At 60.8% G+C, this 115,343-nt stretch carries 92 protein-coding genes and 5 pseudogenes (1 of these 97 running past the window's edge); 29 read left to right on the top strand and 68 right to left on the bottom strand.

What is annotated here, in order from left to right; all coding sequences use genetic code 11:
- Nucleotides 1-115: 115 nt before the first annotated feature.
- The 11 genes from ACSQ20_RS07180 to ACSQ20_RS07130 all read right to left on the bottom strand — a co-directional run bounded on the left by ACSQ20_RS07180 (nucleotide 116) and on the right by ACSQ20_RS07130 (nucleotide 9,569).
- Entirely contained in the window at nucleotides 116-613 is a 498-nt protein-coding gene (locus tag ACSQ20_RS07180; RefSeq protein ID WP_436018461.1) for a metallophosphoesterase family protein, read from the bottom strand.
- A complete protein-coding gene (locus ACSQ20_RS07175; RefSeq protein WP_436018460.1) occupies nucleotides 614-820 on the bottom strand; it encodes a hypothetical protein in 207 nt (68 codons plus the stop codon).
- A gap of 139 nt (nucleotides 821-959) precedes the next feature.
- On the bottom strand, nucleotides 960-1,580 hold the full coding sequence (locus tag ACSQ20_RS07170; protein ID WP_436018459.1) for a glutathione S-transferase: 621 nt from the start codon (nucleotides 1,578-1,580) through the stop codon (nucleotides 960-962).
- Nucleotides 1,581-1,660: 80 nt separating this feature from the next.
- Nucleotides 1,661-1,966 (bottom strand): DUF3579 domain-containing protein, encoded by a 306-nt coding sequence (locus ACSQ20_RS07165; protein ID WP_436022967.1) that lies wholly within the window; start codon nucleotides 1,964-1,966, stop codon nucleotides 1,661-1,663.
- Between the two features lie 180 nt (nucleotides 1,967-2,146).
- Nucleotides 2,147-3,277, bottom strand: a complete 1,131-nt coding sequence (locus ACSQ20_RS07160; protein WP_436018458.1) for a porin — start codon at nucleotides 3,275-3,277, stop codon at nucleotides 2,147-2,149.
- A 194-nt stretch (nucleotides 3,278-3,471) separates the two neighbouring features.
- Nucleotides 3,472-4,146, bottom strand: a complete 675-nt coding sequence (locus ACSQ20_RS07155) for a response regulator (RefSeq protein WP_436018457.1) — start codon at nucleotides 4,144-4,146, stop codon at nucleotides 3,472-3,474.
- Nucleotides 4,143-5,528: a sensor histidine kinase N-terminal domain-containing protein gene (locus ACSQ20_RS07150; RefSeq protein WP_436018456.1), complete on the bottom strand. Its 1,386-nt coding sequence runs from the start codon at nucleotides 5,526-5,528 to the stop codon at nucleotides 4,143-4,145. Before ACSQ20_RS07150 ends, ACSQ20_RS07155 begins: the two co-directional genes overlap by 4 nt.
- Before the next feature lie 134 nt (nucleotides 5,529-5,662).
- Complete coding sequence (locus ACSQ20_RS07145; protein WP_436018455.1) at nucleotides 5,663-6,520, bottom strand: ABC transporter permease; 858 nt, start codon at nucleotides 6,518-6,520, stop codon at nucleotides 5,663-5,665.
- Nucleotides 6,521-6,597: 77 nt separating this feature from the next.
- A complete protein-coding gene (locus ACSQ20_RS07140; protein WP_436018454.1) occupies nucleotides 6,598-7,392 on the bottom strand; it encodes an ABC transporter ATP-binding protein in 795 nt (264 codons plus the stop codon).
- A 79-nt stretch (nucleotides 7,393-7,471) separates the two neighbouring features.
- Nucleotides 7,472-8,485, bottom strand: a complete 1,014-nt coding sequence (locus ACSQ20_RS07135) for an ABC transporter substrate-binding protein (protein WP_436018453.1) — start codon at nucleotides 8,483-8,485, stop codon at nucleotides 7,472-7,474.
- A gap of 127 nt (nucleotides 8,486-8,612) precedes the next feature.
- On the bottom strand, nucleotides 8,613-9,569 hold the full coding sequence (locus ACSQ20_RS07130) for a helix-turn-helix transcriptional regulator (RefSeq protein WP_436018452.1): 957 nt from the start codon (nucleotides 9,567-9,569) through the stop codon (nucleotides 8,613-8,615).
- Between the two features lie 107 nt (nucleotides 9,570-9,676).
- Between ACSQ20_RS07130 and ACSQ20_RS07125 the strand changes: the two genes are divergently transcribed.
- A complete protein-coding gene (locus ACSQ20_RS07125) occupies nucleotides 9,677-10,975 on the top strand; it encodes an APC family permease (protein ID WP_436018451.1) in 1,299 nt (432 codons plus the stop codon).
- A gap of 64 nt (nucleotides 10,976-11,039) precedes the next feature.
- Here the strand turns inward: ACSQ20_RS07125 and ACSQ20_RS07120 are convergent, their stop codons facing one another.
- The 3 genes from ACSQ20_RS07120 to ACSQ20_RS07110 are packed head-to-tail and all read right to left on the bottom strand — an operon-like array spanning nucleotide 11,040 to nucleotide 14,056.
- A complete protein-coding gene (locus ACSQ20_RS07120; protein ID WP_436018450.1) occupies nucleotides 11,040-11,876 on the bottom strand; it encodes an amidohydrolase family protein in 837 nt (278 codons plus the stop codon).
- Nucleotides 11,877-11,935: 59 nt separating this feature from the next.
- Nucleotides 11,936-12,937: an aldo/keto reductase gene (locus ACSQ20_RS07115; RefSeq protein WP_436018449.1), complete on the bottom strand. Its 1,002-nt coding sequence runs from the start codon at nucleotides 12,935-12,937 to the stop codon at nucleotides 11,936-11,938.
- Between the two features lie 27 nt (nucleotides 12,938-12,964).
- Entirely contained in the window at nucleotides 12,965-14,056 is a 1,092-nt protein-coding gene (locus ACSQ20_RS07110) for a LacI family DNA-binding transcriptional regulator (protein WP_436018448.1), read from the bottom strand.
- A gap of 249 nt (nucleotides 14,057-14,305) precedes the next feature.
- Between ACSQ20_RS07110 and ACSQ20_RS07105 the strand changes: the two genes are divergently transcribed.
- The 3 genes from ACSQ20_RS07105 to ACSQ20_RS07095 all read left to right on the top strand — a co-directional run bounded on the left by ACSQ20_RS07105 (nucleotide 14,306) and on the right by ACSQ20_RS07095 (nucleotide 17,954).
- A complete protein-coding gene (locus tag ACSQ20_RS07105; protein ID WP_436018447.1) occupies nucleotides 14,306-15,856 on the top strand; it encodes a sugar ABC transporter ATP-binding protein in 1,551 nt (516 codons plus the stop codon).
- Between the two features lie 67 nt (nucleotides 15,857-15,923).
- The gene (locus tag ACSQ20_RS07100; protein WP_436022965.1) at nucleotides 15,924-16,931 is read left to right on the top strand and encodes an ABC transporter permease; all 1,008 of its coding nucleotides are present in this window, start codon (nucleotides 15,924-15,926) and stop codon (nucleotides 16,929-16,931) included.
- Between the two features lie 72 nt (nucleotides 16,932-17,003).
- The gene (locus tag ACSQ20_RS07095) at nucleotides 17,004-17,954 is read left to right on the top strand and encodes an ABC transporter substrate-binding protein (protein ID WP_436018446.1); all 951 of its coding nucleotides are present in this window, start codon (nucleotides 17,004-17,006) and stop codon (nucleotides 17,952-17,954) included.
- A 78-nt stretch (nucleotides 17,955-18,032) separates the two neighbouring features.
- Here ACSQ20_RS07095 and ACSQ20_RS07090 read toward each other — a convergent pair whose 3' ends face one another.
- Nucleotides 18,033-18,776, bottom strand: a complete 744-nt coding sequence (locus ACSQ20_RS07090; RefSeq protein ID WP_436018445.1) for an IclR family transcriptional regulator — start codon at nucleotides 18,774-18,776, stop codon at nucleotides 18,033-18,035.
- Nucleotides 18,777-18,919: 143 nt separating this feature from the next.
- On the opposite strand from ACSQ20_RS07090, the gene ACSQ20_RS07085 reads away from it, so the two are divergent.
- On the top strand, nucleotides 18,920-20,095 hold the full coding sequence (locus ACSQ20_RS07085; protein ID WP_436018444.1) for a fumarylacetoacetate hydrolase family protein: 1,176 nt from the start codon (nucleotides 18,920-18,922) through the stop codon (nucleotides 20,093-20,095).
- Between the two features lie 107 nt (nucleotides 20,096-20,202).
- On the opposite strand, the gene ACSQ20_RS07080 is transcribed toward ACSQ20_RS07085, so the two are convergent.
- The gene (locus tag ACSQ20_RS07080; RefSeq protein ID WP_436018443.1) at nucleotides 20,203-20,463 is read right to left on the bottom strand and encodes a type II toxin-antitoxin system Phd/YefM family antitoxin; all 261 of its coding nucleotides are present in this window, start codon (nucleotides 20,461-20,463) and stop codon (nucleotides 20,203-20,205) included.
- Nucleotides 20,464-20,545: 82 nt separating this feature from the next.
- Here ACSQ20_RS07080 and ACSQ20_RS07075 point away from each other — a divergent pair, with 82 nt between their 5' ends.
- The gene (locus ACSQ20_RS07075; protein ID WP_436018442.1) at nucleotides 20,546-20,761 is read left to right on the top strand and encodes a DUF3820 family protein; all 216 of its coding nucleotides are present in this window, start codon (nucleotides 20,546-20,548) and stop codon (nucleotides 20,759-20,761) included.
- A gap of 118 nt (nucleotides 20,762-20,879) precedes the next feature.
- Nucleotides 20,880-21,182 carry a hypothetical protein gene (locus ACSQ20_RS07070; protein WP_436018441.1) on the top strand — a complete coding sequence of 101 codons (303 nt, stop codon included), beginning with the start codon at nucleotides 20,880-20,882 and terminating at the stop codon, nucleotides 21,180-21,182.
- Between the two features lie 36 nt (nucleotides 21,183-21,218).
- On the opposite strand, the gene ACSQ20_RS07065 is transcribed toward ACSQ20_RS07070, so the two are convergent.
- Both ACSQ20_RS07065 and ACSQ20_RS07060 read right to left on the bottom strand, forming a co-directional pair.
- A complete protein-coding gene (locus ACSQ20_RS07065; protein ID WP_436018440.1) occupies nucleotides 21,219-23,411 on the bottom strand; it encodes a M1 family metallopeptidase in 2,193 nt (730 codons plus the stop codon).
- Nucleotides 23,412-23,794: 383 nt separating this feature from the next.
- Nucleotides 23,795-24,736: a helix-turn-helix domain-containing protein gene (locus ACSQ20_RS07060; RefSeq protein ID WP_436018439.1), complete on the bottom strand. Its 942-nt coding sequence runs from the start codon at nucleotides 24,734-24,736 to the stop codon at nucleotides 23,795-23,797.
- A gap of 220 nt (nucleotides 24,737-24,956) precedes the next feature.
- Between ACSQ20_RS07060 and ACSQ20_RS07055 the strand changes: the two genes are divergently transcribed.
- Both ACSQ20_RS07055 and ACSQ20_RS07050 read left to right on the top strand, forming a co-directional pair.
- Nucleotides 24,957-25,856: an NmrA family NAD(P)-binding protein gene (locus tag ACSQ20_RS07055; protein ID WP_436018438.1), complete on the top strand. Its 900-nt coding sequence runs from the start codon at nucleotides 24,957-24,959 to the stop codon at nucleotides 25,854-25,856.
- 35 nt (nucleotides 25,857-25,891) lie between these two features.
- Entirely contained in the window at nucleotides 25,892-26,038 is a 147-nt protein-coding gene (locus tag ACSQ20_RS07050; protein WP_436018437.1) for a hypothetical protein, read from the top strand.
- A 2-nt stretch (nucleotides 26,039-26,040) separates the two neighbouring features.
- Here the strand turns inward: ACSQ20_RS07050 and serB are convergent, their stop codons facing one another.
- Together serB and ACSQ20_RS07040 are read right to left on the bottom strand one after the other, a co-directional pair.
- The gene (gene serB / locus ACSQ20_RS07045; RefSeq protein WP_436018436.1) at nucleotides 26,041-26,892 is read right to left on the bottom strand and encodes a phosphoserine phosphatase SerB; all 852 of its coding nucleotides are present in this window, start codon (nucleotides 26,890-26,892) and stop codon (nucleotides 26,041-26,043) included.
- A gap of 444 nt (nucleotides 26,893-27,336) precedes the next feature.
- Entirely contained in the window at nucleotides 27,337-28,524 is a 1,188-nt protein-coding gene (locus ACSQ20_RS07040; RefSeq protein WP_436018435.1) for a hypothetical protein, read from the bottom strand.
- Between the two features lie 822 nt (nucleotides 28,525-29,346).
- Here ACSQ20_RS07040 and ACSQ20_RS07035 point away from each other — a divergent pair.
- Nucleotides 29,347-30,759 (top strand): hypothetical protein, encoded by a 1,413-nt coding sequence (locus ACSQ20_RS07035; RefSeq protein WP_436018434.1) that lies wholly within the window; start codon nucleotides 29,347-29,349, stop codon nucleotides 30,757-30,759.
- A gap of 43 nt (nucleotides 30,760-30,802) precedes the next feature.
- Here the strand turns inward: ACSQ20_RS07035 and ACSQ20_RS07030 are convergent, their stop codons facing one another.
- From ACSQ20_RS07030 to ACSQ20_RS07010, 5 genes are all read right to left on the bottom strand, one after another.
- Nucleotides 30,803-31,990, bottom strand: a complete 1,188-nt coding sequence (locus ACSQ20_RS07030; protein ID WP_436018433.1) for a hypothetical protein — start codon at nucleotides 31,988-31,990, stop codon at nucleotides 30,803-30,805.
- Nucleotides 31,991-32,523: 533 nt separating this feature from the next.
- Nucleotides 32,524-34,095 (bottom strand): hypothetical protein, encoded by a 1,572-nt coding sequence (locus ACSQ20_RS07025; RefSeq protein ID WP_436018432.1) that lies wholly within the window; start codon nucleotides 34,093-34,095, stop codon nucleotides 32,524-32,526.
- A gap of 133 nt (nucleotides 34,096-34,228) precedes the next feature.
- On the bottom strand, nucleotides 34,229-35,383 hold the full coding sequence (locus ACSQ20_RS07020; protein ID WP_436018431.1) for a hypothetical protein: 1,155 nt from the start codon (nucleotides 35,381-35,383) through the stop codon (nucleotides 34,229-34,231).
- A gap of 552 nt (nucleotides 35,384-35,935) precedes the next feature.
- A complete protein-coding gene (locus ACSQ20_RS07015) occupies nucleotides 35,936-37,072 on the bottom strand; it encodes a hypothetical protein (protein ID WP_436018430.1) in 1,137 nt (378 codons plus the stop codon).
- Nucleotides 37,073-37,349: 277 nt separating this feature from the next.
- Nucleotides 37,350-37,883, bottom strand: a complete 534-nt coding sequence (locus tag ACSQ20_RS07010; RefSeq protein WP_436022963.1) for a hypothetical protein — start codon at nucleotides 37,881-37,883, stop codon at nucleotides 37,350-37,352.
- A gap of 155 nt (nucleotides 37,884-38,038) precedes the next feature.
- Here ACSQ20_RS07010 and ACSQ20_RS07005 point away from each other — a divergent pair, with 155 nt between their 5' ends.
- Complete coding sequence (locus tag ACSQ20_RS07005) at nucleotides 38,039-38,272, top strand: hypothetical protein (RefSeq protein ID WP_436018429.1); 234 nt, start codon at nucleotides 38,039-38,041, stop codon at nucleotides 38,270-38,272.
- 37 nt (nucleotides 38,273-38,309) lie between these two features.
- Here the strand turns inward: ACSQ20_RS07005 and ACSQ20_RS07000 are convergent, their stop codons facing one another.
- From ACSQ20_RS07000 to ACSQ20_RS06990, 3 genes are read right to left on the bottom strand one after another with little or no spacing between them, the layout of a single operon-like run.
- Nucleotides 38,310-38,702 carry a nuclear transport factor 2 family protein gene (locus tag ACSQ20_RS07000; RefSeq protein WP_436018428.1) on the bottom strand — a complete coding sequence of 131 codons (393 nt, stop codon included), beginning with the start codon at nucleotides 38,700-38,702 and terminating at the stop codon, nucleotides 38,310-38,312.
- Nucleotides 38,703-38,712: 10 nt separating this feature from the next.
- Complete coding sequence (locus tag ACSQ20_RS06995) at nucleotides 38,713-39,663, bottom strand: NAD-dependent epimerase/dehydratase family protein (protein ID WP_436018427.1); 951 nt, start codon at nucleotides 39,661-39,663, stop codon at nucleotides 38,713-38,715.
- Nucleotides 39,664-39,720: 57 nt separating this feature from the next.
- Nucleotides 39,721-42,525: an AMP-binding protein gene (locus ACSQ20_RS06990; RefSeq protein WP_436018426.1), complete on the bottom strand. Its 2,805-nt coding sequence runs from the start codon at nucleotides 42,523-42,525 to the stop codon at nucleotides 39,721-39,723.
- Between the two features lie 529 nt (nucleotides 42,526-43,054).
- On the opposite strand from ACSQ20_RS06990, the gene ACSQ20_RS06985 reads away from it, so the two are divergent.
- The 3 genes from ACSQ20_RS06985 to ACSQ20_RS06975 all read left to right on the top strand — a co-directional run bounded on the left by ACSQ20_RS06985 (nucleotide 43,055) and on the right by ACSQ20_RS06975 (nucleotide 45,704).
- Nucleotides 43,055-43,804, top strand: a complete 750-nt coding sequence (locus ACSQ20_RS06985; RefSeq protein ID WP_436018425.1) for an autoinducer binding domain-containing protein — start codon at nucleotides 43,055-43,057, stop codon at nucleotides 43,802-43,804.
- Nucleotides 43,805-43,840: 36 nt separating this feature from the next.
- Nucleotides 43,841-44,650, top strand: coding sequence for a helix-turn-helix transcriptional regulator (locus ACSQ20_RS06980; protein ID WP_436018424.1), 810 nt, complete (start codon nucleotides 43,841-43,843; stop codon nucleotides 44,648-44,650).
- A 91-nt stretch (nucleotides 44,651-44,741) separates the two neighbouring features.
- Entirely contained in the window at nucleotides 44,742-45,704 is a 963-nt protein-coding gene (locus tag ACSQ20_RS06975) for an AraC family transcriptional regulator (RefSeq protein ID WP_436018423.1), read from the top strand.
- A 39-nt stretch (nucleotides 45,705-45,743) separates the two neighbouring features.
- On the opposite strand, the gene ACSQ20_RS06970 is transcribed toward ACSQ20_RS06975, so the two are convergent.
- The 14 genes from ACSQ20_RS06970 to tssB form a co-directional block, all read right to left on the bottom strand.
- Complete coding sequence (locus ACSQ20_RS06970) at nucleotides 45,744-47,360, bottom strand: FAD-binding protein (RefSeq protein WP_436018422.1); 1,617 nt, start codon at nucleotides 47,358-47,360, stop codon at nucleotides 45,744-45,746.
- A gap of 153 nt (nucleotides 47,361-47,513) precedes the next feature.
- Nucleotides 47,514-48,050, bottom strand: a complete 537-nt coding sequence (gene tssJ / locus ACSQ20_RS06965; protein ID WP_436018421.1) for a type VI secretion system lipoprotein TssJ — start codon at nucleotides 48,048-48,050, stop codon at nucleotides 47,514-47,516.
- Nucleotides 48,051-48,065: 15 nt separating this feature from the next.
- Nucleotides 48,066-49,199 carry a type VI secretion system baseplate subunit TssG gene (gene tssG, locus ACSQ20_RS06960; protein ID WP_436018420.1) on the bottom strand — a complete coding sequence of 378 codons (1,134 nt, stop codon included), beginning with the start codon at nucleotides 49,197-49,199 and terminating at the stop codon, nucleotides 48,066-48,068.
- Nucleotides 49,196-51,043 carry a type VI secretion system baseplate subunit TssF gene (gene tssF, locus ACSQ20_RS06955; protein ID WP_436018419.1) on the bottom strand — a complete coding sequence of 616 codons (1,848 nt, stop codon included), beginning with the start codon at nucleotides 51,041-51,043 and terminating at the stop codon, nucleotides 49,196-49,198. Before tssF ends, tssG begins: the two co-directional genes overlap by 4 nt.
- A gap of 31 nt (nucleotides 51,044-51,074) precedes the next feature.
- Nucleotides 51,075-52,685: a type VI secretion system protein TssA gene (tssA, locus tag ACSQ20_RS06950; RefSeq protein ID WP_436018418.1), complete on the bottom strand. Its 1,611-nt coding sequence runs from the start codon at nucleotides 52,683-52,685 to the stop codon at nucleotides 51,075-51,077.
- Nucleotides 52,686-56,162 carry an ImcF-related family protein gene (locus ACSQ20_RS06945; protein WP_436018417.1) on the bottom strand — a complete coding sequence of 1,159 codons (3,477 nt, stop codon included), beginning with the start codon at nucleotides 56,160-56,162 and terminating at the stop codon, nucleotides 52,686-52,688.
- 79 nt (nucleotides 56,163-56,241) lie between these two features.
- Entirely contained in the window at nucleotides 56,242-56,532 is a 291-nt protein-coding gene (locus ACSQ20_RS06940) for a PAAR domain-containing protein (protein ID WP_436018416.1), read from the bottom strand.
- Nucleotides 56,533-56,568: 36 nt separating this feature from the next.
- Entirely contained in the window at nucleotides 56,569-57,645 is a 1,077-nt protein-coding gene (locus ACSQ20_RS06935; RefSeq protein ID WP_436018415.1) for a hypothetical protein, read from the bottom strand.
- 181 nt (nucleotides 57,646-57,826) lie between these two features.
- Nucleotides 57,827-58,912, bottom strand: coding sequence for a T6SS immunity protein Tli4 family protein (locus ACSQ20_RS06930; RefSeq protein WP_436018414.1), 1,086 nt, complete (start codon nucleotides 58,910-58,912; stop codon nucleotides 57,827-57,829).
- Nucleotides 58,913-58,993: 81 nt separating this feature from the next.
- Complete coding sequence (locus ACSQ20_RS06925; RefSeq protein WP_436018413.1) at nucleotides 58,994-59,998, bottom strand: T6SS immunity protein Tli4 family protein; 1,005 nt, start codon at nucleotides 59,996-59,998, stop codon at nucleotides 58,994-58,996.
- A gap of 74 nt (nucleotides 59,999-60,072) precedes the next feature.
- Nucleotides 60,073-61,689, bottom strand: a complete 1,617-nt coding sequence (locus tag ACSQ20_RS06920; protein ID WP_436018412.1) for an esterase/lipase family protein — start codon at nucleotides 61,687-61,689, stop codon at nucleotides 60,073-60,075.
- Nucleotides 61,690-61,760: 71 nt separating this feature from the next.
- Nucleotides 61,761-64,235 (bottom strand): type VI secretion system Vgr family protein, encoded by a 2,475-nt coding sequence (locus ACSQ20_RS06915; RefSeq protein ID WP_436018411.1) that lies wholly within the window; start codon nucleotides 64,233-64,235, stop codon nucleotides 61,761-61,763.
- A gap of 88 nt (nucleotides 64,236-64,323) precedes the next feature.
- On the bottom strand, nucleotides 64,324-65,886 hold the full coding sequence (tssC, locus tag ACSQ20_RS06910) for a type VI secretion system contractile sheath large subunit (protein WP_436022961.1): 1,563 nt from the start codon (nucleotides 65,884-65,886) through the stop codon (nucleotides 64,324-64,326).
- Nucleotides 65,887-65,931: 45 nt separating this feature from the next.
- Nucleotides 65,932-66,444, bottom strand: coding sequence for a type VI secretion system contractile sheath small subunit (tssB, locus tag ACSQ20_RS06905; protein WP_436018410.1), 513 nt, complete (start codon nucleotides 66,442-66,444; stop codon nucleotides 65,932-65,934).
- Between the two features lie 503 nt (nucleotides 66,445-66,947).
- On the opposite strand from tssB, the gene tssK reads away from it, so the two are divergent.
- The 6 genes from tssK to tssE all read left to right on the top strand — a co-directional run bounded on the left by tssK (nucleotide 66,948) and on the right by tssE (nucleotide 74,670).
- A complete protein-coding gene (gene tssK, locus ACSQ20_RS06900) occupies nucleotides 66,948-68,315 on the top strand; it encodes a type VI secretion system baseplate subunit TssK (RefSeq protein ID WP_436018409.1) in 1,368 nt (455 codons plus the stop codon).
- A complete protein-coding gene (locus tag ACSQ20_RS06895; RefSeq protein ID WP_436018408.1) occupies nucleotides 68,312-69,088 on the top strand; it encodes a DotU family type IV/VI secretion system protein in 777 nt (258 codons plus the stop codon). Before tssK ends, ACSQ20_RS06895 begins: the two co-directional genes overlap by 4 nt.
- On the top strand, nucleotides 69,085-70,824 hold the full coding sequence (locus ACSQ20_RS06890) for an OmpA family protein (RefSeq protein ID WP_436018407.1): 1,740 nt from the start codon (nucleotides 69,085-69,087) through the stop codon (nucleotides 70,822-70,824). Before ACSQ20_RS06895 ends, ACSQ20_RS06890 begins: the two co-directional genes overlap by 4 nt.
- Before the next feature lie 98 nt (nucleotides 70,825-70,922).
- On the top strand, nucleotides 70,923-71,408 hold the full coding sequence (locus ACSQ20_RS06885) for an Hcp family type VI secretion system effector (protein WP_436018406.1): 486 nt from the start codon (nucleotides 70,923-70,925) through the stop codon (nucleotides 71,406-71,408).
- 148 nt (nucleotides 71,409-71,556) lie between these two features.
- Complete coding sequence (gene tssH / locus ACSQ20_RS06880; RefSeq protein WP_436022959.1) at nucleotides 71,557-74,247, top strand: type VI secretion system ATPase TssH; 2,691 nt, start codon at nucleotides 71,557-71,559, stop codon at nucleotides 74,245-74,247.
- Nucleotides 74,248-74,259: 12 nt separating this feature from the next.
- Complete coding sequence (tssE, locus tag ACSQ20_RS06875; RefSeq protein ID WP_436018405.1) at nucleotides 74,260-74,670, top strand: type VI secretion system baseplate subunit TssE; 411 nt, start codon at nucleotides 74,260-74,262, stop codon at nucleotides 74,668-74,670.
- 31 nt (nucleotides 74,671-74,701) lie between these two features.
- Here tssE and ACSQ20_RS06870 read toward each other — a convergent pair whose 3' ends face one another.
- The 12 genes from ACSQ20_RS06870 to ACSQ20_RS06815 form a co-directional block, all read right to left on the bottom strand.
- Nucleotides 74,702-75,712 carry an acrylyl-CoA reductase family protein gene (locus tag ACSQ20_RS06870; RefSeq protein WP_436018404.1) on the bottom strand — a complete coding sequence of 337 codons (1,011 nt, stop codon included), beginning with the start codon at nucleotides 75,710-75,712 and terminating at the stop codon, nucleotides 74,702-74,704.
- A 39-nt stretch (nucleotides 75,713-75,751) separates the two neighbouring features.
- Nucleotides 75,752-76,624, bottom strand: coding sequence for an SDR family oxidoreductase (locus tag ACSQ20_RS06865; protein WP_436018403.1), 873 nt, complete (start codon nucleotides 76,622-76,624; stop codon nucleotides 75,752-75,754).
- A 75-nt stretch (nucleotides 76,625-76,699) separates the two neighbouring features.
- Nucleotides 76,700-77,062, bottom strand: coding sequence for a HepT-like ribonuclease domain-containing protein (locus tag ACSQ20_RS06860; RefSeq protein ID WP_436018402.1), 363 nt, complete (start codon nucleotides 77,060-77,062; stop codon nucleotides 76,700-76,702).
- Between the two features lie 37 nt (nucleotides 77,063-77,099).
- Nucleotides 77,100-77,855, bottom strand: a complete 756-nt coding sequence (locus ACSQ20_RS06855; protein ID WP_436018401.1) for a thioesterase II family protein — start codon at nucleotides 77,853-77,855, stop codon at nucleotides 77,100-77,102.
- 6 nt (nucleotides 77,856-77,861) lie between these two features.
- Entirely contained in the window at nucleotides 77,862-84,260 is a 6,399-nt protein-coding gene (locus tag ACSQ20_RS06850; protein ID WP_436018400.1) for a type I polyketide synthase, read from the bottom strand.
- Nucleotides 84,257-84,619, bottom strand: a complete 363-nt coding sequence (locus tag ACSQ20_RS06845) for an acyl carrier protein (RefSeq protein ID WP_436018399.1) — start codon at nucleotides 84,617-84,619, stop codon at nucleotides 84,257-84,259. Before ACSQ20_RS06845 ends, ACSQ20_RS06850 begins: the two co-directional genes overlap by 4 nt.
- Entirely contained in the window at nucleotides 84,613-85,353 is a 741-nt protein-coding gene (locus ACSQ20_RS06840; protein ID WP_436018398.1) for an SDR family NAD(P)-dependent oxidoreductase, read from the bottom strand. Before ACSQ20_RS06840 ends, ACSQ20_RS06845 begins: the two co-directional genes overlap by 7 nt.
- Nucleotides 85,350-86,723, bottom strand: a complete 1,374-nt coding sequence (locus ACSQ20_RS06835) for an ANL family adenylate-forming protein (RefSeq protein WP_436018397.1) — start codon at nucleotides 86,721-86,723, stop codon at nucleotides 85,350-85,352. The genes ACSQ20_RS06840 and ACSQ20_RS06835 overlap by 4 nt, the downstream gene beginning before the upstream one ends.
- 10 nt (nucleotides 86,724-86,733) lie before the next feature.
- Complete coding sequence (locus ACSQ20_RS06830) at nucleotides 86,734-87,036, bottom strand: hypothetical protein (protein WP_436018396.1); 303 nt, start codon at nucleotides 87,034-87,036, stop codon at nucleotides 86,734-86,736.
- Nucleotides 87,037-87,126: 90 nt separating this feature from the next.
- A complete protein-coding gene (locus ACSQ20_RS06825; protein WP_436018395.1) occupies nucleotides 87,127-87,609 on the bottom strand; it encodes a hypothetical protein in 483 nt (160 codons plus the stop codon).
- A gap of 667 nt (nucleotides 87,610-88,276) precedes the next feature.
- Complete coding sequence (locus tag ACSQ20_RS06820) at nucleotides 88,277-89,290, bottom strand: hypothetical protein (protein ID WP_436018394.1); 1,014 nt, start codon at nucleotides 89,288-89,290, stop codon at nucleotides 88,277-88,279.
- A gap of 360 nt (nucleotides 89,291-89,650) precedes the next feature.
- On the bottom strand, nucleotides 89,651-90,835 hold the full coding sequence (locus ACSQ20_RS06815; protein WP_436018393.1) for a hypothetical protein: 1,185 nt from the start codon (nucleotides 90,833-90,835) through the stop codon (nucleotides 89,651-89,653).
- Nucleotides 90,836-91,308: 473 nt separating this feature from the next.
- Between ACSQ20_RS06815 and ACSQ20_RS06810 the strand changes: the two genes are divergently transcribed.
- Nucleotides 91,309-92,034: a hypothetical protein gene (locus ACSQ20_RS06810; RefSeq protein ID WP_436018392.1), complete on the top strand. Its 726-nt coding sequence runs from the start codon at nucleotides 91,309-91,311 to the stop codon at nucleotides 92,032-92,034.
- 822 nt (nucleotides 92,035-92,856) lie between these two features.
- On the opposite strand, the gene ACSQ20_RS06805 is transcribed toward ACSQ20_RS06810, so the two are convergent.
- From ACSQ20_RS06805 to ACSQ20_RS06790, 4 genes are all read right to left on the bottom strand, one after another.
- Nucleotides 92,857-93,981 carry a hypothetical protein gene (locus ACSQ20_RS06805; protein WP_436018391.1) on the bottom strand — a complete coding sequence of 375 codons (1,125 nt, stop codon included), beginning with the start codon at nucleotides 93,979-93,981 and terminating at the stop codon, nucleotides 92,857-92,859.
- Nucleotides 93,982-94,430: 449 nt separating this feature from the next.
- Complete coding sequence (locus ACSQ20_RS06800) at nucleotides 94,431-95,579, bottom strand: branched-chain amino acid ABC transporter substrate-binding protein (RefSeq protein ID WP_436018390.1); 1,149 nt, start codon at nucleotides 95,577-95,579, stop codon at nucleotides 94,431-94,433.
- A gap of 36 nt (nucleotides 95,580-95,615) precedes the next feature.
- On the bottom strand, nucleotides 95,616-96,848 hold the full coding sequence (locus ACSQ20_RS06795) for an NAD(P)/FAD-dependent oxidoreductase (RefSeq protein ID WP_436018389.1): 1,233 nt from the start codon (nucleotides 96,846-96,848) through the stop codon (nucleotides 95,616-95,618).
- Entirely contained in the window at nucleotides 96,848-97,126 is a 279-nt protein-coding gene (locus ACSQ20_RS06790; protein ID WP_436018388.1) for a hypothetical protein, read from the bottom strand. The genes ACSQ20_RS06795 and ACSQ20_RS06790 overlap by 1 nt, the downstream gene beginning before the upstream one ends.
- 421 nt (nucleotides 97,127-97,547) lie before the next feature.
- Between ACSQ20_RS06790 and ACSQ20_RS06785 the strand changes: the two genes are divergently transcribed.
- The gene (locus ACSQ20_RS06785; protein WP_436018387.1) at nucleotides 97,548-98,972 is read left to right on the top strand and encodes a PLP-dependent aminotransferase family protein; all 1,425 of its coding nucleotides are present in this window, start codon (nucleotides 97,548-97,550) and stop codon (nucleotides 98,970-98,972) included.
- A gap of 2 nt (nucleotides 98,973-98,974) precedes the next feature.
- Here ACSQ20_RS06785 and ACSQ20_RS06780 read toward each other — a convergent pair whose 3' ends face one another.
- Nucleotides 98,975-99,727 carry a sulfite exporter TauE/SafE family protein gene (locus tag ACSQ20_RS06780; protein ID WP_436018386.1) on the bottom strand — a complete coding sequence of 251 codons (753 nt, stop codon included), beginning with the start codon at nucleotides 99,725-99,727 and terminating at the stop codon, nucleotides 98,975-98,977.
- Between the two features lie 103 nt (nucleotides 99,728-99,830).
- Here ACSQ20_RS06780 and ACSQ20_RS06775 point away from each other — a divergent pair, with 103 nt between their 5' ends.
- Complete coding sequence (locus ACSQ20_RS06775) at nucleotides 99,831-100,712, top strand: LysR family transcriptional regulator (RefSeq protein WP_436022957.1); 882 nt, start codon at nucleotides 99,831-99,833, stop codon at nucleotides 100,710-100,712.
- Nucleotides 100,713-100,976: 264 nt separating this feature from the next.
- Here the strand turns inward: ACSQ20_RS06775 and ACSQ20_RS06770 are convergent, their stop codons facing one another.
- Nucleotides 100,977-101,705 carry a formylglycine-generating enzyme family protein gene (locus ACSQ20_RS06770; RefSeq protein ID WP_436018385.1) on the bottom strand — a complete coding sequence of 243 codons (729 nt, stop codon included), beginning with the start codon at nucleotides 101,703-101,705 and terminating at the stop codon, nucleotides 100,977-100,979.
- A 47-nt stretch (nucleotides 101,706-101,752) separates the two neighbouring features.
- Entirely contained in the window at nucleotides 101,753-102,652 is a 900-nt protein-coding gene (locus ACSQ20_RS06765; protein ID WP_436018384.1) for a LysR family transcriptional regulator, read from the bottom strand.
- 95 nt (nucleotides 102,653-102,747) lie between these two features.
- Between ACSQ20_RS06765 and dld the strand changes: the two genes are divergently transcribed.
- The gene (gene dld, locus ACSQ20_RS06760; protein WP_436018383.1) at nucleotides 102,748-104,487 is read left to right on the top strand and encodes a D-lactate dehydrogenase; all 1,740 of its coding nucleotides are present in this window, start codon (nucleotides 102,748-102,750) and stop codon (nucleotides 104,485-104,487) included.
- A gap of 26 nt (nucleotides 104,488-104,513) precedes the next feature.
- Here dld and ACSQ20_RS06755 read toward each other — a convergent pair whose 3' ends face one another.
- Together ACSQ20_RS06755 and ACSQ20_RS06750 are read right to left on the bottom strand one after the other, a co-directional pair.
- Nucleotides 104,514-105,308 (bottom strand): SDR family NAD(P)-dependent oxidoreductase, encoded by a 795-nt coding sequence (locus tag ACSQ20_RS06755; protein WP_436018382.1) that lies wholly within the window; start codon nucleotides 105,306-105,308, stop codon nucleotides 104,514-104,516.
- Complete coding sequence (locus tag ACSQ20_RS06750; protein ID WP_436018381.1) at nucleotides 105,305-105,583, bottom strand: hypothetical protein; 279 nt, start codon at nucleotides 105,581-105,583, stop codon at nucleotides 105,305-105,307. Before ACSQ20_RS06750 ends, ACSQ20_RS06755 begins: the two co-directional genes overlap by 4 nt.
- 4 nt (nucleotides 105,584-105,587) lie before the next feature.
- Here ACSQ20_RS06750 and ACSQ20_RS06745 point away from each other — a divergent pair.
- Nucleotides 105,588-105,808, top strand: a pseudogene (locus tag ACSQ20_RS06745) (IS3 family transposase); the annotation flags it as partial.
- Between the two features lie 74 nt (nucleotides 105,809-105,882).
- Here the strand turns inward: ACSQ20_RS06745 and ACSQ20_RS06740 are convergent.
- Nucleotides 105,883-108,069, bottom strand: a complete 2,187-nt coding sequence (locus ACSQ20_RS06740) for a prolyl oligopeptidase family serine peptidase (protein WP_436022955.1) — start codon at nucleotides 108,067-108,069, stop codon at nucleotides 105,883-105,885.
- 510 nt (nucleotides 108,070-108,579) lie between these two features.
- Between ACSQ20_RS06740 and ACSQ20_RS06735 the strand changes: the two are divergent.
- A pseudogene (locus ACSQ20_RS06735) lies at nucleotides 108,580-108,759 on the top strand (transposase); the annotation flags it as partial.
- 51 nt (nucleotides 108,760-108,810) lie between these two features.
- Here ACSQ20_RS06735 and ACSQ20_RS06730 read toward each other — a convergent pair.
- Both ACSQ20_RS06730 and ACSQ20_RS06725 read right to left on the bottom strand, forming a co-directional pair.
- Nucleotides 108,811-109,312: pseudogene (locus ACSQ20_RS06730) on the bottom strand (transposase); the annotation flags it as partial.
- Nucleotides 109,313-109,388: 76 nt separating this feature from the next.
- Nucleotides 109,389-112,121: a hypothetical protein gene (locus ACSQ20_RS06725; RefSeq protein WP_436018380.1), complete on the bottom strand. Its 2,733-nt coding sequence runs from the start codon at nucleotides 112,119-112,121 to the stop codon at nucleotides 109,389-109,391.
- A 254-nt stretch (nucleotides 112,122-112,375) separates the two neighbouring features.
- Between ACSQ20_RS06725 and ACSQ20_RS06720 the strand changes: the two are divergent.
- The 3 genes and pseudogenes from ACSQ20_RS06720 to ACSQ20_RS06710 all read left to right on the top strand — a co-directional run.
- A pseudogene (locus ACSQ20_RS06720) lies at nucleotides 112,376-112,459 on the top strand (IS6 family transposase); the annotation flags it as partial.
- Between the two features lie 118 nt (nucleotides 112,460-112,577).
- Nucleotides 112,578-112,997: pseudogene (locus ACSQ20_RS06715) on the top strand (IS66 family transposase); the annotation flags it as partial.
- Between the two features lie 38 nt (nucleotides 112,998-113,035).
- A complete protein-coding gene (locus ACSQ20_RS06710) occupies nucleotides 113,036-113,632 on the top strand; it encodes a plasmid pRiA4b ORF-3 family protein (protein WP_436018379.1) in 597 nt (198 codons plus the stop codon).
- Between the two features lie 339 nt (nucleotides 113,633-113,971).
- On the opposite strand, the gene ACSQ20_RS06705 is transcribed toward ACSQ20_RS06710, so the two are convergent.
- Together ACSQ20_RS06705 and ACSQ20_RS06700 are read right to left on the bottom strand one after the other, a co-directional pair.
- Nucleotides 113,972-114,394 carry a hypothetical protein gene (locus ACSQ20_RS06705; RefSeq protein WP_436018378.1) on the bottom strand — a complete coding sequence of 141 codons (423 nt, stop codon included), beginning with the start codon at nucleotides 114,392-114,394 and terminating at the stop codon, nucleotides 113,972-113,974.
- A gap of 351 nt (nucleotides 114,395-114,745) precedes the next feature.
- On the bottom strand, nucleotides 114,746-115,343 hold the 3' portion of the coding sequence (locus ACSQ20_RS06700) for a hypothetical protein (RefSeq protein WP_436018377.1). It continues 176 nt past the right edge of the window; the window shows 598 of its 774 coding nt (coding positions 177-774); its start codon lies off the right edge, out of view; it ends in the stop codon at nucleotides 114,746-114,748.

Raw genomic sequence — 115,343 nt, 5'->3', positions numbered from 1 at the left:
CGCCGCCCACAAGCGAAAGCGGGCTCGCGGCCAACCGCGCGACCCGCTTTTTTTCGCCCTCGCGCCGCGCGATCGCGATCGCCGAGGGACGCCATCGATCGTTACGTCACCGCACTCAGCCGACCATCCATGTTTGGATTTCCGCACGCAAGCGCCCGCTCTCGATGATCAGCATGCCGGCAGAGATCGGCAGTTTGAAGCGTCGCGGCCCGGCGCTGCCGGGATTGACGAAGAGTATGCCGTTGCGGTCCTCCACGGCCGGCTTGTGCGAGTGCCCAGTGACGACGACGTCGATGCGTTGGCCACCCTGCTCCTCGCTATCGGCACGAAAATCGGCGATGTCGTGAACGACGTGAATGACGATGCCCGCGATAGCCAGCGTAGTCCGCACGGGCAGCGCCTGCGCCCACGGTCCTTTGTCGTTATTGCCGCGCACGGCAGTGACCGGCGCAATCTCGGCCAGCGCGTCGAAAACCTGCGGTGTGCAGATATCGCCGGCGTGCACGATCGCCTGGCAGCCCGCCAGCCATGCACGTGCTTCGGGGCGCAACAGGTTGTGCGTATCGGAGATGAGGCCGACGCGAACCCGAGCCGGTTGTTCCGTACGCGTCATTTATGCCACGGCGGCCGTGCCGCAACGATGTCCCCGCCCGTCGATGAAACCGAGCGAGCGGTGCAACGCTGCGCGTGCGCCGCGCGTCGCCACGACCGCGCTGACCTGCCCGAGATTGAAGTCATGCGACACCATCAGTTCCATCAGCGCGACCATCGGCAACACAACCGACGGGTTGTAGAGTTGGCGTGCAATCAGAGCTTTCATGGTGACGTTCCTTTTCGCGGCAGCGCCGGCGAGCCATCGTGGCTACGATAGATGCCATTCTAGGCAGCTGCGGCACGGCGATAAATCCGCGAATCGGAAAGTCACATGTCGGTTCTCGCGAACAATCGCGAGCGCACATTCATTCGAGCGGCGCGCCAATGAATTCGGGCAACGTCTCGGCCCGCTCGGAAAACGCGGCAAGCGCCGGGTGGGCCGCCGGGTCGACCTTACCGGGCAGGATGAATTGCGTAAATCGCCACGCCACCGCCACGGTAATGTCGGCTTGCATCATCCGCTCGCCGGTAAGCCAGCGCTCGGCGCCAGCCGCGGCCAGTTCACGTTCGAGAAGGTCGTAGGCCGCAGCCAGCTGGCCGCCGATGCGCTCGACCCATGGCTCATGTTGTTTGTCCGCAGGCCGCAGATTGCGTTCGTAGACGATTTGAACCGTTTTCTCGCAGGCGGCGAGCGCGAAACCGATCAGGTGCAGCGCACGCGCGCGCTCGGCCGACTGCTGCGGCATCAGCCGCCGCTCGGGCGCCACCTTGTGATCGATGTAATCGAGTATCAGGCTCGAATCGATGAACGTTGCGCCGTCGTCCTCGATCAGGGTCGGTGCTTTGACGACTGGGTTCACTTCGGCGAACGCATCGAAGTGGCGAAACACCGACAGCGGACGATGTTCAAAAGGAATACCGAGCGCCGCCATCGAAACTGCGACGCGTCGCACGTAGGGGGAGTCAAGCATGCCTATCAGTTGCATCGATGCCTCTCGTCTTTTGGTGAAAAGAGCATCGACTTTATCAGAGCGGATCGATTGCCGGCGGCTTCGTCGCGATCGATTCAATCCATCTGCGGCTCGATACGCAAATCGTTGTCCTGCGCGAATTGCACGAGAAACGCCAATGCGTCCGGACAGACATCAGCGAGATCGTGCGCGACGGCCAGACATTTCACGCCTTCATCGATAACCGGCATCGCAAATCGCGCCGCGGTGGAATGCAAATCTGCTCTGCGCTCGCCAACGAACAGCACCGTGACATCAGCGAGCCGCTCGGCCCAATCACTGGGGCGAAACGTGGCGCCGGCGCGCGTGAGGCCACGAATCAGGAACGGCCAGCTGATGCTGTGCGGTGCGGCTTCACGCATATCGTCGCAGGCGCGCTTCGACGCGCGAACCCAATCCATTAGGAGTGCTAATCAACATTGCGAGTGAATCGACATCTGTATTACAGACGAAAAAAGGCGGCGGTCGAATACTGCAACCCGCCGCCAAGCGTGGACCGTAGAGGGACGCGCCGCGCCCCCCGAAAGCGGTTCGTTTACGTATCAAAAGCGCGTACGGATACCCGAGGTCAACTCGACTTGATTCTTGGCGCCGAAGGTGCTGCCAACCGTATAGCCGCCGTGAAGCCGCATGTAATCGCCAGCCAGGTACAGTTCCGTGCGCTTCGACAGGTGATAGAAGACCGACGTATAAAGCGTCTCTTTGTAGCCGTTATGCACACCCGTCGAACTGACGAAGCCAGTCGCAAGGTTGGCGTTCGGGATGTTTCCGTCGGCGTTGTAAGCCGCGTTATGCACGCGCATTTGTTGATAGCCGAGCTCGTAGTCGAATGCACCCTTCGGGGCGAGCTTCGCCGAGACCGTCCAAGCATTGTCGTGCCGCTTGCCGAGCGAGCCTTGGTCGCCAAGGTAATGGAAGTAACCGCCGTTGACGCGCAAGATGCCGAACGTATAGTTGCCACCGATCGAGAACGTCTGATTGGCGAAGCCAGCGTTGTTCACGTGGTTGTAAAAGCCCGACACGTTGAACGGTCCGCCGTTATAACCGAGCGCAGCCTGATACGTGCTGCCCGCGGCAAACTGCGTCGAATTGCTGAACGCGTAGCCCGCGCTCGCAAAGATGCCGTTGCTGAATAACTTCTTCCATGCGAGGCCGTTGTTGTACCGGGTACCGGTAGCAGAGCCTGCGTAGAAAATCATCTGCTTGAAGTTGTTCGAGTTGGTCCAGCCGCCCTCTTCCGTCGTCAGCTTCGCACTGCCGTACGGGTCGCCGTAGATGGCCGCTGCATCGCGTGCGATCGAATTCTGGAAGCCCGCCGTGAACTTACCGAATGTGTCGTTCTCGACACCCACCCATGCATCGCGATCGAAGATCTGACCCGGGTCCTCCATCTCGCCGTTCGCGACCACAAACTCGCTCTCGAGCCTAAAGATAAGCTTCGTGCCGCCGCCCAGGTCCTCGGCTCCCTTCAAGCCCCAGCGGCTACCGCTGAACCACGGCTCGCCGTCGAAGCCCATGCCGACCATGCGCTTGCCGTTTGCGTCGGCATGCGACTTGTAGCTGGGAAAGCTCAGATCCATCAGCCCATACAACTGGACGTTGGACTGCGCGTAGGCGCTGCTGGCCATCAATGTGCCCGCTGCAACCGCTAAGGTTCGATAAGCGCTTCTCACGATCGTCTCCTCCTTCACTGCGTTGACCTTCTACTTGTGTGAAGAACGGACATCGATATTGGTATCGATGCCGTCCGTCCCGTCATATGCGACGAAACGAACGACATCGTAAAGCGCACAATCCTTCGCGCTCCTTTCATGAATCGTTAGTAGTCCTAAGTACTAGTCCGTATATCGTGGACAATACCGGCGGCTTAGGGTGCGTCCTTCTCGCGCAGAATATAGCCGAGGCCGCGCAAGGTCATGATCTGCGCCGTCGATGCGCTCAGATGTTTGCGCAAGCGATGGATGTAGATGTCGATGGCATCCGGGCTCGGTTCGTCTTCGAGGCTATAGACGCTTTCCATCAGCGCAGCCTTCGTTACCGTCTTGCCCTGCTTGAGCATCAACGTTTCGAGAATCGCATGTTCGCGCCGCCGCAGTGCGAGCGGCACGTCATGATGACGAAATTCGCGCGTGTCAGTGTTGTATTGCAGATCGCCGCATGTCAGTGCGGTGGACTTTCCACCTGCTTGCCTGCGAATCAGCGCTTTGATTCGCGCGACCAACTCGCGCGCATCGAATGGCTTCACCACGTAATCGTCGGCGCCGGCGCTAAAGCAATCCACCTTGTCGTCGACCGACCCATGCGCGGTCAGCATCAACACAGGAACGTTATTGCCGCGCCGGCGCAAGCGTGCAAGCACATCCTTACCGCTCATACGCGGCAGCCGCATATCGAGCAGCACGACATCGTAGTGCTGCGTCCCGAGCATCGCGTCGGCCGATTCGCCGTCGGGCGCGCAATCGACCGCGAAGTTTTCACTGCGCAGCAAGTTGACGATCCAGTGTGCGAGCTCGGCGTTATCCTCGACGAGCAAAAGCTTCATTGCATCTCCTCCTGCTGCGGCTGCCATGCGGGTAGACGGACCGATACGATCAACCCCACTCGCTGCGGGCCCGGTGCAAGCGCCACTGTACCGCCATGCGCCTGTGCAATGTGTTGCACGATTGCCAGACCGAGCCCGGTGCCTTCAACATTCGTGCGGCCGCGATAAAAGCGTTCGAATACATGCGAGCGAATCTCGGCGGGAATGCCGGGGCCATTGTCGATCACTTCAAAAACGATCTCGTCGTTTTCGCGTCGGCCCATGGCGGTCACATGTCCGCCCTCTTGCGTATAACGAATCGCGTTGTCCACCAGATTGGCCACTAATACGGCGATCAGATATTCGCTACCGGCCACAATCAAGTTCTCGTCGAGTTCCGCGCCGAGATCGATGTGTCGTCGCTGCGCGGCCATCACGAGTTCTTCGAGTACAGACGAAACGGCACTGGCCATATCGACGGGCGTGCGTTCAGCCTGCGGCACGGCCGATTCGGCCTGTGCCAGCAACAGCAATTGGTTAGTCATGCTAATCATCTTGTTGCTCGCTCGACGAATGCCGGTCAACACGTCGACCAGCGCGGGGTCGCCTGGCTCGCACTGGCAGGCGTACTGCACCTGCATGTCGAGCAACGTAAGCGGCGTGCGCAACTGGTGCGCGGCGTCGGCGATGAATTGCCGCTGCCGCGTCGACTGAAGATTGAGCCGCGCAACGCACAAATTGATGGCGTCGACGATCGGCCGCAGTTCGCCATGCAAATGCGTGACGCGAATCGGCTCGAGTTGCATCGGCTCGCGATCGGCCACCTCGTCTTTAAGCTTCATCAACGGCTTGAGCTCGGTCGTGAGACCAATCAGCACCAGCGCAACCGCGAGCGCCAGCATCAGCGCCTGACGCGTGAGCTGCGGGCGCCACAGAGACTGGACCATCGCATCGCGGGACGCCTGCGTTTTACCCACAATGACCGTTACCGCATAGGTCTTGCCGGAATCGTATAAAAACCGCTCGTAGGCAGCTGCGCGAACCGGCTGACCGTCGAACGTCGTATCGTAGAAAACCGGATAGCCCTTCGGATTGCTGGGCGGTTCGAGATCCGGCATACCGCTTAGCAAGCGGTCGGATGTGAAGACTTTGTAGAAGACGTGGTCGTGATATGGCGACTCGAACATTTCGAGCGCAGCCGGCGGAATGTTCGCCTCGAGCGCGCCGTTTTGCCATACGATGTCTTCGGCGATCGTGCGCGCCGATGCGATCAGCGCGTCGTCCTGCACGAGATTTGCCGTTTGCCGTGCGGCGTCGTAAGCCATCAATCCGGTGACGGATACGAAGGCCGCAAGCGGCAGCAAAACCCACAAAAGCAGCCGCGCGCGCAGGCTATGCATCATTCTCGAATTCCTTCCCTGCGGATACGAGCTACAACGGCAACGCGCGGCGAGGCACGGTGTCGTGCCATCGCCGCGCGCATGCGAATCATTTCGTCGCGGGTCTTGAGGCTGTCAAAACATCGAATGTCAGCCCATCAGAACGCCGCGGGTCTCCATTTCAACAAGCGCTTTTCCACTGCGGTCAACAGATAATCGGTCGAAAGTGCCACGACAGCAAGCACGATCATCGCCGCGAATACGCCGCTTGCGTTGAAGGCGCCCTGCGCCGTGGAGATCAAGAGCCCGATGCCTTGCTTCGAGCCGAGGAACTCGCCCACGACCGCACCCACGAGAGCGAAGCCGAAGCTTACGTGCAAGCTCGCGAGAATCCACGAGAGCGCCGACGGGATCACGACCGACGTGGTCACTTGCCGCTTCGATGCCCCGAGGATCTGTGCGTTCGCGATCATGTAGCGATCGGCTTCGCGCACACCTTGGAATGCGTTGCCGAAGACCACGAAAAATACCATCACAACGGCAAGTGCGACTTTCGATGCCATACCGAGACCCAACGCAATCACGAACACCGAGCCAAGCACGACGCGAGGTATCGAGTTGGCGATCTTGATATAGAGGCTGAAAACATCGGAGAGCAGCTGGTTGCGCCCGAGCACGACGCCGCAGATGATGCCGCCCACCGCGCCGATCAGAAAGCCGAGCATCGTCTCTTCGAGCGTTACCCAGACCTGCACGAGCAGCGGCCCTTGCGAAGTGCCGTTGACGGACCAGTCGACGATCTGCGCGAAGATCAGCGACGGCATCGAAAAGAAGAACGGATCGATCCACTTGAAGCGGCCCGACAACTCCCAGCCGCCGAGCACAACGACGAGCAGGAGAATCCGCAGCCCGATCACGAGCGCGTGACGCTGCCGCAGCCGACGCCGCGCGATTCGTTCGACTTCGGCGAGTGATCTGGCGCTCAGCGCCATTTGAGCATGTTCAACGGTAGCCATCTCGATCTTCCAATTACTGATTGCTGATTGCTGGTTACTGATTACGGGTTTCTGTGCTGTCACACCGGTCACACCGGTCACGCGATCTGCACTTCTTCGCGCAGATCGCGCCAAATGTCGCGCGAAATTTCGATGAAGCGTGGTTCATAGCGAATTTCGGAGGTCACACGCGGGCGCGGCAGGTCAATTTCATAGACCTTCTTCAGCGTAGCCGGGCGTGCTGTCAGCACAAAAACGCGGTCCGCCAGCGCAATGGCTTCTTCCAGATCGTGCGTGACGAAGACGACGGAGCCTGCATTGGCCGACCACAGCTGCAGCAATTCGTCTTGCATCAGCGTGCGTGTTTGCATGTCGAGCGCGGAAAACGGCTCGTCCATCAATAGGATTTCGGGCTTGTTGATAAACGTCTGCGCCAATGCCACGCGTTTGCGCATACCGCCCGAAAGCTGGTGCGGATAGTGGTGCTCGAACTTCTCGAGGCCCACGCGGCGCAGCCAGTCGCGCGCCTCCTCATGTGCGACCGATTTCGAACGGCCGCGAAAGAGCGGCCCTGCTGCCACGTTGTCAAGCACGGTACGCCATGGAAACACGGCGTCGGCTTGAAACACGAAGCCGATGCGAGGATCAATGCCCGATACCGGCGCGCCCATGATGCGCACCTCGCCCGTGGTCGGCTTGAGCAGCCCGGTGATCATGCTGAGCGTCGTCGATTTACCGCAGCCCGTCGGGCCGACGATGGCGACGAATTCGCCCTTGGCAACGGCCATGCTGAAGTCGCGCAATGCGACAGTCGCCTTGCCGTCAGGCGAAATGAAGCGGCACGAGACCGAGTTGAACTCGATTGCCGGTACGTCTTTTGAGAGCTGGTTCATCGATAACGTCCAAGCTGACGGCATGGCACCCCAAGAAAGCAGTGCCATGCTCGTGGCGCTTCGCGCGCCGGTTACAGTTTTACTTTGCGGTTACGAACTCGTTCGTATACGTCTTTGCCAATTCAACGTGCTTACCCTTGACCGACGGATTGAACGCGGACAGCACTTTCAAGACTGTGTCAGGGCCATCGGCGGGCATCTTGCCGTCCGCCGTAAACATCGGCAGCGAAGCCTTCAATGCGCCCACATAAAGTGCCTTGTCCTTCTGATAGTCCGCCGGCATCTTCGCCGCGATTTCCTCGGCACTATGCGTGTGGATGAACTGCAGCGTGCGCACGAACGCGTGAGCCAGCTTTTTGGCCTCACCAGGATGCTTGTTGACCCAATCCGCTTGCACGTAGAGGCTCGATGCCGGATAAGTGCCGCCCAACGCCGCCTTCGTGCCTTCGAGCGTACGCATGTCGACCAACACCTTCGCATCGCCCGATTTCTGCAAAGCCGAGACGGTCGGCTCCGTGGTCATGCCCGCGTCGATGCGGTTTTGCTTGATTGCGGCGATGAAGCTCGCATCGGCGCCGACCGGCAGCATCGTGTACTGCGACGAGGGGATGCCCTTGTATTGGGCCAGATATTGCGTGAGGAAGCTGGTTGACGAACCCAGGCCCGTGACACCGAGTGTCTTGCCCTTTACGTCGGCCATCGACTTGATCGAATCGGCCGCTTTCGTCGATACCATTTCGACTTCGCCCGGCACCTGACCAAAGATGACGATCGCCTTGACTTCCTTGCCCTTCGTCTGCAGATCGATCGTGTGGTCGTAAAACCCGACGACGCCTTGTACCGCACCGGCCAGCAGCTCGTTCTCGGCATCGACACCAGCCGGCTGCGAAAGCAACTCGACGTCGAGCCCCTCATCCTTGAAATAGCCGAGTTCCTGGGTCAGTCGCGCCGGCAGATAGATGATCTTGGTGATGCCTCCGACCATAATCGTGACTTTGCCGTCGTCGGCTGCCATGGCGTGTTGCGAGGCGAGGCCAGCAAAGGTTGCGCAAGCAAGGGCGAGGGTGCGAAGTTTTCGCGAGGTCGGATACATCGTCAGTCTCCATTGTTATTGACGGGTGCGACATGCTGCCCGCCGGCTCGATGAGGCGATTCTAGGAGAATCAACCCTTCTTGAAGCTTTCACGTACCGTCAGTCGGTATACGGGATTTCCATGAGATCAATCCGCATTTACCGCCGCGATCTGGCGTGCAAGCCGGCGTAGCTGCTCACGCAGCGCCGCCGGTTCGAGCACTCTCACATGTGGCCCGAGGCGCAGTAATTGGGCGGCAGCCTGTGCGGTTTCCTCGATCGGCACCGTGACTTCACTCCAGCCGTGCTCGTCGAATACGCTGCACACCGCCTGCTCGGACGCGGCCGCCCCGAGGTGATGCAGGTTGGCCAGGCCCTCCCGCGTCACGCGCAGTCGTGCGCGGCCTTTCAAGAGCCCGCGTTCGAATCGCACCACTGCTTGCGACCATTGCTCGCGCAAGTCGAAATCGGCCGGGCGCTCGAACGATTCGTCCAACACGTCGAAACGGATAATGGCCGCAGCCTTATAGATGCGAGTACGGCCGCCCGCGTGCGCGACAAGATACCAGTTTCCGGCTTTCAGCACGAGGCCGAGCGGCTCGCAGCGGCGCCTCACCGTGGCTTTCCAGCTTTCGTATTGCATCGACACCCGTTTTTGTTCGAACACCGCATTCGCCAGCAGCGGCAGATTCGGCACAGGCTGCGCGCGCCGGTACCAATCCAACGGATCGATATGCAGGCGCGAGCCGACGCGCGACGCGTCGTGCGCGGCTTCGTGCAACGCGGCGCCTAGCTTGAGTTGCGCCGAACGTAACGGCCCGGCTAGCCCGAGATCGGCCGCCGCGCCGCCCAGCGCGGCAATCGGCAGCATTTCGGCTTCCTCGCGTGTCATGCCGGTCAGGCTCGTCCGATAACCGCCAAGCAAGGTAAAGCCGCCTCCGGGCCCCCGATCGGCATACACCGGCACGCCGGCCGCGCTCAATTGGTCGATGTCGCGATAGACGGTCCGAATCGATACCTCGAATTCCTCGGCAAGTGCCTGTGCGGTCACGCGTTTGCGCACTTGCAGCAACAACAACATCGAAATGAGGCGACTCGTACGCACGGCCCATGCTCCAAAACCATACAGGAAATCATGACATCGGATGTCAGTTATTGCGGAGTATAAGTAAGCTATGGATGGCAACGCACAATAATTTAGGAGTCCGATGTATGAACCAGCAGTCGTCGCCCGCTTCCCGTCATGGCAGCCTTACCGTCTTGCAAGGCGCGGCACTCTATGTGGGTGCCGTGCTCGGCACCGGTGTCATCGCGCTGCCCGCCCTTGCATCGAACGTCGCAGGGCCGGCGTCGCTGATCGCCTGGCTCGTGCTGGTCGTACTGTCCGCACCGCTGGCAGCTACGTTTGCGGCGCTCGGCGCACGATATCCTGACGCGGGCGGCGTCTCCACGTACGTTCGTAATGCGTTCGGCCCGCGCGCCTCGGCCATCGTCGGATGGTGCTTTTACTTCGCCGTGCCAGCGGGCGCACCGGCCGCCGCGCTATTCGCCGGTGCTTATGTTGCTGCCGCATTCGGCGGCGGCAACGGCACGGTCTTGCTGACAAGCTTTGGGCTCATTACCGCCGTCAGCATTTCAAATGCGCTTGGCGTCAATGTCTCGGGGCGGCTTCAAGTCGTGCTGTCGGCGCTGCTTGTGGCCTTGTTGCTCGTTGCTGTCGTCGCCTCGATGCCGTATGCAGCCGTCGCCAATCTTCATCCGTTCGCACCGCACGGCTGGTCCGCCATCGTGCCTGCCACGGCTTTGCTCGTATGGAGCTTCGCGGGCTGGGAAGCCATCACGCATTTGGCAGGCGAGTTTCGCCGGCCGGCGCGCGATCTGCCGCTTGCATCGGGTATCGCCGTGGTGGTGGTAGGCATGCTTTATCTGGCCGTGGCAGGTGCGAGTGTGCTCGTGCTCGGCCCTTCGGGCGGGCATTCGAGCGCGCCGCTCGCGGAGCTGCTTGTGCTGGGTATCGGCGGCAAGATTCGGATCGTCGCCGCGGGTGCCGCGCTGTTGTTGACGCTCGGCACAATGAACGCCTATTTCGCCGGCGCGGCGAAGCTCGGTGCGGCGCTTGGGCGCGATGGCGCGCTGCCCGCTTGGCTTGCGCAAGGCAGCCGCGCCGGCGATGTGCCGCGCCGCAGCCTTGCCGTGGTGGCAGGTTTGTCGGCGCTTGCAATGGCTGTCGTAGCCGCAGCCGGGGTCGGTGCGCAGCCGCTGGTGCTGTTGACGACAGGCTCGTTCGTCACCGTGTATGCGCTGGGTACGGCTGCTGCACTGCGCTTGTTACCGCGCAGCAGCGCGGCCCATCGCTGCGCGCAGTGCGCATTGATTGCCGTGATTGGGCTCGCGCTCGCGACAGGATGGTTTTTGCTGTGGCCACTTGCGATGAGTGTTGGTGCGCTCGTTTATTTGCAGCTGCGAAAGCGGCGCGAGGCGCGACAGGGGGCGCGTTGCGAGTTGTCGTAGGGTGAATGGTTTGGTTGACGAAGATTAGGAGCACTAATCAATCGAATCAACCGAACAAAATCCACTACAACACCAACCTATACGCCCGCCGCGCATTCATGCCAAAAACCTTCGCCACTGCGTCGGGGCCCTGCATCGCAACACACTGCCACGCGTAATCGAACCACGCGCGCCCATCACCCGCGCAACGCACGACGGGCCAATCACTGCCCCAGATCGTCCGCTCGATGCCGAAGCATTCCAACACTCGCGCGACCCAAGGCTCGACCGACGAAACCGGTGCCCCCGCAGCCAACTCCGTCCACAAACCCGACAACTTGCAATAAACCGAAGGCAGTGCCGCCAGCATCGCGAGCCCTTCGGCCCAGGCTTCGTATTCAAGCCCCGACGTTGCCGCAGGCTTCGCCGCATGATCGATCACGATCGTAAGCGACGGGTTGCGCCTGGCGATATCGAGGATATAAGGCAGATGCACCGGGCGAATCAATGCATCGAAGGTCAATTGCGCGCTTGTCATCGCAGCCAGCGCGCGCCCGGCGAAAGGCTGCGCAATCCAGGCCGGATCAGGCAGATCCTGCAACATCGGCCGCAAGCCCACGAGCAATGAGTTAGCGGCGAGCGCCGCAATATGTTCCGCCGCATCGACACGCTCGAAATCCGCCCATCCAACAACGCCCGCAACAAGCTCGGGCTGCTTCGACGCCTCGTCGAGCAAAAAGCGCGTCTCCGCTTCCGTTGCCGCGGCCTGCACCAATATTCCAGCGCTCACGCCACGCGGCGCGAACGTTTCGCGCCAATCGTCGATCCCGAAGTCTCGATAAATCGCGCCGAACTCGGGCGTCAACCATCCGTAATCGGCACGCGCCAGCGACCAGATATGAAAATGACCGTCGAGATACATGCTCAGGACTCCTCACCAATGAGCGTTGGATGCGAGTGAATGTTGTCTACTTGCCCGCATCAGGCAGGCTGCGCCGCGTGCCGCGGAATCAACCCATCGCGCTTGAGCGCGGCCCAGAATTCCGCCGGAATGTGCGCCGCCATCGCGGCACAATTCTGCCGCACTTCGTCAACTGTGCGTGCTCCCGCGATGACCGAAGCAACGGCCTGAGGCGCCCGGCAAAACTGTAGCGCGGCCGCCTTCAGGTCAACGGAAAATCGTTCGCAGTACGAAGCAAATCTGCGCGTCTTCTCGAGCCTATGTGCCGGCGCATCGGCGTACTCGAACGTGCGGCCGCCCGCCAGCAGCCCCGAGTTGTAGGGGCCACCGATCACGAGACTGACGTTGCGCGCCTCGCATGCGGGAATCAATGAATCAAGTGCCGATGTATCGAGCAGCGTGTAACGGCCGGCGATCAGAAAGATGTCAGGATCGGCGTCGGTCAGTGCTTGCAAACAGGGTTCCACGCGGTTGACACCCAACCCCCAAGCGCCAATCACACCTTCGTCGCGCAGCCGAGACAACGCCTGCATCGCACCATCGGCCGCGATGCGATATTGCCGCTGCCAATCGTCGCCATGCGTATCCTGCGCAACGTCATGGATATAAACGATATCGATGCGTGCGAGGCCAAGCCGCGTCAAGCTCGCCTCGAGCGAGCGCCGCACACCGTCCGCCGAATAATCGAATTCGACGCGAAACGGCAAGCCGCCAACATAGCCATGTTGGACGTCAGGCACCGATGCGTCCGGAATCAGCACACGCCCCACTTTGGTGGATACGGCAAATGCATCACGCGGATAGCGCGCAAGCGCACGGCCGAGACGCACTTCCGACAGCCCCGTGCCGTAAAAAGGCGCGGTGTCGAAATAACGAATGCCGGCGTCCCACGCGGCCGCCACGGTTTCGAGGGCACTCTCTTCGCTCACACGCGAAAAGAGATTGCCGAGCGGCGCAGCGCCGAACCCCGAGGGTCCAAGAGAGCGTCGAATAGCAAGCAAAGCGCGATCGTTTTTCGCCATCGTGGTTCGCACAAGTGAAAGTCGGGTTCAGGCGTGGGACAACTGCGGAGATTTTGCGGGCTTCGCCTTGGCCCGGCGCGCGGGCGCGCGCTTGGGCCGCTCGGCGTCGCTTGCGTTCGGCGCAACACATGATTGACGCACGACGAGCTCAGGCGGAAACACGATATGTCGTGGTGCACCGTCAAAACCTGTCACGCGATCAACCAGCATATCGAGCGCCGATTCGGCCATCGCATCGACAGGCTGACGCACCGTCGTCAGCGCCGGCGAAAATGCCGAGGCCCACGGGAAATCGTCGATCGCGACCACGGAAATATCGCCGGGGCACGACACGCCGGCCTCCGCCAATGCACGCATCGCGCCGATCAACATCTGATTGTTGGTCGCGAAGATGGCCGACGGACGCTGCGGCAGTTCGAGCAACGCTTGCGCAGACTTATACGCCTCTTCCTCGCCAAAGGCGCCTTGCCGCACGAACTGGGGCATCACCTCGAGACCTGCCGCACGCAAACCTTCGACGAACCCCGCCAAGCGATCGCGCCCGGGCACCAGATGTTGCGGCCCGGCGAGAATCGCGACGCGGGTGTGGCCCAACGCCACGATATGCTGCATGACGATGCGCGAGGCGGCCACGTTATCGAGCACGACTGAATCGTAATCGTCCGCCCGAATGATGTGATCGACGGCGACGATCGGCATGATACCGATGTCGTTGGCCAGATCGTTATAGGTTTCATCGGGGCCTGTCGCGCAAAGAATTGCGCCAACCGCAAGATGCGCGCGCAGCATGCGCAAATACCAGCGCTCCTGTTCCAAATCGCGCTCGCTGTCGCACAGCAACACCGCATAGCCGAGCGAACGCGCACGCTTTTGCACGTGATGCACGACCTCGGTAAAAAACGGATTGGTGATGTCGGGCACAACGAGCCCGATCAGCTTTGTCGTGCCCTTCTTGAGGCTTCGGGCCACGGTGTTGGGCGCGTAGCCCAGGGCGGTGACGGCCTTTTGCACGCGGCTCGTCAGGTCCGGGCTCACGTAAGCCGACCCCGACAAGACCGCCGAGACAGTAGCCAGGCTCACCTCCGCGAGGCGCGCCACATCTTTCATCGTTGCTGCCACGTTGTATTTCGCTTCCCAGTTGGTCTCGTGCGCTGATAATAGCCGTATTCTCCGCGTTCAGCAAAACGTTTAGCAAAACGTTTCGCTAGATACCTCGACATGGTTAACCCGATACTGGGCTCTCTCCTGTTGACATCAGCCTGAGCGCCATCTAGTCTCACGCCGAAACGTTTAGCGAAACGTTTCGGCACAGTGTATGGATAAAAGACCGACAAGAACCATCGGGCACCCCCGAATTGGACAAGGCAGATGAGTGAGACAAACGCACCACCAAGCGCGCCACCGACACTGATACCGCTGGTGTCGATTCGCAATCTGAGCAAGTCGTTTCCGGGTGTGCGTGCGCTCGATAACTGCCAGTTCGAGTTGCTGCCCGGCGAAGTCCATGCGCTGATGGGCGAGAACGGCGCCGGCAAATCGACATTGATGAAAGTACTTTCTGGCGTCTATCAGAAAGACGAGGGCGAGATTCTCGTGGACGGCCGGCTCGTCGATATTCCCGATCCGCGTGCGGCCCAGGCACTCGGCATCGGCATCGTGCATCAGGAGCTGAACCTGATGAATCACTTGAGCGCCGCGCAAAATATCTTCATCGGGCGCGAGCCGAAGGCGCGGCTCGGTGTATTCATCGACGAACGCGAACTGAACCGGCGTGCGTCCGAGATTTTTGCGCGCATGCATTTGAAGCTCGATCCGCGCACACCCGTCGGCGAGCTCACCGTCGCCATGCAGCAGATGGTCGAGATCGCCAAAGCGCTGTCGTTCGATTCGCGCGTATTGATCATGGACGAGCCCACCGCGGCGTTGAACAACGTCGAGATCGACGACCTCTTTCGCATCATTCGCCAACTGCAAACGCACAACGTCGGCATTGTCTATATCTCGCACAAGATGGACGAGCTACGGCAAATTGCAAGCCGCGTGACGGTGATGCGCGACGGTCAATATGTCGATACCGTTCCCACGGCCACGACCCCTGTCGAAACCATCATCGGCATGATGGTTGGACGCCAGTTGGACAGCGCACCGCGCCATCCAGGACACGGCATGCAAAGCGAAGTCGCGCTGGAAGTCAAAGGCCTCACGCGTGGCACGACCATCCGCGACGTGAGCTTTACATTGCGTAAAGGCGAGGTGCTCGGCTTCGCAGGCCTGATGGGCGCCGGCCGTACCGAGGTGGCTCGAGCGGTCTTCGGCGCCGACCCGATCGAGCGCGGCGAGATTCGCGTTCACGGCCAGCAGGTATCGATTAGGTCTCCTAAGGATGCGGTGCGGCACGGCATTGGCTATTTGTCGGAAGACCGCAAGCAGTTCGGCCTCGCCACCGGCATGGACGTCAAAACCAACGTGGCGCTGTCGAGCATGGAGCGATTCGTCTCGCTCGGCTTTTTTCTCGACGATGCCGCGATCCAGAAGGCCGCCGAAAGTTACATCAAGCAATTGCGGATCAAGACGCCCTCGGTGCATCAGCAAGTGCGTCTGCTCTCGGGCGGCAACCAGCAGAAGATCGTGATTGCAAAATGGTTGCTGCGCGATTGCGACATTCTGTTTTTCGATGAGCCGACGCGCGGCATCGATGTCGGCGCGAAAAGCGAGATCTACAAGCTCATCGACGCGTTGACGGCCGAAGGCAAGGCCGTCGTGATGATCTCCTCGGAATTGCCGGAGATCCTGCGCATGAGCCACCGCGTACTCGTTATGTGCGAGGGCCGCGTGACCGGCGAGTTATCAGCGGGCGACGCCACGCAGGAAAGCATCATGCAGCTCGCGACGCAGCGCGAGTCAGTAGTCACCGAATGAATCGACGAAATCGACGGAATTGAACATGGCTAATACACCGAACCCCCTGCCGCCGGCGGACCCAACGATGTCGATGGACAACGAACGGAACATCGCCACGCGCTTCGCGAAACTGTTTCATTCGGGCGCACGCCAAAAGCTGCTCGCATTCGCGAGCTTGATCGTGCTGATCATGTTTTTCAGCTTCGCTTCGCCGCAGTTCCTGCAAGCCGACAACATGATGAGCATCTTGCAGGCAACGGCCGTCAACGGCGTGCTTGCCATTGCGTCGACCTTTGTCATCATCACGGGCGGCATCGATCTCTCTGTCGGTACGCTGATGACGTTTTGCGCGGTCATGACCGGAGTCGTACTCACAAACTGGGGCATGCCGCTTTACGTGGGCATCGCCGCGGCCCTGTTATTCGGCGGGCTATGCGGATCGATCTCCGGCTTTCTGATTGCGAAGCTGCGCATCCCGCCGTTCATTGCAACGCTCGGCATGATGATGTTGCTCAAGGGTCTTGCACTCGTTATTTCGGGCACACGCCCGATCTACTTCACCGACACGCCGAGCTTTTCGAGCATTTCGCAGGACTCGTTGATCGGCTATCTGATTCCGTCCGCGCCGATCCCGAACTCGGTGTTGATTCTGTTTTTGCTCGCCGTCCTGGCTGCGGTCGCGCTGAACAAAACGCTCTTCGGTCGCTATACGTTCGCACTCGGCAGCAATGAAGAAGCTGCACGGCTGTCGGGGGTCAATGTCGATGGGTGGAAAATCGCCGTGTATAGCGTAGGCGGCGCCATTTGCGGCATTGCCGGCCTGCTGATCGCATCGCGTCTGAATTCGGCACAGCCCGCGCTCGGCCAAGGCTACGAGCTCGATGCGATTGCGGCCGTCGTCATCGGCGGCACGTCGCTATCGGGTGGCACCGGAACGATTACCGGCACGATGATCGGCGCATTCATCATGAGTGTGCTGATCAACGGGTTGCGCGTGATGTCGGTGGCGCAGGAGTGGCAAATCGTCGTGACCGGTGTAATCATCATCGCGGCCGTCTACATGGACATGCTGCGCCGACGCAAGCAACGGTAGGCCTTGTTTTGCAGCAGGCGCGCACACCTATTGCGAGCGCGTCATGAGTTCAACCAGAGAGGAGACATGAAGATGATGAAACCGAGACTGATCGGCGCCGCTGTCGGGGTTGCACTGGCATTCGGCTTCGGCACGGCTGCTCACGCCGACGAGCCCTATATCGCGCTGATCTCGAAGGGCTTCCAGCACCAGTTCTGGCAAGCCGTGAAAAAAGGCGCAGAACAGGCCGGCACCGATTTCCACGTCAAGGTGTCGTTCGAAGGCCCCGAAACCGAAGCGATGGTCGACAAGCAGATCGACATGCTGTCTGCCGCGCTCGCAAAAAGGCCGGCTGCGATCGGCTTCGCTGCGCTCGACAGCAAAGCGGCCATTCCGCTGCTGAAGAAGGCACAAAAGGAAAAGATTCCGGTCATCGCGTTCGACTCGGGCGTCGATAGCAATATCCCGCTCACAACGGCCTCGACCGACAACAAAGCAGCCGCTGCGCTGGCGGCCGACAAGATGGCCGCGCTGATCGGCGACGAGGGCGAGGTCGCGCTCGTCGTGCACGACCAGACGAGCCGCACCGGCATCGACCGTCGCGACGGGTTCGTCGACGAGATGAAAGCGAAGCATTCGAAGGTCAAAATCGTTGATATCCAGTACGGCGCCGGCGATCAGTTGAAATCGACCGAAATCACGAAAGCATTGCTCACAGCGCACCCGAAACTCAAGGGCATCTTCGGCGCGAACGAAGGCTCGGTCATCGGCGTGATTCATGGCGTGACGGAAATGAAGCGCAACAACGTCAAGATCATCGGCTACGACTCGGGCAAGGAGCAAAAGAACGCGATCCTCTCAGGCGTCGAAGCCGGCGCGATCACGCAGAACCCGGGCGGCATTGGCTACGAAACAGTCAAGGCGGCCGTGCAAGCGATCAGCGGCAAGGCAAGCAAGATCCCGAAGCAGATCGATACGGGCTTTTACTGGTACGACAAATCCAACATCACCGACCCGAAGATTGCCTCGCAGCTTTACGATTGAGTTTCCTGGCGACCGGCCGCGCGCGTCTCGTTTGTCGTTTCTCGCGCGGCCGCGGCGTGGCCTAAAGCAAGGTTGTGCCTATGCTGCGGCAATGCGGCTGGCCACGCGCACGATTGCGGTCGCAATCTGTTTTTCGCGGCGCGTGTCGAGCCGCGCGAGCGGCACGCTCGTGCTGACCGCCACACGCTTGCCGAGCGGCGTCACGCCCGCGTAAGCGGCAAAACAAGCCAGCCCCAAGCTCACCTCCTCGCGTTCCACGGCAAGCCCGCAAGCGCGCACATCGATAAGCTCGCGTATCAGCGTTGTGCGCCGCGTGGTGGTATTCGGCGTAATGGCGACAAGACGTTCGGGCAGCAACGCCACGACTTCGCTGTCAGGCAAACTGGCGAGCAATGCCTTGCCGAGCGCGCAGCAATGCGCGGGCAAACGCGAGCCAAGATCGGACACGAGCCGCACAGGGCGCTGCGCATCCTCGCGTGCGATATAGACCACCTCGGCACCATCGAGCACAGCAAGCTGAACGACCTCGTTATGCGTTGCGACGAATGCACCCGCTTCGACCCGAAACGCGGCTTGCAAGCCGTCGTGCCGAACATAAGCACTGCCCAGCTCGAACAATTTGACGCCGATGATGTAGCCATCGTCGCGCTTTTCCACCCAATGGCGCTGCGACAGTGAATCGAGCAGCAAATAAAGGGTGCTGCGCGAGAGGCCTGTTGCCTGCATCAACGCCGAGGCACGCACCGGCTTCGCGGCGTGCGCCAGGATTTCAAGCACGTCATGCGCGCGCCGCAGCGCCGGTACTTCATAAGATTCGCTCATCGCCCTCGTCCATTCGAGCACGCGGCTCGGCTCGATGAAAGATGCATTGTCCAATAGGTTGGACAATGCATCAACATCGTGGACACGTTGTTGCACCCTCGTTAGGATCGTCGAACCTTTCTCACGCCGCATCGGAAACGAATATGCATCCCGCCCTGCTCTGCTGCCTGCCAGATGATCTCGAACAAGCGCTGTTGATCGGCCGCGTCTGGCGTCCTTCTCCTGTCGATGGTCCGTCGGTCGTGGCGGTGCGTCACGGCGAGGTCTTCGACATTACGGAGGTGGCGCCCACCACCGCCGATCTGTTCGACCGCCCCGATGCGGTGCAGGTAGCATGCGAGGCGCCGGGCGAATCGCTCGGCCGCGTCGAGCAGTGGATCGAAGCGGGGTTTTCGAATGCGGGCACTGACGCAATGCGACTGCTTGCGCCATGTGATGTGCAGGCGATCAAGGCCTGCGGCGTGACGTTCGCGGTCAGCTTGCTCGAACGCGTGATCGAAGAGCAAGCCGGCGGCGATCCAGCGAAAGCGGAGCATGTGCGGCAGTTGATCGTCGAGCTGATCGGCACCGACCTGGCCAAGATCAAGCCGGGTTCCGATGCGGCCATGCGGCTCAAGGCCGAACTCGAACGGCGCAATGCCTGGTCGCAATACATGGAAGTCGGCATTGGTCCGGACGCCGAAGTGTTCACGAAGTCGCAGCCGATGTCGGCGGTTGGGCTCGGCGCCGCCGTCGGACTGTACCCTACGTCGGAGTGGAATAATCCTGAGCCCGAGATCGTACTGGCAGTCAACAGCGCGGGCAGCATCGTCGGCGCGTCGCTCGGCAACGATGTGAACCTGAGAGATATCGAGGGCCGTTCCGCGCTGCTGCTAGGCAAGGCCAAGGACAACAACGCGTCATGCGCGATCGGCCCGTTCGTGCGGCTCTTCGACGCGCATTTCACGCTCGACACGGTACGCAGCGCGAGCTTGTCGCTGCGCATCGAAGGCGACGACGGCTTCGTGCTCGAAGGGGTGAGCCATATGTCCGAGATCAGCCGCGATCCAGCCGACCTCGTAGCGCAAACGTGCGGCGCGCATCATCAGTATCCGGACGGCTTTATGCTGTTTCTTGGCACGATGTTCTCGCCGATCAAAGATCGCGATGCACCGAATGCGGGCTTCACGCATCATCTCGGCGATGTGGTGACCATCGCCACACCGTCGCTCGGTGCGCTCGTCAATACGGTGCAACGTTCGAACGAGATCGCGCCGTGGGACTTTGGTGTGCGCGCGCTTTATCGGAATTTGGCGCGGCGGGGGTTGTTAGTGACTTGAGCGGGATGCGTTGAGCGCATGCCTTTCGTCGTTGATGGGCAGGCAACGCGGACGCAAGCAACGATCTATCGCGCGGCTGGAGCTTGGGTACATCAGGTTTAACGCCGTCATTCGCCGCTTTCTACCAATTTGCGGGACTTGACCTTATCTGATCGCAGTTGGGCGATGGAACGCGCCAAATGCGTTGCGTTCGCCGGCGAGCGCAGCAGGTACAACGTCTCCATCAAGCTGTCGTAGTGTTCTTGCGACATGACAACCACATTGGGGGCGTCGCGCCGGGTGATGATCGTAACGCCCACATCATCGACGACTTGGTCGACGACTCGTTTAAGATTAGCGCGTGCATTGGTGAACGGAATCGTGCGCATGTGCTCTCCCTATTGATAACCTGTACCAAACACGTACAAGTCTAGCGTACCCCCGCACCGCACCCGCGAGCGCCAACACCAGATGACCGCCCAAGATCTCGAACGCCTCCTTTCCGTCGCGATGCCTTATGGCAAATACAAGGACCGGCTGATCGCCGATTTGCCGGGCCACTACCTGAACTGGTTCGCGCGCGTTGGCTTTCCGCCCGGCGAGATCGGTCGGCTACTCGCATTGATGCAGGAACTCGATCACAACGGGCTGCGCACGTTGCTCGACCCGTTACGCAATCGTAAGTGAACCGCACCACCCGCACCTTCGCTTCGACTGATGCGATTTCGCAAAACACCCGCCCTCGTCCGCCATGCCTCGCTAAGCTGCGACGCATCGTTCAGACTATTTTCAGGGTGCCGCGCGAATGGACCACATTGCGTATTTCCAACGCCGCTTGATCAGTGAACAACTACCGCTGCGCGTTACGCAAGCCTGCCTGAACTGCGTGCGCAGCTTCTCGCGTTGGGCCGATCACGCATTGCCCGCCGCGGGCGGTTTCGCCGGCTTGGTATCAGCAGACATCGCAGCCCTCGAAGCGTACCGGGAGCGCTATTTGGCCCAGACGATTTCAGACCGCGATCTGCGTAACGACGAGCGGCGGTACCTCAATCGGTTTATCCGTTTTGTTGTCGATCACGCCGCGGAGCAATTGGCCCCGGCCGCATGAAGCCAGCCGGGTGCGTTCGCTCCACGCCTTAACCGATCATTCGGATTTCGGCCGTACCTTCGCTTTCATGCTGCCCTGATAGTGCAGCACGCGACGCTCGATCTGCCGCGCGTCCGGCGTAAAGGTCTGCATCCGCAGCATCCGAGCAGCCACGCTCGGCGGCAAGCCGATCGAGTCGATCGCCGTTGCACGCGACGGATCAGCCAGTCCGTTGTCGACCAGCAGGTGCGTACCGAGCTTCAGATTCGTCAACCGCGCCGGGTCGGCCAACGCACTCGATTGCGCGAGCAGTTGAGCCCAGGCGTTGCCGCCATAGTTAACTACGTAGTAGTCCTGACCAGTTGGATCGGCAAGCACCGCACCACAGCCGTTCAGACGCGCCTGCATCTCCGTGCGATTCATCGGGATCATCTTGCGTTCGGCGAGCCCATCGCCGTACGCAAGCGTAAGCGGAATCGTCCATTGCGTGCCCGGATAGCGGTTATGGTTCGGAAACGGCTGCTGCTTGAGCGTCACCACCGTTTGGTTCGTCGTCAGATCGCATAGCGTATCGAGCGTCACGAGCGGCACACCGGTCTGCCGCACGAAGCTGTCGCCGATATTCGTCACCCCTTCACCGCTGGCGCGCGAGAGCTCGTCCCACAGGCGCTTCGGCGTCACATTGCCGAGCGCGTAGTCGGCCAGATAAGATTGCAAGCCGCGACGCATCGCATCCTCGCCGAGATAGCCCTCGATCATCTTCAACACCTGGCCGCCCTTGTCATAGACGAACGTACCCGCGTTGATCACGAATTCGTTCGATGCCCAGGCATTGAAGTTCGGTTGCACCGGGAACGAGGTCGACTTCAAGTCCGCCGCGATCACGCGATACTTGTTCCTCACTTCGCCTTCCCAACTGAATCGATCGGGGTAAAAGCGGATCTTCGTCTTATTCTCGAAGAACGTCGCAAACGATTCATTGAGCCATACGTCGTCCCACCAATCGAGCGTCACGAGATCGCCGAACCATTGATGCGCCGCTTCGTGCGTCAACACCGTCACACCGTAATTCGACATCGGCGTGCCCGGCGGCGGCAGGATGTCATCGGCAAACTCGAGAATGGCGCCCCAGTTCTCCATGCCGCCGAAGTTCAGGTCTTTTTGTGCCTTGAATGCATCGTTGGCTGCAATCGTGTCGAACTTTGTCAGCGGCAGCGGTATACCGGTATACCGATAGTAGTAATCGAGCGCCTGCTTGGTCTGCTGCATGGCGGGCAATGCCCAGTCGCGCATGCCCGGCGGTGTAAAGATGCGCAGATGCAGGCCCCGGCCATCGGGCAACGGGCTCGAAAAATCGTCTTCGAGCACGTCGAACTTGCCGCCGCCGAAGAAGAGCAGATACGATGGCATCGGCGGCGTCTTTTCGAATGAGACGCGCTTGTATCCGCTATCGACATTCACCGCAGGCTTCTCGGCCGCGTTCGATACCACGCGCCAGCTTTGCGGCACATCGGCCGTCACCTCGTAGGTCGGACGGAACGCTGGTTCGTCCCAACCCGGGAACCATTGCCGCGCAAGGTCGGATTCGCCTTGCGTCAGGATGGCGCCGCTCGTCGTGCCATCGGTGGCCTTCAGATCCACGCGGAAGATGCCCTCCGCAGCCGAGCAGCCCGGATAAGGATCGTCGCCGCAACTGCCGCCGGTCTTCGTCGCCGGATCGTCGTAGCTCTTGAAGTTGACGATGCCGCGCCACTCCATATGCAGCGAATATGTGCCGGCCGCGATCTGTCCGGTAGCCGGGCGCAACTGGTAATAGTCGCCGTCGGTCTGCGGTGTGGCGACGAGCGCGATGTTGCCGGGCTGCAGCGTAATCGTGCCGTTGACGAACTGCAGTCGGTGCGCCGCCACCACGATTGACGTCACCGGCTTGAGGACCTTGATCTCGACGTCGGCCCGGCCGTCGAATGCCGACAACTCGGCATTCGGGCGAAACCAGAGCTTGTAATTGACGGGCACGACCGTATCGGGCATCTCGACCGGCGCGACGGATTTGTCGATGCCCGGTGTCGCAGCCACGGCCGTGGTCGGCGCAACAAGCGCGGGCGTTGCCTGGCTTGTCGCCGGGTTGGTTGCCGCTACACCCGTGCGACTCGCAGCCGAAGGCGTGCCGTCACTCCCGCCGCAACCTCCCAACGCAATCAGCGCGGCAATCGATATGCAATGCAGTTTCCATTCTGAACGAAAGCGCATATAAATCCTTGAATGAGAAAAGTGTTTAACCGATGCGCGGTTTTGGCGCTTTGTTATCTCTCACTCGCCGGCAGACAATACGATGCCGCGCAAGCAATTCCCGTAGCTTGCGACGTTTACCTACGATAAACAGGAGTACTAACACTTAGGACTACTAACTACATTGGTCGCCGAAGCAAAATCGCAAATAGCCAGCAACAAGCGCCTGTCAACGATGACAGGGTTTGCAAAAAGGCATTCGGCGGTAGGACTTCAGACGATATCGCAGATTAGGTAGGAAACCGTTTTTTTGTCAACTCGCTTTCACTGTATTGGTTTTCTAATCGCGCAGACGACGTATGGTTTCCATGCCAGTCGAGTATCGGTAAATTCGTTCGATCGCTTTAATCGGATTGGCGATTTATTGCCGAATGGGTACTCTCCTCATCGAATGCTTTGGCACTCTGCGTGATTTCACGCGGTCCGACGCCGATCAGACGGCTCATCCACTGGGCCATGTGGCTTTGATGCGAGAAGCCGGCTTCGAGGGCGACCTGAGCAGCACTCAGCCGGCCCTGTTGCAACAGCATGCGTGCGCGTTCGACGCGCCGTTGCACGACGTATCGATGCACGGGCACACCCAGCGTTTCGCGAAACAACACCTTGAAATGCGGCAGGCTGAGCCCGGAGAGGCCGGCCAACTCGGTCAGCGTAAGCCGCTCGTTCAGGTGCGTCTCGATGTAGTCGATGACGCGTGCAGCAGTGCGCGGTGCTAGCACGCGACGACGACGCTCGAGGGTCGGCGCGCCGCCGACGAGGCGCACGGTGATAGCGGTCAGCAAGCTCTCCGCGTAGAGTGGGTCAGATGGCATGTCCGATTCCAACTCGGCTTGCAGTGCCCACGCGAGATGTTGCAAGCGCGGGTCGCGCAATTGCAACTGCGGATGAATGCGAGCGCGTGAGGGTTTCAGATCGAGGCTCTCGGCTGTGGCTCGAGCGAACAGCTCGCCGATCCAAATTCGCAGGATCGTGCTGTCAGTCTCGTCGATCCACTCGCCATCGACACCCGCGGGAATCACATCCGCGTCGCCGTGCGCCTGAATGCGCGAGCTGCGGCGCTCGGCGCAGCGGCATCGCGCTTTGACCGGTGCACCTACATGCACCGCGACACGATGGGCGGTGCTCGCCGGCACCGCATAGGCCCCGGCCGGAAATGCAATCAATTCCGCGCCGAAGCCCTGCCACCCGAGCGCAGCGCTCGATCGCAGCACGTGTGGCGAGCCACTAAAAGGGATGGCATCGTAACCGGTGCGAACGTGACGATCGTTGCGAATAAGGGTACTCATGGCGACTGATATCCCGGTGCATCGTGACAAAAATACCGATCGGGGACGATCGGAAGCGGTTCATTGTGAAGCGTTTTTGCCAATTCTGCATCGCGCGACTGCTTCGCGCGATGCATGTGCCTAAAATCGTCATCCAAATCTGTCAAACCCAATCCGTATTTGCGCACGCGCGCACTCGTCTTGCTCTACCATCGCGACATTGAGCAAGGAGGATCGAAACGTGTTCGTTATCTTCGGCGCATCGGGCAATGTAGGGCGCGCTACCATCGCGGCACTGCGCGCGGCAGGCAAACCGGTTCGCGCAGTGGTTCGCAACCCCACGCAAGGCGAGCGCTTCGCGCAAGACGGATGCGAGCTCGCGCTTGCCGATCTGAGCGACGCCGGTTCGATTGCGCAGGCGCTCAAAGGCGCGCAGGCGGTGCAGATGCTCTGCCCCGTCCCGCGCGGCGATGCTCACCCCGACGAGACGATGCTGCGCACCATCGATGCAGTGACAAGCGCGCTGAGCGAAAAGCCGCCGGCACGCTTGCTCGCGCTATCCGACTACGGTGCGCAAATACCGAGCGGCACGGGCATTACCTCGCTCTTTCACGTGATGGAGCAGCGTTGGCGTGACATTGCCGGACATACGATCATGCTGCGTGCAGCCGAGCATATGCATAACTGGGCGCGGGTCATGCCTGCCGCGTTGGCGACCGGCCGGCTACCGAGCCTGCATCATCCGCTGACGAAACGATTTCCGACGGTTGCCGCGGCCGATGTCGGCCGCGCCGCCGCCGAACTATTGCTCGACGAGGCTCATACCACGCCGCTGCGAATCGTCAGTATCGAAAGCCGCGAACGGGTAGACGCGGTAGATGTGGCACGTGCGCTCAGCGACGCGAGCGGAATCCATGTCAACGCGTACGCGTTGGAGCGCGGCGATTGGGAAGCGGCGCTCGCGCGCGCGGGACTAACCGCAGCACATGCGCGCTTGATCATCGAGTTATACGACGCGCACAACGCGGGCAACATCGATATCGAAACAGGTGTCACCGAGCGACGTTTTGGCGCGACGACATTGGCCGAAGTTTTTGCGCAGATCGTGCCGCCGATTGCGGTAGCACGGTCTGCGACATGAATGCGTGCATCGGTGGGTTCTATGAGGAGCGAACTATGCGGCGAATGTATGGTGCGATGGTTGAGACGGCCGTGCGCATTGCTATGCGCGCACTAGCGGTTGCCGGCTCGCTCGGTTGGCCCGAACTGCGACGCTTGCTCGTCGCGATTCCCAATCGCAATGAGGACCTGACGTTTCATTAGGACTACTTACCTTCTGGAACAAAGAAGTGAGGGACGAGATCGAGCCCGCAATGATCGATTCGATGCACGGTTCCTCCTGCTGCGCGGACCGCGTCCGCAAGGCCAGGCTTGGCGTGATAGGTAATGGCCACGGCCGCGGCCTTGAGCATGTCTTCGTCATTAAAGCCATTGCCCAACGCCACGCTGAGCTTGCCGCCGCGGTGCTCACGCTGCAATACTCCGGCCTTTTCCGCCGGGTCGACAATCGTGCTTTTGAGCTTACCGGTCAGGCACCCATCAGGGCCGACATCCAGCACATTGGCTACCGAAAAGTCGAGTTTGAGCGTCTCGCTGAGGCGGTGCGTGAAGAACGTGAAGCCACCGGAGATCACCCCGAATCGCGCACGGGCTGACTTGAAGGCTGAGAGCATTTCCCGGGCGCCGGGGCTTAACTTGACATGTTCTTCATACACTTCGGCCAGCGCCTCGACCGGGAAGCCCTTGAGCAGCTCCACGCGTGCACGCAGACTCTTCTCAAAGTCGAGTTCGCCGCGCATCGCACGCTCGGTAATCGCTTCCACCTGCGCACCGATGTTCCTGCCATCCCCCTCCCTCTCCTCCAGAATCTGCTGCCATTTCGCGGCGATCGCGTCGATGCACTCGCCAAGAATCAGCGTCGAATCCACGCCGCTCGCCACGGTGCTCACGCTCGACAGCGTGCGTCCTCCGGGGATGATTGCCGTATCTGCTTGTGAACGCATGCCAAGTTGCTCGAGGCGACTCTGCGTTTCGAGCGTCACCTTCCCCACGTCGTGCAAGCGATAGGCCTTGCCCGTGGCGAGCGAGAGCGGAGTGACAGGGCCGGCTGGGCGCATCAGGCGAACGAATCGCTGCAGGTTGGTAGACGGAAGGTGTTCCGCAGCAACAACAACGTGGGTTTGCCCTTCTTCGTTCGAGACAATCCGAGCCGTTGGTCCGCCAATGCCGTTCCGCGTGTCGAGCTGCGCCGTCCTAGGCGGCAGAGCGAACAGCGGCGCAGGCGCCGTTGGTGCGAGGGTGGGTGCGGGCGCAAGCGTTGCAGGCGAGGCACCACGGACAGTTGGTGTGGCTCCGGCTGATTGCGCAAGATTGGCGCGCTGCGCTGATGAAACGATGGACACCGTTTGCTCCCGTCAGCCGCAACAGAGCGCGCTACTCGCCGCGCCGTTGCAAACGAATTAAAGTTCGATAACCGGAAACTGTACCGGCTCACACTAAAAATGGCAGCCGGCCGTGCGAATCGAACGCGGGCATGACGAAGCAACGTAGTGGCCGCGATATCAATTGCGCGCCGCGCTTGCCAATGTGTCGTCCAGGTAGAAAGGAATAGCTTTTGACGAAAGCAGCGCGTTTGCTTGGACACGCCTGGACTCGGGCGGCAATGCGCACACGAAACGAACGATATCGGTCATGAAATGATGCTGCAAGGTTTGCGCAAGCTCTGGAACCACGCCGGTTGCAAAGCTGATCAGTAGTTGGGAAGACTGGTGCGCTCCTTGCGCAAATATCGCGTCGCGGAGCGCACCGGCCACACGTGGCCGATTGGACTCTTCGACCAACGCAAGCGGGTTGCAGTTGACGAGCGCCGTTAACGAAGCAGTGCGATCGTCGACGTCCATTGCCGGCAGCAACGCAAGAATGCGATCAATCATGATTGTGCGTTCACTCGTATCGCAAGCGGCAATGCACGCGGGCAACATCGATTGCAGCAACATAGGTTGATATTGCGAGGGTAGCGCCGACATCGCATCGACGATGCGGGTGTACGCGCCGTAGTCCAGTAGTCCACCACTATGAACGGGTTGGTCCGGCGACTCCGAGACGAGTTCGCGTAACGCGACGAATCGACGTTCAGGCTCGTCCAACGCAAGAGCCCGACCCAGCAGACGCTCGAACAACGCTTGGCTTAGCACCTCCGATAGATCGTTTTGATCGCTCGATTCCAGAGCCGCTGGCGTCGCGGTCCGATGCGCGGCCGGTTGATCCGCTGTCGCGGCGGGGCCGGATTGCACCGGTTCGATCCCGGACAAGCCGGGCCGCGGTGCTGTATTTTCTACTGCATGCGGTCTCTGCGGCAGCCTTATGAGAGCGGCGTCGATGTCGAAGCGCAATTTGTCGGCATCGAGCATATCGCTCCTTTTCAACAGCGCAGCATTGCTCCGAAGCTGTGTCAAAAGGTCGGACTGATAGTCGTCCGGCAACCTGCGGATCGCCTCGAATAGACGCGTGAGCGTATTCAGGTCGTTCCTGGGGCGCGGTGACGAAGGCAAGCAATGCGGGCTGGATACGATCGCTTTCAACAGCGCCGCTTCGTCTTCTGGCGGGATCTGCCCTGACGCGTTCAACACGATCTCGGTTATGGTGCCGGGCGCCTCTCTCAGTGCTGCGTCGACGAGCGCACGGAGTGCCCTGCCCTCGTGGACCGGCGACGACAAATCGCGGGCCTCAGCGCGGAGGCGTCGTGCCATCGCTGGCCACATATGCTCCGGCAGAGCGGGCACCGCCGACGAAAGCACTTCGAGGCGGAGCCCCTGAGCCGCCGCGGATCGCGGCGCCTTCGGTGATTGACTTTGCTCTCGTGTGCCGAACAGCGCCCCCAACGTCTCGGACATCACTTCAACATCGCGAGGTTTCGGCCGAGGCGAAAGACCACTCAGCGCAGTGGCGCGTTCGGGCTGACGAGGCGACTCGGGCATGTCTTGCGAAGCAGCGCTTGCGCTCGGGTCCGCAGAGCCTGCGGCGGCATTAGACGAGGAAACCGGTGGCAACACAATCCATCTCCAAGGATTCGCGAGGACCGCATCTTCGGGCTTTGGCTTGTCCGATACCAATCGAATCGCGAAAACGCGCCTTTGGATCCGAACATCATCACTGTCTAGGCTGGTCAATCCCGGGCCGCTCGCCTCTATAAGGGCGCCGTGCAGCCAGCCCTTGCCAGTGCCTTTGTACACGGAGGCCGAAATAAGGAGCATGGCGGGCGATTGGTAAAAACCGGACTACTTAGCAGGTCTAAACGATCGCTCAACGATGTTCGGGCCCGCTGCCCCATTTTCGCGATTCAACCGGCATTGCAGAAGGCATGGCCGGAAAATGCGGTCTTAGCCATTCCTCGGAGATAGTACGTGTTGCCACCCGTTTCCCGGCCCGGGGCCGATGCTTGCGCCGGCCAGCCTGCCAATCCGATCGCGAGCGATGCCTCTCGACACGTTCCGGAACCGCTAGCGCAAACCACGCCGGCTGCAGCGCTCGGTGGCCTTCGGGGTCGGCCAAAATCTGACGACGTCCAAGCGATGTCGAGCGTGTTGGCGGACCTGTTCGGCACGGCCGAGACGCCCCGCCCCCCGGGGCCGCGCTCTCTAACGGTCGAAGCACTGCGGCTCGACGTGTTGTCGTCGGCACTGCCGGCTCTCCCGCTTGGCACGCGATCCGCAGTGGCACAACGTCTCGGCACTGACATTCGTGAGCTATCGTCGCCGGTGCATGAAGGTCGAACACTTCGTACCCTTGCCGAAGCAGCGGTGATGGAGGTGCCTGACGCGATCACTCGCAATGTTCTGCGCGCGTTGCCGCAAAGCTCGCCAGACGACAAAGCGACCTTGCTGGAGGCGATTGTATCCAACCGACGCTGTTTATCTCCCGCGACGCGGGCCAAGGACCGGTATCGCACCATTGCCGACCTGTTCGACTCGATCCGCAGCTTGCCGGAACACCAGCAATTTCACCTCCTCACACTGCTTCTGCACAACGCTCGGTTGCTAAACAAGACTTATCTTCCACACGTTGTTTCGCTGCGCAGCAGAATTGTCGACGCCATGCAGGAGCTTGCGGGCAAGCCGGACGCGGCGGCCTCTTCTGTAGCCGCAGTACCGCGTTTCAACTTGCCCGAGGTGGTGGAGTCGTTGTTTGGCGGGATCGAGCATCCCGGCGACCGCCAATCGAACTCGGACAGCGCTGCCAAAGCCGCTGATCGGCTAGCCGCACTTTCCGCGGCAGCGCCGGCAATTTTAGAAGTGGCTACTTACGATGAACGTGCGAAGGCGCTGCCGAAAGCGTTATCCGAGCATCTTCTCGATCGCATCCTTGCGTTAGAAAAGCCGAGCCATCGGTTTGCTGCGCTGAGCCTGCTAGTCTCGCAGCCCCAAGACGCCTCAGAGCCCGATCTCAACGACGCGCCTACCGGGCCAACCTTGACATACCGCCCCGGAATGACCGGACTGTTGGAGCTGCCGCGCTTATCGAGTCGCGGTGAACTGCTGGACGCGAAAGCACTCACCCGAATCGTCGATGCGATCCCTACGCTACCCTCGCCGCATCAATCCGCATTGCTCGAAATGAGCATTCCGGCGTGCATCAAAGCGGGGGACCAAAACGAGAAAAAAATCACGATGAACCGCATCCTTGCACTTTTATCGGGCATGGACCGTGAAGACCGCGTTGCCCCCTTAGCGAAGCTCATCAGTAGCCACCCATTAGCGCTTCTAAAGGCGGTTGACCGACCGTCCATAGCCCGCTCAATATTGCGCGCGGTAGTTGAACAGGGACACGATCAGCCCCCTGCGCTATTCGGCGAGTTCATCAACAACGTTCTTCTGAAACTGGCACCCAACCGTCAGCATCAATTCATGCGCGAGATCGGTCAATTCCTGAAGGCGTCGCCGTCAGAATTCATTCGCGAGATTAAGCAGCGCCTGAACCTGCGGTGACTAGTCCTTAGACATGGCAATCCGTCAGCCCAAACAACGGGCATCAATCGCGCGCCATGCTCTTTAGCGTGCCGACCAGGTCCGAAGGCACGCCCGACGCCGACACCAACTTTTCCGCTTGAATACGTCGGAACTCGGGTGGCGACTCATTCAGAAACTTGATAACTTCCTGTACAAATTTGTATTTGTGATGATGGCCTAACAGAAATGACGATACGTAGTCGAAGAGGTCTTTCAGCAGCTCCGGAGGTTGCCCCGGCCCCTGCGCAAATACCGCGTCCCGGATGGCGCGCGCGATAGATGGCTGCTTAGCTAGCGCTATGCCCCGCAGCGGATAGCACCGTATGAGCTTCTCTATCGTAACGACGCGGTCTTCGAGATCGATGCCGCGCAGCAACGCGAGGATGCGATTGAGCATGATTTCGTTTTCGCTTTTGTCCGCGTTGGCGATGCATACGGGAACCATCGCTTCGAGCAGCACGCCCTGATATCTCAAGGGTAGCGCCTCAATCGCATCGGCGATGCGAATGAATGCGCCAAAGCCCAGCACCTCGCCGCGATATGGCCACGGCTGCTCCTCAAACATGGCATCGAGGGCGGGCGCGTCCACCGGCGCCGAAAGCAATAGGCGCAGCGCGGTAAACCGATGCCTCGGCTCTTCCAACGCAAGAATGCGGTCGAGAAGGTGTTCGGAAAGTGCCTGCGGTAGGTCATTCGACGCGTGGCCCGCATCGATCAGTTCCAACACCGCGGAGGCTGTCGCAGAAAGCGCCGCCAGTCGATCAGCCGCTGCGGCGTCGGAGGTGGATTGCAGCGATCGCAAGCGATCGCCATTCTCAACACCGCCGAACAGCGACTCCACGATCTCGTGGAGGTCAGGCTGCGGCGTCGCGCGTGCAGTAGAGCGCACCGCGCCCGGTTTGAGTTCGAGCGCGCGGGTGGCGTCGATAATGGGGCCGCGCAGTTGGAGAACAGCGAGTTCGTGCGTTTTGGAGAACTGCCGTGCATTGAGCGCCAACAGGTGAAGGAGAACGGGCTGGTGGCGCTCCGGCAGGGTACGGATCGAGTCAAATATAACGGCAATGGTGCGGTGCTCGGCCTCGCGGACCGGCGCCGACGATAAACAGCGCGGGTTGGAGATGATTGCCTCAAGCAACGTCGCTCTGTCGTCCGGCAAGAGTTCCGGCAAAACATCGAGAACCTCGCGGGTGATTGTGTCGGGCGCCTCCATCGCTCCAGCATCGACAAGCGTGCGGAACACTCTGCCAGCATGCATTGGCGACGATAAATCACGGGTATCGTCACCAAGGCGTCGTGCAACCGCAGGTCGCGTGCGGGGCGGTAAAACGGGCAGTGCCGATGAAAGCGCGTCAAGCCGCAGCGCCTCGCCCGCTAAAGAAGGCGGCCCGACGGGTCGGGGCGTCTCGCCGGTCCCGAAGAGACCCACCAACACCTCCGACATCGCATTGACATCGTCAGGTCTTGGCCGGCTCCGAAGGCCACCAAGCGCTTCAGGCGGCGCGGACTGAACACGCGGATTGACAACGTCTCGAGCAGTATCGCTCGCGATCGGATTTACAGGTTGGCCGGCACAGGCATCGGCTCCGGGCCGAGAAACGGGTGGCAACACGTTCCATCTCCAACGCACAATGAAGAGCGAATCTTCCCCTCGTCGGCCACCCGATCCCATTTGAATTGCGAAAAGGAAGCATTGGAGCCGAACGTCGTTGAACTATCGCTTAGGCCTCCTAAGTAGTGCGGCCTTTACCCATCGCTCGCCATGCTCCTTAATTTGGCCTCCGTGTACAAAGGCATTAGTTTGATCGACAGCAGCGCCTTTGCTTGAGCCCTTTGGAGTTCGCGTGGCGATTCGCTCACGAATTGGATGATCTGGTTGACCAGTTTACGTTGAGGACGAGCCGCCAGATGGCAGAGTGCGTCCGAGGCGAATTCGCGCACGAGTTCCGGCGGCCGCTGCGCCCCCAGCGCGGATATTGCATCGCCGATTGCGCTGGCAAGGGCCGGCCGTGCCGGTGCCCTCAAAGAGGCGAACGGCCAGGACGTGACCAGCTTCGACAGTGGGACAATGCGGTCCTCAACGTCCATACGGGGCAGCAGATCAAGCACGCGCTTAACCATAATCGCCTTTTGGCTCGAATCATAAGTATCAATGCAGTCAGGAACGATCGCTTCGAGCAGCACGGACTGGTATCGTGGGGGCAGCGTCGGCATCGCATCGAGAATACGAGCGAAAGCTCCAATGTCCAGTAGTTCACCCCTATACGGCACGGGTTCGCCGCCCAGCGCATCCTCGGTGGCCTGCGCGTCCAATGGCCTTGAGACAAGCAGGCGCAGCGCGGCAAACCGATGCCTCGGCTCCTCCAGCGCAAGGATGCGATCGAGAAGATGCGCGGATACCTTTTTCGGCAGATCGTTCGACCTGTCGCCCCGATCGACTAGCTCGAAAATGGAGGCTGCAGCCCCAGAAAGCGCTGCCAGTCGATCAGCCTCGATCGCGGCGCTGCCCAATTGCGGCGATAGCCGGTCGATGCGACTCTCGACACCGCCAAACAGCGATTCCACGATGTCTGGCAACCCCGCTTGCGGCGTGCCGCGCGCAGTCGCGATAACCGCGCCGGGCTTGCCAGTAAGCGCTCGCATGGTGTTATCAATCCGGCTGCGCAGTAGGCCGACCCTCGAGTCATGGCTTCTGGCGAATACTTCCGCATTGCGCAGAAGCAGTCCGAGGAGGCCGAACTGATAGCGCTCGGGCAAGGTACGGATTTGGTCAAATATCCGCTCGACTGTGCCGCGCGGCACAGAAGATAACCATCCGCGGTTGGATACAATCGCCTCCAGCAACGTCGCTTTGTCTTCCGGCGAAATGTCGGGCGACGCGCGCAACACGATGTCGATTATCGTGTCGGGCGCCTCAATCAATGCCGATTCGACGAGTGTCCGCAGTGGTCGACCCTCGTGCGTGGGCGACGATAAAGCGCCAATATCATCGCACAGGCGGCGCACCATTGCAGGTCGCACCTGCGGCGGTAGCGTGGGCAGTGCTGACGAAAGAACATCGAGCCGCAGGGCCTCGGCCGCCACAGAAGGTCGCCGCTGGGGTCGGGAGGGCTGGTCCGCGCCGAACAGGTCCACCAACATGTTCGACATCACTCGGACGTCGTCAGGCTTTCGGCTACGCTGAAGGCCGCCAAGCGCTGCGCCCGGCTCGGACTGAACATGCGGATCGGCAACGTCTCCAGAAGTATCGCTCGTGATCTCACTGGGGTGCTGGTCTTCAAATGCATCGGCACCGGACCGAGAAACGGGTGGCAACACGACATACCTCCGAAAATGGCGAAGACCACAATCTTCGGTGTCTGGCCCCTGCAATGCCGTTTGAATCGCGAAGAAGTGGCATTGAACCCGACGTCATTGGCCTATCGCTTAGGTTTCCTAAGTAGTGCCGCGCTTACCAATCGCCCGCCATGCTCCTTAATTTGGCCTCCGTGTACAAAGGCATTAGTTTGATCGACAGCAGAGCTTTTGCTTGAGCCCTTTGGAGTTCGCGTGGCGATTCGCTCACGAATCGGATGATCTCATTAACTAACTCACGCAGAGGACCGGACGCCAGACGGCGGCTTGCGTCGAAGGCGAATTCGCTCACGAGTTCGGGCGGCTGTTGGGCCCCCAGCCGAAATATTTCATTAGCGATTGCCCTGGCGAGGGCTGGCCGCGCCGGTGCCCTCACAGAGGAGACCGGCAAGGACTTGACCAGCTTCAACAGTGGGACAATGCGGTCCTCAACGTCCATACGGGGCAGCAGATCAAGGACGCGCTTAACCATAATCACCTTTTCGCTCGAATAAGTAGTAGCAATGCAGTCAGGAACGATCGCTTCGAGCAGCACGGACTGGTATCGTGGGGGCAGCGTCGGCATCGCATCGAGAATACGAGCGAAAGCTCCAATGTCCAGTAGTTCACCCCTATACGGCACGGGTTCGCCGCCCAGCGCATCCTCGGTGGCCTGCGCGTCCAATGGCCTTGAGACAAGCAGGCGCAGCGCGGCAAACCGATGCCTCGGCTCCTCCAGCGCAAGGATGCGATCGAGAAGATGCGCGGATACCTTTTTCGGCAGATCGTTCGACCTGTCGCCCCGATCGACTAGCTCGAAAATGGAGGCTGCAGCCCCAGAAAGCGCTGCCAGTCGATCAGCCTCGATCGCGGCGCTGCCCAATTGCGGCGATAGCCGGTCGATGCGACTCTCGACACCGCCAAACAGCGATTCCACGATGTCTGGCAACCCCGCTTGCGGCGTGCCGCGCGCAGTCGCGATAACCGCGCCGGGCTTGCCAGTAAGCGCTCGCATGGTGTTATCAATCCGGCTGCGCAGTAGGCCGACCCTCGAGTCATGGCTTCTGGCGAATACTTCCGCATTGCGCAGAAGCAGTCCGAGGAGGCCGAACTGATAGCGCTCGGGCAAGGTACGGATTTGGTCAAATATCCGCTCGACTGTGCCGCGCGGCACAGAAGATAACCATCCGCGGTTGGATGCAATCGCCTCCAGCAACGTCGCTTTGTCTTCCGGTAACAGCTTCGGCGACACGTGCAACACGGTGTCGATCATCGTGTCGGGCGCGTCAATCAAGGCCGATTCAACGAGCGTCCGCAGTGTTCGGCTCTCGTGCGCTGGCGACGATAAACCGCGAACGTCATCGTGCAGGCGTCGCGCCATCGCAGGTCGCGTCCGCGGCGGCAACGCAGGTATTGCCGACGAAAGGATGTCGAGTCGCAGGGCCTCGGCCGCCAAAGAAGGACGTCGCTGCGGTCGCGGGGTCTGGCCTGGGCCGAACAGGCTTACCAACAAGCTTGACATCTCTCGGACGTCGTTAGGCTTTCTGCGACGCTGAAGACCGCCAAGCGCCGCACCCGGGTCGGACCGAGCAAGCGGATCGGCGACGCCACCAGAAGTATCGCTCGTGATCTCACTGGGGCGCTGGTCTGCGAATGCGTCGGCACCGGGCCGAGACACGGGTGGCAACACGGCATACCTCCGAAAATGGCAAAGACCTCAATCTTCGGCACTTGGCCCCCGCAATGCCGTTTGAATCGCGAAGCAAGGGCATTGAACCCGACGTCATTGGCCTATCGCTTAGGTTTCCTAAGTAAAAGGCCTATATCAATCACGCGCCATACTCCGTAATTTAGCCTCCATATGCGAAGGCATTGCGTTGGACGACAACAGCGCCTTTGCTCGGGCACTTCGAAGTTCGCGTGGCGACTCGCGCACGAATTGGACCATCTGATTCATGGGGTCGTACTGATGACTGAGCGACAGATCTGCAACTACCTTGGTTACAAAATCGGCAAGTAGTTGCGGAGGCACTGTTGATCCCTGCACGAATATCACGCGACGTATCGCGCGGGCTATCGGTAGCCGCTCGGATCGCTTTGCGAATACGAGAGGTCGGCCGCTTACGAGCTTCTGTAATGGAGGTACGCAGTCTTCGCCAATCACATCAAGCAGCAGCGCAACGACGCGATTAACGATGATTGCGGTTTCGTCCATATTACCCGCGTAGAGGCATTGGGGAAGCATCGCTTCGAGCAGAGCAGCCCGGTATCTCGAAGGAAGCCCCGGAATTGCGTCGATGATACGAGTGAATGCTCCGAAGTCGAGGACGTCGCCCTTGTTGGGCAAGGGTTGCCCGGCAAGCGCCTCGACAAAAGCGGGATTGTCTCGCGGCGCCGAGACAAGCTCAAGTAACGCGGAAAACCGGTGCCTTGGCTCCTCTAACGCAAGAATGCGATCGAGAACGCTCGTGGATAGCGCTTTCACCAAATCCTTCGATTGGTCTTCGTGCTCAACTAGCTCAAATGTCGCCGGCGCTGCCGAAGCAAGCGCCGCCAGTCGGTCGGCCGCTGCGGCGCTACTGCCGGATTGCGGCGATAGCCGATCGACGCGATTCTCGACACCACCGAACAGCGATTCCGCAATCTCGAGCAATCCGAGCTGCGGTACTGCGCGTGCAGGCGGGATCGTCGCGTCGGGCTTGTGAGCAAGCGCTCGCACGGCACCGACAACCCTCTCACGCAATTGAATAACGCTCGCTTGATGGGTCTTGGAAAATACGTCTGCATTACGCAAAAGCAGGCTGAGGAGGCCGAACTGATAGCGCTCGGGAAGAACGCGGATTCGGTCAAATATCTTCTCGATCATGCCCCGCGGCAATGAATGTAAATAAACCGGATCGGACACAATCGCCTCCAGCAACGTCGCTTTGTCTTCCGGCGAGATGTGGGGCGACGCGCGCAACACGGTTTCGATTATCGTGTCGGGCGCCTCCGTCAATGCGGACTCGACGAGTGTCCGCAGTGTTCGGCCCTCGAGCACCGGCGACGATAAACCGCGAATATCATCGCGCAGGCGTCGCGCCATCGCAGGTCGCATCTGCGGCGGCAACGCAGGTAGTGCCGACGAAAGGATATCGAGCCGCAGGGCCTCGGCCGCGCGAGACGGTGGCCGCTGCGGCCGGGGTGTCTGGTCCGCGGCGAACAGCCCCTTCAATACGTTCGACATCGCGTGAAGGTCGTCAGACGTTGAGCGACGCTGAAGGCCACCTAGCGCTGCGCCCGGCTCGGACTGAGCAACCGGATTCGCAACGTCTTGAGAAGTATCGCTTGCGATCGGATTGGCAGGCTGGTCCGAAAAGGCATCGGCACCGGGCCGGGACACTGGTGGCAACACGGCCTACCTCCAAGAATAGCGAAGACCGCATCTTCGTCGCATCGCCCCTACCATGCCGCCTGAATCGCGAAAATGGGGCATCGAACCCGAACGTCACGGCTGTCAAGACTGTCAAGGGTGTCACGCACCAACTCACTCGCCCGCCACTTAGGACTCCCAAGTAATCAGTGCCAGCTAAGTTTGTTTTGGTAACCAGAGTGTCGAGTTCATGCAAATCGACGGACGCCATCCGCGCTGCGCGCTCCCCTGCTTCCAGGCGGGCCAAGTCGAGCAGTTGCCCGGCCAGGCGTGCACCGCGCTGCGCGCTGGCCGTGAGCCGATCGAGCGCTTCGCGCCGCTCGGCCGGCGTGCTCGCGCGCAGTGCCACCTGCGCTTGCATCAGCAACGCGGCGAGCGGCGTGCGCAACTCGTGCGCGGCTTCCGCAATGAATCGACGTTCCGCCTGCACGGCAGGCGTGCAATTGCTCGAGGACACGGTTAAAGCCCACGACAAGCGGCTGCAATTCATTCGGCAATCCGGAAAGTGGCAGCAGCGTGAGATCGAACGAATTGTGTCGCGGGATGGCCGCGCGTAGTGCGCCGCCGGGCCGGAACGATCAACGCACCACCGCACCGATGACGCCGCTCAGCAAAGCGAACGTAATCAACGTGGTGGCGGCGCTAAGCTGCGCGGCGATCGAACGACTGACCGGTGACGCGGCCGATAGCACGGTCGCACAGCACAAACTGCAAACATACTTTTTGCTGGAGGCGGGCTATCGGTTTTGACGTGCCGGCGGTCCCGCGAAACAGACGAGCACTTTCGCTAGGAAATCAACGCGATCAGCTCCGCGGTATCGAAGTAGTCTTCGAACGTCACAGCTTTGCCGCCCGAGAAACGCCACGCATGCACGAACTTCATCGTGGCGCTACGGCCGTTGACTGCCGTAACACGCCTCAAGCCAAACACGGCTACGCTGTCTCCCGACTCGACGAACCGTTGCGGATCGAGTTTCATCTCCGATATATAGGTGGGCACATGCTTGATAAACGCGATGACTTCGTCGTGGCCTCTTTTAGTCCCACCGAGACCGAATTCACGCATGCTTTCGGGATGCGTCCATTCGATATCAGGTGCGAATGCGGCGAGCACGCCCGCGAGATCGCGACGATGAAATGCATCGTACGAGGCTTTGATCATTTCGATGTTGGATGACATGGCGTGGCTTTTATCCTTGGAGCGCCGCTAATGTTTTGATTGCGCCCGGAAAATGCGTCTCGACCGTTCGGCGGATACCGTCTTTCCAATGCACGGTGCACTCGCCCGCAAGCGCTCGGCGCCGTGTGTTGTCGAACGCGCATGTTTCTCGCGTGACGTCACTGGGCTCGAAATTCGGCTTCACACCTGTGATATGCGCGATGTACTCGAGGCAATCTTGAATGCCGACCGGCTCGTCGCCGCCCCAGTTCACGACTAACGCCGGAGACGACGCCGCATTCCAAAGCTGCGGCAATTGGCGCGCGAGATCGTCGGTGTGAATCGGCGAAGCCCAATTCTGCCCCTGATGCGGGATCGCAATGGGCTTTCCGGCCAGCATTTGCCGAAACAGCAGCACAGGCACACCGCCATGACCATACGGGCCATATGCCACGTTCAGACGCGCAATGATCGACGGCAGGCCAAGCGCCGCGGAAAATGCACGCACGACGCCCTCGCACGAAATTTTGACGATCGGATAGGTGGGAAGCCAATGCGCGACGCTGCTCAACGGATCAGTTTCAGTGTAAAGATGATCGAGCTTCTGCTTTGCGTAAAGTGCACCGCTCGATAGATAAGCGAACGCTTGCGCGCGCCGGCAGTGGAGCATCAGGCGGCCTGTGGCCGTCGCGTTGATTTCGATGGCGGTTTCGAAGTCTTGATCGTCGCCGCGTTCGACTGCCGAATGCAGTACATGTGTGAAATCGTCGGGCAAGCCGTCGAGCGTGTCCGATGCCATGTCCCAATGATGCGTACGAATGCCCTTGGAACGTAACTCGTTCTCCACGCCGGGCGCGCGGAACCGACCAATCGCCCAGACCTCGTGTTTCGCCGCGAGATGTTCGGCGATGGGCCGTGCTACCTGACCCGTGGCGCCCGTGATCAGAATTTTTGCGTTACGTGTTTCGTTGTCTAGCGTCATGTGATTCCTCATTCGATGCAATTCGATATGCCAGTGATGAAGAGATGCCGTGCGGCGCTATTCTCCGAGCGTGCGCTTGAGCTCCGCTCGCAGCAGCGCTTGAAACGTGCCGACATGTTTCGCGCCCATCAGCGTGTAATGCTCGCCGGGAACGTCGATGTAATGATTAGGACTACGAGAGAAACTGTCCCATTGACGAAGTTGGAGGTTGAGCCAGTCTTCCTTGCTGCCGCGCAAAGGAATGGCGTAAAAGATCGACATGGACTCGACTGCACCCGAAGGCACGTAACTGCGCCCCAATTCAATCAGCGACTGGGCAAGCGCAGCCCATGCACGGAACTTCTCCAGATCAATCTGCAGTTCGGTGAGCCGATCGGGTGGAGCGATGCTGACCAGATATGCGAGCGGGTCTTGCTCGGGCGCCTCGGCTCGCAGTTGAGCGGGCAGCGTATGGGCCTGCTCCTTATCGATCATCGAAAGGAAGAACGCAAGATTGACAGCACTTTCGATTGGATCGAGCTCGTCCATCCGGTATTTGATATGCGGCGGCAGGTTGAAGCTGCCGACAAAGCTCACGCGCTCGCCCTGGGACTCCAGCATCTTGGCGATCTCGAATGCCACCGCCGCGCCATACGAGTAGCCCGCGATGGCGTATGGACCACGAGCTTGCCGTTGCCTGATCGCTTCGACATAGGTGCGAACCATTTCGTCGAAACTCTCAAACGGCTTTTCGCCCGGATTGAAGCCGCGCGCACGAAGCGCATAGAACGGGCGTTCATTGACAAAATATTTGGCGAGGTTAATGAAGACGAGGATTTCACCCACGCCAGGATGAACACAGAAAAGAGGTGTTTTGTCGCCACTGAGTTGAAGCGGCACGATTGGGTCATAGGTAGCGGGAGCAGTGCATTCGCCAGCGGCGACACTTGCTGCCAAGGCGCGAACGGTGGGACTCCTCAAGATCGTAAGGACGGAGAGTTCATTGAGCGCAAGCTGCGATTCGACCAGCCGTTTGAGCTTGAGTATGTCGAGTGACGTACCACCGAGATCGAAAAAGCTGGCGGTCGCGCTGATCGATTCCGGGGCAACGTTGAAGAGTTGCGCGTAGATCTGCGCAACCTGTTGTTCGAGCACGCCTTCGGGCGCCACATGCCCTCCCAGTTCGCGCTGCGTGACGCCCTCCACATACGACTGCTCGGCTGCGAACTGCCCCGCTTCGAACCGCTTGCGCAGCAGGTTGCGCTGAATCTTGCCGAGGCTTGTCTTCGGAAATTCGTTCTTCGGTAACGGCAGGATTACCGCCGGCCGAAAACCCCACATCAAGATGGTTGTGTTGCGTACCACCGTGAGCAACCGATAAAGTGATTTTTCGTCTTCGATCGGAAAGGTGACGGCAAACGTGACGACAAGCTGCTCGGTCAGGTCGCCGCTTTGCCGCGTAGGGAACGCCGCCACAAATGACTTCTCGATGCCGTCAAGCCCTTCGAGCACCGTTTCGAGTTCGTGGCTGAAGTAATTGACACCGTTGACGATAATGCTGTCTTTGCTGCGGCCGACCAGACTGAGGCGACCGTCTTCGATATGTCCCAAGTCTCCGGTTCGAAACCAGCCGTCGCTCGTGAATGCGGCGCGGGTGGCCTCCGCATTGTTGTAGTAATGCGTGAAAATCATCGGACCGTGCAGTTGCAACTCGCCCGCGCACCCGTCGGGCAACACGATCCCGCTCTCGTCGACGACGCGCATTTGCAGGCCACGGATCGGACGGCCCAGATCGGCGAACTCCCGGCCGGCATCGCTATCGGGAAACGTGCAGGAATAGATCGATCCCGCGCAGGTTTCCGTCATGCCGAACGCCGGCCAGACGGCTGCGCCCGCAAGTCCGTACGGCGCGAGCAGATCGAGAAAACGCTGGGCCGTGTCGACCACGATCGCCTCACCTCCAGAGACGATATGCCTCACGCAGGACAAATCGCAGGAGCGCTCAAGCACGCCGTCAGCGCCCGATCCCGGCGACTGTAGCGCCGCATTGATTTGCCCGAACAGGAAGTTCGGCGCAAACGTCATCGAGACGCGGTGCTGATCAATAAGCCGCAGGAACAGCAGCGGGTCGGCCACGATGGCCGCCGACTCGACGTGAATCTGCGAAGCGCCGATATAAAGCGGCAACATATGCGCTTCAAGCAATGCAGCGACGTGATCGAACGATATCCAGTTCAGCGTGACATCGCCGGCACTCAAGCACTGGCGTTCGGCTTTGCCCACCATCGACGCGAGCAGATTCCCATGCGTGAGCACCACGGCCTTTGAATTGCCGGTGGATCCGGAGGTCAACATCAACATCGCCGGGTCTTCCGGTTCCGCGATGTGCACCGACTGTCCGGGCGCGTTGTTGCGCAGCACATCAAGTTCCACCGTGAACAGCGGGCCCGGCAATTCGCGCTTTAATGCGCGTGTGGTCACGAGAATGGGCTGGTCCAGCAGGGCATCGATGTGCTTGAGGTGCGCCGCCCAGCGATCGGCGTCGTTACGGATCGGCACCAGCGGACACGGCACGTATCCGCCAAGTACACAAGCCCAGAACGCTGGAATGAAATCCTCGGCCCGCTCGAGCAACAGTGCCACGTTGCTACCGAGCTGGCATTGATGCGCGCGAAGACCTCCTTGTATGCGCTGCGCTTCGTCGAGCAAATCGCGGTACGACATGACAGATTCGTCGTCACTGCCATTCTGCGAAACAAAATGGATTTTTGTAGTTTCATGGTAATGAGCAGCGTTAATCAGAAAATTTCCCACTCCCCACGAATATTCGGAACGCGTGTACGGCTCCCGGGCGCGCACCGAATAAGCGGTCGATAACTCCATCGCGATTTACTCCGTCATTTTCCAAAACTGGCTTATTGCGTCGGGCGAATGCCCGGTGGCGATAAATATCCATCGGATGGCGCCAGATGGAAATCATTCGATAATCGATTAGGCCACCCACCGACGAATGGCGGAAAATATATTGGCATTAGGCTCTTAAAATACCTCGACACGAAGTTTCGTCTGATTTTACGAAATAAAAACGTTAATGCAGCCAATACGCATTTTTCTTTAGTTGTTTATTATTTTATGTAGCAACATAAATCAAATTATGTTTTTATTTACCATGATTCGCATTACCTCGCATCGGTTGAGACGCTTCGTTGCATTGACTGAGAAGACAATCGCACTCATCGGCGCCAAAATTCAGCGCAACTGAACTTGTGTCGAACCGCTCTTTGGGGAAATACCCATGCCATGCGTTGTCCGCGACTCGGCTCACTCTTGTTTCCCGGCACCGGCACCGAGCACTGACGCACTCGATATCGTCTGGTATGACGAATGTGCGTCTTCGGCTACGAATAGCCGTTTGACGACAATCGATTGCCAAACCAGTTTTGCACGAGAGCTGTCGGCGTTGCGCACCGGGCGCCAACGTGCGCGCGCGCTATCGATGGCATTGTCACTTCTTGGCTTCGATTCGCTTGCCCATCTGACACTCCTGAGATCCGGCAAACGTACGATAGCTGCCTATATGCCTATGCACTATATGCAAACAGCATATTGGAATCGCTATTTTGGCGAAGGCCATTACGAAATCGACCCATGCGCAATCGCAGCACATCAAAATGCCAAACCGCTCGTATGGTCGCTGGCGGGCCTGCACGCCTTCGTCAGCCCCGCGGGCGAAAACCCACGCAAGCAAGATCTTTTAAAAAGCATGGCGCGGCACGCGATGAAGTCCGGTATCACATTCCGGATATCATCGCGCCTTCACGATATCGATTCGATTCTCCATTTCACTTCGAGCAATTCGTCGCAGAATTGGATTACGCCATCGTTAATTTCCATAACGATGGCGCTGGGATTTGGAATTCACGAAATTCTTTCCACGTTCATTACGCACGACATAAAAGTCAAGCTGATCGGCGATCTTTCAGACATGCAATACGCGATCCTCGCGAGCCTCGCCACTGGCATGTCGGATAAGGAAATCGCAATGAAACTCCATACCACACACCACAACATCGACTACCACCTCCGGGAACTAAGGAAGCATTATGGCGTTAGCAACCGTACACAGTTGGCTTTCGTCGGCGGGCAATTGGGCATTGTGTAGCAACGGCATCGAACGCTGCGAAATGGGGTGAAGACAATGGCAATCCTGGCTATCCCTGCGGAACAGGCGTTGCCATATGAGTGGGTGATCGTGAGGCAAGAGGACCTGTGGAGCGACACGAGCGAAGCGCGAATGCAAAGCGCCGATATGCTGCGCGAGCCGTACGATATGATGCGGTCGCTCGGCTTCGAATGGCTTTGCTATCACTGGTTCAGTTGCGCTGCTGGCCATATCGCCCGAGCGGTGTGCGTCGACGACTATGCGGCGCCAGGTTGGTCGCACGCTTATTTCACGAGCCACTACTATCAGGTCGATCCGCGGCTGGCTTTCGTGCGACGCCACGACTATCCGCTGGTCTGGGATCTACCGTCAATCGACCGAGAAAGCAAAAGGCACGATCGTCGAGGTAGCAAGCAGTTGCAAAACTTCATCGGCTCCGCGGCAAGCGCTCAGTTCGGCAGCGGCATCACAGTCGGCATCAACGCCCCATCCCGCTTGGAACATGTCGTCGTGACAGCCACCGCGCGCGAGCGATCAAAAGCGTGGATGACCGACTTCGTCATCGGCAAGGTGTATTCGATCGCGATCGAACTCGATGTGCTTCTGGCCCCGCTCTTGCGGGCCTTGACGCCCGACAATAGCGACTCGATGACGCTTATGCAACGCAGAGTCCTCGGCTTACTGACACAAGGCATGACAGACCACGACATCGCAAAGCGAATCGGCGTGACCGTTCGCGATGTCGAATGCCAAATACGCGAGTTGGTCCAGTTGTGCCGCGTGCACAACAGAGTTCAGCTTGCGTACGCGGCCGGCCGCCTCGCCCTTACGCGATGCGTATTTTGACAGCCCCGTGAGCGTCTGCTAACGTCCACCAAGCGTAAGTGACGCGTTCCGCTTTCTCCATTTCCAACGGTGAGCTGTTATGCCAACGCTGATGACTTCGACTGATGGCATTCCGTCTTGCGAACGTTTCGACTATTGGCGAGATGCGATGTGCGCCAACTTCTACGGCATGACGTTCGATGTTGAACCGAGCAAGCGGCCAGCGTTCCAAGGGCACCTTGCGGCGAAACCGCTCGGCGACGCCGCGTTGGTCGAACTGCAAGCGTCGTCCTGCATTATTCATCGACTCGACAAGGAAATCGAGGCGGCCCCCGGCGACGCGTTGTTCTTCTATCGTCAGCGAACAGGCGCCGCCTGGATCGAAGCCGTGGACCGCCGCGAGCGATTCATTGTCGACGCGGGCGCGCTGGCCATCGGCGATTCGAACCTGCCGTTCAATACCGCGCCGCTCGAAGCGCACGACTATGACTGCACCATCCTCAAGATTCCGATGCGTCGCTTCGACGAGATCGGCGAACGACGCAAGCAATTGTCTGCGCGGCACATCGATCCCGCTGAGGGCATCGGCTATTTGATCAGTTCGCACTTCGAGGCGCTTTGTCACGAAGTGGATCGACTGTCGGCGCCGGCTGCCGACGTCGCCATCCAAACGCTCACACAACTTGTGGCAGTAGCAACCGGTATTGCCGACGCACGCAGCGAAACGGGACGTGGCGCGCTGCGTACGGGAAAGCGTCGGGCAGTCAACCAATTCATCGACGAAAACCTCCATCGCCCTGACCTGTCGCCGGCCTTGGCCGCAGGCGCACTCGGAATCTCCGTGCGCCAACTGCACTGGCTATACGAACCCACCGGAACAACGTTTGCGCAGCGCGTGCGCCTCCGGCGAATCGAACGTGCCCGCTCGATGATCATCCGGCAGCCGAATTGCCCGGTGATCGATATCGTGTACGCATGCGGATTCGAAAGCGCCGCTACTTTCTATCGAACATTCAAGCGTGCACTCGGCATGTCGCCCAGCGATCTGCGTGCCTCGGCGCTTGAAGACCATTGAGCGCATGATTGCGCTCGCCTTCAATTTCACGTTCACGTATCAAAACATACCCGGGCCGGGCGTCAGAATGCGGTTCGGGTCATACCGCTGCTTAAGCGCCGCAAATGCCGTGTAATTGGCGCCGAATTGCATCATCCAGTCAGATACGGTATGCGGCAGTGCACTGATTGCATAAAATTTTCCACCGAGCGCGCGAGCGCTGTCAAAAATTTGCCTGTTACGCGCGAGTTTGGCCGTCACAAAATCTGTATTTGGTCCCGGCGCTGGGGCCGCGGTCAAAATATCGAATAGATAAAACCAGCCATTATTCGATTGCGGCGCATTAAAGAACTTGGGTGTTGACGCACTTTGTCGAATCGGAAAGAGAAGCATGAAGCCCCCCACACCCACATCGTCAAACGAGAGATTCCTTACCGTCTGCGTCACAAAGCTTTCCGTGACCTCGGGCGGTAAAAACGTGTCGAGCCATGGATGCGGCACGTTATACCAAAGACCGAGGTCCTTCAGATAATCGATGAGGACATCGATCCGCAACATGTAATCGAGGTACGTCTGATCGAACTCGTAGCGCAACGGTAAAAAGTCAGACGTCCCGCGTAACAAATTCGGCGCATTCGGCGGAGCGCTTGGATCGTAATATTGCGTGAGGTTGATTTGGTAGATCCACAGGCCCTTGAGCGAAGACAGAAGCGTACTCGCCGCGCCCAAAAGCGGACCGAGCGCACCGAGGCCGAGACTAACCGATGCGGCGAGCGGCCCAAGTGCCGGGAGTAATTGGGGCGGCAGAGTCTGCGTCACGATCTGCGGGCTGGTCGGAGGAACGACGAATGCCATTACCTCGCTGAATTCCGCCCGCGTATGCAACATCTGAAAATCGCGGAAAAACGTTGCGGGATCGAGGTACTGAAGTACCCAGGAGCGTGCGCGCGGTAGCGCCGGCGCCAAGTCCACGGTCGCTCGCGTAATGATGCCGAGTTGCCCGACGCCGCCGAGGACGCCCGCGAACAAATCCGCGTTGGAACTGGGCGAGCACGCCACGACCTCGCCCGTACCTGTGACCACTTCGAGCTGCCGCACATGATTGAGTTGAATGCCGCCATGCAAGCTCGATGCACTCACGCCTCCCACCGATAACGTACCCGCGACGCTCAAGCCCAAGAAGCCTGTCAGCACCGGCGGAGTGAGTTGATTCGCAACCGTCTGCGGCAGAAGATCCTTCCAGGTGATGCCAGCGTCCACATCCGCCCCCGCGCTGCTGATGGAGTGGACCGTCGCGAGCGTCCCCATTTCGACGATCAACCCCGAATCGACCAAAGCCTGGCCAAAGACGCAGTGCCCCTGGCCTCGCGGTGCCACCTTGATCCCATACCGGTTGCAGTAGCGAATCATTGCAACAATGTCGTCGACCGCCGCCGGACGCAGGACAGCCCAAGGGCGGCGGCGAAGCATGTATCCGGCGTCGGTCGAGTCGGCGGTGAGCGACGCATCGTCCGTCACCACTTGGCCTTTCAGCAGCGGCAAAGGATCAGCCGATGCCGCCGCGCGCGCGTCGGTCACCCATACGCGTGCAAGCGGATCAAATGCAAGCACAGCGGCGCCCACGGCAACGCGAGCGAGTATGCGACGGCGCGTTTTGCTTTCGATGCTCTTGTCCATGATCATTCCACGAGAAGGCGGTGACGACGTCAGCGCAATAAATGCAGCTTATACAGTCCACTCGCCGCACGATCGCGGAAAGCCATAGAGATGAACGCTGTGATGCGACGGCGGGCTACGCAAATTTCCGCTCGCGTGCTTTTGCTCGCCCGATCATTGCTGCGAAGCGTCACCGGATGCGGCTAGTTGTCGATCCATCAATACAAGCTTGAGCGGTAGATCGGCCGACAATGTCTTCTTCGCGATCACACGTTTCCACGTGCCGGGCTCGCCAGGATTGCGATAAAACCCGACCACCCCGATGTACTGCGTATCGGGACGCATCAGCTGCGACAGGCTGGCTGATGCACCGGGATTGATCACCGCAGCGGTGTCCGCCTCCAGATCCTGCCCGAGCACCGCCTTGTCTCGCGTGAGCAAATCGTCGTAGGAAGCGCCGTCGAACATCTGCCGATCCTTGAGTTGGTAGACACGAACAGCGACCGATGTCGCACGGCCCGCATCATCCGGATTCAGTGCTGCACGCGCCGTCAGGTCGACGTTCAGCACTTTCACCTGCTTTGAAAATACTGCCTGGTAAGCGCTCGACGTCGTGTCGGACACGGACTGCCACATGCCGCACGAACAGAGCAGCAACGCGGATGCGGATGCCGTGGCAGTTAGCGTTGTCAGCGTAAAACGATTCAACATGGATGCTCCAAAAAATCAGGCCGCACTCGGCACGCGGTAAGGATTCGGCTCAGGCGGTGCGAACGCTTCACATACCCCGAGTGCAATGGTGATCACGCGTTCGACCGCCGTGGGCAGCACGGTTGTCCAGGCAAGGCGCGGCGCGGGGCCATCGCGCGCAGTGCCGATCACGAGCGCCGGCACGAAACGCGACGACACCTCCATGCGCAGATGGACGTCAGCCTTCACACCGACATAGAGCCGCGTAAAGGCAATCAGTTCGCGGTGCAACCGCGCGCCGGGCAGTAGTTCATGCGCCTGTTTTGCATCGGTGGGGCGTAATGTGACTCGAATGGCGCCGCTGCGATATGCAAGGCGATGACCCAGCACATAGCCGCCGCTGAGGCCGCGGAACGGACGGTCTTTCAAGCGATCTTCCGAGCGGTCTTCCGAGCTTCCTGCGAAGCTGCTGGAGGCGCTCAATGGCTGTGGCCGTCCGGCACGCCGCAGCACCGGCCATAATTCATCGACGCGCACCGTTGCGCCGCACGCGACGTGCGCCACGGCGCCGGCGAGGCCCTCGGGCGTACGCGTGCGCTGGCTCAGCAGCCCGAGCAACGCAAGCACACGCGCTTCGGGCAGCCCCGCGCGCGCAGGCTTGTTGCCGAGGCCAAAGCCGGCGAGACACAACAAATAGCGCGAGTGCGTGTCGACCGCGCCTGCGCGAAACGTCTCGGTATAACGGTACTTTTTCCAGGCGCGATAAAGCAGGGTGACATAACGATGATTGAACTGATCGAGAAACGCCTCGACGGCTTCATGTCCTTCTTCGCGCAGCCCGATCTCGTCAATCATATGCGACGGCAACACGGCATCCACGCCGTAGAGACCCATGAATGCCGTGCGAACCGTTGGCCGGCTGCCGGGAACGGCCGGGCCCCCCTCGTTATCGAACTCGATCGCCGCGATTTCGCCAGCGGGAAAACCCATGCGCGGCCGCGGGCGAAATCGCACCGGCTCGCATTCGGGCGTGTCACCTGCGCCGAAGCCGGGTTGACCCACCATGCGAACCTCGAGCAGGCGGCACAACTGCATGAAGTTCATCCCCGGCGCACGAGAAATCAGCGATGCGACGAACGGTTCGAGAGTCGATAGATTGCATGCGCTCATAGCGAAGCCCGCTGCGCTTTGCTACGCGGCCATTCCGTCCGCGTTTGCGACGGCAGGCTCACGATCGCGAGCTTTGTGAACAGGTTGATCTCTGCATACAACCCGAAAAACCGATGCAGCAGCTCGCCGAACAGCATCACGTCGCCCTCGCCGGCGAACGCATGGGAATCAAGCGTCACCTCGATCAGCACCCCCCTCTCGACCGAGCCGCCCGACACCTCTTCGAGCAGCGCCTGCGAGACATGCAGGATGCCCGCAAGCCGCCGGCCGTTCAGTTCATCGTGCGTCCAGTCATAGAGCGCCATCGCTCCGCGTAGAACCTCGGCATCAAGCATCGACAAGAAGTTCGGCGCGAGATGCGAAAGCACACGCCATTGAAAACGGTCATCCGTGGGCGGATAGAGCGGCAGCGTCGGCGCGACGAGATTCCGCACACCGGCCACATTCGGCAGGCTCTCGGGCAGCTCGCTAATGCTGGCCTCGCGCAATCCCTTTCTTGGGAGCATGCCGTTCGTGCCCGTCACACGCAGCGACAAGCTTTCCTCCGGCAGATCCTCAATTGCATCCCACGCATGGCCGCCGAGAATCGCCCATGTCTCATGCAAGCCGCTCACGCCCGGGCGCACGCGCGTATGAAAATACCGTTCCGGCGCTTCATGCCGAAGCATGCCGCCGCGATGCCGGAAGGTGGCAAACGGCACGTATTCGAAGCGTCCGCCCGTTGCGTGGTCGAACGATTCGATCGCCTCGACCGAATACGTCTGGACATGCTCGCCCTGATGCCCCGCCGGCACCACCCGGTATTCGCTCTGATGGTGGTCGACGATGATCGGCTCGGCATCGAGATCGAACAAATTGATAACGGGCGAGCAGAAAAGGCGCACGTTGTCCGCGGTGAAGCGCTGCTCAGATGGGTACGCGCGGTTTAGCACAACCTCCAACTCTAAGCGAGTCGAGCCGCGCGGCACCTTTTCGATGTCGAGCCCACGCAGGTCGACGAACAGGAATTTCTCGCGGAACGCGAAATATTCGAGCAGCAATTGGTAGCCCGAGAACGCGGCCTCGGCCTTGGGCCATAGCCGCTCATCGGTCGAAAAGCCAGCCGGCTCGATCGTAACGCCATCCAGCGGCTGCGGCTCGCCGTCGCGAACCTCGGGAATACGCCAGGTAATCGAATCAACCTGACGCGTGAGCGCGAGATGCATCGCGAAAGCCGTCGGTAGATCGGCATTCAGGAACAAGCGCAGGCACGATAGGTCCGTCTCTTCGCGCAGCGTCGACCCTTCAAACTCGAAGCCCAGGCGAATCACCGAGCGGCCGTCGTGGCGCACGCTCGGACCCGCATGCACGATGCGTATCGGCTGCAGCTTTACCGGCTGCGTCGTGCGGTATCGACACCGCACCGTTTTCGGGGCGATGCCGTCGGTGCCGGGGCTGCTTGCGCTACTTGCACTAGTTGCACCATGTGCTGCCGGCACGGTGATCGGCGCCGACGACACCGGCAAGCCCGCCGCCACCGTCTCGGTTTTTTGCAGTTTCTGCGCGGGTGGGATCAGCTCGACCACCGATAGCGACGGGATCATCCGCAGGTAGTGCGGCCACATCAAGCTGACAAGCCCCTCGGTCAACTCCGGCAACTCGTCGTCGAGCTTTTGCCGCAGCCGGCCCGTCAGAAACGCAAAGCCTTCGTACAAGCGCTCGACGTAGGGATCGCGTTCGCCCACGCGGTCAAGATTGAGCATGCGCGCGCGGTCGGGGTGCGCCCTCGCGAATTCCTTCCCTGACTCGCGCAAGTAGCGCATCTCGGCTTCGTAGTACCGCAGAATCGGATCGTCGTTTTGCATAAGGTTCGTTGGTGCGTTGCTTCGTTGATTCTCAAGACAGTGCCAGCGCGCGAGCCGGGTCGAGCACCGTCAACTCGTCGCGCAATTCGCCAATGCGGCGAAGAAGCGCCGGCTTATCCGCGTCTTTGCGTGTATGCGCCGCCTTCATTGCCCGGATCAGTTGCTGCTTGACCTCGAAGGCAAGTGCCGGCTCCCAACGCATCAGCGGCAACGAGCCCGCAGCAGCGTCGAGTTCGGCCAATAGCGGGAGCGCCGTGTCCGCGCGGCCCACGTGGTCGGCCAGACGCGCCATCACGAGCCGTCGCAAGTAGCGCTGACGCTCGTGCTTTACGCCGGGCAGCGCTTCCAGCCAAATAAAGGCCGCTTCGAGATTCTGGCTGGCGGCGATATCGCGCGCCTGCGCCTCGATTTCTGGCCAGTCGCCGGCCGAGCCATCGTCGCTATCGGCCGATACCGGCAGCGGAGCAACGGTCTCGCCTGCCTCCAAATCACGTACCACCGCGTGGCGGGCGATCCACTCGAGCGTCGTGTCATCGGCGAGCGGCGTGCCGTCATTGAACGCGAGCCGCTCGATGCCGGGCAGCCGTTCGAGGAATAACGCGAAGTCAGCGCGCAACAAGGCGCGCCACGCGTCATACGGTGCGCCGACGTGATCGAGCGCAACATGCTGGAAATACTGCAAGTCGAACCACAAGTGATTCGCGCCCTCGGTGAAAGCGGCTTCGACGCGTTCCAGTAGTTCATGCCACTGCTTTTGCAGCACGAGGCGTTTCATTTGCTGACGCAGTTCGGCGCGCGGCGGCGCCAAGCGCGTGCGCGCCGCCGCCTCGTTTGGCGTATTGGCAGGAGGAACTTCATGCAGCGTGTCCCAGCGAATGGCGCGCACGAGCCGCACCGATGGCAGGTAGCCGTTTTCCTGATCGCGCAGGTAGTTCGCCATCGTACGAGCCTGATCCAGCAGGTCGCGCGTGGAAGCGATCGCCGCGGGCGACGTCGGCAGCGCAGGCGCCGTGCGACCGGCGACGAGGCCGCCGTCGGTTTGTATGCCGGGGGCACGTTCCTCGTGGCGCTGCAATCGCACGACGAGCGGCTGCAAGTTCGGGCGTGCCGCCTCGGACCACGCGCTTGTCACGGCGATGATCAGACGCAGCGCCGCCGTCGCGCGCAACAGATCGGTCGGATCGAATTCGCCTCGACTGTCGAGCAATTCAATCATGCGTGCGGTGGCCAGCATTTCGAGCGCACCCTTCTTGGCTTCGGCACGTGCGGGCAGCAACGCCTCCCCGAACTGCGTGACGAATGCGGCGATTAGCTCCAGCCCGTCGGCGAAACCGGCGGGGCCGTCTTGGCGCAATCTGGCGAACGCGTAGTAGCCTGTCACGCGCAGGTCCTTGCCGGTCTCCTTCAAGAGCTGCTCGCACGAACGCACAATCAGGCCGTCGTCAATATCGGAAAGCTTGTTGGCTTCATCCTTCAGCGCGAAAAAAGCATCTTCGTAGCCGGGGTCACGGCCTGCGCCGCTGTTGTCGCCGGGCACGCCCGGTAACGGCTGACGCCACGTTTCCCATCTGTCGAGCAGCGTGAGGGCGAGCTTGTCGGTGCCGAAAGAGGGGATGAGTTTGTTGTAGAGAGCGGATAGCATTTAGTCGACCTCAGGCGCGCCCGGCAAAGAGACCTCAGCGTGTTTTGCTGCGGCCAACGCTTCGGATGGCAATGGTGGCAGATTGACCGTGGCGTTATCGTTCTTCGCCGGGCTCGTCGCCGTCATAAAGATGCGCGTCGGCAGCGTGAAGTGACGTAATTCGAGCACGTCGAGCGGCCCCGCGCCGGCCTCGCTTCGCAGCAGTACTCGCAGCGCAATACCCTGGCTCTGGTCCGGCGTCCAGGTGAGCGCATAGCGCGCGCTGTCTTGCTGCTCGCGTTGGGCGCGTTCGAGCAGGCGGATCAGACCGAAGCGGCCCGGCGCATCGAGCGCCGTGCGCAACCCGCCCTGCTCAGTCTGCCATTCGATGTGCGAGCGGCTCTCGAGTGCGTCGCCCGGCCAGACGAACGGCATCCACGCTTCTTTCTGGTTGAAGTAGTGCAGCGTGCGTCCCGCAAGTATGAATTTCATATCGATCACGCCGGGTGTCGGCACGCCCCTCAGCTCGTAACGCACCTGCGCGTCGCCCGATGGAAAGAGCACCGTCGCCACACGCATGAGCTTGTTCAAGGCCGCCAGGAATGCCGGATCGAGCGCGAGCGCTCCATGGTTCGCGCCGGTGGCACCTTGATCGCTCACCCAGTGATCGCCCTGGCGTTCGACGACACCAGCCAATTGCGTCGCGACGAACCGCGCAATCACACCGGTATCCGGCCGCATAAAACGCGCCATTTCCGGCAGTGAGGCATCGTTGTCCGAATCCGCGAACGGATAGCGACCGCCGAACGTTTGACGCCAGTCCGCCACGATCGCCGTGCGCCAGATTTCATTCAGACTCGCCGCCGCCGGTTGCACGACCACCTGCCAGGTCTGGTTCAACGGCGCCTCGAACAGCGCGCCCAAGCCGGCCCACTGCTCGCCCAGGCTCGCGGCCACGCGGCTTGCGTAATCGCGGCTGTCGGCGATCTCGGAGGTCTTGCCTTGAAGCATCGCCTGCGCAGCGGCACGCGACATCGCATCAGGATCGACGCTGGCCACGATCTGCTGCGTCTTCAAGCGCATCGCCGTCACGCGTTCGAGGTAGCGCGCAAGGCTCAGTTCGCCCGTCGCGGCGAGCGGCATCGATGGCTTGCGGCTCGCCAATGCGGGGGCCAACGTGAGGTCGCTGCCGGTCAGACGCAGAATGGGGCCGAATGCAGCGGCCAGCGGGGCGAGTGGCAGCTGTCTTTGCCTGGACGGGTCCCGCTCATCAACACCAACTAGCTGCTGAGCCTTGTCGATCAGATTGGCCGATAGCGATTCGGTTGTCGCGCCCGCGCCCGCCTGATACACCACCGCATTCACCAGGGCCACCAGCGGCGAGCGTTGGGCGTCGCCCAACAGCGTGAGTTGATCGACCGTGCCGGAAAGCGTCGGGGCGCTCTGCCAGCGCACGCTGTTCAGGAATGATTGCCAGGCGCGCGCGTAGTCGTCGAAATAGCGTTGTCGCAAGTCGGCCTTGAGTGTCGAGGGGGCCGTGTTGTTGTCTTGCGAATCGGCGAGCACCCAGTCGCCGCTCTCGTTGCGTTGCTCGCTGGCGTCGTCGATTGCCTTGGCAATTCGCTCGTCCCAGGCCGCCCGCGTGAAGATGCCCGGCAGCGTTGCGCTCGTGCCGAACAGGCCTTTGCTCGTGGTGCTGCCCAACAGCGTCGCGAGCGAAATTGAGGGGTATTTGGGTTTTGCATCGTCGACGATGTGCTGGTAGAGGGTTTCGGTCGAGTGCTGGATACCGCGCACACCGACGATCGTCTGGCGCGCAGCGGCGATCAGCGCGGCGTCGCCTTCGATTGAAAGCGCTGCGTTGCCCAAGTGGCGAGCGTAGAACGCAATTTGATGCGTGCGCAGATCGTCCCACGCGCCTTGCGTGAGCGGGCTATCGACCGGGCGTGCCGGCATGGCCGTCGCAATGAGTTGCGGCGTCAGAAACGTCGGATCGGCGCGCTCGGGCTTGGTGAGCATCAAGTAGGTCTTGAGTGCGTCGTAGGCCGCTTGGACTTGCTCGGGGCCATCGTTGGCGATTTCAGCGTCCGAGAGCGAGGCGAGATGATGCAGGCGTGCTTCCAGCTTGAGGCGAATCGGGCTCGCAATGACGCGGCCAACGGCATTCGCGTAGTGCGGCCACAGTGCGTCGAACAGCGCGTGGTCGCGGTTGAGGCCAAAGCGTTTGGGCCACGGCGCGCCGTCGCGCCGGTGGGTTTCCAGTGTGTCGAGTTGCTTTTGCAAGCTGTCCAGTGTGAGCATGGCCTCGGTGGGGGCTTGCGGCGTCGATAGGTTTGTGACGGTGTCGGCTGCGGCTTGGATCGTCGCGCGGTGCGTCTGCGCGGATACCGTCATGCCAACGATCCAACCGCCGATGATTGCGGTGGCGGCCCATGCGATTGCGGTGCCAGGCGAGAAGCCGACACGTCGGCCGTGAACCTGGCGGCTGTGGTCAGCGATGGTTTGCCAGATGGCTGGCCACGCATTGCTTTGCGGCGTTTTAGACAACGGTGCGAATAGCAGCCCATGCACCGCCGCGCGCCAAAAGCGGGATTGGCTCGTTTGCACGATCCAGGCCGACAGTGCGCTGCGTAGCGTGTCGATATGTTGTGATAACTCCGCGGGGTAGCTATCGGATGCGTCGCGCGCTACGCGCACGACGCCCGCATCGGCGAGTTGGCTGGTGAGGCATTGTATCGATGCGTCGATTTCGTCGGGCTTGATGTGCTTGTCCGACCATGTGAAGCCGATCGCTTGATCCGAATGGATGACGTCGGCGCCGGGGTCTTCGAACTCCGTTGCGTTCAGCAGGTAGGTGGGTGCCGCCCAACGTAACGCGCGGGCGTGGCGTGCAATGCACTGCGCGGTGGCTTCGGGGTCGAACGGCTTGTCGATTGACGGTCCTTTACATGTGATGGCCACGATGGCGTCAACCGGACGGCAGCGGCGCAGGCGGCGAATCTGTTCGAGCCATTCGGTGTTGACGCTGTCGCCTCGTTGGGTCGCGTACAGCAGCACGATGTCGCCTGTCAGCGCATAGCCCGCGGTTGAGAGACCCGGCGCGAAGCGTTCGACCAGCGACGCTTCGCCGGTAATAAGCAGCCAGCGCTCGCGGTAGCGCCAACGGGTGGCGTGGCGGTCGCGGAGGGTGGTGCGCAGTGCTGCGGAGCGCGAGTGATTGGCTTCGTTCGTCGGTCCGACTTTCGCCGATGACAAACCGCGTAGTTTGGCCACCCAGTGCAGGAAGCGACGCGCAGCCTTCCCTAGCCGTGACGATTCATCATAGCTGCAGCAGAGGAACAGGACCACGAACAAAGCGCACAACCCAACTATCGATTTGGCTCGTTGCTCCTCCGAAAGCGGCGCGAACAATCCGCCTCCGTTAAACCAAATCCCGACCCCAGGTAAAACGACCAGTAAGACGATACTCAGGGTATCGATCCGAAATTTGCGAAGCATGGGCGATAAGCGAAGTTAATGGAGTGCGGCCGAAACGAGCGTCCGGCGAAGACGTCAACGTAGGTCCGATATATTGCAGTTAGACGTCTACATATGACGAGTACTGAGAAGGAATCAGACGCGGACTTGGCGAGCATTTGCAAACGCAAAGGTCATCGCTGAGAGCGCCCTCGCGACCGTCCACCCCTTTCATCGAAATGCGCAACCCATCGCACACGATGCGGCCCACCGATCGGCATGACGGACACCAAATATGGTCGCCTTCATAGGCTTGTTCGCGATCAGCGATTGTGTCGAGCGAAGATCCATCGGTAACGGTGCCACCTGCTGTCGTCTTGTCACCCTTCAGAATGTCGTAGCGCCTAACCATGATCAGATTTCCTATTTATTTGATTTGCTGTTTTCGTCAGGAGGCCCGAACAACACCTATCCGCAGACCGTGCGACGAACTGGCGATGATCAGTTGAGGTGATTGTTCGATCGCCGCTGCCTGTGCCGCGCATGCGATGGCCAGCCACGGCGCAATGCCTTCAGCGTGACCTATCATGTAATCCATGTTGGTTGGTGTTTCGTTAATACCAGCCATGACCCATGCTTGAGTTGCAACGCCTGCACTACTCGCATCGAGCCCGGTTTGCCAAATGCGATTAACGTCATCCGGTGTCGAACGCCCCCAGCGCAACGCATTCGTCAGCGCAGCCCCGATCGGCGAGGTTGCGTCCACCTGGGCCGGTCTGTGGGCCTGAGCAACAGGTGTGAGACGGAACCGCTCCGTCACCGACGGTGGGACGAGCAACAGTGCGATTGCCGCCTCCGAGCTGCCGACCTGCGGCGCTTGCTCAAGAAGCGAATGCAGTTCAACGAATATGAGGAGTCTCGCTTCTTGATCCTGTCGTTCATTGATGCGATCAAGCCATGTGTCGAGCCACATCGCGTCTCGGTCTGCGTAAGCGGTAGTCTTCGCTGAACGAAGTTGACGACTTGCCCATAGTTCGCCCCAGTACTGAGCGGCGACTTCTGATTGCAAAGCAGTGCCCGAATACACGAGGTGTATAGCGAGATTTATCTCATTGGGCAGGCCACGAACGACTTCCTCGACATCGTTCAATAATTCACAAAATGCCCATCGAAGAACACCTCGCTGCCGATCGCTGTCTCTTGTGTACTTGTCTCCGTTCTCGTCACTATGCGGATGCGCAAACCAACGAGCGCTGACAGGAGGGGTATCCGGCGCAGGCACATCCTGCGCTGCCAGTTTTAGCGAACCGGAAAGCAAGCCGCCAACGTCATTTTCATCGGGGTCGCAGGAGAACCGGTGAGTCGATATCAAGGCATCCAGCGGACGGCTTAGCTGATCAAAGACTTCCGTTAGATATGCTTCGCGCGCGTCGTTCCACGCAATCGCATCGAGACGGCGCCCTTCATACATGCTATATCGACGCAATAACACGAACGTTGCGATACCAAACGGATAGACGATCATGCACGTCCAAAACCACGGTGTCCGAGTAGGTGTGTTTTTCGGCCATAGCAGCAAAATCGCGACCATACCTAGGATCACGATGACAAAGAAAACTACCGTCCAGACGAGCTGCGAAGGCGGTCTTTCCGGGAGGGGGCATGTTGGCGGGACCTTGGAGAAATCGAACGGCATTTGTTCCCCCTCAGAACCCACGCGGACGCGGCCGAAGCGTGCGAGACACTGCATCCCATAAATCGATGGCTTCGTCCTTGTCCAGCGACGCCCGCTCGATTGTCGGAAAATCGCCAGTCAAGAGGCTGGGCGCGCCCACACGAAAGTCCAACATCACAACCGGCTTGGAGTCGCGCTTACCCAATGAATTAGCCTCGAGCGTGAAGTAAAAGCCGGGAATCGACAGCGCGGTCCCTCCTCCCAGCAACCATTCTTCCGCATTCATGCCTTGCAATGCCACGTCACCTTTCCGAATGGCGTAACCCTGAGGGTCCTTGTCGATTGTGGCGGTAATGTCCTTGCTGCGTTGTAGGAGCGTCGTCGTGCCATGGACGTCGGTGTTTGTTTCCAGATTGAAACTCACATCGTGGTGGGCCAGTAACACGAAGTTCGCGTGGAGCTTCTCGCTATCCCATTGTTGACCCGTCAAGAAGCCACCTTGGAAACACGTACCTCGTTCGGTAGGGATTTCATCGTCAGGTCGGCCTCGTGCACTGCTCAAGAGTGCGATGACGCGCTGGGATTGTTCCGGAGCATTCGTCATAGCCGGGTCGTTCCTTACATCCGGGTCGTCTTTGAAGGTAACGGACCGCCGGGCATCTGATGCTTGCACCTGCATCTTGATTCGATAACCGCGCTCCCATCTGTAGGCTTCGATGAGCCGATCTGTATCGCTGTTCGCATTCACATTGCCCAAAGACATGAAGTAGCGCGACTCGGGAATACCTTCAATGTCGCTATCGACATACAAGAAGCGATGCCCGAATCTGCTCTCGGTGTTTTTGAGTTGCGCGCTGCGCACCTCCATCGCCTTCCTATAATCGCCGAGTGACATTGCTTGCGATTCGATGGTGACTCCGTTGACTTCGCTGGTTCCAAAAATGGCCGAGTCGGCCGGTACATCGATCAGGTAGCGGCCAACGCATTGTGTCTTCAAGTTCGTAGTCAAAACGTTCAAAGTGGATTGCTCCTGTTCAGTCATGGCTTGCTGTCGGTCGCACGCCGTGAGGACAACTGCCAAGGCGGTGCCAACGAGTACTGCCTGGATGCGTTTCATGAGAACGACATCGAGGTAATGCTCGACCTCGAAGAGGGCAGTTGATGGCGCACGGACATGGAGAAATCGAACGGCAATTGTTCAGAATCCACCAGGACGCGGCCGAAGCGTGCGAGACACTGCATTCCATAACCCCACCGCTTCCAGTTCGGTAAGCGTTACCCTTTCTAACGTTGCCTCTTTAAAAACACGGTTGGGTGCGCCGACTTCCATGTTCAGCGCGATCAGCGGCGTCTCGGGACTGCCGATCTTCGAATTGCCTTCCAGATAGAAATGGAAACCCTTCACGCGCAGGACAGTGATCCCTGACATCAGCCACTCCTCTGCATGCGTGCCGGCCAGGCTAACAGGGCCTTTGCGAATCGTGCGACCCTGCGCTCCCTTGATCTCCTTATCGACTTCTTCGGCCCTTTCCAGAAGCGACGTTTTTTCCTTAACATTGGAGTAGGTGCGAAGGCCGACGCTCGTATCGGAATGCGACGGCATCACGAACTGGCCAAAGGCCTGTTCATGCTCCCACGGCTTACCCGCTAGGAATCCGCCTTGGAAACACATGCCTGGCTCGGTGGGTATCTCGTCGTCAGGTCGGGCTCGTGCGCTGCTCAAGAGTGCGATGACTCGTTGTGCTTTTTTGGCCACGTTGTTCATAGCCTCACTATTTCTAGCGTCCTCGTCGTCTTTGAAGTAAGTCGAATTTCTCGCGTCGGATGCGGTGATTTGCATCTTTATTCGATAGCCTCGATCCCATCTATAGCCTTCGATCAGCCGCTCGGAATCGGTCAACGCTTCCGGATTGCCTAACGACAAAAAGTAGCGAGACTCGGGAATACCTTCGATCTCGCTATCGACATACAAGAAGCGATACCCGAATCTGCTCTCGGTGTTTTTGAGTCGCACGCTGTGCGCGTCCATCGCCTTCCTATATTCGCCGAGCGACATCGCTTGCGATTCAATGGTGACTCCGTTGACTTCGCTGGTTCCAAAAATGGCCGAGTCGGCCGGTACATCGACCAGGTAACGGCCAACGCATTGCGTCTTCAAGTTCGTAGTCAAAACGTTCAAAGTGGATTGCTCCTGTTCAGTCATGGCATGCGGTCGGTGGCACGCCGTGAGGACAACTGCCAATGTGGAGGCAACGAGTACTGTGTAGATACGCTTCATCAGGCGTATGCCATCGATGTATGACGCACTGCATAGGCGATCTTGGTGATCGCCCACAGGGTGAAGCGTTGGCGTTCCGGATTCGAGGTCCAGTTGGTGATGCCCGGGGGTGCGTTGCTCTTGTACGCTTCCTCGTGGCCGAAGCCGGAAAAGCCAACGCAGACCTGGATACCCCGTTGCCCCAACGGCGCTGCGCCCGAGCGCCGAGGGACCGTGCCGTCGCCCGGCTCATCCGCGTCCTGCAAGATGAAAAACGCTCGTTCAGCCGGATGAGCGCCATCGATAGATACGGTCTGTTTGCCGAGCCCCGGGTCCCATACCGTCTTGCCACTGTGCAAATCGCTAATGTGTGACACCAGCTTGGGCGTACTTCCATCCGGGCGTCGTTCGACAGTCCGCCTCCACGTCACATCGCCCCATGTTTTTTGCTCGGCGTCGTCCCCGTAAAACACGTAGGTGTTGCGGTGGTATTTGCCGCTGATGCTGGTGTGGAACGGTTTCACGGACTCTCTTATCAGTTCCTCGAACTTGTCCCAATCCTGCTCAACAGTCCGTTTCTCTGAATCAAGCGGATTCAATAACCGATCGCTGATCAGCCCCCACCATTTGCCGCGCTTCAGATAGATCTCGCTATAAGGCTCCTGCTTGGGCAAACTGACCACGCGCTCGAAATCCCTGACCCTCAGCCATCCCATGCCGTAATCCGTGCTTGGCAGCAACTGCAAGGCACCCGGCGCCTGCGCGAAAACGGCAGTGACCTTCGCCGCATCGTCACCAAGCACCAGTCCTGCGCTACCCTCGGTACCCGCCTTGACTCGCTTGTATGCGGCCGCCGCACCCGTCGCGGGCATCACACCGTGAACCACCCCCAGCACGTCTAGAGCCCCGCCCAAGTGCCCCGTGCAATATCGCGCGACTAATCCGCCCATCGAGTGCGTCACCAGGATCACTTTCTCGCACTTGCGCTTTTGGTCGCGGTAGTACTGCGTGAACTCGCGGATGCGCGATAACAAACGGGCGGCTGAATCCACGTTCGATTGCAACCAGTTGTAGCCCACCGCATGAACGGGAAATTGATAGCGGTACGACATCGCCACCTCCTCATACTCGAGCAGTGGCAGTTGATCGGACTCGCAAACCACTTGGTTCATCAACTGCGAGCGCAGGCCCTTTCGACCGTATTCGGTGCCAGCATGGACATCGTTCAGCGCGTTCTCCAGCCACACCAGGAAATCGCCATAACTCATCGCCGCCACTTCGCCCCAGCCGCGCCGACGCTTCTCGGCGTCCGAAAGGTCGGTGCCCTTAGGTAGAGTTCCATCAGTGAAGACATCCGTCTTGTGAGGATCAAGTATCAGCTTGCGCTGGTCGGGACCTCTGGAAGTCCACTCCACCAATGTCGTTAGTCCATCCAAAAGCCATACCGGCGTGCTCCCGCCTTTTTCCGCTAAGTTGCTGCCCATAATCCCCGGTACAAAAATCACGGGGATCATGCGGTCTGGAATCATCGGGCAAATTGCAAGACCTTTTATCCGAGACAAGGACAGCACAGACGAGTAATGCACCGATCCGTCGTCCGCAACGACAGGTGGGATGACGCGCTCCAAAGGATTCATGTTCGTCTACTCCAACGTTCGATTAATGCAATGTTGTTTTCCGAGCTAAGCGTGCGTTACACGACCGCACGTCACTCCGGGTCGATCCGCAAACGCACGCCATCCGTAAAAAGGCTCTTCTGAATGCCAGTCTTGCCTTGCGCGTCGCTGACACCACGGATCACGCTGCCGTCCTCACGGATAATCGAGAACTTCCGATTGGCAAGAGGCTTGGCGTCGAAAGGCCAGGTGAGTACAAACTGCTCATCGCACAGTGCGTGCTTCCATGTATTCATCGACTCGCCAAGTGACGATGGACCCTGTCTGCCGAACGCTGCAGACTTCACAATCCGATTGCCCTGCGTGCCATCCTCAATGCCCGTTGACGAAATCCGGATATAAGAGCCGCCACATTTGAGAAGCAACTCCTTCTTCGCCTCGACAATGACGCAGCCATTCACACTTGTGATGCGCATGTCATTGGCAGACATCAAATTCATTTCGTCGCTTTGAGCCTGAATTTCGACTTTGCCTCTTGCTGCAAAAAGCTTGATCCCGAGCTTTTGAGCACAAAACGAAACGAGTTCGCCTGCAGTAACCGTAAAGCGCTTCATCACGCCGATGTCGGCATTGCCACCCGCAGTGGCTATGAGGTTATCGTTTGCGCTGAGTTGAACGTCGGCGCCAGAGACAAGACCGATCCCATCCGACGCGCTGGCTAGAATCCCAGACCTCTTTAGTTCACGAAATGTTTGTTCAAGGAGCGCACGCTGGCGATCGCAATCCGCGGCAATCGCTTTTGCCGTTTTCGCAAAATCCGCGAGTGCTGACATCCGCTGAAACGCCTGGTCAAGTAAGCCCAGCGCTGGCTGCATAAAAAGTTGGTGAGCCGCTTCCCCGGATCGAGCGTGAGCGGACAAGAAAACGCCCTTCGTGCCCTGCAACGCCACATGCCCATCCGTGCGCAACTCCGCGCCCTGCCCCCGCTCCTTATGATCCGCATCGACCATATGCCCGAGCGTGAGCTGACTGTTCTGATACGGCGTACTCACGTGCACATGCTCGAAGCCGCGCTTATCCTCCATCCGCAACGCGTTCTGCGCGGCCGTCACCAACAAATTGCGCGTGTGATTCCGGTTGTTCACCAGGTCCCGATGCACACTGTCGTGCATTGCACCGATCGCCACCGGCCGATCCGGGTTGCCCTGCGTAAACACCACCGCCACCTCCGTGCCGTCGATCAACGGAAAGTGGTACCCATAGTTATCCCCGCCATAAGGCTTCACGAGCCGCACGGGCCGACTCGTGCCGCCCGGGCTCCACGTATCCAGGTCGAACGGCATCTTGACCACGTACCACCCTTCGGGCGTCAGATACGCGTACTGATAATCGTTGGGCGACATCACACGCGCCGGCAACACACCGCCAATCACCGGCTGCGTGACCGCATCGAGCGACGTACGCCAGATGCGGTCCGACGGAATCGCCGAAAACGTGTTCCAGTAAGCCTCGCGGCGCCCGCCACCCGAATTCACCGATGTAATGAACAACCCATGCCGCGCATCATCGGGATTGCGATCGAGCCGCATCACCTCGCCCGGCTCCAGCGCAAACGCGTTGCCCTCGCCGCGATAAACGATCTGCCGCGCCAAATGCGCCTCGTGCCGCAATCGGGCGATACGGAGACCTTCCTCAGGCGTCGCGTAATGCTCGCCCCAGTCGTACTCGATCCCGTTCGTTGTCTTATCGTCGCGCGCCGCGTTCTGCTCCACGACAAGCGGCATCGCCGCCTGACGATGGTTGTAATCGTTCAATCGCACCGCTTCGGGCACGCGCTGCGTATGACGTTCGAGCGATCGAATCGCTTCCGCGCCTGCGCTCTCGAGCCCCGAGTCACGCCGCAGCGGCACCGTGCGTTGGTTACGCACGTATGCATCCAAGTCGTCACCGAATACGATCACTTCATAGTGCTTCTGCTGCTCGAAGCGAAACCACATCCCGGCTTGGGCAGCAATGCGCTGAATGAAGGCGAACGTGCTCTCCTTGTACTGCGTCACGTACTCGTGCCGTTTGTACTCCGCACGTAACTTGAACTTGAAATCGACACCGCCGCGATAGCCGTAGTGGCGCAGCGTCGCCGTGATCATTTCCTCGACCGACTGATGCTGAAACAGACGGCTCGTCACCGTGCGCGCCAGATCGGCGAAGCGCGGCTCCAACACGAGCCGGTAACGCGTTTCGTCTGCCGACGTCTCGATCTCGTCGAACTGCGTGACAATGCCGTGCACCGTGCGCGCCGCCGGCATCTCGCTGAATTTTTGCGCGTTCTCGCCAAACATCTTGCGCAGATAGTCCATGTTCGGATCAATCGGTTCGACGATGAACCGCGCGGGCCGCCCAAGCACTTGATCCATCGGCATGGCCGCCAGCGGGCTCGTGAACTCGATCTCGTACCGATACAGCTCGCTCAACTTCTCGAAGCCGCGGAATTTCAATATCGAGAACGGCGCCGGATGCGGCGCAAGCTTGAGCGTATAGGCCTGCGAAGGCAAAACCATCAACCCCATCTATCCTTCTCCGGTGAACCTGAACGCGTCAGCACACCGCCGGGACGCTCATCGCGGCGCCCCGGCGGATCAACTCAAACACATCGAATCAGCTCTTCGCCTTGGGCATCTGCGAGACGAGCGACAAGCCAATGTCCATCCCCTCGACCTGGAAGTGAGGAATGATGAAAAGCTTGATCCTGAAAAATCCCGGGTTGTCGTCGATATCCTCGACGATGACCTTCGCGTCGCGCAGCGGATGCGACGCCTGCAACTCGTCGCCCGGGTCCTTCATTTCGGTCACGAGCCCCTTGATCCAGTTGTTCAACTCGAGTTCAAGCAGGCGCCGGTCTTTAGTGGTGCCAATGTTTTCGCGCTGGATCAGCTTGAGGTAATGCGCGATACGCGAAAGCAAAAAGATGTATGGCAGCCGCGCATTGATGCGGCTGTTCGCCGTTGCCTCCTTCGTTTCGTACAGTGCCGGCTTTTGCGTCGAACTCGCTGAGAAGAAGCAGGCGAAATCGTGGTTCTTGTAGAACGACAACGGAATGAAACCGAGATTCGAAAAATCGAATTCGCGCGTTTCGGGAATCAAAACTTCTGTCGGGATCTTTGGCTGAGCGCCGGTGCCAAGGTCGTACAAGTGAACCGGCAGGTCTTCAACTTTCCCACCCGCTTGCGGCCCGCGAATCTGCACGCACCAACCATTGGTCACGAAGCTGCGCACCATGTTCGCCGCGAAAGCAAACGATGCATTGACCCACAGGTAGCGGTTATGGTCCGGGCCTTTGACGGCCTCCTCGTAGTTAAACGCGCGCACGGGTGTCGTGTCTTTGCCGTACGGCAGGCGCCCGAGCACGCGCGGCATCGTGAGCCCGACATAGCGGGCGTCATCGGTGTCGCGAAAGCTTTTCCATTTGATGTACTCCGCGCGGTCGAAATAATTGCCGATGTCCGGAATGGCGGCAACCTCCTCCATCGACTGCTTGCCAAAAAACGCGGGCCCCACCGAGCCGATAAACGGCATATGCGCGGCAGCCGCCACCTTCGAGACGTTGCGCAGCAGCGCCACGTCCTGCGGCGAATTCGCGAACTCGTAGTCGCTGATCAACGCACTGATCGGCTGGCCACCCGGCGTGTCGTATTCCTCGACGTAAGTCAGGCGGTACAGCCCGCTTTGTATGAGCTCCGGGGCGTCGTCAAAATCGCGCATAAGCGCGTCTTTCGACACGTCGAGTAGTTCGATCCGCGCGTTCTTGCGGAAATCCGTACGCGAGACAAGCAGCTTGAGGCCGCGCCAGCGGCCTTCGAGCGCCTGGAACTCGGACGTATGCATCACCGCATCAAGTTGACGGCTGATCTGACGATCGATTTGGCCGATATGAAAATCGAGCAGCGACTTGTCCAGGCGCTCGATCGGCTTGCTCGCGTTCGCGACGAGTTCAAGAAACGCGCTCATGCCGCGCGCGATCCGCTCGTCGGCTGATGCTTCGCAGAGCATATCGTGGTCGCGAAACGCCTCGAGGGGGCGCGCTTGCGCAACAGGCTTGAGATTGATCTTGTCGCACAGCGACGCATACACGCTGTCGCTTGCGTCCAAGAGAAGTTCGTCGGGCGCGCCGAGCACGACGGTCTGCGCGGTGCCACTCGGGCCGGATTCGCTTTGCTTCACGTTCTGTGTCATTTCGTGTCCTGTTTTGTTTCGTGGTGTCGCCGCTCAGGCATGGCCTTCCGGCTGGGTGGCGGCGGTCGCGATCTGCGCCAGTTCGCCGCGCAGCTTCTCCGACAAGGGCTTGTCCTTGAGGACCTTCTCGAACTCGCGGCGAAATGCCGCGTTATCAAGCAGGTTCGATTTGAGATCGCGCAGCAGATTGCGCATGGCCAACAACGCCTGCAACTCCGGCATTTGCTGTGCGACGGGTTCGGGCTCGAAGTCCTTCATCGAGCGAAACGAGAGCTTCACGGCGAGCTCCGAGCCATCGCCGGCCAGCGTGTTCTCGGCGGAAAAGGCAAGCGCCGGCGCGTAGTCCGCAAGCACCGCATCGAAGTTGTTTTTGTTGATATCCGTCTTTTTGCGCTCGGCGAGCGGCGCTTGCTCGCGACCCGCGCTGAAGTCACCCGCCACGAGCAACTTCAACGGCAACTCGACTTTCTTTTGCGCGCCGCCCGTATGCAGGTCCAACGTGATAGAGACGCGGCTTTTCGGAATTTCCCGCTGGAAGCTGTCCATCCATACTCCTTATCCATCCAAATAAAAACCCGCAGAATTAGCCCGACACGACAGGAATACATGTACCCATAGGCCTGACTTTATTCGTACGCCCTTTAATGCAGCGCCGTATTAAACAGGTTTACGATCGACGAGTCAAAACGTTCATCTGTTGCACTGCGCAAGCTGAAATCTCAAAACAGGAACGGCTCATGAAGACAAAAATATGAGATGAGCTCGTCTCATTATTAACCGGTAACTCATTGTATTTGCTACATATGTTAATAATGAAAACGTTCTCTTTCTGGTCCGTCCAGCGTTAATTCGTTCTGATTTTTTAAACGAACCGACGTTTAGAACCACATCGGCAAATATGCTGACGCGGCCACCAATTTATCTTGAAAATCGCACACCCACATCCGACTCATTCAAATGAAAATTTATCGCGCCCCGGGGTATACGATTACAAAAAATGACGTATAGAATCCCGCTTCCAAAACTGAAACAGATAACCAATCATTTCTATGCGGATCGTTAAACCGCTTTGGCACGAAGGCCTGATCCTCACGCAGCAGCATTTTCAGCAGCAGGAACGATGGGCCAGCTTCTCGCTGCGCCAATGCATGTCGGCCGCGCTCGCCGAGCCATGGGGCACGCTTGCCGTCGAACTCGACGAGGAAGCGCTCGCGGCGGGCCGGCTCAAGCTCAGGCACCTGAAGTTGCGCTTCCCCGACGGCACACCAATCGATACCGCTCTCGCCGATACCCTCCCGCCCGCACGCGATCTCGCGCAGGCACTGCCGTCCAACATGCAAAGCGTCGTCGTGTTGGCAGCATTGCCGCTGCCCGATGCGAACGGCAGCAACTGCCGCTTTGACGAAGCGGCCCCGGCGCGCCCGCGCCGCGCCTATCGCGAATTCGTCAAAGTGGTCGACATCAACGGCAAGGACGAGGCCGAAATTGCGGCCGAGCGGCATGCGGTGCGGCTTCTGTTCGAGTTCGAATCGCACGCGGACGATACGGTCTGCGCGATCGCTCGGCTCACGCGTTCGGGCAAAGGCAGCACCGCTGGCGGTCAGTTTCAGGTTGATCACCGCTACGTGCCGCCTTGTCTGACCCTCGGCAGCCACGCGTTGCATCTGGAGCGAATCGACCGTCTGGCGGAGATCCTGCTGGCCAAGAGCATGGCACTCGGCGAACGCCGCAACGAGCGCACGCGGCAAGTGGCCGAGTACGGGGTGGCCGACGTCCAGCTGTTCTGGCTACTGCATTGCATCCATACGGCATGGCCGCAGTTGCGCTTCTTCGCTTCGCATCCGAGCCAGCCGCCTGAGCGGCTCTATACCGAACTCGCGCAGCTGGCGAGCACGCTGATGACGTTTTCGACCAGCGCGCAGCTAACGAACCTTCCGAGCTACGATCACGCGCGCGCCGACGAAATCTTCGCGAAACTCGAATCGCAGATTCGCGATCTGCTCGACGCGATCATCCCGTCACGCGTCGTGGCGATTGCGCTCGAACAGAAAAGTCCAACGACGTGGAAAGGCCATTTCCTCGATGAGCGCATCGTCGAAGGGGCCGTCGACTGGTACCTGTCGATCAGCGCCCCGCTGCCAGCGTCCCAACTGGTCGAGCAAGTGCCGCTGCTTTGCAAGGTCGGTGCGCCCGAGGATGTCGAGCAGATTGTCAATGCAGCGCTCCCCGGCATTGCCCTCAAAGCGGTGCAACGCGTGCCCGCTGCCATTCCGGTGCGCCTCGATAACCACTATTTCGCGCTCGACGCGGCCAGCCCGGCGCACGCGCGCATGCTCGCAGCGCGCGCCTGTCAAATCTATTTTCCCGCGTCGGTGCCTGACGCGACGCTTCAACTCTATGCGGTGCTGCGCTCATGACTTCCGAAACGCTCGCACGCGACGACGCCACACTCGGCGACGACGCCCATCCCTCCATTCCCGTGTCCATTGCTGGTTCCGCTGCCGCCCACGCATCCGACGTGTCGCACACGTCGGGCGATGGCATTCGCGAGCTGTTGCGCGATTCGGCCTTGCTCGTCACGCGTCTATCGCAAGGCGGTCAAGCAAAAGATGCCGGCGCACTACGTGAGCGTTGCCGGCAGTTGATGGCGACCTTCTCGGCGGCCCTGAACGCACGCGGCTTCTCGGCGCAAGTGCGCGAAGACGCGGAATACGCGCAGTGCGGCTTGCTTGACGAAGCGGTGTTGCGATGCCTCGACAACGCTAAACGGCCCGTCTGGGATGCGCAGCCGTTGCAAGTCGAACGCTTCGGCAAACACGACGCGGGCGAGCGCGTCTTCGAGCGGCTCGAACAACGCATGCGCGAAGCGACGCCAAACATTGCGTTGCTGGAAGCGTATGCGGCAGTGCTCGCGTTGGGGTTCAAAGGACGCTATGCGCGCGAAGGCGAAACGAAGCGTGTCGCGCTGATCGCCGATCTCAACGCACGAATCGAGCAACTTCGTCCGGACATGCAGGGAACGTTCGTCACCGATCGTCGCGTCAAGCGTCTGGTCGACTGGTTTTACCGCCTCTCCCCGTGGGGAATAGCCGGCCTCGCGTGCGCCGCGGGCGTCGTGGTGTGGCTGATTTGTAACGCAGTGCTCGACGCGCAGCTCGCCCAACTTGCACCGAACGCGGTCCAGCCGTGAAGCCAGATTCGTCGTTAGCGCCGCATAGGGATTCCGCGAACGTAGCGGCGTTGGAACGCCTGGGCTATCCGTTTCGCGCCGTTTTGTTATTGGCCGCGGCACTCGTGCTCGCAACCATCTGGCTGGTGTTGCCGGTCAGCCGCGGCGTGGCGGGAATGTTGACCGGCGTCATCACGCTCGCTTTCGTCGCACTGATTGTGTTGCGCACCCGCCACCTTGCAGCCGTTCGCGAGCATAACGCTCAGGTGCTGGCGGCGCTCGGCGCAGCGACGACGGAACTGCCTGTCAGTTTGCGCACGCGCATGCCGTTCGTGCTCGTAACGGGCGATGGCTTGCCGGCGTTATTCAACCGAACGGGTGCCGAGGAGCGACTTGTCCATGTCGGCGACGGTGCCATCTGGCTGCGCGTCAGCGAGCCGCAAGCATTGCCGCGTACGGCCGTTGCGCTCCGGCAGTGGCGCGATGGCCGCGCGCCCGATGGCGTCGTGCTGTCAGTCGCGCCCGCGCTTCATGCGAGCGAAGACGTCTTGACGCAAAAACTGCGTCTCGTGCGCCAAGCGGTAGCCGACGCCTCGCGGATGCTCAATGCCCGTCTGCCCGGCTATGTCGCCGTCTACCAGCGACTCACTCAGAGCGGCAACGCTTCAACGACGAGCGATGCGGCACCGTGGCACGGCGTCTCGTCGGCGACGCGCCTCGCTGGTGCACATCGGTTCGAGGCCGTCATTCAGGCCGCCGAATGCGAGGTTCGGCGAGCTGGCGGAACGCGCACCGCGGCTGCCCGCGCGGCGGGGCTGGCGTCGCTCGTTGGCTGGACTCAGCGCGTCATTATCGACGCATTGACGGACCGTCGACAGCCCGCCACGCCGTGGACACTCTTCGGCGCCGGCTGGATCGATTGCGGGCCGGCGAGCGGACCGGACAAGCCGTGGGAGCGCGACGTCGCGATGCAACTGGGCGTCGGGTCCCCATCGGTGCCGGCCTCCGCACTGCCATGGCCGTTGCCTGAGCCGTTGATCGAAGCGATGCCGCGACGCCGCTGGATGTCGCCTCGTCGCAAGGCGCTCGCGCATGCAATCGCGCTGACGGCTTGTGCCGCCACCCTCGCTATCTGGGGAGCGGCAACGAATAACGCTGCGATGCTGGCCCGCATCGGCTCGGAGCTGGGACGATATTCGATGATTCCCGCCTCGCACGACACCGCTAAACGCGATGCTTTCAGCGCACTCGTCGCCAGTCGGAACGAACTGGAACGCTACGCCCGCATCGGCGTCCCGCTGCGCTTGTCGTTCGGCATGTACCGCGGCGGGGCACTCCTGCCCGCGCTCAATCGTGCCATTGCTTCGTACCAGCCACCGCCTGCGCCACCCACGGTCGTCACATTGGACAGCATGTCGCTGTTCGACAGCGGGCGCGCGCAACTGAAAGCCGGCTCAACGCGTGCGATGGTCGGCGCGCTCGACATGATCAAGGCGCATCGGAACAAGCGGATCGTGGTCGCCGGCCATACGGATAACACCGGCCATGCAGGCCGCAATCTGGCGCTATCGATTGCGCGTGCGGGCGCAGTGCGCGACTGGCTGACGGATGCCTCGGGCATCCCACCGATGCAGTTCGCGATTCAGGGTTATGGCGATACGCGACCGATAGCGAGTAACGCCACGGCTGATGGGCGCGCGAAGAACCGGCGCGTGGAAATCACGCTCGTGCCGGACGCGCCGCCAAACAGCCAGTAGGAAAGGTGCAACAACGTTTAAGCCCCTGAAGCGCCCGCTTCGGGAAGTCGAAGCTCGGGAAGTGACTCCGGGCGTAACACCAAAAGAAGGAAAGAAACATGGCAATTCCGGCCTACATGTGGCTCAAGGACGACGGCGGCGCGGACATCAAAGGTTCCGTGACGGTCCAAGACCGCGAGGGCAGCGTCGAACTCGTTGCGTTCGACCATGGCATCCACATCCCGACCGACGGCAACACGGGCAAGCTCACCGGCACGCGCGTACACAAGGCGGTGACGGTGACCAAGGACACGGACGCGTCGACGCCATACCTATACAAGGCAGTCACCAGCGGTCAGACGCTCAAATCGGTCGAGATCAAGTGGTACAAGATCGACGATGCGGGCAAGGAAAAGGAATACTTCAACACGACGCTGGAAAGCGTGAAGGTCGTGGCCGTACGGCCGAAGATGCTCGACATCAAGATCCCCGCCTACGAAAAACACAACCACATCGAAGAGATCGAGCTGCGCTACGAGACGATCACGTGGTCATACAAGGACGGCAACATTATCCATAAGGACACCTGGAACGAACGTTCCTGATGCGCCATCGATAAATCGATCGAATGTGGCGGAACCGGCATTGCTGCGGCCGGTTCTTTGACCACTCCGCTCTCCCGGAGTGGTCTTTTTTTGAGCGCGGACGACACCGCGCATGCATCTTTCCAGGCTCTTGGTAACGGTCTTCGATATGACACTGCGCGACTCCATGCACCTGCTTCGCCGGCTCAACCCACACTGCGCGAGCGCGCTCGAAGCGGCGGCGAACCTTTGCCAGACACGGCTTGCCGATTCAATCACCGTCGAACATTGGCTGCTCAAGCTGATTGAAGCCGGCGACGGCGACATTCCCGCGATCTTGCGTCATTACGCAATCGACGTCGACGTTGTCTGGGACGCGTTGATCGCGGCCATCGACCGGCTGCCGCGTAACCTTCGCGGCAAACCGGCGCTGTCGCCTCAACTGGCGAGCGTGCTGCACGATGCGTGGATTCAAGCGTCGTTGACGGATGCCGACGAGCCGATTCGTTCCGGGCATTTGCTGCAAGCGATTGTCGACGCGCCGCATGTGCTGCGCGCGCAAAACGCGTGGCCGCTGCTGTCGCTCTCTGGCGTGCAGATTCAACGTCTGATGCCGCGGCTGGGATGTCATTCTTGCGAGAGTCCGTCGGAGGATGCAGTGCCTGCATCGACATCGACACCCACTGCTGCGCCGACCGAAACCGAACATCGCGCATCACCTTCTCCAAACACGCCCGCGTTGCACACATCGTCTACATCGGCTGCATCGAAGCCGCGCTCGACCGAAGGCGAAGCGCTCGCCCGTTTCGCGATCGACCTGACCGACAAAGCCCGTCGCGGCGAGATCGACCCGGTGTTCGGCCGCGAACGCGAAATCCAGCAGATGGTCGACATCCTCGCGCGGCGGCGCAAAAACAATCCGATGTTGATCGGCGAACCGGGGGTCGGCAAGACGGCATTGGTTGAAGGTTTGGCGCTGCGTGTGGCACAAGGCTGCGTGCCGAAGGTCATTTGCGACGCGCGCATTCTCGCGCTCGATCTGGGCCTGCTTCAAGCGGGTGCCGGCGTGAAAGGCGAATTCGAACAGCGCCTGAAAAATGTGATCGACGAAGTTCGGGCCTCGCCCGTGCAGGTCCTCCTTTTTATCGACGAGGCCCATACGCTGATCGGTGCCGGCAACGCGGCCGGTGGCGCCGATGCCGCAAACCTGCTCAAGCCGGCGCTCGCGCGCGGCGAACTGCGCACGATCGCCGCGACGACGTGGTCGGAATACAAGGAATTCTTCGAACGCGATGCGGCGCTCGAACGGCGCTTTCAGCTGATCAAAGTCGACGAGCCCGATGACGAAGCGGCGTGTCTGATGTTGCGCGGGCTGGCTGATCGCTACGCGAAGTACCACAACGTGCACATTCGCGGCGAAGCACTCGTCGCAGCAGTGAAGCTGTCGCGCCGCTACCTGCCCGCACGACAGTTGCCCGATAAGGCCGTCGATCTGATCGATACCGCCGCAGCCCGTGTGCGCATTGGGCTCGAGTCGCCACCGCCCGAGCTGCAGCGTCGTCAGGCTGCCGTAGCAGCACTCGAGTTGGAGCGTGCGACGCTCGATGCGGACGAACGAGCCGGCATCGAAGACACGACTGCGCGACGCGATGCGTTAAACGCGGCGCTCGCCAGCGCAGCCGCTGAACTAGCGAGCCTGCAGACGCAATATCAGCGGGAACGCGAGCTTGTGCAGGCGCTGCATCGTCAACGTGATAGCGAACAAGCGAACCGCGATGCCAAGACGCTCATGCAGGCGAAGCAGGCGCTCGCCGATGCACAAGGCAAGACACCGCTGATTTTTGCCGATGTCGACGCGCAGGCCGTGGCAAGCATCGTCGCGGAATGGACAGGCATGCCGGTTGGCAGCCTGATCGAAGACGAGATCAATAAGCTGCTTGCACTCGAAGCAGACCTTGCCGAGCGTGTCGTTGCGCAAGATGAGGCGCTCGCCGCGCTCGCGCAAAATTTGCGCACGGCGAAGGCGGGCCTCAAGCACGAACAGGCGCCGCTTGGCGTGTTTCTGCTGGCCGGCCCATCGGGCGTCGGAAAGACCGAAACGGCGCTTGCGCTGGCCGACCTGCTGTTTGGCGGCGCAGCGGCGCTTATCACAATCAACATGTCCGAGTACCAGGAAGCGCATACGGTTTCGCAGTTGAAGGGCTCGCCGCCCGGTTATGTCGGCTACGGCCGTGGCGGCATGCTGACCGAGGCGGTCCGGCAGCGTCCGTACAGCGTCGTGCTGCTCGACGAAGTCGAAAAAGCGCACCCCGACGTGCTCGACGTCTTCTATCAAGTGTTCGACCGCGGCATGATGCGCGACGGCGAGGGCCGCGAGATCGATTTTCGCCATTGCGTGATTTTGATGACGTCCAACCTCGGCAGTGCGCGGATCGACGAAGCGACAGCGGACCATCCTGCGATCTCGCAACGCGAATTGCTCGAAGTCATTCGGCCCGATCTCGCGGCACATTTTCAGCCGGCGTTGCTTGCGCGGTTCCAGACGTTGGTCTATCGGCCGCTCGATGCGACGGCGCTGGCGTCGATCGTGCGACTCAAACTGGCGCGGGTCGGCGAACGCTTGCGCCGGCAGCACAATGTCTTGCTGACGTGCGACGAGACACTGATCGACTCGCTGGCCGCGCGGAGCCTCGCCCGCGAGTCAGGCGCACGCAACGTCGATGCGTTTCTGAATCAGCGCATTTTGCCGACGGTATCGCGAGAACTGCTCGAGCGTATGGGGACCGGCGCGAAGCCGACACAGATTCGTTTAGCGAAATCAGCCGAAGACAATCTGACAATCGATTTTATGGACGCGTAGCGGAGAGACGCGATGCCAACAGGCCCTTCGCTTTATGACATGCTGCTCGGCCAGATCGGTGGCGAGCCGATCGATGCTCACGACGATCGAACCCTCGCATGCTTGAGCGTGCAGCAAAACGTGCGCCGCATTCTGAATACGCGCGCCGGCGCGCTCAAGCATCTGCCCGATTACGGGTTATCGGATCTGACGAACATCTACAAGGCGCTGCCCGGTTCCGCGCATGCCCTCAAGAAGCAGATGGAAGAGACGCTGCTGAAATACGAGCCTCGTATTCGTTCGATTGATGTGCTGATCATAGAAAACCACGACCCGGGCGTGTTGGTCAGCTTCGAGATGACTTGCCATCTCAAGAAAGCCGGGCTCGTGCGGTTCGGGACGTACTTCGAAGCGCCCGGACGCATGCGGGTGGAGCGGCGATGATGTGTGATGTGTGAGGCGCGGCGCCCCACACTCACTGCCCCGCCTGCAAATTGACGACCGTCCTGCCGTGCCCCTGCCCTCTCGCCAATTCGCCCGCGGCATCGACGAGCTGCTCGAGGGTCACTTCGCGAATCGTCGCGTCGAATGCCGGGCCCGGCAAGCACTGTGCAAGCCTTTCCCATGCTTCCAGGCGGCGTGGCGTCGGACAGCGAACCGAATCGATGCCGGCAAGCGTTATGCCCCGTAGCAGGAAAGGAAAGACTGTGGTGTCGAGGTCGATGCCACCCACGAGCCCACAGACTGCCGCGCAACCGCCATACGCGAGCCGCGCAATCGCAGACGACAGCACCGGCCCGCCGACCGTGTCGACGACGCCGGCGAAGAGTTCCGGCTCCATGCCGCCGCGCCCAGGTTTGAGCGGCGCCGAGTAATCGTCGCGCCCGATCGTGCGCGATGCACCGAGAGACTTCAGATAGGCTTCGTTCTCGGGGCGCCCGGTCATCGCGACGACCGTGTACCCAAGCCGCGCGAGGATGACGATCGCCAGACTGCCGACGCCGCCGCTTGCGCCGGTCACCAGGATCTCGCCGCTCGTGGGACGCACGTCGTGCTTCTCGAGCGCGAGCGCGCAGAGCATCGACGTTAGGCCCGCGGTGCCGACACCCATCGCCTGTCGCAACGTGAGCCCGGCCGGCAGCGGCACGAGCCAGTCCGATTTCACGCGCTCGACCTCCGTGAAACCGCCCCAGTATCGCTCGCCAATTCCCCAGCCGGTCAGTACGACAGCGTCGCCAGGCCGGAACCGCGCGCTTGCGGACGTCCTGACGATGCCGGCGAGATCGATGCCCGGTATGGCAGGAAACGTCCGAATGATGCCGCGATTGGCAAGCGCCATCGCGTCTTTGTAGTTAAGGCTCGAATAGTGGACATCGACGACAACATCGCCGTCCGGCAAATCGTTGATATTCAACCATTCGATCGACGGCGCGATGCTGCCGCCCGTCTCCTTCATCAGCAATGCCTTGAATCGGGACTCACTCATGATCGCTCCCCCATGTTTGGAGTTTGGATCGAGGCGTCATCACGACGCGTCGCGTTTCGCGAAGCTGTCCGCAGGCCGCATGCCCAGCAGCGCGTCGACAAAGAAATCCGCCTGCAGCGGCGCACCGGCTTGCATGTCGTATTGCGCGAAATCTCGCACGCCGGCGGCAATCAGCACCTCGTCGTCAATAAAGAAATTGCCGGTGCAGCTGGCCGCCGGCTGCGTGAGGATGGCGTGCGCCGCGTCAGCGACGATCTCTGGCTTGCGTGAAGACGCGATCATGTCCTCCCCACCGATCTCGTTGCGCACGGCCGCTGTTGCAATTGTCGTGCGCGGCCATAGCGAATTGACCGCAATGCCAAGGCTCGCGAACTCTGCCGCGAACGCGAGCGTGAAGAGGCTCATCGTGTATTTTGCGATCATGTACGGCGGAAAATCGCGAAACCATCGCGCGTCCGTCGACAGCGGCGGCGACAGCGTCAGCACGTGCGGGTTCGTCGACTGTCGCAGGTGCGGCACACACGCCTGCACACAGACGAACGTGCCGCGTCCGTTCACGCCGTGCATCAAATCGTAGCGCTTCGCCGGCGTATCGAGCGTGCCCGTCAGGCGAATTGCGCTCGCGTTGTTCACGACGATGTCGATGCCGCCGAACGCTGCGACCGTCTCGTCGACGGCTGCCTGCACGCGGGCTTCGTCGCGGATGTCGGCGACGAGCGGTAGCGCGTGGCCGCCCGCGTCCTCGATCGCCTTCGCAGCAGTGTAGACCGTCCCTTCTAAACGCGGGTGCGGCGTCGCGGTCTTCGCGGCAATCGCGATGTTCGCGCCGTCGCGGGCCGCGCGCAGTGCGATGGCGAGGCCGATGCCGCGGCTGCCGCCCGACATGAACAGCGTCTTTCCGGCAAGGTTCATCTGTCCCTCCGTTTTATTTGGTGCGTGCGACACGTGCGACACGTACGACACGTGCGATAGGTGCGCATACGCGCATCAAGCGGCGCGGCCGTACCACGCCTTCATCCAACCCGGAAAACGCACGCGCATCGCCCGTTCCAACTCCGGCACGCTACGCCGCACCGCGAGCCAAACAAGCCGCTTGAGCCGGTCAGGATTGCGCTGATGCATCAGATAGTCCACACGCGCGCCGATCAGCCGCCATGGAAAATCGGGCAGTTGCAGCCGATATTCGGGGCTCAGGCACGTCCACGTATAGGCGATCATTTCGAGATTTCGGATCACGGCGTCCTGGGTCAAGCTCGAGTTCATGAATGCGCGGCGCCCATCGCGCGTGTATTCGCGGATACGTTCGAGCCGGCTCTTGATGTCGCACAAATACTGCAGATCGTCGTCCATGGTCGTGCTGCTCCTCGAGGTCGCCGTCGGGCAACGCTCATTGCAGGTCCGCGGTCGTGCCGGACAGTTGCCGCGTGATCGCGTCGAGCACCGCTCGCTGCGCATCGCGCAGATAGAAATGGCCGCCCGCAAAAATGCGCAGCGCCACCAGTTGCTCGCATTCGCGCCAGCGTTCGAGATCCGCTGCCCGCACGATCGGGTCATCGGCACCACCGAACACGGTGACCGGGCAGGCCGGCCGCACAACGGATGGGCGGTAGGTGTCCAGTAAGGTCATGTCGGCGCGCAGCACGCGCACGAGTGCACGCGCGAATTCGGGGTAGCGCAGCAGTTCATCCGGCATGCCCCCGTAGCGACACACCGCGTCGAGCAGTTCCGCGTCGCTCGCGCTGTGTCGGGTCCGCTGCGGCCGGAGTGGGTCCGGCAACCGCCAAGAGGACACGAATAAATGCGCGGGCGCAGCCGCAAGCCGCATCGCCAATTCGAATGCAATCGCCGCGCCCATGCTGTGGCCGAATAGCGCGAACGGACGGTCAAGATGCGGCACCATCGCCGCGGCAAGCGCGTCGGCGGCGTCGTCCATACAGGTGAACGGCACGTCATCGAACCGGTCTTCCCGGCCGGGCAGCTGCACCGCGAACACGTCGATTGCCGGTGCCAGCGCGCGAGCCCAGCCGCGGAATGTCGATGCGCCAGCGCCTGCGTGCGCAAAGCAAAAAAGCGACATCCGTGCGGAGTCCGTCGGCGTTGCCGACGGAAACCATGGGCTCATCATCGGGTGGGATGTGTTCATCGGCGCTCACGCTGAAAGTGCGTTCGAGATCGCGTCCAGAATGAACGTGCGGTCATCGACGACGCCGAAATGCGCCCCATCGCGCGTGTGAAGATTGAACGGGCCGGTGGTGAAATCTCCCCACGCTAGCGCATCCTCGTGCGTCACGTAAATGTCGTCTTTGCCGCGAAAGCTGGTGATCGGGACCGGCCACGGCGACGCTGGCACGAACACGTAGCGGCTCGCCATTTCGAATTCCGCGCGTACGACGGGCAGCACCAATTCGCGCAACTCCGGAATCGCGAGCATTTGCTCGGTCGCGTCGATCTGGAAGTGCCGCAACGCTTCGGCCAGCACGTTGTCCGTTTGCAGATGGAGCGGCGCGATGATATCGAAATCGCTCAACTCGACAAGCATCGCCGCGAGCTTGCGCTCGAACGCGGCGTCGGCAACGAGCCGATGCGGCGGCCTCGCACCCGACGCGAACAAGTGCACCGGCGTCACGCCCTCGCGCTCGATCAGCGCACGGGCCGTTTCGTACATCGTTAGACCGCCGATGCAGTGACCGAAGAACGCGACCGGCCGGTCGAGCAGCGGGCGCAGTTCGCCGAGCAGCCCGTCGACGAACGCGTCGATTCGGTTCACCGGCGGCTCGTTGATCCGCGACAGCCTGCCGGGCGGCTCGACAGCGAGAATCTCCGCGTGCGGGTCGGCGCTCTCCGCCCACGCCCGATAGATCGCCGAGCCACCGCCTGCGAACGGAAAGCAGATCAGCCGGTAACGGGCGTCGGGATTCGGCTTGATTTCGACCAGCCAGCGCTCGTGCTGCGCGGCGGGCAACGCCGGCCGCGGCATGATAGCGACAGCGGCGCTCGATGCGGTCGTTGCACGCGTCGCGATCGTCGATGTTTCTGGCGTCGGTGCACCGGCCGCTATCTTCAGCTTCGGCAGCAGCTCGTCGACGAGCAGATCGAGGCTTGGTCCCTTCAACATCGCAGCTGCGGGTAGCCGCACACCAACGGCCGCATCGAGTTGGTTGATCAACGTGATCGCCATAAGCGAATCGAGTCCGCGCTCGCGTAGCGGCTGCGAAGAATCGAAATCGCCTTTGATTTCGAGCACCGCGCGAACCATCTGGCCAACGATGTCGTGCAGCACGGCGCGCCGCTCGTCGTCGTGCGCCGCCGCGAGCCGGCTTTCGACCTGCGCCCGGGTGAAGAGGGCATTCGCCGCCGGCGCCGGCGCGCCGCGCACGAGCCGCTCGAGTAGCGGTGGCCGCTTCGGATACTGCGCGGCCCATTGCGGCCATTCCGTGAGCGTCACGACGCTCTGCTGTACGCCGCGCGCGAGAATCGCCTGCAGCAGCGCGATGCCGTCTTCCGCGTCGATGTAGTCGGTGCCGCGTGCACGCCAGATGGTTTCGCCGCGCTCGCCCGATTCGGTGGCGAGCCCCGCGCCGCCCCATGGCCCCCAATTGATGGCCTGCGCCGGCAGACCGAGGCGCCGGCGGTACTCGGTCAAGCCGTCGAGAAACGCGTTGCCGGCCACGTAGTTCGCCTGCCCCATCGCCCCCGTCACGCTCAGCACTGACGAGAACAGCACGAAATGGTCGAGCGGCAGATGGCGCGTTTGCGCATGCAGCGCCCAGCCGCCGAGTACTTTCGGATCGGTCGTTCTCGCGAACTTCTCCCAATCCATTTGCGCGAGCACACCGTCGTCCAAGTTACCCGCGCAATGAAACAGGCCCTTTAGAGCAGGCATTTCGGCGCCGATCTGCTCGATCAGCGCACGCGTGTCGGCCGCACGCGCGACGTCGGCCTGCTTGATCACCACGTTCACGCCCTGCTGACGCCAGCGCTCGATGGCCGCAGCGGCTGCGTCGCCGGGCGCGCGGCGCGCCGTCAACACCAGATGACGAACGCCCTGCGCGCCCACCAGCCAATCGGCGAGCCTGACGCCGAGCGCGCCGAGCCCGCCGACGACCAGATAAGTCGCCGCTGGATCGAACGGGGGAATGATCCGCTCAGGCACCGGCGCGTCGTCATCGCGATCGAGACGCAGCGCATAGCGGCGCCCGTTGCGCAGCGCGACTTCGTTCTCGTTGTCGCCGTCGCCCGCAAGCAGTTCCGTGGCCAGCGCCGCGATGTCGTCGTCGACCGCGATGTCGATCATTCCGGCCCAAAGCTCCGAATATTCGAGCGCGGCCACGCGGCCGATTCCCCAGACGGACGACTGCAGCGGGTCCGCCCCCGGCGTGCGCGGCACCGGCGCATGCGCACCGCGAGTCACGAGCCATACGCGCGGCATGGCATCCACGTGGGTTTCGACAAACGCGGCGAGCGCGCGCACCATCGCGAGCATGCCGCCGCTCAGCCCGCGTTCAGCATCGGCAAGGTGCTCGACGGTCGTCGACTCGTCGATGTGCTCGCCGAGCCCGTGCGCCAGTACGACGCCAATGTGGCCGGCCGACCCTGCCGCCGCAGCCCGCGCGGCAAGTGCCGCGCTTAGCGCGGCTTGCGTTTCGTCCGCATTGAACACGCCCGTGCTGTCGCCATCGCTGTCGCCATTGCCGCCGCCCGACAGCGGGAGCTGCAGCACCGAGGCACGCTGGCCCAGCGCGCGCAGCCGAGCCTCGAGCGCGTCGGCCATGCCGCGCGCCGCGCCAGTAACGATCAGCCATTCGGTCGGCCTGTTCGCCGCCACATCGGATGCATCAGCCACGTCCGGCAGCGAGAGCGCCGCACGCTCAACCCACTCGAGCCGATGCAGCGCGCGGTAACGCGATGCGGCTGCGGGCGGCGCGATCTGTGTGCGCGTGATCGGCTTGAGGGTGAGCCCGCCGATCAACGCGACCGGGGCGCCGTCGTCGCCATAGATTTCAACGTCTACGGTTATGACGCCCGCATCCGCATGGGCGACATCGCGACGCTTCGCATGCACCCACACGCGAGTGGCACCGGCCCGGTCGATTTCGAACCGCTCGATCGAGATGGGCAGCCACGTGCCGTCTGATCCCGCTTCGAGGCCGGCAAGGGCGCGGTAATCGGGCACGAGCGCGGGGTAGATGTGCAGGCATGCATCGAGCAGCGCCGGATGCAGAAGCGGGTATGCGCTTGCGTCTAGATGCTCGGGCAGTTGCACGCGGCTCACCGCTTCGCCGTCGCCCTGCCACAACTCGACGATGCCCCGAAAGCCCGGCCCATAGCCGAACCCGAGCGGTGCGATGGCTTCGTAATAGCGGGCCGGTTCGATCGGCGTCATCCGCTCGACGCCGGCAGACCCAGGCAGCGGCGCCACGACCGGCGCGATACCGGGCGACGCCAGGGCGCTCACGCGCGCGCGGATATGGCGGCGCCATCCGTCGTCGCTCCCAGCGCCGCGGCTGACGAGCTCGCCGTCGACCTCGCCGCCCTCACCTTGCAGTACCGTCTGCACGATGCGCGCGCCGTCGTCCGGGACGACGAGTGCGTCGTCGTAAGTCAGCGATTCAACGGCAACAGCCGCACCACCGAACCGCTCGCGCCCGACCGCCGCCAGTGCGACGGCGCCGGCCATCACGGGCAGCACGGGCAACCCGAAAATGCGGTGATCGGTCAACCATGGGAGGGCATCGAGATCGTATGTCGACTCGAACTGCCACGCAGCGAGCGGCGACGATAACCGCTTGCCCGGAATATCCGAACCGGGGCCGGTCGCGGCGCGGCTCTTCGCAGCATCCAGCCAGTAACGCTCGCGCTCGAACGCATACGTCGGCGCAGACACGCGACGGCGCGCGTATGGCTGATCGAACGCGCGCCAGTCGACCGGCGCGCCGCCGCGCCATAACGCTGCAAGCGTTGCCGTGAGTTCGCTCCACTCGCGCTCGCGGGCGATCGATGAGAAAAAGCGCCGCCCGCCCGCCTGATCCGCTTCGCCAGCATCCGCACCTGCACTCGCACCTGCGATTTGCTGCGCGAGCGACGTGAGCGTCGTGCCCGGACCGACTTCGACGAAATCGACGATGCCAGCCTGTGCGAGCGTGCGCACGCCGTTCATGAAGTGCACCGGCTGCAGCGCGTGATCTCGCCAGTAGGCAGGCGTGGGCGCACTGTCTGCGATTGCACCTGTCAAGTTCGCGACGAGCGGAATGTTCGGCGCCTGCGCAGCGTAGCGGCTTGCGAGCGCTTCGAGCGCCGCAGCCGCGGGTGCCATCAACGGCGAATGGAACGCGTGCGAGACCGTTAGCTTGCGGCCGCCAATGCCCGCCTGCTCCGCGTGGGCGAACGCGTCTGCGACCGCTTCAGCGCGGCCCGATACGACCGTATTCTCCGGTCCGTTGTAAGCCGCGATGCCAATGGCCTGCCGATCGCTGCCGTCGAGCAGCCGCTCGATCGTCTCGCCATCGGCAAAAAGCGCAGCCATCGCGCCGCCCTTCGGCAGCGCCTGCATGAGCCGGCCACGCGCGGCGATCAGCGCGAGGGATGTCTCGAGGTCATAGCAACCGGCCACGCATGCCGCCACGTATTCGCCGACACTGTGTCCAAGCACCGCATCCGGCACGATGCCCCATGACCGCCACAGCTCCGCGAGTGCCCATTCGACAGCGAAGAGCGCCGGCTGCGCGTACGCGGTCTGGTCGATCCGCGTCTTCGACCGCGCATCGCCATACAACACCGACAGCAGCGGCTTGCCGAGTTGCGGACGCAGCAGCGCATCGCAGCGCTCGAGCGCCTCGCGGAACACCGGTTGCGTTCGGTACAGCGCGGCGGCCATCCCGGCGTATTGCGCGCCTTGTCCTGTGAACAGGAAAGCCAGCGGGCGCTTGCCGCCGCGTTGCGCAGCAGTCTGCAACCCAGCGGACGCCTGCGCGGCAAGCTGTGCAGCAAGTTCGCCCGTACTGCCGCCGATCGCGGTCATTCGCACCGGCAGCGGTGCGCGGCCCGTGTTCGCCGTATAGCAGATGTCTGCGATCGGCTCGTCGGTCTTCGTCAGGTACCTGCCCCACCGATCCGCTAGCGCGACGAGCGCCTGCGGCGAGCGGGCCGACAGCGTCAGCACATGCTGCGGCCGGTCGTCGTCCACCGACGCCGGCGCGCGCACACGTGCGGGCGCTTCTTCGAGCACCGCAAACGCGTTCGTGCCGCCGAGCCCGAGCGAGTTGACAGCCGCAAAGCGCGGCGTCGCGCCACGCGGCCAATCGCGCAGCGCTGTGTTGACGAAAAACGGCGTCTGCGCGAACGGGATCTTCGGATTGGGCGTCGTGAAGTTCAGGCTCGGCGGAATCTGTCCGCGATCGAGCGCGAGCGCCGCCTTGATCACGCTCGCCACACCCGAGGCCTGCTCCAAATGTCCGATGTTCGTCTTCACCGAGCCGACGGCGCAAAAGCCGCTGTCCCGCGTGTGTCGCCGGAACGCCTTCGTGAGCGCGTCGATCTCGAGCGGATCGCCAACCACCGTGCCGGTGCCGTGCGTCTCGACATAGCCGACCGCGCGCGGCGGGACGCCAGCGCTCGCGAATGCATCGAGCATCGCCTTCGCCTGTCCGCTCACACTCGACGCCGTGTAGCTGAGCTTCGACCCACCGTCGTTGTTGATCGCCGTGCCGCGGATGACTGCGTAGATGTGGTCCCCGTCCGCGAGCGCGTCGTCGAGATGCTTGAGCACGATGGCGCCCGCGCCGCTGCCGAACACGGTGCCCTCAGCGTTCGCATCGAACGCGCGGCAATGCCCATCGGGCGACAGGATGTCGCCTTTGCGCGCGGTGTAGCCGGCGATGTGCGGCACCCGCACGGTCGACGCGCCGGCCACCGCCATGTCGCATTCGCCGTTCAGAATGCTGCTGCATGCGAGGTGAATTGCAACGAGCGAGGTCGAACAGGCCGTCTGCACAGTCACGCTGGGCCCGGTCAGGTTCAGCTTGTACGACACGCGCGTCGCCAGAAAATCCTTGTCGTTGCCGATGTGTTCAACGCCGCCCGTCGTGCCGCGCAGCGCCGGGTTCGACGCGAAATAGCTGCTGACCACGCCGCCCGCGCCGGCGAACACGCCGATCGAGCCCCCCTGGCCGCCAGGTGCATAGCCGGCGTCTTCGAGCGAATCGTGCACGACTTCGAGAAACACGCGGTGCTGCGGGTCGATCACGCGTGCCTCGCGTGGCGAGTACTCGAAAAGACCTGCGTCGAAACGGTCGAAATCGTCGATGACGGGCGCCGCCTTCACATAATCGGGCGCGGCAAGCTGCGCCGGATCCACACCCGCTCGCAGCAATTCGGCATCATCGAAGAAGCGAATCGACGCGACCCCGTCCACGAGATTCTGCCAGTACGCCCGCCAGTCGTTCGCACCCGGCAACCGACAGCCGATGCCGATGATCGCCACCCCGCCAGACGTGCCCTCCGCCCGCGCGCGCTCGACGCTGTCCCGTTCGTCGGGAGTCGTTGCCGTCATCCCCGTGCCCCCCGCCGTTGGCGGCGGCGTTCGCTGGCGGCCTGCGCGTCGGCCAGTTCGTCGGGTGCATCGACCAATACCGCCGAGTCGTCGAAGAGCCGATGGTAAGCGCCGACAAGTTGCCCCACCGTCTGGACCGACGTGATCGGCACAAGCGACTGGAACGGGTCGGCGCCAAAGGTCAGTTCGAGATCGAACACCAGTTGCGCGAGGTCGAGCGAACTCAGGCCGAGCGTTGCATTCAGCTTATCGTCGTCGCGCAACTCGCGCGCCGGCAGCCCGTGCTGGCTCATGACTTTGTCCACAGCGGCACGAACGAGACGCTCGGTCTCGTCGCGATCGAAGCGTTGGGTCAGCATGTGATGCCTCCGTCGACGGCGATCGTCTGCCCCGTGACAAACGAGGCGCGATCGGAGATGAGAAATTCGACAGCGTTCGCGATGTCGGTCGTATCGGCGAGCCGGCCGAGCGGCGTGCGGCGGGCAATCCGCGCGCGTGCGGTCTCGTCGAGGTGTTGCACCATGTCACTCTCGAAGTAGCCAGGCGCGATCGAGTTCACGCGGATGTTGCGCGCACCTAGTTCGCGCGCGAGGCTGCGCGTGAAGCCGTCGAGCGCCGCCTTCGTGGCACTGTAGACGGCAACGCCGGTATGGCCGCGAATCGCGTTTACCGACGCGATGTTGACGATCGCGCCGCGGTTCGCGCGGATCATCCATTTGCTGCAGCTTTGCGTAAGCAGGATCGTGCCCATCAGATTGACCGCGATCATTTGCTCGATAGCCTCCTCGCGCATCAGCGTGAGCAGCCCGTCGTGGCTCACGCCGGCATTGTTGACGAGCGCAGTGACCCCGCCCCATCCTTCGGCGACCTCCGAGACGAAATGGGTGAGCGCCGCGCTGTCGGTGTTGTCCACCTGTCGCCAAAGAAACCTCGCGCCGCGCGTATCGCGCTCGATCAGATCGTCGATCTCCGGCGTGCGGGACCGGCTGAACGTCGCGACCCGCTTGCCCGCAGCGACGAACGCGCGTACGAGCGCGAGCCCCAACCCCTTGCTTCCTCCACTGATAATGACCACGTCATCTACATCGCTCATACGGGTTGCTCCGTTGGTCGTGACACTCTGGCCTTTTTGAACCGGTCGCTGTGATGTGCGCCTTCATCGATCTCGATATGGACCGGCACCTTGAAACGCTCGAGGCGGTTCGTGCAGAAATCGCGCAGTCGCGCGACAAGCGCCGCCGGCGCCTCGGGCTCGATCAGCGAAACGCGGGCGACGACGACATGCCCGGTCACCGGGCTGGGCCGCCCCGCCACCGTCACGTCGCGAACGTTGCCCGCGGCGAGCAGCGTGCTCTCGACTTCGCTGGGGTACACCTTTTCTCCGCCGACGTTGATGATTTCCGAGCGGCGTCCGAGCACACGCACATACTCGCCGTCTGTTTCGACCACGTCTTGCGTGTTGAACCACCCGTCGTCGTCGAACGGCGTCGCCGCATTCAGGTAGCCGAGCATCGCTGTCTCCGATCGCACCCACAGCACGCCATCGACGATCTTGTGCTCAAACCCGTCGGTGCCGAGCTTCATCCATAACGAGCCTGAGTCTTTCGAGCGCGTCGGCAAGATGCCGAGCTCGGACAGCCCATATGTCTGCTTCAGCTTCACGTTCGGCAGGGTGTTGCGAAGCGCGGTGAGCGTCGTTTCCGGCATCGGCTCGGTACCGTACGTGATCAACTTCAGCGACGACAGGTCGTAGCGCGCACCGGCACCGGCAATCAGCATCATGTTGATGAACGTCGGGCTCGTCGGCAGCAGTTCCACGCTGTGTCGCGCGATCGCCTCGCATACCGCATCGGGCGAGCGGTTAGCCGGCGTCACGATCGTGCCGCCGTGGGCAAGCACGTTCAGCAGCGTGTTGATCCCGCCGATATGATCGAGCATCAGGAAAACGAGTGTCACGTACGCGCGACCCGTCGCCTTTTCGAGCTTTGCGATGAGTCGGTCGAAGTGCAGTAACGTCGCCTTGCTGCGACCCGTCGAGCCGGAGCTGAAGAGAATCAGCCCGGCTGCACCTTCGTTGCGCAAACAGTCGATCAGCGGATGTGTGTCAGTGGGTGGAGTGCGATGTTCGACCCGCGGACCGTTCGCACCGCCCTCGCCGTCGAACGTGATGACGAGGCCCGCTTCAGCGGTCGCGAGAAACTCATCGCGCTTAGCCCCAGCCGATGTAAGCGGCACAACAATTGCGCCAGCAAACGCCAGCGCGAGCAGCAACGCGCAGACGTCGGACGCGTAGTCCCCGCACACGGCAACGACGTCACCGCGCCGCACACCCCAGCGATCGAGTTCCCCGCGCCAGAAGTCGATCCGCTCGTGGAACGTGTCGTACGTGACGGTCTCCCCTGCCGACACTAAGCATGGCCGCGCGCCGAACGATCGGATTCGCTGCAACAGAAAGGCGGTCATTGCGCGCTCCTCACGTCGTAGCAGGGACGGCGGCCGCCGAATCGTTCGCCGACCCGCTCAACCCGCTCTGCACGGCGGCGGTCATCGCCTGCCTGAGCGGTTGACTAAGGAGCTTGCCGCTGATGTCCTCGTCGATCGTCATGCGCAGCACCGACTTGAACGATTCGAGCGACGCGACGCCTACGCCGAGCGCAAGCTCTGCGATGCGTAACTGCGCATCGGCGAGACCACGAAACGCCTCGAACGAATCGCTGATGCCCTGCACCCATTGCTGATAAACGACCGCCTGATTCGGAATAACTTCAATCGACATTGCAACAGTCTCCTCATCAAAGACAGGCACACACGTGCCATCTCGCGACACCACGCAGCCTTCTGTTGTGAAATACGGGCAAGCGCCCGCTCAAGATTCCGTCTGGCGAGGCGGGACACGCAGGCCGAGCATGTCGTGCAGCGCGAGCAGCTCGCGTTCGATCTCGTCTCCGCGGTAGTAGAGCAATGCACCGGTCTCGCCGCCGACGAGGACCTCGAGATAGGGCTCCGCCACAGCCGGCCCCGAGCCGGCATCGCGGCCGGCGTTGAGGACACCGACGCTGTCGCCGAACGGCTCGCCGACGGTCGCCACCACCGACGTAAGGCCAAGTGCGCGCAGCCGCTCGCTCCACGCGGAGAGCTTGCCGTCGGTGCTGTCCGAGCTGACCGGCACGTACAGGCAGAACGACCTTTCATCGAGCCAGCTTGCACGGTCGTCGGGCGCAGCGGGAGGTTGCCGAAGCGCTGGAGCGGGACAAATCTCGGACGGCCGACGCCTACTGGCCGATAGCCTGGCAAGACGTGCCACCGCGGCTGGCCACGTGCGCGCAAAAGCGAATCTGTTCGCTTGCATGATGGAATGCCCCTTCTACCTACCGTTATTCAGGCCGATTTAACGAGATCAAATTGCAGTGATCGCAGCGAACGTCCGCTCGGTGCGATTTTCATCCTTTTGAAATAAAAGCAGATTTTCATAAACGAAAGAACGGACTGTTCTTTCCGCTATGCGGATTTCAAATTTAAAAAAGACATGGAAAGACGCCGTGCGATACGGCACGTCTTTCACTGGCTCGCCAATCAGGATGGCCGGCGTGCAAGGCCGTGCCCAATGCCGTTGATCATAGGAGGAAATCCGAAAGATGCAAGGCCACGAGCCGGCGGCATGCCGATTTAGTATCGACATACCGCGATAAAGAGAATCCCGTCCTTTTTTAGTGCACGAATAAATTCATTAAGCATTTTCGATGCACGATTTACGATTGATCGGATATTGACTGGCGGATTTTTAAAACTGAGTGGAATGAGGAATTGATGTCGTTGGGCGGCGATACCGGGACCACCGCACCTACGACCGGCGGAAAAAGCCGGCCCGAAGATTCGCCGACCTTCACGCTAGCCTATTAGCCGAATCTCTGTTTACCGAAGGCCAACGCGCGAACACCTCCCGGGTCATGGAAGGGGCCGGTTTTCGCTCGACGCCCCGCTCTGCGAAGGGATCGCGGCAAACGCAGACTTTGGCCTCAGGCAAAGCGCGGCGCGCGGGCCGCGGGGAATTGCAATCGCGGCGTTGTTCTCGCTTCATTCGACGCCATATGCAAACCGCTCGGCCGAAGCGCGGTCGCGAGGCGACGCACCTTCGACATGGTACTCGTGTCAACCGCAGCGGCGTGCGCGGAGAAATTTGCTTTCGGATCCGCTCTGCCCAGCTCCTTGTCGGCCGCCGTCTGCGCGTCAGCCGTGCTTGCGCCCCCGTCGAGTGCGCCTTTATAGGCATCGTACTCCTTGTCCTCCAGCGCTTCGATTACCTCGCCGAATGAGCTGCCATCACCAGCCTGCGCCTGGTCGATCTGAGGGTTATTCTCCCGAGGGCTATCCGCTCCTCGCAACGCAATCCCAGGAAGGGATTCACGGACGGCAGATAACGCTGCTATAGCGGTCGCAGAGAAATTGGCCTGAGGATTGATTGTGCCAATCGCCTTGTTCGCCTCCACATCGGCTTCTTCTGGACTTGCACCATCTGCTTCCGCCGCTTCGCCAACGGCAACACACTTGTCCGTCGCGCCTGCAATAACCTTATCGAAAATGCTGCCATCCCCCTTATGCACCTCATCGGGTCCGCCTCGTAGCGCGATCCCTGAAGGCAGGCCATTCGCGTGCACAGCGGCTTGAGGCGCGCCGTGAGCGTGCCGGTTAAGCTTGCTGTCTCGTTCTTCTGGGAGCACTGGCAACTGGTGCTCATGGATACTATTGGCTTCGCCTCTGCTGTCGGCTTCGCTAATTTCCTCGTCGCTGATCCCCGGAAAGTAGCCCTGTGCCGGCAGCTTCTCCTCACCTGACGATGAGTAGGCAAACCGTGGCCCGCGTGCACCGATAGTAGAAACGGTGGCCCAAGCGTCCCGGCCGAGATTTCCAAGCGCTCCAATCAGTCGTCGCGGCTGCGACGACGTGGTCGAAGCAACCGCCGCTGAATTCGCTCCAGCCTTGTTCACAACCGCTTGCTCACGACCGGCTCTGCCGATGGCTGACAATTCCATATCGCTCTCCCAAATAAAACCTGAATACTCGCAAAAACAATCGTTCCATAAGGGGTTCGATCACGAAGCGTTCGATTGCTAAACGAATGACACGGCAAGCGGGACCGTCCCGGACCGAAGCAACATCGTGCGGGACGTTCATTGGATGGCTTCGGTCGAGAACGCCTCGGAAAGGTCAGCTTCAGTTCGGCATCTTGCTTGGGATGCCAAGCCTCGCGCGCAGCATGCGTGGTTGCTTCGCATCGCAACTTCGACCGAATGAAGCGGCGAGCATCCGCAACCGCCAGCCCACCATCCGGGGGGGCACCCTTACCCGATACTGGCGACAAAATCAGCATCGCCCACGTGCATCACAGGGCGTTACGCGATGCGCGGACGAAGATTTGGGCGCCGATGCTGCTCGGCTTCAGATCGACGCTCGCTATGCGGGCGGCCGAGTCGCAGTGCAGCGGCAAGGCTGCTCAACACGGGACGTCGCACAGAGAAATTGGCTTGGGGATCAATTTTGCCAGTCGCTTTTTCGGCGGCTACCCGGGCCTCTTCTGGACTCGAACCGCCTTTCAGACTCTGGCCGAATACAGCGTCAAGCTTCTCTTCCACCTGATCAATAACCTTGTCAAAGATGCTACCGTCTCCTGGCTGCATTTTTTCTAGGTCCCGCAGGGCAACGTTATTGATGCCTGTTCGCTCACTATCCCGTTGCACGCCTGCAGAGAAATTGGCTTGCGGATCGCTTTTGCCGACCGCCTTATTGGCAGAATCTTGCGCCTCGCTGGGGCTCGCGCCGCCCTGCGCCGCTTGCCCGTAGGCGTCAGCCTGTTTGTCCGCGGTCGCATTGATCGCGCTACCAAAAGTGTCGCGGTCGCCATAATGCACGCCGGGAATGTTCGCGTCGGGACGGGAAGGCTCATCCCGCCCCCTCAGCGCGACGCTATTGACGCCGGTGCGCTCACCAGCGTGTCGCAAGCCTGCGGAAAAATTGGCTTGCGGATCGCTCTTGCCAATCGCTTTGTTGCCAGCCTCCACTGCCGCATTTTCGCTCGCGCCTCGCTCTTCAGCAGCACCGACGGCGCCCCAAAACCGATCTGCAGCTCCATCGATGACTTTGTCAAAGATGCTGCCGTCTCCCTGATTCGTTCCTTCCACGCCCCGTAGCGCGACGGGACTGAGCGCCGCAAAGTTGCTTTGGGGGTCTGTCTTGCCCAGCGCCTGGTCTGCTTGCGCGACGGCTTCGTCAGCACTAAGGCCACTGTCAACGCCCTCCAAAAGTATATCGTCGCTCTTGTCGGACGCAGCGCCAAGAACCTTGCCAAACTCACTACCATCGCCCGGCGACGCCGGCGACACTCCACGCACGCTGTAGACCTGCATCGCACCGCGCGGCACACCATCAGTACGATCTTGCTGCCGAACCAAGCCGGCCAGGGCGGCCGACAGCGTGCCTGCGACGCCCGGTCCGCGCGATTTCGTCGGCTTGTCGCTGCCGGCACCGTCAACTCGATAACCTGTGCGTGTGGCATTCAGACTTGTTACTTTCAGATGCATCTCAAACCCTCAATCGTTACGCAAAGCGATCCCTTTTATCATGTGGACATTCAGGCATGTTCCCGAAGGCGAAGAGCGCCACGGGTGACCGAACAGGCTTTGGGGGGAATGGCACTTGCTTAAGCGCGTGGAGCGTGCCCATATTTTCGAACGCGCTCGCTCCCCGATCGGGGCGATTGGCAACGCAAGACCGCGTGATCCGGTTGACCTATGCCCGAAGCCTTCCAGCTTGCCCGCCCAATGCTGCTCACCGCCGCTCGCCCCCATGCCAATCAGGCTCGGCAGCAAATTGACAACGAACGCGGCCACCTGATCACGCTTGACCTGCTTCTTCAAAACGGTTTACCTCGACTGATTCACCGCGTCCGGCAAACCGTTCGGTCCTGAAGCCCATCCTTCGTATCTGGAGATTTCGGTACTGTAGTCCGCTGCTATAAGACTGGGATCTCATCAAATCTTTTGGGGAATTCCGTATGTCGATACGCGTTTCGCAATATTCATCTGCCGACCTGACCAATCATCAGACCGCCGCCAGCAACAGCGGCTACCGTTCCGCGGCTGCAAAACCTGTCCCTCACGGCCCGATTGCCGCCGCACTCGCCCGTCTTTCTCAACGGCTGCCAAGCAACACGCGTCCGAACAATATCGCGCTCATGCGGTCGGTCGATCCTGTATCCGACGGAGATGAATTTGACAAGGTCATCGACGAGCAGGCGGGCAAGTTCGCGGACACGTTCTCAGAAGGAATGAAAGCCGGGCTGACTCCGCAAGAGGCAGAAGCGAAAGCAAACGAAGCGGTAGGCAGGACCGACCCGAAGGCGAATTTCTCTGCGTCTAGCGCTCATGGAATAAATAGCCCCAATAACGTCGCGTTACGTGGCGATGACACGCCTTCAATTCCCGTCACGAGTTCCGGCGACGGCAGTGAATTCGGTGGGGTCATTGGTGAAGTGGACAAAATTCGAAACTTTGTAGAAGAAGGTTATCTGAGAGACGGTCATAGCGAAGAGGAGTCGCAGGATGCTGCGAATGCAGCGGTGGGAAAAACAGACCCTGCGGCCAACTTCTCCGCGCGACGTTTTGATCTGAGCGGTCTGGCAACCGCACTCCGGCTCAAGCGCTCATCGGAAGCACAGTCGAGCGGTTCAGGGAACGTCCCGCGGCCAAGACGAGCGGCTTTTACCCCTCGCTTCGCGTGACGGAGAGGCGCTCCGGCACATTGAACTGCCGATAGTAGTTTGCCTCGGCTTGCGCGGGCCGTTGCCCCTTTCAAGAGAACGCTTATGACACATATATCCGGCGCCGGCGCCTTCGATCCAGGACACGAGCCGGATGATTCGTCCTCTTCTTCAACGCCGCCCCACCCGAGGCCCTCGCATCAAGCGCCGGCGTCCGGACCACTGTCTGGCCTTGCGCCTGGCACAGACAGTAACGGCGCTAGAAAAAATATAGGGGAATCTCGAATAGGTGATCCCACTTCATCAAGGTATTGGGTGGTCCATAAAGACCGGTCGATTACAGGGCATAGCCCCGAATCCGAGAATCCTGAGAAACCGGATGTCCTATTCGAAGCTGGTCGCTGGACCTGGATACCTTTTGAAGGAGGGACCATGCTTATAAAGCCCGATGGCTCAATACTCATGGGTAAGGAGGGCTCAGACGGATCGATTGAAATGTATGATGCGCACGGGAATTTACAATTAAAAATTGATCCCTCGAGAAATCCATTTTCGGATCAAAGCAAGGGGGAGGATAAGGCTGACTGAGGGCGCCACTCGGCTTCGTCTGCGCCTTTACACGCTTGACTGCGTGCGGCAGTGAATTGCCGCACGCGATACGCACTGCCGAGCGTCAGTGCCGTCAGTGCTATTTGTATTCGCGACCAGCCTTGCGCCACTTTCCGTCGGCGCCGAGATACCAATCCGGTTCCTGTGCGAACGTCAGCGCGGCGCTGACGTCGGGACCGAACTCCGATGATCGTTTAGCCTGACTCGCGCTTCGGGTGTAAAGAGACAATAAAATCACCGTCGCCGTTCGTTCAGATTGTCCAAACCCGGCACCAATGGCCCGATCATCTTTTTCAGTGTCAGGTCTTCAACCGTGGGGTTGTAACCGAATCGTTGGGCGTTGCGCATTTCAGAGCCGAGGTCGTCACAGACGTCCAATCGCTTGATGCCGCCGCACTTCTCATCGTCCAGCGCGGCGTAATAGGCTCCCGCGCTCCCATGTCTGCGCACCGCATCGAGCCGGAAGCGTTTGGCCTCCTCCTCTGACAGCCCCTTGGGCACCTCCGGGTAGGTGAATGAGCCAACGTCGTCGCCGACATATTGAATCGAAACAAAGACCTCGCGTCTGTAAATCTCATCATCGCTCACGATCCCGTCGTCGATCAGGTGTCTCAATTGCTTTTCGAACGCCAAGCGACTTGCAGTTCTGTCGAAAGCGTAACCGGAGCTGTCGAGTACGTCGGTGGGGTTGCCGTCCGTCGAGATGTAGATCACGACACGCTTGTTGCTTCGTTCGCTCTTCAGATCGCTTTCAATCTTCTTCAACGTGCCGGCCAGCGGTGTGCCGCCACCGACTGCTTCGAACAGACGCCTGGTCGCTAGGTCGTCCGGTGATGCCTCGCTGACATACCCTCCCTTGAGATCGTACAAGCGGGTCGGCGCCTTGGAAAATGCTTGAAGCATTGTCAGCAGTTGCGCTGCACTCGTGAATTGCTCCTTGAATCGAGGCTCCGGTGGGAGCGGTGTGCCGTCAAGTGCCGTTTTTGTAACGGTTTCGAGCATCGAGCCACTCGTATCCGCCATGAAGATTGTCTGCTTGTCTGCAATCAAAGCGGCTTCCTCAGGTCTGACGAAATCCAGGTCGAGCGCATTATCCTTGTAGAAGTTGAGCCGGTCTGCAGGGGTCTTGAGGTAGCTCACTCGAACGCCGGACTGCTGATCGCGGCTCTGGACTGGGTTGCCAGATTGCGGACGAACGCCAGGATTGTGCGAGCCGCCAACAGAAAAGCCGGTTGGCCGATCACTGGTACGCGGTGCATCGCTGCCCGTGCCGAATGCTCGCAGAACGCCGCCGAACAATCCGCCGGAACGTGGGGTAGGGCCTTGGGACGCGCCACCGCCCTGATCTTGCGGAGTCATGTTCCAGACCTGGCTCCAACCCGATCGGCCAGGCCCCGTTGGGCCAACATGGTTCGACATCGATATTTCCTTAGCTTCCTTTCAAACTGATGAGGTGAAGCGTGCCAGGACTGCTGCGCAATTAGTTAGGAGTGCGAAAAGCGAACGAATGGAATCTTGGAATTCCGGCTGGCACATGTGACGTCGCCATGAAGATCTCACGCTGGCGGCATTCTGGAGCCGATCCGCCTTCCAGGCTCGACATAAGCGAAAGCTTCGATGCAGCCGCGAAGGGCATTGTTCGGCAGAGGTCTTTGCACGCTGAGGCGGGGGGCGTAGAAAGTGCGAACCGATTCATTTGCTCTATGACCCCCGCCTCATGCAAAACTCATCTCCCGAGCGAATAGCTGCACGTGCCGATGGCTTCGCGTACGTTCATTTGCTCAAGCTCGCTGGCGGACTGGAAAGGACTAGACGCCGTTGCCGCCGACGGTCCTCTGGCTCTTCCATTGCCCTTGCAGGACTTCGAACAGCGTGTAAGGCGGCTTGATCAGATCGCCGTGCGGATCGAACACGATCTTGCCGGTCACGCCCGTCACGGTCACCTTCGGGAAGGCTGCGACGATCTTCGCGCGATCGAGCGAGTCGGCGTCGTGAATCGCCTTGAGCATCGCGAGCGCCGCGTCATACGCGAACGGCGCATACAATTCGACGTCCTGATTGAAGCGCGCTTTATAGCGCTTCGCAAATGCCTGAGCCGCAGGCAGCTTGTCAAGCGCCGGACCCGGCTCCAGATCCCGCGTGCCTTCGCCCGCCGTGCCAGCGATCTGCAAGAACGCGTTGCTCTTGAGCGCCCCAGCGCCGAACAACCGCGCCTGCAATCCGAGCGAGCGCATCTGCTTGACGAGCATCGCCCCTTGTTCGTCGAGCCCACCGAAGAAGATCATGTCGACATTCTTCTGCTTTAGCGTGGTCAGGATCGCGCGGAAATCGACCGCCTTGTCGTTCGTGAATTCACGATCGACAATGTCGCCGCTCGCTTCCTTGGCGCCTTTTTCAAAGGCGTCGGCGAGGCCTTGGCCGAACGCGGTACGATCATCGATGATGCCGATGCGCTTTGCCTTCAACTGCTGTACCGCAAACTGGCCCGCGATGACGCCGCCGATACCGTCATTGCCCATCGTGCGAAACACGTTTGCGAAGCCCTGCTGGGTCAGCGCTGGGTTCGTCGAACCAGGCGTGATCATCACGATGTTCGCTGTATGGTAGGCGGCCGACGCCGGAATGCTGCACCCGGAATTGTAGTGGCCAATCACGCCCACAACGCCGTCGTCGACGAGCTTCTGCGCGATCTGGATTGCTACGCGCGGGTCAGCCTGATCGTCCTGTACGTCGAGCACGAATTTGACCCGCTTGCCTCCGATCTGCGGGTTCCTCGCATTTTCTTCGTCGAGCGCGAGCTGCGCGCCGTTTTCGAGATCCTTGCCGACGCGGGCGACAGGCCCCGTCAATGGCCCGGCAAAACCAATCTTGACGATCTCGGGCTCAGCACCGTATGACGGCGCATGTGCGCACAGGACCCCAAGTGCAAGTGCGACTACCAGGTTTCGGCGTTTCATGATGTCCGTCCTCTTTCGTGCAGAGTGTTGCGGTGGTTAAAAGCGACGCGGGCTATAGGGCTCGATATCGATGGGAGACGCGCGGCCGCAGACGAGGTCCGCGACGACGCTGCCCGTCACGCCGCCCAGCGTGACGCCCAGGTGCTGGTGCCCGAACGCGTAGATGACCCGCGGCGAGGCGCTCGAACGGCCGACGACCGGCAAGCCGTCGGGCAGGCTCGGCCGAAAGCCGAGCCAGTCGCTGTCCGGTTGCGGCAGACCCGGCAAAGCCTCCTGAGCCGAAGTCGTGATCAGATTCAGCAAAGCCCGATTCTTCCGCGATCCGTATCCGCCCAGCTCGACGGTACCCGCCGCGCGGATGCCGTCGTCCATCGGCACCATGTAGAAGCCGCGTTCGCCCCAGCCGCAAGGGCGCGAGATCAGCGATGAGGTGCCGGGAAATCGCACGTGATAGCCGCGCTCGGTATCGAGCGGCACGCGGTCGCCGCATTGGCGCGCCAAGCGGCCGGAGAGCGCGCCCGCGCAGACGACCGCATACTCGGCGCCGTGCGTGCGGCCTGCGTCGTCGACGAGACGCACGCCGTTCTTGAGCGGCTCGAGCGAGCGGATCGCGGCGCGCTCGTGCTGTAGGTCCTGGTTCACGAGGACCGCGTAAAGCGTCTGCAAGAAGCCGCGCGGGTCGCTCAAGAACCAACTGTCGTTGAACAGCGTGCCGTTGGCGAAAATCGGCGCGAGGTTCGGTTCGAGCTGGGCGATGCCCTCGCGCTCGAAGTTCTCGAAGCGCACGCCGAGCGAGCGACGCAGTGCCAGCGACGGCTGCGCCGCCTTGAACGAGTCTGGGTGCGAGTACAAGTACAGGCACTCGCGTCGCCGCACGAAGCTCGCGAGGCCATCGATGGCGAGCATGTCCCGGTACCCTTCGAAAGCGCGCGAGAGCAGGCTCGCCAGCGCCTTCGCGCTGTGCTCGTAGCGCTGCGGCGTCGCGGCGAGCAGGAAGCGCACGAGCCACGGCGCGAGGTGGGGCATGTACCCCCAGCGAATCCGCAGCGGGCTCGTCGACGAGAACAGGAAACGCGGCAGGTTGCGGAACACGTCGGGATTGTTGACGGGGATGCACCCGTAGTTCGCGAACGTGCCGGCGTTGCCGTACGACGTGGCTTCTCCGGGGCCGAGCGCGTCGTAAAACGTCACGCGATGGCCGTCGCGCATCAGCCAGTAGGCGCTCGACATGCCGATGAATCCGGCACCCAGGACTGCGACTTCCGCCATCACCTTCTCCAGCCAGTGGCAGCGACAGGGAACGCCCCGCGCGGGGAGGCGCCGGCTTCGACGGCAGGCGCGTGGCTTCCCATCTCGGCCGCCCGTTCGCGCTGCTTGGAATAGAGGCAGCCGTTGATGAAGCCGGCCCAGTTGGCGAGGCCGATGCGGGTGTACTCGGTGAACGAGCCGATGCCCGGATTGGCGATCGCCATCGCGCCGAGCATGCGCATCACGAACAGCACGACGATGCCGGCGAGCAGATAGGACAGGCACGCGGCGAGGCCCATCGCCCTAATCGTTGCGCTGTTCCCGACGAAGAGACCGGCGCCGATATCCCGCCAAGCGAAATCATCGTGGCGTGCCGTCTGCGCAGCCAGGTGCCGACGTGGACCGTATCGGACATCGGCAGGATGGTGGGCTGCTGATCTGTCACAAGCGTCTGCTCCTGTACTACAGTTCGGGATCGCGCCGTTGATCCGACGCCGCACAAACGACAAAACCATACTCACACAAAGTTTTTTTGTGCGCAATTTATTTGTCTTTGTGTGGACTTAGTGCTTTCCCCAGGCTTGCAAGGTGGCATGCCCGGGAAAGCCGGTCTTATCGCGTGCTCACGCAAAGAGTAGTATCTGATTCATGCGCGCGCGTTGTGCATCGCATGGTGCAGTTAGTGCGGATCACGAGTTTTTGTATGGAGAAACCACCTGGATGAAGATCGAAACTAACCACACAAATGACGAAGAGGATCTCCATACAAAGGTGCGCCAAGCTACCTACCTCGAGGTGTCACGCAGCCTCGAAGAAAAAGTGCGCAACGGGCTTTACCCGCCGGGCAGCCGGCTACCGCCGCAACGCGACCTGGCGCTGGAGCTCGGCATCAACGTGTCGACGGTGTCGCGCGCGTACAAGGAGCTGCAGGCGCGCGGGCTGATCGTCGCGAGCAAGCGGCGCGGGTCGATCGTCACCGGAGGGGCAATGCCGTCGGTTCAGGCGTGCTCGGACAGCGCCGCGAGCGCAGCCGCCGGTGCGAACGCGGTGATCGACCTGACCGTCAACCGGCCGGCGACCGGCGAATTCCTCACGCAACTCGCGCGCACGATGGCTAGCATCGCAAATGACCCACGTTATCCGCAGACGCAGGAGTATCAGCCGCCGCAAGGCCCGGACTGGGCGCGCGCGGCCGGTGCGCAATGGATCACTGCGCCGGGCTTCGCGCCCGCGGCGGACAACGTGGTCGTCACGAGCGGGGCGCAGCACGGTCTCTATGCCGTGCTGAGCAGTCTGATGGGGCACGAGGGCGTGATCCTCTCGGATCAACTGACCTACTACGGTCTGAAGGCGCTGGCGCCGGTGTTTCAGTTCGAGCTCGTCGGCATCCCCAGCGACGACGAAGGGCTCTTGCCGGACCGTCTGGAAGACGCGTGCAAGCGCATGCGCGTGAAGGCGATCTTCGTCGTGCCGAACCTGCAGAACCCGACCGTGGTCACGATGAGCCTTGCGCGGCGCGCGGCGCTCGTCGATATCGCGCGGCGCCATCACATCGCGATCATCGAGGACGACGTCTATGGCCCGCTGCTGCGCAAGCGCCTGCCGACGATCGCAAGCCTGTGTCCGGAGCTGACGTTCCATATCGCGTCGACCTCGAAGGTACTTGCGCCTGGCCTGCGCATCGGCTATCTGCATACGCCGCCTCACGGCGCCGCGCTGGCCGCCGAGGCCGTGCGCACGACGGCCTGGATGCCCGCGCCGCTGTCGGCGCTGATCGCCACGTGCTGGATCGAGGACGGCACCGCACAGACGATCCTCAACGCCCAGCGCACCGAACTGCGGGCGCGCCAGGCGCTCGCGCGCGAGTTGCTGCCGGCGGAGCACCTCGACAGCGACCCGGCGTGCATGTTCGTCTGGCTGCGCGTGCCGCCGCCGTGGCGCTCGGATGATTTTGCGGCCAACGCGCTCGCGCGTGGCGTCAACACGATGCCAGCTTCGGCGTTCGCGGTCGACCGCTCGACGGTCGAGCACGGCGTGCGCATCAACCTCGCGTGCGCGGAGTCGCGCGAGCAATTGGGGAGAGCCCTGCAGATCGTCGCGCTTACGCTGCGAGACAGGCCGCGCGCACTGTTTGGCACCATCTAGCATTAACGATGCAACAGAATGGGCGCGTACGTTTTCAAGAAGAACGCTAGCGTGATACAGGAGGTGGCCAGCAGCGTGATCGCGCGGATGATTCTCGGGGGCGCCCGGCGCCCGATGCATGCCCCAATGTATCCCCCGATGATTGCGCCCACCAGCATGACTCGCGTCTCTGGCCAGCGCACCGCGTTAGCCATGATGAAAGCGAGTACCGCCACGACGTTGGCGGCACTGACCAGAAAGGTACGCGGCGCGTTGAGGTGCTTCAGGTCGCAGTTGTCGAGCAGTCCCCACATCGCGATCATCATGATCCCGACCGCGCCACCGAAGTAGCCGCCATAGACGCCAAGCGCGAACTGAATGGCCAACACCGCATGCGCATGAATGTGCCAGCGCGCGCGTAACGCCTCGCCAATGCGACGTCCAAACGCGAGTGCGATGGATGCAACCAGCAGTAGCCATGGCAGCACGAACGCAAACGCTGCGGATGACGTCCACAGTAACAGCACCGCGCCGGCGAAGCCGCCGCACAGCGTCGTAGCCAGCAGCGAGCGAAGTGACACGGCACCCACCGGTCGCAGTCCGTCGCGATACGCCCACGCGCTGGCCAGCCCCGCGGGAAACAGCGCGACCGTGCTGGAAGTATTCGCCTGAACCGGAGGCACACCTGCCGCGATCAACGCCGGCAAACTAACGAATGAGCCGCCCCCTGCCAGCGCATTCATCGCCCCGGCCAGCATTCCCGAAGAAAAAACCATGACCATCGTGTCCATGCAAGCGATGTTAGTCGCCGGGCTGCATTACGACAATCTGGCAATTCCGGTGCTAGACTTCGGAAAAACCGAACTAATTACAATAGCCATGCGCTTCGACTTAACGGATATGCGCCTCTTCTTGACCGTCGTGGAATGCGGTAGTTTGACCCACGGCGCTCGTACGATGCACCTGGCGCTGGCATCGGTCAGCGAGCGCATTGCCAGCATGGAAGCGGCACTGGGCGCGCCGTTACTGGAACGTAACCGTCGTGGCGTGCGCACTACCGCTGCTGGCGACGCGCTGGTCCGCCATGCCCGTTCGATCCTGGGTCAGGTCGAAATGATGCGCGGGGAACTGCGAACCTACGCAACGGGCCTGAAAGGACGCATCAGGTTGCTATCCAACACCGCCGCCATGGCGGCGTTCCTGCCGCCGCAACTTTGCCGCTTTCTGGCGACTCATCGCGACCTATCGATTGATCTGGAGGAGCGGCCCAGTGCCGACATCGTCCAGATCCTCGTGGACAGGCGCGCAGATTTGGGCGTCGTTGCGGACATAACAGATCTCGGCATACTGCAAACGCATCTGATCGCCAGCGACCAGCTCGTCGTGGTCGCCAGCCGTTCGCATCGTTTCGCCCGGCAATCGAACGTTGCCTTTTCCGATATCCTCAGCGAACCAATCGTTGGTGTGGCAGACACGGCGCTCGAGATGCATCTCGCGGAACGTGCGTCGCGTTTGGGGCGCCAGCTTGACTACCGCATTCAGTTACGCAACGTCGAACACGTGGCCATGCACATCGAAGCAGGCATCGGCGTTTCAATCCTTGCCGATGGGCTAGCCAGAACGCTGCGCCGCGACGTGGCCGTCCTGCCGCTATCGGAAGCCTGGGCCACGCGACGGCTCTACCTCTGTGCACTCGACTTTTCCGCACTGACTCCGCATGCCGGCCTACTGGCTCAGCAACTGCGGCAGAGCGCGCCGTAGACGGCCTTCATCGTTGAACGATCGCTCCTAAGCCCGCAGCGAGCACGGAGTTCTTGCTACATGGGCTTACACAGCGCAGAGCATTTTCGGCGTTCAACCGCGCGCTAAGGCGGACGTTCGAATGTCCGCTGCGCTTGGATAACGGATAGTCCCTCGACGATAGTGCTGGTCCCGTCGCTACTTGATGTGCGTCAACAGCCCGCGGTCGGGCAAGCTCCAGATCCGACCAACACTGCTGGTCGATAAAGCCGGATGCGCGCGCGATTACCCGCAACGAGCGTCAAGCGATCGGGCAACCCGAAAACCAAGATCATCGATTGCAAATGTCGGATGGCTACGACGTCGATTTGTAGCAAGGCAGCCTCTTTCAGCATCAGCCCAACCACCGCCACGAAAGACGCGATACGAACCATAGACTTCCGGGTCGTATAGATCGGCGCACCACTCCCAAACGTTGCCTAGCGTGTCGGCAAGCCCCCAGTCATTTGCTTGCTTCTGACCCACCTCATGCGTGTGGCCGCCGGAGTTTTCTCTATACCAAGCTATATCGCCGAGTTCGCCGTATCTCGGACCATTTGTTCCAGCGCGGCATGCGTACTCCCATTCAGCTTCGGTGGGCAGGCGATAGCCGTTACTTTCTGGGACAAGAGAAGCTCCGGTTTCATCGCCGTGAAACTTATAACAGTCGAGAAGGCCGGCAGCCTTCGAGAGCATGTTGCAGAACCGGGCGGCATCAATCCAGGATACGTTGACTACTGGACATTGCGCGGCGACATATGACGATGGCCATTGTCCGGTTGCCGCAGCATACTGCGCCTGGGTGACGGGATAGCGGCCGATCTCAAAACACGGTAGGTCGACGGACCATCTACGGCCAGTTCTATCGTCCCTCAATGCAATGGTTCCTGCGGGAACCCGTATCGTTTGTATATCGAGTGTTTCAGACAAATGTTCCATTTTCTTCGTAACGATAAAAGCTGCTTGCAGCGGCAAAGGCCTCGAATGTAGGCGCACTCCGATATGGCTAACTCACGCAACCATCACGCCGCGCGGGCGGCCCGTCGCTGCAACCGCAAAATCCGTACAAAATTCAGCACGGTCGGCGACTTTTCGCGCTGCCGATGGATGAGCGCGATACCCGTCGAAAGCGGCTTGCCCTTCAGTTCGTGATAAGACACGCCTTCGACTTGGACCTGCCGAATCGATGCAGGAACCACTGCGACTCCAAACCCAGCCGCTACGAGGTTTGCTGCTGATGAGATCTGTGGCGACTCCATGCCGATCGAGGGAGCAAAACCGGCATGGCGACAGGCGCCGATGATCGAGTCATGCAGATCCGGGCCGATTGGCCGTGGAAAAAGGATAAACGGATCGCTCGCAAGATCGGCCAGATCGATGCGACGTCGCCGGTTCAGGCAATGGCTCGCCGGCAGCACCGCCAGCATGTCTTCGTCGATCAACGGTTCGACCACAAGATCCCTGCAATTCAGCGGCATGCGCACAAGCGCGACATCGAGCTGGCGCTCCGCGATCTTGTCGAGCAGCGCCGCACTGTTGCTCTCCTCGCAACTGATCGACACGCGCTCATACGCATGCCGGAACTGCTGCATCGTCGCCGCGACCATCGGATGAAATACCGTCGAACCCGCAAAACCCAACGAAAGCCGGCCCGTCTCTCCGCGTCCAGCGTTCTGTACTTCGACGAGGGCCTGTTGCGCATCTTCGACGATGCGTTGCGCGCGCTCGCGAAAGAGCCGCCCCGCTTCGGTCAGTTCGACACGGCGCGGATGGCGGACGAACAAGGAAGTGCCGATTTCCCGCTCGAGCTTGAGGATCTGCTGACTTAAAGGCGGCTGGGCGATGCCCAGGTGCGCCGCAGCGTCCGTGAAATGCAGGTGCTCGGCTACGGCGAGGAAGTAGCGCAACTGACGAAATTCCATATTTTTTTCGTCTCCAAAAAGAGACTCCGAGATATTGGACTAATGACTGACCTGATTTTAACCTTCTGTCATCAACGCTTCTTCAGGGGAATTCGATGTCAGTAACGCGCGAACAGTCACCAGTCGTCCCGGGCAGCACGCCTTCCACTTTGCTTGCGGACCTGCGCAACATTGTCGGCAAGAAGCACACACTGACCGACGATGGCGCTACGCGCCGCTACCATACAGGCTTCCGGTTTGGCGCTGGCAAAGCGCTGGCGGTGGTCCGTCCCGGCACGATCATCGAACAATGGAAAGTGCTGCGGGCGTGCATTGCCGCGAATGTAATTGTGATCACGCAGGCATCGAACACAGGTCTCACCGGGGGCTCGACACCGAACGGTGACGACTACGATCGTGACATCGTGATTGTCAGCACGAGCCGAATGAAGAAGGTCTATGTGCTCGACGATGGCCAGCAGGTAATCTGTCTTCCCGGGGCGACACTCGATCAGCTGGAAAAGACGTTAAAGCCGCTGGGCCGCGAGCCGCATTCGGTGATCGGCTCGAGTTGCATCGGCGCATCGGTATTGGGCGGGGTCTGCAACAACTCGGGCGGGGCACTGGTTCAGCGTGGCCCGGCCTATACGGAAATGGCGGTATTCGGGCAGGTGGATGAGACGGGGAAACTCAACCTCATCAACCATCTGGGAATCGAACTCGGCGACTCGCCCGAGGACATCCTCGGCCGGCTGGAGCGCGGCGAATTCAGCGAGGCCGATATTCGGCATGACGCAGGCGCCGGATCCGATCACGGCTACTCGACTCATATTCGTGAAATCGATGCCGATACGCCGGCGCGTTTCAACGCCGATCCACAGCGCCTGCACGAAGCGTCGGGCTCGGCTGGCAAGGTGATGGTGTTCGCGGTACGACTCGACACGTTTCCGATGGAACAGAATGCAAAGGTGTTCTATATCGGCACAAACCGCCCAGACGAGCTTACGGAAATCCGCCGTCAAGTGCTGCACGACGTCGAACACCTCCCGATCTCCGGCGAATATCTGCATCGCGACGCTTTCGACATCGCGGAGAAGTACGGCAAGGACACCTTCCTTGCAATCAACTATCTCGGTACTTCCCGACTGCCCGCGCTGTTTGGACTAAAGAGCCGTTTCGATGCACTGTTCGATCGGTTTGATTTTCTCCCTTCGCATCTCACCGACCGCGTCATGCAGGCCGCGAGTCGGTTGTTCCCGAGCCATCTGCCGGCGCGAATGAAACAGTATCGTGACAAATACGAACACCATCTGATGCTGAAGGTTTCGGCTGAAAGCGCACAAGAAACGCGTGCGTTCCTTTCGGGCTATTTCGAGCATGCCACTGGCGGCTATTTTGAATGCACGGACGAAGAAGGCAGGAAAGCATTCCTGCATCGTTTCGCTGCCGCTGGCGCAGCCGTCCGCTATCGCGCAGTGCATACCCGGGAAGTGGAGAACATCGTCGCACTGGACATCGCTCTACGACGCAATGACCGCGACTGGATTGAGACGCTGCCGCCTGACATCGAAGAAGCGATCTCCATCAAGTTGTACTACGGCCACTTCCTCTGCCACGTGTTCCACCAGGATTACATCGTCAAGAAGGGTACCGACTGCGTTGAAGTCGAACGCAAGATGTGGATGCTGCTGGACCGCCGCGGCGCCGAATATCCGGCGGAACACAACGTCGGCCATCTGTACCACGCGAAGCCCCAGCTCGCCGCGTTCTATCAGCGGCTCGATCCTTGCAACTGCTTCAATTCGGGGATCGGACAGACGTCGAAGTTCGCGAAGTATAGGGAAGCCGTGGTCTAGTCGACGGCTACTGCCTGTATCGAGTTTCATGCAATTGAACGAATCACGCCCCCGTCGACACGCAACGCTGCACCCGTTGTGGCGGACGCCTGCTCCGAGCATGCATACACAACCATGTTCGCAACTTCGTTCGTAGTGGCGAAGCGGTTGATCAGCGATGTTGGCCGTGAAGTTTTCAGGAACTGTTGTTCAGCCTGCTCTTGCGTGATCCCTTGCTCTTGTGCTGTTGCCTTCATCCAGTTCGAAAGGATTTCGGAGTTGGTCGGGCCAGGCAGCACGGCATTGACGGTCACGCCCGTGCCGGCAACAAGCTCAGCTAGCCCCCGCGACACCGCGAGCATCGCGGTCTTGGTCACGCCGTAGTCGATCATTTCTTTCGGGATATTCAGCCCCGACTCGCTGCTGACAAACACGACGCGCCCCCATCCCAACTCCGCCATTTTGGGTACGTAATAGCGGGCGGTGCGAACGCCACTCATCACGTTGAGTTGGAAGAGGTCGAGCCATTCGCTGTCGTCTTGTGTGAAAAAGTCGTTCAGCCGTGCTGTCCCTGCGTTGTTCACGAGAATGTCGGCGACCGGCGTGTGTGCAAACAAGGCCGCGCAGCCTTCGGGGGTCGCAACGTCGGCGGCAACGCCGGAGAGTTCCGCATTCGGCAGGATCGCGCGCATTTCGCGCAGCGCCGCATCGACCCGCTCCTGGGTCCGGCCATTCAGTACGACCGCAGCGCCTGCGCGCGCCAGCCCTTCGGCGATTGCGCGGCCGATGCCCGCTGTCGAGCCCGTAACGATTGCCTTGTGGCCATTGAGTTCGATCTTCATAGTGCTTGTCTCCGTCCTACTTCTGCTTCGGCAGCTCGAGCGCGGCATTCAACCCATTCCTGGTAATAGCGATAGAGCGCGCCGGGATTCCTGCTGCCGATCAGGTCCACAAAAAACTGGCCTTGCTGCGTCTCCTCGGTTAACAGATGACAACCCTCTTTCGTCAGCGTGATGACCCAACCATGATACGCGCTCGAACCGGTTTCATCCCCATCGACCGTGGTTGCCCACGCGAGCCGGCGATTCGGCACGCACTCAGTGACGACGAGCGACATTGGATACGGCATGCGCTCATCAATGAGCCGGCGCGGCGACTGCTGGGGTATGCACCGACCGAAAGCCTATGGGGTTCGCTGAAGGTCGCACGTTTGCATGGACAGCACTTCGCGACTCGGCGTGCGGCGATAGATGAAATTGTCGACTGGCTTGGCTTTTACAATTCGCGCCGGCTACACTCGACGCTCGACTACGTCAGCCCCATGACATTCGAGCAAAACTGATTCGCGGCTCAGGCTTCAGTCGCGCAATGCCGGCCGTAGCAGAAATCTCGTGTGGAAGCGGTCTCAGCGGTCTGTTAAAGCGCGTCGAGCACGAACAGACCAATATCAGTCGCGTACGAAACCATCTGGTCGCGGCTCAATTGAAAATGTGCCGTTTCGCGGTCGCCGCGAAGCAAAATATCGCGGTTGCGGCCAGACTGATCATTGGCGTGCTGCAATGCGGCAGTCAGCTTGCAAGGTCCGGCCGCATCGACCCGATTGTCGCGATACCCCGTTGTCACCATGATCCGCTCTGGAAAATCCACGGTCGGCAGAGTGCGATAAGGGTCGATCCGTAGTTTCTTTTCGAGCCCCGGCAGGGTGGAGACGCTGCCGAATTCCGGCGTGTTTGCAGGGCCATTGCGGGTGAATTCGTGGCCGATCACATCGACCACACCGTGTTCCAGCAAAAGCTGGCGGGAAAGATCGGGCCGCGTAGCCGCGGCGAGACCCACCGTGGCTCCGCCGCGGCTAAAGCCGCTGCGAGTGAGCTGTGCCTTGCTGGTGTAGCCTTCGTCGATCAGCATTTGTGCCGCGGCGTTCACTTCGTCCGCTGCGCCGTCCAGCACGTCCGCATAAGCTAGTACGGCGTCGCGTTGTCCGACCAAGCTGTGGAGATCGAGGCCATGGGGGAAGAACGTCGGCTGCACGCGTATTTCATATCCGCCATAAGACACCAGCTTGGCGATATGCGTCTCGTCGCGATCCAAATCTCTGCGGTGAACGACGATGACCGGAACGGCACGTCCGCCACCCGGACTTTCTGCATATTTGAGCTCGGCCACGAGTTCGGCCGAGAAATCGAAGGTCACCGACAGCGAGGGGACGGCGCTTGCTGCGCCGTCGCTCGTAACGCGCCAGGATTGCGTGTTTCCGCCCGTCCAGGTAACGGCTTCGACCAGCAACTCGCTGTCAGAACTGCTGTCCGCCGTATCGGATTTGAATGCCTTCGGCAAGCTGGATACTTGGGAGATCGTGCCTTCGACCGAAAAAATGACAGCCGGATCTCCCTTGCTGAGCGGCACGCGCCAAAGCTCCTCGGTCATCGCGTTGGCCATTTGCGTGACGTATAGGGCATCTTTCTTCAGGTACATGCCGGTGATGTTCTTGCCGATGCCGGGAACGGCAAGCGTTGCCGTGTCCCAGTCCGGATCCATTCCTCGCACACGCAGTATCCGACGTTCGCGCTGCGCCGTGCCGCGCGTCATCATTACCCAATCGTCACCGTGCCGGTTGAAATCGATGACCTTGCGAGAAGCATCAATGATTTTTCTCCACGACGACTCGCCGGTCAGCAAGTTTTCCCGTGACGTGACGAAGACGTTGAGGTCTCGAGATACACCGTTTCGCGCCGTGCCGAACACTTGATCACCGATGATACGAATCGCCAAAGTGGCGAATTCGTCGAAGGACACGTCAGCCTGTACGCCATCGCCGAAGACGGGTACGTCGTCTCGCATGTCAGTGCCCACGACATGCCTGTAGAGCCGTTGGTGACTGTACGCGGGCGTTTCCCCCACGCCTGCCAGGCGCGGGTAGACGAATGTCGATTCATCGAGCCAGGTGATACTGCCATAGGGTGAGATTTCGATGGAATCGGCCAGCACGGACCCCGCTTCCGTATCGACCACGATCAGTTCGTGATCCTCGTTGCCGTTCGACAAGGGAATGACGACATGTTTGCCGTCCGGGGATACGCTCGACTTCAGGCCAGCACGAGAATACACGGTGAGGCCTCGATCGGCGCTTGGGCTCTGCGTGTCTGGGTCGAAGAGCTGTCGTTCGTCGCCATCCAAGCCGTCCCGCACGAAACATTTTTGCGTGTTTTGCCCCTCCGGGGTACGCCAGTAGAATTGGCTCCCCTCGTGCCAGACGACATCCTCAGGCGCCGCAAGCGTTGCAGTGGCCGCTTCGAGTACGTCCTCTTCCAACGCCGGCCGCGCGGCCGCATGATCCAGTCGCGCACGCGCGCAGTCGTCGTGAGCTTGTGCGTACCGGCTGAGTTCGACGTTCGAAACGATGTCGCCTTCGCTCATCCATTGATACGGATCCTTCAGTGTGCGCCCGTGCAAGCGAAGGTGGGCCGACTCGTCGCGCCGGGCGGGCGGTGGGCCATCGCTGAGGGTAACGGCTTCTCCATTTGCCGTCAGTGTGCCGTCCGGATGAGCCAATAGCTCATGTTCGCCCGCGCGCAGTACACCGTCGCGCCCCAGTGACACCATCTGGTAGCCCGCAAAGACCGGGCGACCAGCCCGTGCAAGACGCTGGAAGCAGTCGATAATGGATCGCGTCAGGCGTGCACCGGCAGTCTGATCTTCCTGATCGGCGCTCTGCCTTGAATGCCGCGCCGATACCGGCAAGCCAGACAGGCCACCGAGCGCGCGACACCGGGATTGAGAAGTGCCTCCCTGGTCGCCGTTGCCTGCCACCGGCCCACGGCAACCGTCGTCGAATTGTCCTTCGGAAGGCCTTTCGATTCGCATAATTGCCTTTTCCCGTCTGTTGTTTTCAAAGCCATTTGACGGAACGCAATGCTATACATCCGATCGTTGAACCGACTCGAGCCCGCGAACAAATGTTTTGCTGCCCGAAACCCCTTAGACTCAAGTACCAAGCGCAACACTTCACCCGTAGAGTGTTGCTATGCCAGAAGCGAAATCTATAAGAGACGGAATCAAAAAGACCCCGTTGAGGGCTGTTAACCTTGACCGTCTGAACAACTGGAACCCAGGATGGGCACGCCGATCGTTGATGACGAACTGTGGGCACTGATCGAGCCATTGCTGCCAACGCTAAAACCACGGCGCAAGAAGTATCCAGGCCGGTTGCCCGTTGCCCGTTGCCCGTTGCCGGTTGCGAACCGAACTGCACGGAACGGCATCCTGTTCGTACTCAAGACCGGTGTCCGCTGGCGCTCTTCAGCGGCTTGCCGGGCCATGACAAACCGTCCTTCCATCGTCGTCATTCCAGGCGAAGCCCTTGACGTTGCGCAGGTACAAGAAGCACAGCCCGAAACCCCAGTTGCGCTGGTTGTGTGTGAGCGTCACGAGCCACTGTGCGATGACTTCGTTTTCTGCGCAGCGTTTAGCCCGGTACCGATAGCAGGTCTGGCTCACGCCAAACGCCTCACAGGCCGCCCGTGCGCTCATCGCGTGCTCCTTGACTGCACGGATGGCCATCTCGCGTCGGCGGGATGGCCTCACCACTTTTTTTCAAGCGCCTCACGCACCACCTCGGCCTTCAGCCGCTCTTCGGCGCACATCTTCTTGAGCCTCGCTTTCTCAGTCTCAAGCTCCTTCATCCGCGTCATCAGCGCCGCGTCCATGCCGCCGTGTTTCGAGCGCCATTTGTAGAAGCTCGCGCTGCTCATGCCGTGCTCGCGACATAACTCCGGCACCGGGTTCCCGCTTCCGCCAGCTTCAAGATCGCGATGATCTGGCCTTCCGTGAATCTGGACGTCTTCATGCAAAATTTCCCGTAGGTCCTTCTACTAGAAAATTCTACTTCGAACATCCGTTAATAACGGGGGGCCTACCTTACATTACCGGCTTGCGCTGGCCGCCTCTTTCAAAAGGCGCACGGCATTCGGCTTGCTCGCCAAGCTGACGATTTGCTTCGTGTCGTATCCCTTCCCCGTCAGCGCGGTGTGCAATTGCAGCACCGCATCCAGCACCGGCCCTCCACCATCGCGACTCGCGATGCTGAGCAGATCGGCTTTCGTGTAGCCGCGCCTTGTCAGAACAGCGTGATATGTGTGCAGCGCGCTTACGGCTTTCGCACCTCCTTTCCTGCCTGCGACGTCGACGAGTTCCGCGGCACCATAGCCGAGCATCCTCATAGAATCATCGTGCTCGAGTAACGCGGCCAAGGCGTGCATGCCACTACGTTTGGTCACGACCTTGATCAGATCCGCGCGCGTATAACCGCGCTCGCTCAGTGACGGGTGCAGATCGAGCAGTGTATGCAAGGTCCTTGCACCACCGTTATCGCCGGCAGCTCTCACAAGATCGGCCCGTGCATAACCCAGCTCTGTCAGCGGCGCATCGAGCTCAAGAAGTGCAGATAATGCCAACGCGCCCCCACCGTAGCCCGCGACCCTGATCAGATCGCGTCGCCCGTAACCACGCTCTCTCAGTGGCGCGTCATACTCGAGCAGCGCCTGCAACGCGAGCGCCCCACCGCTTTGGCGCGCCACCTTGACGAGATCTTCGGTCGAGTAGCCACGCTGCTTGAGCGACGAGCCACAATCGCTCAGCGCGATCAAAGTCTGAGCGCCACCTTTGCTACCTACGATCGTGATCAAGTCCCCGCGGGTGTAGCCAAGCGCTCTGAGCGCCGCGTCGTGCCGTAGCAGTGCCTCCAACGCCGCAGCGCCGCCCTTGCTGCCAGCAATCGCGGCCAAGTCAGCCGCATCGTAGCCCAGCGCGCCGAGCGCGGCATCATGTTCACGCAGCGCCCTCAACGCCTGGGCCCCGCCGTTGTTGCTGGCCGCCTTGACCACGATAGCCTTCGCATAGCCACGCTCTTGCGTTAGCGCGTCATGATGCTCCGACAATGCCGCCAAGGCCTGAGCGCCGCCAGTGTTGCTCGCGATGCCAACGAGATCGGCTGCCGAATAGCCGAGTGCTCTGAGGGCAGTGTCGTGCTCGACCAATGCGGCCAGCGCTTGCGCACCACCGTTGTTACCCGCAACCTTGACGAGATCGGCGCGCGAATAACCGCGACGCGTCAATTCAGCGTCATGGCCGAGGAGCGCCGCCAACGCCCGAGCTCCCCCGTCGTTGCCCGCAACTTTGATGAGACCGGCGCGCGAATAACCGCACCACCTGAGTGCCGCCTCGTGGTCGAGCAGCATGATCAGTGCTTTCGCCCCGCCTTTGCTACCGACGATGTGGACGAGATCGTCTCTCGAATAGCCGCGACGCCTGAACACGGCTTCGTGTTCGAGCAACGCATCGAACGCCTGCATGCCGGCGCCATTGCCGATGATCCTGGCCATCTGCGCAGACGAATATCCGAGCCTCATCAGCTCAGCGTCGCGCTCGACGAGCGCTGCCAACGCTTGAGCGCCACCGTAACCGCCGGCGATCCTGACAAGGTCGGCGCGCGTATAGCCCCGCTCAGTCAGACGATCGTGATACTTGCGCAGCGCTGATAATGCCTGCGCCCCGCCATTGTTGGAGGCCACCCTCACCAGATCCGCGTTCTTGTAGCCATGCTTTGTCGTCAGCGCTGAATGATGCCTGCGTAACGCCGCGAGCGACAGGGCAGCACCCGAATGCGCGGCAATCCTGACCAGATCGGTGCGCGCATATCCAAGCTTCCTGATGAGCGTGACATGATGTGCCTTCAGCGCCGCCAAGGTTTGAGCGCCGCCTGTGCCGGTTGCAGCAGCCTTGATGAGATCGGCCGCATCGTATCCCAGCTTCTTCAGCGCCGCATCGTGCTCGATCAGGGCGTGTAAGGCCTGCGCCCCACCGTTGTTGCCAGCCACGGCTACCAGGTCAGCGGGTGTATAACCGAGCTTGCCGGTCAGAACGGCGTGATGCTCGGACAACGCGGCCAACGCCAATGCGCCGCCAGAGTTACCCGCAGCTTTGGCCAGGTCTGACGTCGAATACCCGAGTTGTCTGAGATCGGCATCGCGCTCAAGCAGCGCGAGCAACGCTTGAGCTCCGCTGCGGGGCGCGCCAACTCTGACCAGATCATCGATCGAGTAACCCCGTTGCCTGAGCAGAGCATCGCACTTGACCAACGCAGCTAATGCCTGAGCGCCGCCCTGCTCACTGGCAACCCTGGTTAATTGCGCGCACGAGTATCCGCCGCGCTTGAGCGCAGCGTCATGCTCGAGCAGCGCCTCCAATGCGTGAACGCCACCATCGTGGGCCGCAACCTTGACGAGATTGGCAGGCCCATAGCCCCGCTGCTTGAACTCGGCATGGCGCTTGGACAATACGACCAGTGCCTGCGCGCCACTGCTTTTGCTTGCAATGCTGTCGAGATCCCCGCTCACGTAGCCGAGCTGCAGCAGTTGTGGGTAATAGGGCGACCCCGAAGCGCCCACATTCCTGCGCGGTGTCGTGGCTTCGCCCTCTCCGGGGCCGAACACCGCGCGCCGATGTGCCCCTTCGTCCCGTTCGGTGCCGAGCCCTGCGAACGAATCAGGCAAATCGCGCGGCGTCGCTACCGGCTCTGGAATCGAAGACCCGGAATGCGATCCGCCCGCTCGTCGGTTCCATTCGTCATCGCCTGAACCGTTCGATGTAACCCGCATGATGATGTGCCGTCCAGTAACGAGAGCGGTAGTCTAATGCGCGCGCCGACGGTACTCGCACTTCTTTCCGAACAACGGTCACTAAACACGAAACGCCCGCTCACTCGAGGCGACGCTCGCTCTGCGTTTGGAATCGGTCAAGTGGTTGCGGGTTTTTCGAGATCGTCGAATTTGTCTGTGAACCGCGCCGGGCTCTGGTGCAAATCGGAGGAGCCTGTAGGTTACGCTCGGGTTTTGACGATCGCGCGCACGCAATGAATAAGCACGGAGACATTGACCGGCTGTTCGACGGCCGTCACTTTGACCGCGAAGTGATCGTCCTGTGTGTGCGTTGGTACGGGCATACGCTGGCCGAAGCCCTGGAGCAAGCAGCGATCTTGAGCGACGTCCAACCGAAGATCGCCGTTGTGGACCGCGGCTACAAGGGTATCGCCATCGATGGCGTGAAAATCTACCGAACGTCGAGCATATCGGTGGATCCATGCCCGGCCGCTACTCGATCAACTCCATACGTGGCTGAGCGCAACGCTGGAAACGCTCTCGCGTAAATCCGACACGAGTCGGGCGATTCTCTATACCTTGAATCGCTGGGGGGCGTTGACGCGCTATTGCGGCGATGGCCAGTTGGAGATCGACAACCTGCCGGTCGAGCGCGCGTTGCGCGGCGTGGCCATTGGGCGGCGCAACTACCTATTCGCCGGCGCGGACTCGGGCGGTGAACGTGCTGCTGCAATTTACAGCCTGATTGGCACGGCCAAGCTCAACGGCATCGATCCCAAAGCGTGTCTGCGCCACGTGCTCGGGCGTATTGCAGATCACCCGATCAACCAGATCGACGAATTGCTACCTCGGGTAGTGACCCTCCGCACGCAGTGAAGGGATAATGCCGCTGATACCCTGCCTCCGGAGATCAGATGGCCAAATCGTTCCAGCGCTATACCTTGCACGTGCAATTGCTGTATATCCAGCCGCCCATCTGGCGCCGGATCACGGTCGAGGGCCCCGACTCGCTGCGCAAATTGCATCACATCCTGCAAGCCGCCTTCGGCTGGGAGGACACCCATCTCCACGACTTCCTGATTGACGGCAAGACATATGCCCAGTTCGATATAGAAGCTGGATTGGAGTTCATGGATCTGACCAAGACGTTCGACGACCGGAAAACCAAACTGAGCAAAGTGCTGCGTCCAGACTCGCGCATCATCTACCGATATGACTTCGGTGACGGCTGGGATCATCAGATCAAGGTGGAGAACCTTGAAACGATTGAAGGCGAATCATGGGGCGAGTCCAAGGTCATCGATGGTGCACGTGCCTGCCCACCGGAAGATGTAGGTGGTGCGTCCGGGTATGACACGTTCGTAGCCACACTGCGCGACAGTCCCGAGAGTGAGGAGGCGGATCACTATCGCCAATGGGTCGGTCCAGGCTTCGATCCGGAGTTATTCGATCTGCGTGCTGCCAACGCAGCGTTGATGCGGCTGGCAACCAATCGATGGGGCAATCGATAACACCATCAAGACCGTTATCGACGATGCCATACAACGTGACATTGCTCTGCGCATTGGCCGACACTGCTGCCGTGGCGGCAACCACCCCACACAACACCTTCTTAATCTCATCTCCTCCGTTGCTCAGTACTACTAAGTAATTATTTGTTTGGCGCTCTACGCTCTCGTACGACTGTGGGGCGAGTGTATGTTCCCGAAACTCCGCAAAACAGAGCTGAATAGGGAATCTCTTTCGCAATACGCGGGAAGATCGAGCGCCTACGGCGGTCCGTATTCGCTTTCAAGCAAGGGCTTTTGCCCGACCACCTCACCTGAGGGCATCGCACCCGGGAAGGTGCTTTAGCAGGAAACCGAACGCGTCAAATGGATCGAAGGGAGCAGCATCTCGTCATCGCCGCCCCTACCCGGCAGAGCGCGTTTTCCATAGCGCAGCATGATGATCGGCGCTGTCATAGGAGATCGGCTCGACACCTTTATGTGCCCATTGTTCTGCCGCCTGCCTTGTATCGCCGGATTGAAAGGCATACCGTGCATTCTGCGCGTGTTTCTCGCTCTTCCAATTGCCCTTGTGGCTGGCGATAAATTCAATTCGGCTGCCGCCTCGTTGAACCGCATCCCGCTGGACGCGGCCAGGACCGCACGATCACGATCCGCCCTTAGCGCGTCGATGGGATCAACGCCCTCAGACAACAGCTTCCGACAACGCCCTGCTTCGGCCCGAGCCTCGGCAAGCGAAACGGACGACAACGAAGCAAGGCCCATCTCGCGAGAGCGCTTCGCAAATTGATATTGGAAAGTCTACGAGCGCGATCCGCCTTGAGATATCTGTAGACGGAAACCGCCGCCGTCGGCGTAGTAACGTGGATCGACTTCACGCGCCGCAGCCAAGGCATGGTTGAGCGTCATGCAGCCGAATGCGGTGACCGGCCTCGGCCTCGCGCTCGCCGGATTGTTCGTCCTGCAAATCTACTACTGGGTGGACAAGATTCGTTCGGCCTCCGGGAAGAGCGTGACGTAGTGATGCGCGAAGAAACTCATCAGCACCCACGGTCATTTCCGGTGACGCTACGGCGACAGGGTTAGCGCTATTTCGATTAGCTGTCGCAATGACCGTCACGCATAGGTGATACCTGGCTCCATCGACACATGAAGCGCTCCCGAATAGCCCCGCGGAGCACCCATGTGCGTCCTGTGTCGACAGCGGTGCGCCGGTATACAGATCACGACCGGAATGTTGCGTGAGTGCCCGCGCACGAACTCGGCGGCAACTGCGCAGCGCATGGCTTCGTACAGTGTGAGCCCGGCCGTTGCACCGAGCGGCGTAGCGGCGATGGTCACGCAGCCAATCAGCGGGTGGCGGACATCGAGGCCGGTATCCGTGTCGGAGATTACGACGTCGACTTCGCGTTCGCATCGTTCCCTTATGCGCGTCGCGAGTTCAGATGCAGCACGGTTGTGGTCCAGTGTCCCAAGCGTCGCGCGATCGCCGTCGTGTTCGTCCGCCAGCAGCAAATGCAGTGGTGTGACGGGAAAGCCCAGTTCAAGCTCGTAGCGCGCTGCCAGCTCAGGCAATAGGCCGGGATCGATCGTCTTCGGGTCGGGGCTGCGCAGGATACGGCCGGGCCCGAGGCGGCCCTGCGCAACAGCGCAGATCTTGTCGGGAACGACCACGATATCTCCAGAGTCCAGGTGACCGAGAAGCAGGTCAGCC

Source organism: Trinickia sp. LjRoot230 (genome assembly GCF_964253315.1).
GTDB lineage: Bacteria > Pseudomonadota > Gammaproteobacteria > Burkholderiales > Burkholderiaceae > Trinickia.
This window is presented reverse-complemented; position numbering and strand designations above follow the sequence as displayed.

Coding starts and splice junctions, on each gene's coding strand:
- ACSQ20_RS06930 (WP_436018414.1), bottom strand. CDS start 58,912: ATGAAACGCATCCAGGCAGTACTCGTTGGCACCGCCTTGGCAGTTGTC.
- ACSQ20_RS06710 (WP_436018379.1), top strand. CDS start 113,036: ATGGCCAAATCGTTCCAGCGCTATACCTTGCACGTGCAATTGCTGTAT.
- ACSQ20_RS06740 (WP_436022955.1), bottom strand. CDS start 108,069: ATGGTGTCACTGGGGCGCGACGGTGTACTGCGCGCGGGCGAACATGAG.
- ACSQ20_RS06835 (WP_436018397.1), bottom strand. CDS start 86,723: ATGACCGCCTTTCTGTTGCAGCGAATCCGATCGTTCGGCGCGCGGCCA.
- ACSQ20_RS07100 (WP_436022965.1), top strand. CDS start 15,924: ATGTCGATGGACAACGAACGGAACATCGCCACGCGCTTCGCGAAACTG.
- ACSQ20_RS06825 (WP_436018395.1), bottom strand. CDS start 87,609: ATGCAAGCGAACAGATTCGCTTTTGCGCGCACGTGGCCAGCCGCGGTG.
- tssK (WP_436018409.1), top strand. CDS start 66,948: ATGCGGATCGTTAAACCGCTTTGGCACGAAGGCCTGATCCTCACGCAG.
- ACSQ20_RS06785 (WP_436018387.1), top strand. CDS start 97,548: ATGAAGATCGAAACTAACCACACAAATGACGAAGAGGATCTCCATACA.
- ACSQ20_RS07035 (WP_436018434.1), top strand. CDS start 29,347: ATGTCGAGCGTGTTGGCGGACCTGTTCGGCACGGCCGAGACGCCCCGC.
- ACSQ20_RS06860 (WP_436018402.1), bottom strand. CDS start 77,062: ATGGACGACGATCTGCAGTATTTGTGCGACATCAAGAGCCGGCTCGAA.
- ACSQ20_RS06820 (WP_436018394.1), bottom strand. CDS start 89,290: ATGGAATTGTCAGCCATCGGCAGAGCCGGTCGTGAGCAAGCGGTTGTG.
- ACSQ20_RS07060 (WP_436018439.1), bottom strand. CDS start 24,736: ATGAGTACCCTTATTCGCAACGATCGTCACGTTCGCACCGGTTACGAT.
- ACSQ20_RS06750 (WP_436018381.1), bottom strand. CDS start 105,583: ATGTCGCTCGTCGTCACTGAGTGCGTGCCGAATCGCCGGCTCGCGTGG.
- ACSQ20_RS06725 (WP_436018380.1), bottom strand. CDS start 112,121: ATGCGGGTTACATCGAACGGTTCAGGCGATGACGAATGGAACCGACGA.
- serB (WP_436018436.1), bottom strand. CDS start 26,892: ATGCGCCCAGCCGGCCCTGTCACTCCGCTCTCGCTCGCCACGGGCAAG.
- tssJ (WP_436018421.1), bottom strand. CDS start 48,050: ATGTTGAATCGTTTTACGCTGACAACGCTAACTGCCACGGCATCCGCA.
- ACSQ20_RS06705 (WP_436018378.1), bottom strand. CDS start 114,394: ATGGGCCTTGCTTCGTTGTCGTCCGTTTCGCTTGCCGAGGCTCGGGCC.
- ACSQ20_RS06830 (WP_436018396.1), bottom strand. CDS start 87,036: ATGTCGATTGAAGTTATTCCGAATCAGGCGGTCGTTTATCAGCAATGG.
- ACSQ20_RS07010 (WP_436022963.1), bottom strand. CDS start 37,883: ATGCAAGCGCAGGTGGCACTGCGCGCGAGCACGCCGGCCGAGCGGCGC.
- ACSQ20_RS06865 (WP_436018403.1), bottom strand. CDS start 76,624: ATGAACCTTGCCGGAAAGACGCTGTTCATGTCGGGCGGCAGCCGCGGC.
- ACSQ20_RS06915 (WP_436018411.1), bottom strand. CDS start 64,235: ATGGGGTTGATGGTTTTGCCTTCGCAGGCCTATACGCTCAAGCTTGCG.
- ACSQ20_RS07085 (WP_436018444.1), top strand. CDS start 18,920: ATGCATCCCGCCCTGCTCTGCTGCCTGCCAGATGATCTCGAACAAGCG.
- ACSQ20_RS07180 (WP_436018461.1), bottom strand. CDS start 613: ATGACGCGTACGGAACAACCGGCTCGGGTTCGCGTCGGCCTCATCTCC.
- dld (WP_436018383.1), top strand. CDS start 102,748: ATGTCAGTAACGCGCGAACAGTCACCAGTCGTCCCGGGCAGCACGCCT.
- ACSQ20_RS07070 (WP_436018441.1), top strand. CDS start 20,880: ATGGACCACATTGCGTATTTCCAACGCCGCTTGATCAGTGAACAACTA.
- ACSQ20_RS06895 (WP_436018408.1), top strand. CDS start 68,312: ATGACTTCCGAAACGCTCGCACGCGACGACGCCACACTCGGCGACGAC.
- ACSQ20_RS07115 (WP_436018449.1), bottom strand. CDS start 12,937: ATGGCGAAAAACGATCGCGCTTTGCTTGCTATTCGACGCTCTCTTGGA.
- ACSQ20_RS06975 (WP_436018423.1), top strand. CDS start 44,742: ATGACTTCGACTGATGGCATTCCGTCTTGCGAACGTTTCGACTATTGG.
- tssF (WP_436018419.1), bottom strand. CDS start 51,043: ATGCAAAACGACGATCCGATTCTGCGGTACTACGAAGCCGAGATGCGC.
- ACSQ20_RS07040 (WP_436018435.1), bottom strand. CDS start 28,524: ATGGCACGACGCCTCCGCGCTGAGGCCCGCGATTTGTCGTCGCCGGTC.
- ACSQ20_RS06780 (WP_436018386.1), bottom strand. CDS start 99,727: ATGGTTTTTTCTTCGGGAATGCTGGCCGGGGCGATGAATGCGCTGGCA.
- ACSQ20_RS06755 (WP_436018382.1), bottom strand. CDS start 105,308: ATGAAGATCGAACTCAATGGCCACAAGGCAATCGTTACGGGCTCGACA.
- ACSQ20_RS07000 (WP_436018428.1), bottom strand. CDS start 38,702: ATGTCATCCAACATCGAAATGATCAAAGCCTCGTACGATGCATTTCAT.
- ACSQ20_RS06810 (WP_436018392.1), top strand. CDS start 91,309: ATGTCGATACGCGTTTCGCAATATTCATCTGCCGACCTGACCAATCAT.
- ACSQ20_RS06920 (WP_436018412.1), bottom strand. CDS start 61,689: ATGAATCCTTTGGAGCGCGTCATCCCACCTGTCGTTGCGGACGACGGA.
- tssA (WP_436018418.1), bottom strand. CDS start 52,685: ATGCTATCCGCTCTCTACAACAAACTCATCCCCTCTTTCGGCACCGAC.
- ACSQ20_RS06970 (WP_436018422.1), bottom strand. CDS start 47,360: ATGGACAAGAGCATCGAAAGCAAAACGCGCCGTCGCATACTCGCTCGC.
- ACSQ20_RS06990 (WP_436018426.1), bottom strand. CDS start 42,525: ATGGAGTTATCGACCGCTTATTCGGTGCGCGCCCGGGAGCCGTACACG.
- ACSQ20_RS06935 (WP_436018415.1), bottom strand. CDS start 57,645: ATGATCGTCTATCCGTTTGGTATCGCAACGTTCGTGTTATTGCGTCGA.
- ACSQ20_RS06845 (WP_436018399.1), bottom strand. CDS start 84,619: ATGCTGACCCAACGCTTCGATCGCGACGAGACCGAGCGTCTCGTTCGT.
- ACSQ20_RS07155 (WP_436018457.1), bottom strand. CDS start 4,146: ATGAAGCTTTTGCTCGTCGAGGATAACGCCGAGCTCGCACACTGGATC.
- ACSQ20_RS06980 (WP_436018424.1), top strand. CDS start 43,841: ATGGCAATCCTGGCTATCCCTGCGGAACAGGCGTTGCCATATGAGTGG.
- ACSQ20_RS06805 (WP_436018391.1), bottom strand. CDS start 93,981: ATGACTCCGCAAGATCAGGGCGGTGGCGCGTCCCAAGGCCCTACCCCA.
- ACSQ20_RS06870 (WP_436018404.1), bottom strand. CDS start 75,712: ATGAGTGAGTCCCGATTCAAGGCATTGCTGATGAAGGAGACGGGCGGC.
- ACSQ20_RS06940 (WP_436018416.1), bottom strand. CDS start 56,532: ATGGTTAGGCGCTACGACATTCTGAAGGGTGACAAGACGACAGCAGGT.
- ACSQ20_RS06945 (WP_436018417.1), bottom strand. CDS start 56,162: ATGCTTCGCAAATTTCGGATCGATACCCTGAGTATCGTCTTACTGGTC.
- ACSQ20_RS07165 (WP_436022967.1), bottom strand. CDS start 1,966: ATGCGTGAAGCCGCACCGCACAGCATCAGCTGGCCGTTCCTGATTCGT.
- ACSQ20_RS06815 (WP_436018393.1), bottom strand. CDS start 90,835: ATGCATCTGAAAGTAACAAGTCTGAATGCCACACGCACAGGTTATCGA.
- ACSQ20_RS07030 (WP_436018433.1), bottom strand. CDS start 31,990: ATGGAGGCGCCCGACACAATCACCCGCGAGGTTCTCGATGTTTTGCCG.
- ACSQ20_RS06885 (WP_436018406.1), top strand. CDS start 70,923: ATGGCAATTCCGGCCTACATGTGGCTCAAGGACGACGGCGGCGCGGAC.
- ACSQ20_RS06850 (WP_436018400.1), bottom strand. CDS start 84,260: ATGACGGCAACGACTCCCGACGAACGGGACAGCGTCGAGCGCGCGCGG.
- ACSQ20_RS07125 (WP_436018451.1), top strand. CDS start 9,677: ATGAACCAGCAGTCGTCGCCCGCTTCCCGTCATGGCAGCCTTACCGTC.
- ACSQ20_RS07075 (WP_436018442.1), top strand. CDS start 20,546: ATGACCGCCCAAGATCTCGAACGCCTCCTTTCCGTCGCGATGCCTTAT.
- tssE (WP_436018405.1), top strand. CDS start 74,260: ATGCCAACAGGCCCTTCGCTTTATGACATGCTGCTCGGCCAGATCGGT.
- tssB (WP_436018410.1), bottom strand. CDS start 66,444: ATGGACAGCTTCCAGCGGGAAATTCCGAAAAGCCGCGTCTCTATCACG.
- ACSQ20_RS07020 (WP_436018431.1), bottom strand. CDS start 35,383: ATGATCGACACCGTGTTGCACGTGTCGCCGAAGCTGTTACCGGAAGAC.
- ACSQ20_RS06925 (WP_436018413.1), bottom strand. CDS start 59,998: ATGACTGAACAGGAGCAATCCACTTTGAACGTTTTGACTACGAACTTG.
- ACSQ20_RS06765 (WP_436018384.1), bottom strand. CDS start 102,652: ATGGAATTTCGTCAGTTGCGCTACTTCCTCGCCGTAGCCGAGCACCTG.
- ACSQ20_RS07050 (WP_436018437.1), top strand. CDS start 25,892: ATGCGGCGAATGTATGGTGCGATGGTTGAGACGGCCGTGCGCATTGCT.
- ACSQ20_RS07150 (WP_436018456.1), bottom strand. CDS start 5,528: ATGATGCATAGCCTGCGCGCGCGGCTGCTTTTGTGGGTTTTGCTGCCG.
- ACSQ20_RS06790 (WP_436018388.1), bottom strand. CDS start 97,126: ATGGGCCTCGCCGCGTGCCTGTCCTATCTGCTCGCCGGCATCGTCGTG.
- ACSQ20_RS06840 (WP_436018398.1), bottom strand. CDS start 85,353: ATGAGCGATGTAGATGACGTGGTCATTATCAGTGGAGGAAGCAAGGGG.
- ACSQ20_RS07090 (WP_436018445.1), bottom strand. CDS start 18,776: ATGAGCGAATCTTATGAAGTACCGGCGCTGCGGCGCGCGCATGACGTG.
- ACSQ20_RS07105 (WP_436018447.1), top strand. CDS start 14,306: ATGAGTGAGACAAACGCACCACCAAGCGCGCCACCGACACTGATACCG.
- ACSQ20_RS07095 (WP_436018446.1), top strand. CDS start 17,004: ATGATGAAACCGAGACTGATCGGCGCCGCTGTCGGGGTTGCACTGGCA.
- ACSQ20_RS06795 (WP_436018389.1), bottom strand. CDS start 96,848: ATGGCGGAAGTCGCAGTCCTGGGTGCCGGATTCATCGGCATGTCGAGC.
- ACSQ20_RS07175 (WP_436018460.1), bottom strand. CDS start 820: ATGAAAGCTCTGATTGCACGCCAACTCTACAACCCGTCGGTTGTGTTG.
- ACSQ20_RS07080 (WP_436018443.1), bottom strand. CDS start 20,463: ATGCGCACGATTCCGTTCACCAATGCACGCGCTAATCTTAAACGAGTC.
- ACSQ20_RS06855 (WP_436018401.1), bottom strand. CDS start 77,855: ATGAACACATCCCACCCGATGATGAGCCCATGGTTTCCGTCGGCAACG.
- ACSQ20_RS07140 (WP_436018454.1), bottom strand. CDS start 7,392: ATGAACCAGCTCTCAAAAGACGTACCGGCAATCGAGTTCAACTCGGTC.
- ACSQ20_RS06775 (WP_436022957.1), top strand. CDS start 99,831: ATGCGCTTCGACTTAACGGATATGCGCCTCTTCTTGACCGTCGTGGAA.
- tssG (WP_436018420.1), bottom strand. CDS start 49,199: ATGAGCGCATGCAATCTATCGACTCTCGAACCGTTCGTCGCATCGCTG.
- ACSQ20_RS06800 (WP_436018390.1), bottom strand. CDS start 95,579: ATGAAACGCCGAAACCTGGTAGTCGCACTTGCACTTGGGGTCCTGTGC.
- ACSQ20_RS07135 (WP_436018453.1), bottom strand. CDS start 8,485: ATGTATCCGACCTCGCGAAAACTTCGCACCCTCGCCCTTGCTTGCGCA.
- tssH (WP_436022959.1), top strand. CDS start 71,557: ATGACACTGCGCGACTCCATGCACCTGCTTCGCCGGCTCAACCCACAC.
- ACSQ20_RS07120 (WP_436018450.1), bottom strand. CDS start 11,876: ATGTATCTCGACGGTCATTTTCATATCTGGTCGCTGGCGCGTGCCGAT.
- ACSQ20_RS07145 (WP_436018455.1), bottom strand. CDS start 6,520: ATGGCTACCGTTGAACATGCTCAAATGGCGCTGAGCGCCAGATCACTC.
- ACSQ20_RS07065 (WP_436018440.1), bottom strand. CDS start 23,411: ATGCGCTTTCGTTCAGAATGGAAACTGCATTGCATATCGATTGCCGCG.
- ACSQ20_RS06995 (WP_436018427.1), bottom strand. CDS start 39,663: ATGACGCTAGACAACGAAACACGTAACGCAAAAATTCTGATCACGGGC.
- ACSQ20_RS07170 (WP_436018459.1), bottom strand. CDS start 1,580: ATGCAACTGATAGGCATGCTTGACTCCCCCTACGTGCGACGCGTCGCA.